The sequence below is a fragment of the Burkholderia sp. KJ006 genome (genome assembly GCF_000262695.1).
Classification (GTDB): Bacteria; Pseudomonadota; Gammaproteobacteria; order Burkholderiales; family Burkholderiaceae; genus Burkholderia; species Burkholderia vietnamiensis.
Map to the genome: position 1 here is coordinate 2,166,657 of NC_017920.1, position 113,062 is coordinate 2,279,718.

110 protein-coding genes, 3 tRNA genes and 3 rRNA genes (2 of these 116 only partly in view) are annotated in these 113,062 nt (G+C 66.0%); 47 read left to right on the plus strand and 69 right to left on the minus strand.

Translation table 11 applies throughout. The features are described from left to right. From murI to MYA_RS09730, 5 genes are all read left to right on the plus strand, one after another. Positions 1-446 carry the 3' portion of a glutamate racemase gene (murI, locus tag MYA_RS09710; protein ID WP_014723333.1) on the plus strand. The gene continues 415 nt to the left of window position 1, outside the view, so only the last 446 of its 861 coding nucleotides appear in the window; its start codon lies beyond the left edge, outside the window; it ends in the stop codon at positions 444-446. A 183-nt stretch (positions 447-629) separates the two neighbouring features. Beyond that, positions 630-866, plus strand: a complete 237-nt coding sequence (locus MYA_RS09715; protein ID WP_011885486.1) for a (2Fe-2S)-binding protein — start codon at positions 630-632, stop codon at positions 864-866. Between the two features lie 217 nt (positions 867-1,083). After that, a complete protein-coding gene (locus MYA_RS09720; protein ID WP_011885487.1) occupies positions 1,084-1,824 on the plus strand; it encodes an energy transducer TonB in 741 nt (246 codons plus the stop codon). A gap of 34 nt (positions 1,825-1,858) precedes the next feature. Continuing rightward, complete coding sequence (locus tag MYA_RS09725) at positions 1,859-2,590, plus strand: MotA/TolQ/ExbB proton channel family protein (protein WP_011885488.1); 732 nt, start codon at positions 1,859-1,861, stop codon at positions 2,588-2,590. A gap of 13 nt (positions 2,591-2,603) precedes the next feature. Further along, complete coding sequence (locus MYA_RS09730) at positions 2,604-3,032, plus strand: ExbD/TolR family protein (RefSeq protein WP_014723334.1); 429 nt, start codon at positions 2,604-2,606, stop codon at positions 3,030-3,032. Positions 3,033-3,404: 372 nt separating this feature from the next. Here the strand turns inward: MYA_RS09730 and MYA_RS09735 are convergent, their stop codons facing one another. After that, on the minus strand, positions 3,405-4,388 hold the full coding sequence (locus MYA_RS09735) for a LysR family transcriptional regulator (RefSeq protein ID WP_014723335.1): 984 nt from the start codon (positions 4,386-4,388) through the stop codon (positions 3,405-3,407). A gap of 122 nt (positions 4,389-4,510) precedes the next feature. On the opposite strand from MYA_RS09735, the gene MYA_RS09740 reads away from it, so the two are divergent. The 3 genes from MYA_RS09740 to hemP all read left to right on the plus strand — a co-directional run bounded on the left by MYA_RS09740 (position 4,511) and on the right by hemP (position 6,363). After that, complete coding sequence (locus MYA_RS09740) at positions 4,511-5,383, plus strand: pirin family protein (protein WP_011885491.1); 873 nt, start codon at positions 4,511-4,513, stop codon at positions 5,381-5,383. A 100-nt stretch (positions 5,384-5,483) separates the two neighbouring features. Beyond that, the gene (locus tag MYA_RS09745) at positions 5,484-5,966 is read left to right on the plus strand and encodes an SRPBCC family protein (RefSeq protein ID WP_011885492.1); all 483 of its coding nucleotides are present in this window, start codon (positions 5,484-5,486) and stop codon (positions 5,964-5,966) included. Between the two features lie 151 nt (positions 5,967-6,117). Next, on the plus strand, positions 6,118-6,363 hold the full coding sequence (gene hemP / locus MYA_RS09750; protein ID WP_011885493.1) for a hemin uptake protein HemP: 246 nt from the start codon (positions 6,118-6,120) through the stop codon (positions 6,361-6,363). 325 nt (positions 6,364-6,688) lie between these two features. On the opposite strand, the gene MYA_RS09755 is transcribed toward hemP, so the two are convergent. From MYA_RS09755 to uvrB, 5 genes are all read right to left on the minus strand, one after another. After that, positions 6,689-8,086 carry a 4Fe-4S binding protein gene (locus tag MYA_RS09755; RefSeq protein ID WP_041493864.1) on the minus strand — a complete coding sequence of 466 codons (1,398 nt, stop codon included), beginning with the start codon at positions 8,084-8,086 and terminating at the stop codon, positions 6,689-6,691. Then, entirely contained in the window at positions 8,083-8,925 is an 843-nt protein-coding gene (locus MYA_RS09760) for an FTR1 family iron permease (RefSeq protein WP_011885495.1), read from the minus strand. The genes MYA_RS09755 and MYA_RS09760 overlap by 4 nt, the downstream gene beginning before the upstream one ends. 57 nt (positions 8,926-8,982) lie before the next feature. Beyond that, positions 8,983-9,315 carry a cupredoxin domain-containing protein gene (locus MYA_RS09765; RefSeq protein ID WP_011885496.1) on the minus strand — a complete coding sequence of 111 codons (333 nt, stop codon included), beginning with the start codon at positions 9,313-9,315 and terminating at the stop codon, positions 8,983-8,985. Positions 9,316-9,369: 54 nt separating this feature from the next. Beyond that, positions 9,370-9,921 (minus strand): iron transporter, encoded by a 552-nt coding sequence (locus MYA_RS09770; RefSeq protein WP_011885497.1) that lies wholly within the window; start codon positions 9,919-9,921, stop codon positions 9,370-9,372. 232 nt (positions 9,922-10,153) lie between these two features. After that, the gene (gene uvrB / locus MYA_RS09775; RefSeq protein ID WP_014723337.1) at positions 10,154-12,247 is read right to left on the minus strand and encodes an excinuclease ABC subunit UvrB; all 2,094 of its coding nucleotides are present in this window, start codon (positions 12,245-12,247) and stop codon (positions 10,154-10,156) included. Between the two features lie 258 nt (positions 12,248-12,505). On the opposite strand from uvrB, the gene MYA_RS09780 reads away from it, so the two are divergent. After that, on the plus strand, positions 12,506-13,705 hold the full coding sequence (locus MYA_RS09780) for an amino acid aminotransferase (RefSeq protein WP_014723338.1): 1,200 nt from the start codon (positions 12,506-12,508) through the stop codon (positions 13,703-13,705). Between the two features lie 149 nt (positions 13,706-13,854). Here the strand turns inward: MYA_RS09780 and MYA_RS09785 are convergent, their stop codons facing one another. Beyond that, positions 13,855-14,643, minus strand: a complete 789-nt coding sequence (locus tag MYA_RS09785) for a 3-hydroxybutyrate dehydrogenase (protein ID WP_014723339.1) — start codon at positions 14,641-14,643, stop codon at positions 13,855-13,857. Between the two features lie 162 nt (positions 14,644-14,805). Between MYA_RS09785 and MYA_RS09790 the strand changes: the two genes are divergently transcribed. Together MYA_RS09790 and MYA_RS09795 are read left to right on the plus strand one after the other, a co-directional pair. After that, a complete protein-coding gene (locus MYA_RS09790; protein WP_014723340.1) occupies positions 14,806-15,777 on the plus strand; it encodes a potassium channel beta subunit family protein in 972 nt (323 codons plus the stop codon). A gap of 122 nt (positions 15,778-15,899) precedes the next feature. After that, entirely contained in the window at positions 15,900-16,745 is an 846-nt protein-coding gene (locus MYA_RS09795) for a 23S rRNA (adenine(2030)-N(6))-methyltransferase RlmJ (protein WP_011885502.1), read from the plus strand. 14 nt (positions 16,746-16,759) lie between these two features. Here the strand turns inward: MYA_RS09795 and MYA_RS09800 are convergent, their stop codons facing one another. The 8 genes from MYA_RS09800 to MYA_RS09830 all read right to left on the minus strand — a co-directional run bounded on the left by MYA_RS09800 (position 16,760) and on the right by MYA_RS09830 (position 23,705). Next, the gene (locus MYA_RS09800; RefSeq protein WP_011885503.1) at positions 16,760-17,134 is read right to left on the minus strand and encodes a hypothetical protein; all 375 of its coding nucleotides are present in this window, start codon (positions 17,132-17,134) and stop codon (positions 16,760-16,762) included. Positions 17,135-17,249: 115 nt separating this feature from the next. Further along, entirely contained in the window at positions 17,250-17,396 is a 147-nt protein-coding gene (locus tag MYA_RS29580; protein ID WP_011885504.1) for a DUF3563 family protein, read from the minus strand. A 215-nt stretch (positions 17,397-17,611) separates the two neighbouring features. Continuing rightward, positions 17,612-18,016, minus strand: a complete 405-nt coding sequence (gene cueR / locus MYA_RS09805) for a Cu(I)-responsive transcriptional regulator (protein WP_041493865.1) — start codon at positions 18,014-18,016, stop codon at positions 17,612-17,614. 468 nt (positions 18,017-18,484) lie between these two features. After that, positions 18,485-18,597 (minus strand): 5S ribosomal RNA (gene rrf, locus MYA_RS09810). Between the two features lie 154 nt (positions 18,598-18,751). Further along, a 23S ribosomal RNA gene (locus tag MYA_RS09815) occupies positions 18,752-21,633 on the minus strand. Between the two features lie 284 nt (positions 21,634-21,917). Continuing rightward, positions 21,918-21,993 (minus strand) — tRNA-Ala (locus tag MYA_RS09820). Between the two features lie 38 nt (positions 21,994-22,031). Continuing rightward, positions 22,032-22,108: transfer RNA gene (locus MYA_RS09825), tRNA-Ile, on the minus strand. Between the two features lie 64 nt (positions 22,109-22,172). After that, positions 22,173-23,705: ribosomal RNA gene (locus MYA_RS09830) — 16S ribosomal RNA — on the minus strand. The 16S, 23S and 5S rRNA genes sit together here with 2 tRNA genes alongside, the layout of an rRNA operon. A gap of 563 nt (positions 23,706-24,268) precedes the next feature. Between MYA_RS09830 and MYA_RS09835 the strand changes: the two genes are divergently transcribed. From MYA_RS09835 to MYA_RS09855, 5 genes are all read left to right on the plus strand, one after another. Next, positions 24,269-25,486, plus strand: coding sequence for a DUF2863 family protein (locus tag MYA_RS09835; RefSeq protein WP_011885506.1), 1,218 nt, complete (start codon positions 24,269-24,271; stop codon positions 25,484-25,486). Between the two features lie 199 nt (positions 25,487-25,685). Continuing rightward, complete coding sequence (locus MYA_RS09840; RefSeq protein ID WP_011885507.1) at positions 25,686-26,522, plus strand: response regulator transcription factor; 837 nt, start codon at positions 25,686-25,688, stop codon at positions 26,520-26,522. A gap of 98 nt (positions 26,523-26,620) precedes the next feature. Then, entirely contained in the window at positions 26,621-27,715 is a 1,095-nt protein-coding gene (locus tag MYA_RS09845) for an IS5 family transposase (RefSeq protein WP_009961431.1), read from the plus strand. Positions 27,716-28,143: 428 nt separating this feature from the next. Further along, positions 28,144-28,818, plus strand: a complete 675-nt coding sequence (locus MYA_RS09850; protein ID WP_041493972.1) for an energy-coupling factor ABC transporter permease — start codon at positions 28,144-28,146, stop codon at positions 28,816-28,818. A 122-nt stretch (positions 28,819-28,940) separates the two neighbouring features. Then, entirely contained in the window at positions 28,941-29,588 is a 648-nt protein-coding gene (locus tag MYA_RS09855) for a BspC domain-containing protein (protein ID WP_011885509.1), read from the plus strand. An 84-nt stretch (positions 29,589-29,672) separates the two neighbouring features. On the opposite strand, the gene MYA_RS09860 is transcribed toward MYA_RS09855, so the two are convergent. Beyond that, positions 29,673-30,827 (minus strand): M14 family metallopeptidase, encoded by a 1,155-nt coding sequence (locus MYA_RS09860; RefSeq protein ID WP_041493973.1) that lies wholly within the window; start codon positions 30,825-30,827, stop codon positions 29,673-29,675. Positions 30,828-30,912: 85 nt separating this feature from the next. Next, a complete protein-coding gene (gene yaaA, locus MYA_RS09865; RefSeq protein ID WP_014723345.1) occupies positions 30,913-31,695 on the minus strand; it encodes a peroxide stress protein YaaA in 783 nt (260 codons plus the stop codon). A 57-nt stretch (positions 31,696-31,752) separates the two neighbouring features. Between yaaA and MYA_RS09870 the strand changes: the two genes are divergently transcribed. Then, the gene (locus MYA_RS09870; protein WP_014723346.1) at positions 31,753-32,250 is read left to right on the plus strand and encodes a putative toxin-antitoxin system toxin component, PIN family; all 498 of its coding nucleotides are present in this window, start codon (positions 31,753-31,755) and stop codon (positions 32,248-32,250) included. Between the two features lie 33 nt (positions 32,251-32,283). Continuing rightward, complete coding sequence (locus MYA_RS09875; protein WP_014723347.1) at positions 32,284-33,456, plus strand: pyridoxal phosphate-dependent aminotransferase; 1,173 nt, start codon at positions 32,284-32,286, stop codon at positions 33,454-33,456. 41 nt (positions 33,457-33,497) lie between these two features. Here the strand turns inward: MYA_RS09875 and MYA_RS09880 are convergent, their stop codons facing one another. After that, positions 33,498-34,154, minus strand: coding sequence for a glutathione S-transferase family protein (locus tag MYA_RS09880; protein WP_014723348.1), 657 nt, complete (start codon positions 34,152-34,154; stop codon positions 33,498-33,500). 201 nt (positions 34,155-34,355) lie between these two features. On the opposite strand from MYA_RS09880, the gene MYA_RS09885 reads away from it, so the two are divergent. Beyond that, complete coding sequence (locus MYA_RS09885) at positions 34,356-35,147, plus strand: oxepin-CoA hydrolase, alternative type (protein ID WP_014723349.1); 792 nt, start codon at positions 34,356-34,358, stop codon at positions 35,145-35,147. Between the two features lie 155 nt (positions 35,148-35,302). Then, positions 35,303-35,995 carry a glutathione binding-like protein gene (locus MYA_RS09890; RefSeq protein ID WP_014723350.1) on the plus strand — a complete coding sequence of 231 codons (693 nt, stop codon included), beginning with the start codon at positions 35,303-35,305 and terminating at the stop codon, positions 35,993-35,995. A 45-nt stretch (positions 35,996-36,040) separates the two neighbouring features. Here the strand turns inward: MYA_RS09890 and MYA_RS09895 are convergent, their stop codons facing one another. The 28 genes from MYA_RS09895 to MYA_RS10030 form a co-directional block, all read right to left on the minus strand. Then, a complete protein-coding gene (locus tag MYA_RS09895) occupies positions 36,041-36,517 on the minus strand; it encodes a MaoC family dehydratase (RefSeq protein WP_011885517.1) in 477 nt (158 codons plus the stop codon). Continuing rightward, positions 36,514-36,975: a MaoC family dehydratase gene (locus MYA_RS09900; protein WP_014723351.1), complete on the minus strand. Its 462-nt coding sequence runs from the start codon at positions 36,973-36,975 to the stop codon at positions 36,514-36,516. Before MYA_RS09900 ends, MYA_RS09895 begins: the two co-directional genes overlap by 4 nt. Positions 36,976-37,009: 34 nt before the next feature. After that, a complete protein-coding gene (locus MYA_RS09905; RefSeq protein ID WP_014723352.1) occupies positions 37,010-38,143 on the minus strand; it encodes an acyl-CoA dehydrogenase family protein in 1,134 nt (377 codons plus the stop codon). A gap of 19 nt (positions 38,144-38,162) precedes the next feature. Continuing rightward, the gene (locus tag MYA_RS09910; RefSeq protein WP_014723353.1) at positions 38,163-39,359 is read right to left on the minus strand and encodes an acyl-CoA dehydrogenase family protein; all 1,197 of its coding nucleotides are present in this window, start codon (positions 39,357-39,359) and stop codon (positions 38,163-38,165) included. 55 nt (positions 39,360-39,414) lie between these two features. After that, complete coding sequence (locus MYA_RS09915) at positions 39,415-39,843, minus strand: DUF1178 family protein (protein ID WP_011885521.1); 429 nt, start codon at positions 39,841-39,843, stop codon at positions 39,415-39,417. A 136-nt stretch (positions 39,844-39,979) separates the two neighbouring features. Further along, positions 39,980-40,570 carry an NUDIX domain-containing protein gene (locus MYA_RS09920; protein WP_014723354.1) on the minus strand — a complete coding sequence of 197 codons (591 nt, stop codon included), beginning with the start codon at positions 40,568-40,570 and terminating at the stop codon, positions 39,980-39,982. Between the two features lie 41 nt (positions 40,571-40,611). Next, a complete protein-coding gene (locus MYA_RS09925; protein ID WP_011885523.1) occupies positions 40,612-40,908 on the minus strand; it encodes a DUF2818 family protein in 297 nt (98 codons plus the stop codon). Next, positions 40,908-42,371: an NADH-quinone oxidoreductase subunit NuoN gene (gene nuoN / locus MYA_RS09930; protein ID WP_175464266.1), complete on the minus strand. Its 1,464-nt coding sequence runs from the start codon at positions 42,369-42,371 to the stop codon at positions 40,908-40,910. The genes MYA_RS09925 and nuoN overlap by 1 nt, the downstream gene beginning before the upstream one ends. A gap of 36 nt (positions 42,372-42,407) precedes the next feature. Then, positions 42,408-43,898: an NADH-quinone oxidoreductase subunit M gene (locus MYA_RS09935; protein WP_011885525.1), complete on the minus strand. Its 1,491-nt coding sequence runs from the start codon at positions 43,896-43,898 to the stop codon at positions 42,408-42,410. A gap of 16 nt (positions 43,899-43,914) precedes the next feature. After that, positions 43,915-45,969, minus strand: a complete 2,055-nt coding sequence (gene nuoL, locus MYA_RS09940) for an NADH-quinone oxidoreductase subunit L (protein ID WP_011885526.1) — start codon at positions 45,967-45,969, stop codon at positions 43,915-43,917. 17 nt (positions 45,970-45,986) lie between these two features. Beyond that, positions 45,987-46,292: an NADH-quinone oxidoreductase subunit NuoK gene (nuoK, locus tag MYA_RS09945; RefSeq protein ID WP_011885527.1), complete on the minus strand. Its 306-nt coding sequence runs from the start codon at positions 46,290-46,292 to the stop codon at positions 45,987-45,989. A gap of 18 nt (positions 46,293-46,310) precedes the next feature. Beyond that, complete coding sequence (locus MYA_RS09950) at positions 46,311-46,961, minus strand: NADH-quinone oxidoreductase subunit J (RefSeq protein ID WP_011885528.1); 651 nt, start codon at positions 46,959-46,961, stop codon at positions 46,311-46,313. Positions 46,962-47,075: 114 nt separating this feature from the next. Next, the gene (nuoI, locus tag MYA_RS09955) at positions 47,076-47,564 is read right to left on the minus strand and encodes an NADH-quinone oxidoreductase subunit NuoI (RefSeq protein ID WP_011885529.1); all 489 of its coding nucleotides are present in this window, start codon (positions 47,562-47,564) and stop codon (positions 47,076-47,078) included. Between the two features lie 15 nt (positions 47,565-47,579). Beyond that, positions 47,580-48,647, minus strand: a complete 1,068-nt coding sequence (gene nuoH, locus MYA_RS09960) for an NADH-quinone oxidoreductase subunit NuoH (protein WP_011885530.1) — start codon at positions 48,645-48,647, stop codon at positions 47,580-47,582. Further along, positions 48,648-50,978 (minus strand): NADH-quinone oxidoreductase subunit NuoG, encoded by a 2,331-nt coding sequence (gene nuoG / locus MYA_RS09965; RefSeq protein WP_014723356.1) that lies wholly within the window; start codon positions 50,976-50,978, stop codon positions 48,648-48,650. Between the two features lie 84 nt (positions 50,979-51,062). Then, positions 51,063-52,373 (minus strand): NADH-quinone oxidoreductase subunit NuoF, encoded by a 1,311-nt coding sequence (nuoF, locus tag MYA_RS09970; protein WP_011885532.1) that lies wholly within the window; start codon positions 52,371-52,373, stop codon positions 51,063-51,065. Further along, the gene (nuoE, locus tag MYA_RS09975) at positions 52,370-52,855 is read right to left on the minus strand and encodes an NADH-quinone oxidoreductase subunit NuoE (protein ID WP_006478266.1); all 486 of its coding nucleotides are present in this window, start codon (positions 52,853-52,855) and stop codon (positions 52,370-52,372) included. The genes nuoF and nuoE overlap by 4 nt, the downstream gene beginning before the upstream one ends. Positions 52,856-53,035: 180 nt before the next feature. Then, on the minus strand, positions 53,036-54,289 hold the full coding sequence (locus MYA_RS09980; RefSeq protein ID WP_011885533.1) for an NADH-quinone oxidoreductase subunit D: 1,254 nt from the start codon (positions 54,287-54,289) through the stop codon (positions 53,036-53,038). 9 nt (positions 54,290-54,298) lie between these two features. Then, entirely contained in the window at positions 54,299-54,901 is a 603-nt protein-coding gene (locus MYA_RS09985) for an NADH-quinone oxidoreductase subunit C (RefSeq protein WP_011885534.1), read from the minus strand. 22 nt (positions 54,902-54,923) lie between these two features. Next, positions 54,924-55,403, minus strand: a complete 480-nt coding sequence (locus MYA_RS09990) for a NuoB/complex I 20 kDa subunit family protein (protein WP_006398799.1) — start codon at positions 55,401-55,403, stop codon at positions 54,924-54,926. A 63-nt stretch (positions 55,404-55,466) separates the two neighbouring features. Beyond that, complete coding sequence (locus tag MYA_RS09995) at positions 55,467-55,826, minus strand: NADH-quinone oxidoreductase subunit A (protein ID WP_011885535.1); 360 nt, start codon at positions 55,824-55,826, stop codon at positions 55,467-55,469. Positions 55,827-55,980: 154 nt separating this feature from the next. Beyond that, positions 55,981-56,065, minus strand: a tRNA-Leu gene (locus MYA_RS10000). Positions 56,066-56,176: 111 nt separating this feature from the next. Then, positions 56,177-56,563, minus strand: a complete 387-nt coding sequence (gene secG / locus MYA_RS10005; protein ID WP_041493866.1) for a preprotein translocase subunit SecG — start codon at positions 56,561-56,563, stop codon at positions 56,177-56,179. Between the two features lie 72 nt (positions 56,564-56,635). Next, the gene (gene tpiA, locus MYA_RS10010; RefSeq protein WP_014723359.1) at positions 56,636-57,391 is read right to left on the minus strand and encodes a triose-phosphate isomerase; all 756 of its coding nucleotides are present in this window, start codon (positions 57,389-57,391) and stop codon (positions 56,636-56,638) included. Positions 57,392-57,533: 142 nt separating this feature from the next. After that, on the minus strand, positions 57,534-58,553 hold the full coding sequence (locus MYA_RS10015; RefSeq protein WP_014723360.1) for an NAD(P)H-quinone oxidoreductase: 1,020 nt from the start codon (positions 58,551-58,553) through the stop codon (positions 57,534-57,536). 150 nt (positions 58,554-58,703) lie between these two features. Continuing rightward, positions 58,704-60,851 carry a polyribonucleotide nucleotidyltransferase gene (gene pnp / locus MYA_RS10020; protein ID WP_011885539.1) on the minus strand — a complete coding sequence of 716 codons (2,148 nt, stop codon included), beginning with the start codon at positions 60,849-60,851 and terminating at the stop codon, positions 58,704-58,706. A 291-nt stretch (positions 60,852-61,142) separates the two neighbouring features. Beyond that, positions 61,143-61,412 (minus strand): 30S ribosomal protein S15, encoded by a 270-nt coding sequence (gene rpsO / locus MYA_RS10025; RefSeq protein ID WP_006398792.1) that lies wholly within the window; start codon positions 61,410-61,412, stop codon positions 61,143-61,145. A 118-nt stretch (positions 61,413-61,530) separates the two neighbouring features. Further along, on the minus strand, positions 61,531-62,790 hold the full coding sequence (locus MYA_RS10030; RefSeq protein ID WP_014723362.1) for a branched-chain amino acid ABC transporter substrate-binding protein: 1,260 nt from the start codon (positions 62,788-62,790) through the stop codon (positions 61,531-61,533). Between the two features lie 180 nt (positions 62,791-62,970). Here MYA_RS10030 and MYA_RS10035 point away from each other — a divergent pair, with 180 nt between their 5' ends. From MYA_RS10035 to MYA_RS10045, 3 genes are all read left to right on the plus strand, one after another. Then, positions 62,971-63,483 (plus strand): hypothetical protein, encoded by a 513-nt coding sequence (locus MYA_RS10035; protein ID WP_011885541.1) that lies wholly within the window; start codon positions 62,971-62,973, stop codon positions 63,481-63,483. Positions 63,484-63,867: 384 nt separating this feature from the next. Next, entirely contained in the window at positions 63,868-64,512 is a 645-nt protein-coding gene (locus tag MYA_RS10040) for a carbonic anhydrase (protein WP_014723363.1), read from the plus strand. Between the two features lie 38 nt (positions 64,513-64,550). Further along, on the plus strand, positions 64,551-66,101 hold the full coding sequence (locus MYA_RS10045) for a SulP family inorganic anion transporter (protein WP_014723364.1): 1,551 nt from the start codon (positions 64,551-64,553) through the stop codon (positions 66,099-66,101). Between the two features lie 72 nt (positions 66,102-66,173). Here MYA_RS10045 and MYA_RS10050 read toward each other — a convergent pair whose 3' ends face one another. From MYA_RS10050 to MYA_RS10075, 6 genes are all read right to left on the minus strand, one after another. Further along, positions 66,174-67,718, minus strand: coding sequence for a 2-isopropylmalate synthase (locus MYA_RS10050; RefSeq protein ID WP_014723365.1), 1,545 nt, complete (start codon positions 67,716-67,718; stop codon positions 66,174-66,176). Positions 67,719-68,039: 321 nt separating this feature from the next. Then, positions 68,040-68,912 carry a CDP-diacylglycerol--serine O-phosphatidyltransferase gene (gene pssA / locus MYA_RS10055; RefSeq protein WP_011885545.1) on the minus strand — a complete coding sequence of 291 codons (873 nt, stop codon included), beginning with the start codon at positions 68,910-68,912 and terminating at the stop codon, positions 68,040-68,042. A 15-nt stretch (positions 68,913-68,927) separates the two neighbouring features. Next, entirely contained in the window at positions 68,928-69,572 is a 645-nt protein-coding gene (locus MYA_RS10060) for a phosphatidylserine decarboxylase (protein WP_011885546.1), read from the minus strand. A gap of 127 nt (positions 69,573-69,699) precedes the next feature. Then, positions 69,700-70,716, minus strand: a complete 1,017-nt coding sequence (ilvC, locus tag MYA_RS10065) for a ketol-acid reductoisomerase (RefSeq protein WP_006478252.1) — start codon at positions 70,714-70,716, stop codon at positions 69,700-69,702. A 105-nt stretch (positions 70,717-70,821) separates the two neighbouring features. After that, positions 70,822-71,313 (minus strand): acetolactate synthase small subunit, encoded by a 492-nt coding sequence (ilvN, locus tag MYA_RS10070; RefSeq protein ID WP_006750445.1) that lies wholly within the window; start codon positions 71,311-71,313, stop codon positions 70,822-70,824. 111 nt (positions 71,314-71,424) lie between these two features. Further along, positions 71,425-73,188, minus strand: a complete 1,764-nt coding sequence (locus MYA_RS10075; RefSeq protein WP_014723366.1) for an acetolactate synthase 3 catalytic subunit — start codon at positions 73,186-73,188, stop codon at positions 71,425-71,427. A gap of 352 nt (positions 73,189-73,540) precedes the next feature. Between MYA_RS10075 and MYA_RS10080 the strand changes: the two genes are divergently transcribed. The 11 genes from MYA_RS10080 (at position 73,541) to MYA_RS10130 (ending at position 83,154) form a co-directional block, all read left to right on the plus strand. Next, on the plus strand, positions 73,541-74,104 hold the full coding sequence (locus MYA_RS10080) for an RNA polymerase sigma factor (RefSeq protein WP_011885548.1): 564 nt from the start codon (positions 73,541-73,543) through the stop codon (positions 74,102-74,104). Next, positions 74,101-74,526 carry a DUF3619 family protein gene (locus MYA_RS10085; protein ID WP_011885549.1) on the plus strand — a complete coding sequence of 142 codons (426 nt, stop codon included), beginning with the start codon at positions 74,101-74,103 and terminating at the stop codon, positions 74,524-74,526. Before MYA_RS10080 ends, MYA_RS10085 begins: the two co-directional genes overlap by 4 nt. Before the next feature lie 27 nt (positions 74,527-74,553). Then, on the plus strand, positions 74,554-75,300 hold the full coding sequence (locus MYA_RS10090) for a DUF3106 domain-containing protein (RefSeq protein ID WP_014723367.1): 747 nt from the start codon (positions 74,554-74,556) through the stop codon (positions 75,298-75,300). 78 nt (positions 75,301-75,378) lie between these two features. After that, positions 75,379-75,819: an RDD family protein gene (locus tag MYA_RS10095; protein WP_230939326.1), complete on the plus strand. Its 441-nt coding sequence runs from the start codon at positions 75,379-75,381 to the stop codon at positions 75,817-75,819. 294 nt (positions 75,820-76,113) lie between these two features. Further along, positions 76,114-77,052, plus strand: a complete 939-nt coding sequence (locus MYA_RS10100; protein ID WP_011885552.1) for a UDP-2,3-diacylglucosamine diphosphatase — start codon at positions 76,114-76,116, stop codon at positions 77,050-77,052. A 29-nt stretch (positions 77,053-77,081) separates the two neighbouring features. Then, the gene (locus MYA_RS10105; RefSeq protein WP_011885553.1) at positions 77,082-78,116 is read left to right on the plus strand and encodes a glycosyltransferase family 4 protein; all 1,035 of its coding nucleotides are present in this window, start codon (positions 77,082-77,084) and stop codon (positions 78,114-78,116) included. Next, positions 78,113-78,649 carry a diacylglycerol kinase gene (locus tag MYA_RS10110; protein ID WP_011885554.1) on the plus strand — a complete coding sequence of 179 codons (537 nt, stop codon included), beginning with the start codon at positions 78,113-78,115 and terminating at the stop codon, positions 78,647-78,649. Before MYA_RS10105 ends, MYA_RS10110 begins: the two co-directional genes overlap by 4 nt. Before the next feature lie 190 nt (positions 78,650-78,839). Then, positions 78,840-79,601: a TetR/AcrR family transcriptional regulator gene (locus MYA_RS10115; RefSeq protein ID WP_014723369.1), complete on the plus strand. Its 762-nt coding sequence runs from the start codon at positions 78,840-78,842 to the stop codon at positions 79,599-79,601. Further along, positions 79,598-80,179 (plus strand): TIGR00730 family Rossman fold protein, encoded by a 582-nt coding sequence (locus MYA_RS10120; protein ID WP_034194062.1) that lies wholly within the window; start codon positions 79,598-79,600, stop codon positions 80,177-80,179. Before MYA_RS10115 ends, MYA_RS10120 begins: the two co-directional genes overlap by 4 nt. A 57-nt stretch (positions 80,180-80,236) precedes the next feature. Beyond that, positions 80,237-80,998: an SDR family oxidoreductase gene (locus tag MYA_RS10125; RefSeq protein WP_041493974.1), complete on the plus strand. Its 762-nt coding sequence runs from the start codon at positions 80,237-80,239 to the stop codon at positions 80,996-80,998. Positions 80,999-81,225: 227 nt separating this feature from the next. After that, on the plus strand, positions 81,226-83,154 hold the full coding sequence (locus MYA_RS10130) for an ArnT family glycosyltransferase (RefSeq protein ID WP_014723372.1): 1,929 nt from the start codon (positions 81,226-81,228) through the stop codon (positions 83,152-83,154). A 67-nt stretch (positions 83,155-83,221) separates the two neighbouring features. Here the strand turns inward: MYA_RS10130 and MYA_RS10135 are convergent, their stop codons facing one another. From MYA_RS10135 to MYA_RS10215, 16 genes are all read right to left on the minus strand, one after another. Continuing rightward, positions 83,222-83,857 (minus strand): DUF924 family protein, encoded by a 636-nt coding sequence (locus MYA_RS10135; protein WP_014723373.1) that lies wholly within the window; start codon positions 83,855-83,857, stop codon positions 83,222-83,224. Further along, entirely contained in the window at positions 83,854-84,585 is a 732-nt protein-coding gene (locus MYA_RS10140; RefSeq protein WP_014723374.1) for an alanyl-tRNA editing protein, read from the minus strand. Before MYA_RS10140 ends, MYA_RS10135 begins: the two co-directional genes overlap by 4 nt. A 102-nt stretch (positions 84,586-84,687) precedes the next feature. Next, complete coding sequence (locus tag MYA_RS10145) at positions 84,688-85,098, minus strand: group II truncated hemoglobin (protein WP_011885561.1); 411 nt, start codon at positions 85,096-85,098, stop codon at positions 84,688-84,690. Positions 85,099-85,140: 42 nt separating this feature from the next. Further along, positions 85,141-87,645 (minus strand): ABC transporter permease, encoded by a 2,505-nt coding sequence (locus tag MYA_RS10150; RefSeq protein WP_041493975.1) that lies wholly within the window; start codon positions 87,643-87,645, stop codon positions 85,141-85,143. 107 nt (positions 87,646-87,752) lie between these two features. Continuing rightward, entirely contained in the window at positions 87,753-88,370 is a 618-nt protein-coding gene (locus MYA_RS10155; RefSeq protein WP_014723376.1) for a DUF4126 domain-containing protein, read from the minus strand. A 225-nt stretch (positions 88,371-88,595) separates the two neighbouring features. Further along, a complete protein-coding gene (sugE, locus tag MYA_RS10160) occupies positions 88,596-88,916 on the minus strand; it encodes a quaternary ammonium compound efflux SMR transporter SugE (protein WP_011885564.1) in 321 nt (106 codons plus the stop codon). A gap of 203 nt (positions 88,917-89,119) precedes the next feature. Beyond that, a complete protein-coding gene (locus MYA_RS10165; protein ID WP_014723377.1) occupies positions 89,120-89,398 on the minus strand; it encodes a putative hemolysin in 279 nt (92 codons plus the stop codon). Between the two features lie 99 nt (positions 89,399-89,497). Then, complete coding sequence (gene kdpE / locus MYA_RS10170; RefSeq protein ID WP_011885566.1) at positions 89,498-90,196, minus strand: two-component system response regulator KdpE; 699 nt, start codon at positions 90,194-90,196, stop codon at positions 89,498-89,500. Beyond that, entirely contained in the window at positions 90,189-93,173 is a 2,985-nt protein-coding gene (locus MYA_RS10175; RefSeq protein ID WP_014723378.1) for a DUF4118 domain-containing protein, read from the minus strand. Before MYA_RS10175 ends, kdpE begins: the two co-directional genes overlap by 8 nt. A gap of 223 nt (positions 93,174-93,396) precedes the next feature. Next, positions 93,397-93,978, minus strand: coding sequence for a potassium-transporting ATPase subunit KdpC (kdpC, locus tag MYA_RS10180; protein WP_014723380.1), 582 nt, complete (start codon positions 93,976-93,978; stop codon positions 93,397-93,399). A 25-nt stretch (positions 93,979-94,003) separates the two neighbouring features. Beyond that, positions 94,004-96,088 carry a potassium-transporting ATPase subunit KdpB gene (gene kdpB, locus MYA_RS10185; protein WP_041493868.1) on the minus strand — a complete coding sequence of 695 codons (2,085 nt, stop codon included), beginning with the start codon at positions 96,086-96,088 and terminating at the stop codon, positions 94,004-94,006. Positions 96,089-96,140: 52 nt separating this feature from the next. Beyond that, the gene (kdpA, locus tag MYA_RS10190; RefSeq protein WP_014723382.1) at positions 96,141-97,946 is read right to left on the minus strand and encodes a potassium-transporting ATPase subunit KdpA; all 1,806 of its coding nucleotides are present in this window, start codon (positions 97,944-97,946) and stop codon (positions 96,141-96,143) included. Continuing rightward, the gene (kdpF, locus tag MYA_RS32410) at positions 97,943-98,035 is read right to left on the minus strand and encodes a K(+)-transporting ATPase subunit F (protein WP_006752209.1); all 93 of its coding nucleotides are present in this window, start codon (positions 98,033-98,035) and stop codon (positions 97,943-97,945) included. The genes kdpA and kdpF overlap by 4 nt, the downstream gene beginning before the upstream one ends. A 334-nt stretch (positions 98,036-98,369) precedes the next feature. Further along, the gene (locus MYA_RS10205; RefSeq protein WP_014723385.1) at positions 98,370-99,344 is read right to left on the minus strand and encodes a quinone oxidoreductase family protein; all 975 of its coding nucleotides are present in this window, start codon (positions 99,342-99,344) and stop codon (positions 98,370-98,372) included. Between the two features lie 215 nt (positions 99,345-99,559). Further along, on the minus strand, positions 99,560-99,952 hold the full coding sequence (locus tag MYA_RS10210; RefSeq protein WP_014723386.1) for a methylglyoxal synthase: 393 nt from the start codon (positions 99,950-99,952) through the stop codon (positions 99,560-99,562). Between the two features lie 52 nt (positions 99,953-100,004). Continuing rightward, positions 100,005-100,784, minus strand: coding sequence for an SDR family oxidoreductase (locus MYA_RS10215; protein WP_041493976.1), 780 nt, complete (start codon positions 100,782-100,784; stop codon positions 100,005-100,007). 228 nt (positions 100,785-101,012) lie between these two features. Here MYA_RS10215 and upp point away from each other — a divergent pair, with 228 nt between their 5' ends. From upp to rng, 9 genes are all read left to right on the plus strand, one after another. Further along, positions 101,013-101,663 carry a uracil phosphoribosyltransferase gene (gene upp, locus MYA_RS10220; protein WP_011885574.1) on the plus strand — a complete coding sequence of 217 codons (651 nt, stop codon included), beginning with the start codon at positions 101,013-101,015 and terminating at the stop codon, positions 101,661-101,663. Between the two features lie 203 nt (positions 101,664-101,866). Next, entirely contained in the window at positions 101,867-102,595 is a 729-nt protein-coding gene (locus MYA_RS10225; RefSeq protein WP_011885575.1) for a YebC/PmpR family DNA-binding transcriptional regulator, read from the plus strand. A gap of 105 nt (positions 102,596-102,700) precedes the next feature. Then, positions 102,701-103,978: a phosphoribosylamine--glycine ligase gene (purD, locus tag MYA_RS10230; RefSeq protein WP_011885576.1), complete on the plus strand. Its 1,278-nt coding sequence runs from the start codon at positions 102,701-102,703 to the stop codon at positions 103,976-103,978. Positions 103,979-104,096: 118 nt separating this feature from the next. Further along, the gene (gene hemF, locus MYA_RS10235) at positions 104,097-105,017 is read left to right on the plus strand and encodes an oxygen-dependent coproporphyrinogen oxidase (RefSeq protein WP_014723389.1); all 921 of its coding nucleotides are present in this window, start codon (positions 104,097-104,099) and stop codon (positions 105,015-105,017) included. Positions 105,018-105,047: 30 nt separating this feature from the next. Continuing rightward, on the plus strand, positions 105,048-105,767 hold the full coding sequence (locus tag MYA_RS10240; protein ID WP_072465508.1) for a nicotinate-nucleotide adenylyltransferase: 720 nt from the start codon (positions 105,048-105,050) through the stop codon (positions 105,765-105,767). 4 nt (positions 105,768-105,771) lie between these two features. Continuing rightward, positions 105,772-106,218 carry a ribosome silencing factor gene (gene rsfS / locus MYA_RS10245; protein WP_011885579.1) on the plus strand — a complete coding sequence of 149 codons (447 nt, stop codon included), beginning with the start codon at positions 105,772-105,774 and terminating at the stop codon, positions 106,216-106,218. Positions 106,219-106,237: 19 nt separating this feature from the next. Continuing rightward, positions 106,238-106,708 (plus strand): 23S rRNA (pseudouridine(1915)-N(3))-methyltransferase RlmH, encoded by a 471-nt coding sequence (rlmH, locus tag MYA_RS10250; RefSeq protein ID WP_014723390.1) that lies wholly within the window; start codon positions 106,238-106,240, stop codon positions 106,706-106,708. A gap of 51 nt (positions 106,709-106,759) precedes the next feature. Continuing rightward, entirely contained in the window at positions 106,760-107,392 is a 633-nt protein-coding gene (locus tag MYA_RS10255) for a Maf family protein (RefSeq protein WP_011885581.1), read from the plus strand. An 8-nt stretch (positions 107,393-107,400) separates the two neighbouring features. Beyond that, positions 107,401-108,870 carry a ribonuclease G gene (gene rng, locus MYA_RS10260; RefSeq protein WP_011885582.1) on the plus strand — a complete coding sequence of 490 codons (1,470 nt, stop codon included), beginning with the start codon at positions 107,401-107,403 and terminating at the stop codon, positions 108,868-108,870. 45 nt (positions 108,871-108,915) lie between these two features. Here rng and MYA_RS10265 read toward each other — a convergent pair whose 3' ends face one another. After that, the gene (locus tag MYA_RS10265) at positions 108,916-109,464 is read right to left on the minus strand and encodes a pentapeptide repeat-containing protein (RefSeq protein ID WP_014723391.1); all 549 of its coding nucleotides are present in this window, start codon (positions 109,462-109,464) and stop codon (positions 108,916-108,918) included. 94 nt (positions 109,465-109,558) lie between these two features. Here MYA_RS10265 and MYA_RS29600 point away from each other — a divergent pair, with 94 nt between their 5' ends. The 4 genes from MYA_RS29600 to MYA_RS10280 all read left to right on the plus strand — a co-directional run. After that, on the plus strand, positions 109,559-109,969 hold the full coding sequence (locus tag MYA_RS29600) for a hypothetical protein (RefSeq protein ID WP_011885586.1): 411 nt from the start codon (positions 109,559-109,561) through the stop codon (positions 109,967-109,969). A gap of 266 nt (positions 109,970-110,235) precedes the next feature. Next, on the plus strand, positions 110,236-110,571 hold the full coding sequence (locus MYA_RS10270; protein WP_011885587.1) for a YggL family protein: 336 nt from the start codon (positions 110,236-110,238) through the stop codon (positions 110,569-110,571). A gap of 267 nt (positions 110,572-110,838) precedes the next feature. Next, entirely contained in the window at positions 110,839-111,801 is a 963-nt protein-coding gene (locus MYA_RS10275; RefSeq protein ID WP_014723393.1) for a PRC-barrel domain-containing protein, read from the plus strand. Further along, a protein-coding gene (locus tag MYA_RS10280) for an MFS transporter (RefSeq protein ID WP_014723394.1) crosses the window boundary here: on the plus strand, positions 111,798-113,062 show its 5' portion. Its footprint extends 4 nt past the window's final position; the window shows 1,265 of its 1,269 coding nt (coding positions 1-1,265); it begins with the start codon at positions 111,798-111,800; its stop codon lies beyond the right edge, outside the window. Before MYA_RS10275 ends, MYA_RS10280 begins: the two co-directional genes overlap by 4 nt.

The window sequence follows — 113,062 nt, forward strand, 5'->3', positions numbered from 1 at the left end:
TGCTCGATCGCTACGGCGCCGGCCGACGCTTCATCTGCCAGCCGGGCCACGGGCTCGTCGAGGCGATCGAGCGCGGCGACACGAATTCCCCCGCCTTGCGCGCGTTGCTCGAACGCTACCTGCAACCGATGATCGACGCGGGCGCCGACACGCTCGTGCTCGGCTGCACGCATTACCCATTCTTCACGGCGGCGATTCGCGACCTCGTCGGCGATCGCCTGACGATCGTCGACACGAGCGACGCGATCGCGCGGCAACTCGCCCGCGTGCTCGACGAGCGCGGGCTGCGCGCGCCGACCGGCGCGCCCGCCGCGCCGCCGCGCTTCTGCTCGACCAGCGACGGCGTGCAATTGCGCGCACTGGCGTCGACGCTGCTTGGCCTCGACGTGCCCGTCGAGACCGTCACCATTGCGTCACCGAACGCGCGCGACTGCGCGACCGTTTGACGCACCGCGGTCGCCCGTCGGCTTTCGCTTCCTGCCTGCCTCTCGCCGCCTGCTGCCTACGCACGCCGCCCCGCCGCGCGTTTGAGGGGTCCGATGGTCTTAAAAAAAGCCCGCACCGCCCTTGTCAACCCGCATAAATTTAATGATAATAATTCGCATTACCGTTAGCTATCGCAACTCATCATGATCGTCTGCGTGTGCAAGTCCGTCTCCGATCGCAAGATCCGCGCGTCCCTCGCCGAGGGCGTGAGTTCTTTCGATGAACTCCAGTTCGAACTCGGCGTGGCCACGTGCTGCGGCAAGTGCGAGGAGTCCGTACGCGACCTGATGGCCGAGCAAGGCGTCTGTGCGAGCCGGTGCGGTGTCGAACACCACGCTCACCCGATCCCGGTGACGTTCTACGATCGCAAGGCCGCCTGAGCGGCGCCGGTATGCCCATGCGGCCGCGGCCGCATTTTTTGTTTCGACCGTCAGCCAGCCACCGTCCGTGCGAGCCAGCGGCTTACCTGCGAAGGAGCCTGTGATGGAATTGCTGATCGGATTCGTGACTACCGTGTGCATCTCGCTGCTGATCTTCCGCAAATGATGCCGCCCCGCCCGCCGCGCTCAGGGTGCGACATCGTTCTTTCAAGCTAACATGCAGGCTTCGCAATCCGCTCCTGCCGGCATCATGCCGGCTGCATCACGTATGAATCCCCGGGTCATCACCGTCGCGATCGGTGTGCTCGCCGCACACGCGCTCATGCTGACGGCCGCGTGGCTCCATCGCAGCGCGCCACCGCCGAAATCCGTCGAAGTCCAGTCGATCACCGCGCAGCTCATCCCGCCGGAGCCGATCGCACAGCAGGTCGCCGCCGAATCGATCGCGCAGCCCGCGCCGCCGAAGCCCGTGCCGCGCGTGAAGCCGAAGGCCGAACCGAAGCCCGTGCAGAAGGCGGCGAAGCCGACGCCGCAGCCGCTCGCACCGTCGCCCGCGCCGTCGCCGACGCCTGCCCCGGCAGCCGACCCGACGCCCGCACCGGCAGCGCCCGCGGCCGTGGCACCGGCGGCACCGGCCGCGACGCCGGCTCCCGCCCGCGAAACGATGCAGGTCAGCGCGCCGAAGAACGTGGCGGCGCTACAGTGCAACTTCGTGAAGCCCGACTATCCGTCGATGTCGCGTCGTCGCGGCGAAGCGGGTACCGCCTATGTTCATTTCGTGGTCGGCGTGACCGGCAAGATCGAAAGCGTCGAACTGCAGAAGAGCAGCGGCTATCCGCGCCTCGACGATGCCGCCCTCGACGCGATGCGCGCGACGACCTGCCGCCCCTACATCGAGAACGGGCAGGCGATCCGCGCCGCCCGCACACAGCCCTACAACTTCGGGCTCACCGACTAACCTGCCTTATCCGGAAGATTCAAAGGAAACAAAAATGCAAAGCTACGGTATCGCGCACGTCTGGGCGCAAGGTGATTTCGTCACACGCGCCATCGCGATCACGCTGCTCGTAATGTCGGTCCTGTCGTGGATCGTGATCGTCGTCAAGGGCTGGAACGTGATTCGCCTGAACCGGCTGACGAAGAATGCCGAGCAGGCGTTCTGGCATTCGGACGACTTCGACGACGGCATCAAGAAGCTCGGTCTCACCGCATCGACGCCGGGCGACAACCCGTTCCTCGCGCTCGCGCTGTCGGGCAAGGAAGCGGCCGACCACCACCATCAGACGCAGCCGCACCTGCACGACCGCATGGACGTGTCGGACTGGGTCACGCGCTGCCTGAAGGACACGATGGACGAAGGCATTTCGCGGATGCAGGCCGGCCTCGCGATTCTCGCGTCGATCGGCAGCACGGCGCCGTTCGTCGGCCTGTTCGGCACGGTGTGGGGCATCTATCACGCGCTGCTCGCGATCGGCGCGACCGGCCAGACGTCGATCGACCAGGTCGCGGGCCCGGTCGGCGAATCGCTGATCATGACGGCCTTCGGCCTGTTCGTCGCGATTCCGGCGGTGCTCGGCTACAACGCGCTGACGCGCGCGAACAAGGGTATCGCCAGCAAGCTGCGCCGCTTCGCGCACGGGCTGCACGCGTACTTCGTGACGGGCGCGCGCCTCGCCTCGTCGTCGCCGCGCGACGGCCTGCGCCTCGCGACGCGCGCAAGCTGAGACGAGGTCGACCATGGCAATGAACACCGGCTTCAGCGACGACGACGACGATCGCGTGATGAGCGAGATCAACATGACGCCGCTCGTCGACGTGATGCTCGTTCTGCTGATCATTTTCCTCGTGACGATCCCGGCCATGCAGCACGCGGTGAAGATCGACCTGCCGCACGCGAGCAGCCAGCCCGTCGACGAAAAGCCGCAGACGGTCGACGTCGCGATCCAGGGCAACGGCACGATCCTGTGGAACGACCAGACGGTCACGCGCGAGCAATTGCAGGCGCATATCGCGGAAGCGGCGAAGCATCAGCCGCAGCCGGAGCTGCATCTGCGCGCCGATCGCAAGGTAGCCTACGAACGGGTGGCCGAAGTGATGTCCGATGCGCAGGCCGGCGGCCTGACGAAACTCGGCTTCGTGACGGTGCCGGCCGCCAAAGCGAAGTGACGCGGCGCGCGCGGGCCGGCACGCGCGCCCGTACCTGACTGGTCCGCCACAAAGTAAAAGGCCTTCATCGCCAGATGAAGGCCTTTTTTCATGCGCACGCGGGCGCCTTCGGGCGGCGGGCTCTTCGGCGGTATCGGTTACGCCTCGAGCAACGCAAATGCGGCTACCGTGGTCTGCACGGACTGCGCTTCTCTGCCCTATCTGGCTCGCAACATATGCGGCCACCGGATTCCGCTCAGAACCTCCTTCGCGAAATGGGATTTCAATATAGGCCGGCCCGCGCACGCATTCAAGAACCCGCCGATTGAACTTTGCGATTGCAGCCCGCGCTTCAATGACAAAACAAATTTGCCGGCGCGCGGCGTGCTGGCTTCACTGGGCCGTAACGGCGGCGGCCGCCGCTGCCGCTTCCTGCTTCGCACGTTCGGGGCAACCGGGCTGCTTGTATTCGCCGTGGTCGAGCTTCTCCACCAGGTAGTCGACGAAAGCGCGCACCGCCGGCGGCATGCCCTGCCGCGACACGAACACCGCATAGAGTTGCGGCACCGGCAGCGTCCAGCCCGGCATCACCGGCGACAGCTGCCCGGCGCGCAACGCATTGCCGTACATCATCTCGGGCAACGCCGCGATGCCGAGGCCGTCGAGCACGGCCTCGCGGATCGTCATCAGGTCGGCCGTGACGAGCCGCGGGTCGTGTTCGTGCAGGTGGCGCGTGCCGTCCGGCGCGATCAGCGTGAACACGTGCCGCCCGTCCACGCTCGGCGTATCGAGCGTCTCGAAGCGCGCGAGATCGGCCGGCACGAGCGGCGGCGCGTGCTGGCTGAGCAGGCTCGGCGCGCCGACCAGCATCTGCTCGGTGCGCCACAACGGCCGCACGACGATATTCGCGTTCTGCGGCGGCTCCGAGCGCACGCGCAACGCGACGTCGATCGAATCCTCGAACAGGTCGATCACGCGATTCGTCACGCGGATGTGCACCTTCACCTCCGGATAGCGGTGCAGGAATTCAGGGAGGATGCGCGACAGCATCGTCTGCGACAGCGTGACGGGCACGCTCACGCGCACCGACCCGCGCGGCGACGCGCGCAGCTGCTGCACCGCGTTCATCGCCGCCTGCGCTTCGGCCAGCATGGCCTGACAATGCTGGTAGAACAGCTCGCCGGCCTCGGTCAGCGCGAGCTTGCGCGTCGAACGCTGCAGCAGCCGCACGCCGAGCGCGGCCTCGAGTTCCGTCAGCCGTCGCGACAGGCGCGATTTGGAGATACCGAGCACGCGTTCCGCGGCCGAGAAGCCGCCATGCTCGACGACCTGCGAGAAGTACATGAGGTCGTTCAGGTTGTGTGCATCGATGTTCATGTCATCGTTCCAATTTCAGAACAATCCATTGCGGAGCACCGCAAATCGGACCGGAAAACGCCCAATATAATAGTGCTATGTTTCAAAAATAACGCTATTCCGATATCACCGAGGGCTACTGCATGACGACCGCTCGTTCGCTCGACCGCACCTACCCCGCGCTTCGCACGACCGAAGGCGGTGGCTTCGTGGTCCACCGCCCGTTCCCGACACGCCTGCTGATGGATTTCGATCCGTTCCTCTTGCTCGACGAGATGGGGCCCGTCGACTACGCGCCCGGCGAGGCCAAGGGCGCGCCCGACCATCCGCATCGCGGCTTCGAAACCGTCACCTACGTGCTCGACGGGCGCTTTCGCCACCGCGATTCGGCCGGCCATGCCGGCACGCTCGGGCCCGGCGACGTGCAGTGGATGACCGCCGGCGCCGGCGTCGTCCACAGCGAAATGCCGGACCCCGCGTTCGCGCAGACGGGCGGGCGCTCGCACGGCTTCCAGCTGTGGGTCAATCTGCCACGGCGCGACAAGCTGATCGCGCCGCGCTACCAGGAAATCGCCGCAGATCGCATTCCGCGCGCGAAGTCGCCGGACGGTCGTGTGGAAGTACGCGTGATCGCCGGCGAAGCGCTCGGCGTGCGCGCGGCGATCGAAACGCGCACGCCGATCCTGTATCAGCATTTCACGCTGCAACCGGGCGCCACCGTCGCGCAGCCGGTGCCGGCAGGCTATCGCGTGTTCGCCTATGCGCTCGAAGGCACGGGCCGCTACGGCCCCGAGCGGCGGCCGGTCGAGGCGCGGCACATGATCGTCTACGGCGACGACGGCGACGCGGTCACATTCGAGGCTGGCGACACGCCGCTCGATCTGCTGCTGATCGGCGGCGCCCCGCTCAACGAGCCGATCGTGCGCTACGGCCCGTTCGTGATGAACACCGAAGAGGAAATCCGCCAGGCCGTCGTCGACTATCAGACGGGCCGGATGGGCGCGATTCACGCGTGACGCCGCGCGACGGGCCGCAGGCGCCGCGAAGCGATTCGTTTTGCGTCACAATAACTTCTTGAACCACGTGGCCGCCGGCCACCAGAAGGAACCCGTCCCCTTGAACTTCGAACATCTGATCCAGATCAACTCCGACGATCCGGCCGTGCCGTCCCTGACCCGCGACCAGTTGTGGGAAGGCCTCGTGCTGCGTGCCGAACAGCCGCAGCTGTTCGTGATCGGCCTCGACAGCTGTGTCGTCCACGAGCGCACGGAAACCACGCTGGAGCGCGAACTGCACTACGGCCACGCGACCGTGCGCGACCGCGTGACGTTCACGCCGTATCAGCAGGTGCGCTACGACATCCATGCGGCCAGCGGCGAAATCGGCGGCTCGCTGACGATGACGATCGAAGAACGCGATGATCGCGAGCTGTTCCTGCGTTTCGAATACCGGACGACGCTGACCGTCTCCGACGACAGCGAGGAAGCGCGTCAGACGCACGGCATCGTGAAGGAAGCGTATCGCACGTCGGATATCGACACCGTGCGCCTGATCCGCGAGTACGCGCAGGGCCGCAAGGCGCCCGACCCGCTTCACTGATTCACCGGCTCATCGAGTGCGGCGGCCTGCGGGCCGCCTCTTTGGCTTTGTCTATCGAGCGACCCTTCCCGATCGCGAAAGAGTTCTTTTCAATGGGAATGATTATCATTTAGAATTCATTCCATCGTATCGACAGTCACCGATCAACCGAATGACCGACACCATGCGCCCGACCACGCTGACCTTGCGCCGAACCACTGGCGCCGCAAGCGGCAACCGTCCGAAGACGGCAGCGGTCACGACGTCCGCGAAGCCTGCGGCAAGCCGCGACAGCGGCACGCGCACGCTGAACAGCGACGCGCTGCTGCAAGGCCACAGCCACATCAGCATCGCGCATAACGGTGAGACGTATCAGCTTCGCGCCACGCGGCTCGGCAAGTTGATCCTGACGAAGTAGCAACCGGGTATTGTGGGGACCACCTCCCTGAGAGGTGTTGGGCATTAGCCAGCGCAACGGCTTGCACGCGAGATCTAGACCCCTTCGTGCAAACCTACTCAAGCAGCCGTTGCAGCAAGCCAAGCCACTTTTTTGGTTCTCGCAGAGGCAACAAAAAAGCGACACGTCGAAGGACGTGTCGCTTTTCATTTGTGCGCCGGAGAAAACGCCGGCGAATGGGCAATGGGCGATCGAGCCGGCTACTGCGCCGCGATGCGGACACCTGCCGCGACACACTTGCGCGACGCATCGCAAACTACACCGCGACGACGCCGTCAACGCCGCATCAGAATCCCCAGAACATCAGCCACCACGCGCTGTCGACCACCGCGAGGCCGACCACGAACCACGCGAACGCGGCCACGCGGCGCAGCCCTTGCGCATAGCGCCCCGTGACCTTCCATGCGAGCCACGCGCTCCACGTGTTCGCGGCCACCAGGATCGCGATGCGCACGTCGGCCGCCCAGTCGAGCGGCACGTGTTCGGCCCGCAGCAGCGACAGCGTCGTCGCCGACAGGCCGAGAAACACGCCGGCTCCGGCGATCGGGATCAGCGCCTGCGCGAGATGATGCAGACGCACGCGATCGAAACGGCCGAGCATCAGCGTCGCGCCGGCCAGCAGCAGGAGCAGCGCGGTGCCGTACACGAGCCCCGTGCCGACGATGTAGCTGACGATCAGCCCACCGTCTAGCCACGAGAACACGTCGTTGCGATCCGGATAGTGCGTGAGCAGGAACCACGGTGCATTGGTCTCGAGCGGCCACGTGATATCGCGATCGATCAGCCAGCCGGCGAGCCATTGCTTGATCTGCACGAACCACGGGCTGACGGTCCAGTGGAACGCGCCGATCGCGACGCCGAGCAGGCCGTACAGGATCAGCGCCGTATCCCACGGGTTCGCCTGCTGCGCGCCGAGGTTCACGACTTCGTCAGACGGCGCGCGCCACGACAGCGCGATCGCATCGCGATGGCCGCTGCAGCGGCCGCACATATGGCACCCGGCGGCGCCCTTCATGTTGCGCAGCGGCACCAGCGGCGCGCAGTTGATCGGAATCACGCGATGCCCGTGTTCGCCGTTCCGGTACGAACGGCGCCACGCATCCTCGTCGACCTTGTAGCGCATCGGCGCGAGCCGCGACAGCAAACCGAACACGCCGTTCACCGGACACAGGTACTTGCACCACACGCGCTTTTCGCGGCCGTACAGCAGGCCGATCACCATCGCGCCGACGGTCGAGCCGCCGAGCACGAACAGCACCGCGAGCGGGTACTGGTAGACGCTGACCATCTGCCCGTAGATGGTCGTGAGCCCGAACGCGACGAACGGCCAGCCGCCCCACCGCATCCAGCGCGGAATCGCGCGGCCGCGGCCGAACTTGCTCGCATATTCGGTCAACGCGCCTTCGGGGCACAGCACGCCGCACCAGACGCGGCCGAGCATCACCATCGACAGCAGCACGAACGGCCACCAGATGCCCCAGAATACGAACTGCGCGATCAGCGTGAGGTTGTTCCACAGATGCGCGGAGTCGTCCGGCAACGGCAGCACGGCCGGCACGATGATCAGGAACGCATAGACGGCGACGACGACCCACTGTATGCCGCGGATCACCGCGCCGTGGCGCTGCATCCACTGGCCGACCTGCGCGAGGCGGCCCGGCTTCGCTGCGGCGACCACACTCATGCTGCGCGACCCGCGGGAACGGCCGGGCGACGGCTCGCGCGCTTCATCAGCAGCCACACCACGGCCCAGTACACCGCATAGGCGATCAGGTTGGTCAGCGCCGGATGCGCGCGATAGCCGGTCAGCGTCGCCACCAGCGAGCCGAACGTGCCCGAATCGTCGAGAATCGCCGAGGTATCCCACAGCTGCGAGATGCCGAGCGGCAGGATCTCCTTGTCGATCAGCTTGTCGACCCCGGTCTGGAACAGGCCGGCGCCGAGGAACAGCAGCATCACTTCGGTGACGCGGAAGAAATGCCGCCACGAGAAGTACTTGCCGCCGAGTTGCAGCAGATAGAACGTGAGGAACGCGAGGCCGAGGCCGATCAGCACCGCGAGCATCTGGCTCCCGTCCACATGCCCCGACTGACCGAAGCCGAGCCCGTACAGGAAGATCACCGTCTCGCTGCCTTCGCGCGCGATCGCGAGCGCGACCAGCACCGCGACGCCCCACCAGTTCGAGTCGCGCGTACTGCGCTGCAACGATTGCTCCATGTCGCGCTTGAGCGTGCGGCCGTGCCGGCGCATCCACAGCACCATCTGCACGATCAGCACGCACGCGATCAGCACCATCGCGGTCTGGAAGTAATCCTGCGCGTCGCCGGACAGCACTTCGGTGAAGCCGACGAGCGCGGCGCCGAGACCGACCGCCATCAGCAGCCCGACGGCAACGCCCGCCCACAGAAACGGCAGGCCGCGGCGCGCGTCGTCGTCGCCGTTCTTCAGCCAGGCATAGAGGATGCCGACGACGAGCAGCGCTTCGACGCTCTCCCGCCACACGATGAACAAGATCTGACCCATTGAATCCTCCTGACGCGCGGGCAACGCACTCGCATGCCCGCAATCAGATAAAACGCATTACTTCGCGACGATCACGCCCTGCGCCTGCTGGTGGAAATCGTCGAAAAACTTGTACTCGCCCGGCGACAGCGGCGCGACCACCACGAACGAATCGGCGCCCGGCGCGAGCACCTTCTCCTTGCGCAACTGCACGCTCTCGAATTCGGCGGCGCCCTTGCCCGTATTGCGGATCTCGATCTTGAAGCGCTGGCCGGCCGGCACTTCGATGCGGGCCGGGTTAAGCTTGCCGTCCGTCATCTCGAGCTTGAAGGTCGGCAGATCCGCGGCATGCGCGGCGCCGGCGAGCCACAGCGCGGCGGCTGCGGCGGCGATTTTCTGGGGAAATTTCATTCTGGGTTCTCTACGTCGACGGCGCGCGGCGCGCGCCGTCCGTGATGCCACCGGTCAATACCCGCCCTTCTTGCCGATGCCGGCGAACGGGAAGTCGTATTCGAGCGTGATCGGCTTGAACCACGCGCCCACGCCCGTTTCCTTGTCGACGTGGCGGCCGAACGCCATGTGGCCGGACTGCATCGGCGGCTTGACGATCATCGTCAGGTGATACTTGCCGGGGCCGGCCAGCTTCACGTTGTCGCCGTAGTGCGGGCCGTCGCTCGCGACCATGCCCATCAGGTCGCCTTCGGCCTTCCACTTCGCGTCGCCCTGCTTCGTCAGCTTGTACGTGACCTGCAGGTACGGCATCCAGTCGCCTTCCGCGAAGCCGGTCGGGTTGTTCTTGACCGCGTGAATGTCGGCCTCGAGGTGGATGTCGGAATCCGATGCCTTGCGCATCATCCCTTCCGGATCCATCGTGATCGGCTGCAGATACACCGCGCCGATTTCCATGCCGCCCTGGATCTGCTGCTTGCCGATCGGGTACTCGGCCGCCGAGGCCGACATCGCGGCAAGCGCCGCCGCTACCGCAACCGACGTGCGGATGAACGAAGAACCCAACATGGACACTCCTTGTTATTTGCCTGGTACGCGGCGGGCCGTCCTCCCGGAGGGTCCGCCAGGAACACTAACGCAATGAAGAACGTTAATGCGAACTATTCTCAATACATGCGGAGTTTAGCACCGAACCGGCTTCGGAACAAACGAGACACCGCGTAAACCCCTGATCCGACAAGGCTTACAACGGTGTTACCAACAGGTTTCGGTGCATTTCAGAGACGTCAGGAAGAAGAATTTACCGGCCCGCGCCATTCACGTGATCGCCCACGTTCGCGCCGAACACCCGCTCGCGCAGCAGCGCGAGCTGGTCGCGGGTCGCCGCGGCCTTTTCGAATTCGAGGTTCTTCGCGTAGTCGGCCATCTGCTTTTCGAGCCGCTTGATTTCCTTCGCGAGCTGCTTTTCCGACATGTCCTCGAACTTCGCGCGCTGTTGCGCTTCCTTCAGCTCCGCGCGTGCGTCGTCGGCGTTGTACACGCCGTCGATGATGTCCTTGATGCGCTTCACGACGCCGCGCGGCGTGATGCCCATCTTCTCGTTGTGCGCGATCTGCTTCGCGCGACGCCGCTCGGTTTCGCCGATCGCGCGCTTCATCGACTCGGTCATGTTGTCGGCATAGAGGATCGCCTTGCCGTTCACGTTGCGCGCCGCGCGGCCGATCGTCTGGATCAGCGAGCGCTCCGCGCGCAGGAAGCCTTCCTTGTCCGCGTCGAGGATCGCGACCAGCGACACTTCCGGAATGTCGAGCCCCTCGCGCAGCAGGTTGATGCCGACCAGCACGTCGAACGTGCCGAGGCGCAGGTCGCGGATGATCTCGACGCGCTCGACCGTATCGATGTCGCTGTGCAGGTAGCGCACCTTCACGCCGTGATCGGCGAGGAATTCGGTCAGCTGCTCGGCCATCCGCTTGGTCAGCACGGTGATCAGCACGCGTTCGCCGGCGCTCACGCGCGCGTTGATCTCGGTGAGCACGTCGTCGACCTGCGAGCTTGCCGGGCGCACTTCGATCTCCGGATCGACGAGCCCGGTCGGGCGCACGACCTGTTCGGCGATCTGGCCCGTCACGCGCTGCTCGTAATCGGCCGGCGTCGCGGACACGAACAACACCTGGCGCATCTTGCGCTCGAACTCGGGGAACTTGAGCGGCCGGTTGTCGAGCGCCGACGGCAGCCGGAAGCCGTAGTTGACGAGGTTTTCCTTGCGCGCCCGGTCGCCGTTGTACATGCCGTTGAGCTGGCCGATCAGCACGTGCGATTCGTCGAGCAGCATCAGCGCGTCGGGCGGCAGGTAATCGACGAGCGTCGGCGGCGGCTCGCCGGGCGCCGCGCCGGAAAAGTGCCGCGAGTAGTTCTCGATGCCCTTGCAGAAGCCCAGCTCCTGGAGCATCTCGAGGTCGAAGCGCGTGCGCTGCTCGAGCCGCTGCGCCTCGACGAGCTTGCCTTCGCGGTGGAAGAACTCGAGGCGCTCGCGCAATTCGTCCTTGATCGTCTCGATCGCGCGCATCACGGTGTCGCGCGGCGTCACGTAGTGCGACGACGGATACACGGTGAAACGCGGAATCTTCTGCCGCACGCGGCCGGTCAGCGGATCGAACAGTTGCAGCGTCTCGACCTCGTCGTCGAACAGCTCGACGCGCACGGCCATCTCCGCATGTTCGGCCGGGAAGATGTCGATCGTGTCGCCGCGCACGCGGAACGTGCCGCGCTGGAAGTCCTGCTCGTTGCGCGAGTACTGCATCGCGATCAGCCGCGCGATCACGTCGCGCTGCCCGAGCTTGTCGCCGGTGCGCAGCGTCAGGATCATCTGGTGATATTCGGACGGGTTGCCGATACCGTAGATCGCCGACACCGTCGCGACGATCACCACGTCGCGGCGCTCCATCAGGCTCTTGGTCGCCGACAGCCGCATCTGCTCGATGTGCTCGTTGATCGACGAGTCCTTTTCGATGAACAGGTCGCGCTGCGGCACGTACGCTTCCGGCTGGTAATAGTCGTAGTACGACACGAAGTACTCGACGGCGTTGCGCGGGAAGAATTCGCGGAATTCGGCGTAGAGCTGCGCCGCGAGCGTCTTGTTCGGCGCGAACACGATCGCCGGGCGGCCGAGCCGCGCGATCGTGTTGGCCATCGTGAAGGTCTTGCCCGAGCCGGTCACGCCGAGCAGCGTCTGGAACGACAGCCCGTCGTGAACGCCTTCCACGAGCGTCTCGATCGCGGTCGGCTGGTCGCCCGCGGGCGGATACGGCTGGTACAGCTGGAACGGCGACCCTTCGAAGGTCACGAATTTCGATTCGTCGAGTGCGTCGCCGACTGCGGCGTGATGTTCGGACATGGAGTGCGGCCGGAGCGTGGGCAAAAAAACATTCTAGCGCTTCGCGGCGCCGCGGGCCGCTGACGGCTCCTGACGAGCGGCGTCGCGCCAACCGGGTCCGAAATCGCGATACGCGCTGCAATCGCCGCCGTGGCCAGCGTGAATTCGCTACAATATCGGGCTGCTGCGCTTTCCGGCGCCGTGCCGCAGGCGCGCGGTCCGCCGCGCCTGCCCCGCCGGCTGAAAGCCCGACCCTCTTTTCACTACTGCCGAATCATCATGTCGCTCTTCTCCGCTGTCCAGCTTGCTCCCCGCGACCCGATCCTGGGCCTGAACGAAGCCTTCAACGCCGATACGCGTCCGACCAAGGTCAACCTCGGCGTCGGTGTGTACACGAACGAAGAAGGCAAGATTCCGCTGCTGCGCGCGGTTCGCGAAGCGGAGAAGGCGCGTGTCGACGCGGGCCTGCCGCGCGGTTACCTGCCGATCGACGGGATCGCCGCGTACGACGCCGCCGTGCAGAAGCTGCTGCTCGGCAACGATTCGCCGCTGATCGCCGCAGGCCGCGTGGTCACCGCGCAGGCGCTGGGCGGCACGGGCGCGCTGAAGATCGGCGCCGATTTCCTGCGCACCGTGAACCCGAACGTGAAGGTCGCGATCAGCGATCCGAGCTGGGAAAACCACCGCGCGCTGTTCGAAGCGGCCGGCTTCGAAGTCGTCGCATATCCGTACTACGACGCGGCGACCCACGGCGTGAACTTCGAAGCGATGCTGGCGGCGCTCAACGGCTATGCGGCCGGCACGATCGTCGTGCTGCATGCGTGCTGCCACAACCCGACCGGCGTGGATCTGACCGAAGCGCAATGGCAGCAGGTCGTCGACGTCGTCAAGGCGCGCAACCTCGTGCCGTTCCTCGACATCGCGTATCAAGGCTTCGGCGACGGCATCGACGCCGATGCGGCTGCCGTGCGCCTGTTCGCAGCCGCCGACCTGAACGCGTTCGTGTCGTCGTCGTTCTCGAAGTCGTTCTCGCTGTACGGCGAGCGCGTCGGCGCGCTGTCGATCATCACGTCGAGCAAGGAAGAAGCGACGCGCGTGCTGTCGCAGCTCAAGCGCGTGATCCGCACCAACTACTCGAACCCGCCGACCCATGGCGGCGCCGTCGTCGCAGCGGTGCTCGCATCGCCGGAACTGCATGCATCGTGGGTGCAGGAACTGGGCGAAATGCGCGACCGCATCCGCGCGATGCGCAACGGCCTCGTCGAGCGCCTGAAGGCGAGCGGCGTCGAGCGCGACTTCAGCTTCATCAACGCGCAACGCGGGATGTTCTCGTATTCGGGGCTGACGTCGGCGCAAGTCGATCGTCTGCGCGAAGAATTCGGCATCTACGCGGTCGGCACCGGCCGGATCTGCGTGGCTGCGCTGAATACGCGCAACCTCGACGCGGTCGCGAACGCCATCGCCGCGGTGCTGAAGTAAGTCGGCGGCGGCAAGGCGGCCGTCATCGCCGCCTGCTGCCGACTGCGCCGAAACGCAAAACGCGCTCCATGGAGCGCGTTTTTTTGTGCCGTTGCATATGCGCTGCGCGCGAGAGCGCCGCGACGGCCCGCGCAGTGGCGGCCGCCACGTCACTGCATGAACCAGCCGTGGCTGACGACGAACGACTGGCCGGTGAGCGCGGCGCTCGGGAACGCCGACAGGAACAGCACCGTCTGCGCGACGTCCTGCACCATCGTGAACACGCCGTCCACCGTGTTGCCGAGCATCACCTTCTTCACCACTTCTTCTTCGCTGATGCCGAGCTCCTTCGCCTGCTCCGGAATCTGCTTGTCGACCAGCGGCGTGCGCACGAAGCCCGGACACACCACATGCGAGCGCACGTTGTGCTTCGCGCCTTCCTTGGCCAGCACGCGCGCGAGCCCCAGCAGCCCATGCTTGGCCGTCACGTACGCCGACTTCAGCGGCGACGCCTCGTGCGAATGCACCGAGCCCATGTAGATCACGACGCCGCCGCGGTCGTCCTTGTACATGTGCTTGAGCGCGGCCTTGGTCGTCAGGAACGCGCCGTCGACGTGAATCGCCTGCATCCTCTTCCAGTCGGCGAACGAGTAGTTCTCGATCGGGTTGACGATCTGGATGCCCGCGTTCGACACGAGGATGTCGACCGAGCCGAACGTCTCGGCGACCTTGTCGATGCCGCTGTTCACCGCGTCCTCGTTGGTGACGTCCATCGCGACGCCGATCGCCTTGCCGCCGGCCTTGTTGATCTCGTCGGCCACCGCGTTCGCGCCGTCCTGGTTCAGGTCGGCGATCGCGACGGCCGCGCCGGCCTTCGCCAGCTCCAGCGCGATTTCCTTGCCGATGCCGCTCGCGGCGCCCGTGACGACTGCGGTCTTGCCATTCAGGTCTGCTGCCATGTCCGTCTCCTTACGTTACCCGTTCGAAAAATCGCGCGCCGCAGCAGCAGCCGTCATAGCCTGTCCGTGCGGGCGAGCCAGCCGCTATTGTGCACGATCGGTCCCGCCGTTCGCGCGCAAAACGCCTAAGCTTAAGGTCGGTTACGACTCGCGGAGGTTGGTATGCACTATCGACGGCTCGGCCGCTCCGGCCTGCAGATCAGCGAACTGTCGCTCGGCTCGTGGGTGACCTACGGCAATCAGGTGGATCAGCGGGCGGCCCGCGAATGTCTCGCAGCGGCGCGCGATGCCGGCGTCAATTTCTTCGACAACGCGGAAGTTTATGCGGGCGGGAAATCCGAGGAGATCATGGGCCAGGCGCTCAAGTCGCTCGGCTGGCCGCGCGTCAGTTACCTCGTGTCGACGAAGTTCTTCTGGGGCCTCGCGGAAGCGCCGAATCAGTACCACACGCTGAACCGCAAGTACCTGCTGAATGCGATCGACGGCTCGCTGCGGCGGCTGCAGCTCGACTACGTCGATCTCGTCTACTGCCATCGGCCGGACCCGAACACGCCGATCGAGGAGACCGTCTGGGCGATGAGCGACATGATCGTGCGCGGCAAGGCGCTGTATTGGGGCACCTCCGAATGGAATGCCGACGACATCCGCGCCGCGTATGAAATCGCCGAGCGCCATCATCTGCACAAGCCGGTGGTCGAGCAACCGCAATACAACCTGTTTCATCGCACGCGGGTCGAGCAGGAATATGCGCGGCTCTACGACGACTGCGGGCTCGGGCTGACGACCTGGAGCCCGCTGGCATCGGGCCTGCTCACCGGCAAGTACCGCAACGGCGTGCCGCCGGGCAGCCGCGCCGAGCTGCACGGCTACGACTGGCTGCGCGAGCGGCTCACGGACCGCGCTCGCAACGAGGTGGTCGAGCAGCTCGGCGACATCGCGGCGGAACTCGGATGCAGCACCGCGCAGCTGGCGATTGCATGGGTGCTCGCGAATCCGCGCGTGAGCTCGGTCATTACGGGGGCGTCGCGGCTCGAGCAAATCGGCGACAACATGCGCGCCGTCGAGGTCGCGACGAAGCTCACGCCGGAGCTCAAGCAACGCATCGACGACGTCGTCGGCGACGCATACGAGTAAGGCGACTCACGTGCAGTCGCGTACCAGTCGCGTACAATACGCGGCCGCATCGGCGCGCGACCCGACCGTCGCGCGCGACCGCACGCTTTCATCGATTCATCTCTCGTTCCAGGCAGCTCGTCATGCTCAGCTATCGTCACGGTTTTCACGCAGGCAACCACGCGGACGTGCTCAAGCACACCGTCGTCGTCCAGCTGCTGCGCTATCTGAACAAGAAGGACAAGTCGTACTGGTACGTCGACACCCATGCCGGCGCCGGCGTGTATTCGCTGCGCGACGGCTATGCGGCCAAGACGGGGGAATTCGACACCGGCATCGGCCCGCTGTGGAACGACAAGGGCGTACCGGAGGCGCTGAGCGACTACATCGACGAAGTGCGCGCACTGAACGCCGACGGCGAACTGCACTACTACCCCGGCTCGCCGTATCTCGCGTGGCGACTGATGCGCGACCAGGACCGGATGCGCCTGTTCGAAATGCACACGACGGAGATCGACGTGTTGCGTCACAACTTCCGCGATGCGGGGCGTCGCGCGATGATCTTCGCCGGCGACGGTTTCGAGGGCATCAAGGCGCTGCTGCCGCCGCCGCCGCGACGGGCGCTCGTGTTGATCGATCCGTCCTACGAGGACAAGAAGGACTACGCGCGCACCATCAGCTGCGTGACGGAATGCCTGAAGCGCTTCGCGACCGGTTGTTACGCGATCTGGTACCCGCAGGTTGCGAGAATGGAGTCGCAGCGTTTTCCGGAACAGCTCAAGCGTCTGCAGCCGAACAATTGGCTGCATTTGACGTTGACGGTGTCGAACCCGCCCGCGGACGGACTCGGCCTGTACGGCAGCGGGATGTTCATCCTGAATCCGCCGTACACGCTCGCGCAAAGCATGAAAGAAGTGCTGCCGTATCTCGTCGAACGCCTGGGACAGGACAGTGGCGCGCGGTATCAGATCGAACACCGCGGCAATTGAACGCGTGGGCCGCCTCAGGGCTGCGGTCTCGGCGCCGGGCGCGGCTGATTCGCCGGCCCGACGTTCCAGCCGGGCACGTTGATATAGGGCGCAACGAATAGCGGCACCGACGAATTCGCGCCTTGTCCTGCCGGCGCGCGTATGCCGGCGGGCTCGACGATCGGCTCCGACGACAGCGGCGCCGTTTGCAGCACCAGGCCACCCTTGCCATCGACGATTCCGCGTTGCGTGTCGAGAATCAACGCCTGGGATGCAGACGAAGCGGCGGCGCCGGCGGCCACCGCATGGATGAGCACCGCAGCGCCCAGACCGAGACGCGCGCGGGAAGCAAGGTGACGCACATCAGGATGCCAGCGCATGATCGTTTTTCCGGTGAAAAGCAGGTCCATACCATAGCGCCCCGCTGACGATTCCGCCAGATCCGCGGCGCAAAAAAGACAAAGCCCCGTCAATACGGGGCTTGCTTTTCATTCGGCGCCACGCGGCACCGGACAACTGCTTCGATTACAGCGAGTAGCCGTTCGTTTCGAGCGAACGGATGCGGCTCTCGAGCTGGACGATGTCCGACGAGGTAGCCAGGTAAGCTTCGCGGCGCTCGCGCTCGGCGGTTTCGAACCAGTTGCTCAGCTTTTCAACGATGTAGGCGATCATGATGTTCTCCAAGGAAGGGGGACCCCTGGCGAATCGAGATTCAGGGATTTCCCGTATAGGGTTATCCCGGATTATAGCGAGGCTGCACCAAGTTGCCAGTGAAATGCGTGCATGGCTGTCATTCCAATTTGGAATGGCACGTGAGGCAACCTTCATAATGCATTGATTTTTATACGAATTAGCTTCTGGGTCTTTCGCGGCCTGGAAGACATGCACTAATCTGGTTCGCCTACCGGTTCGGCCAGACGCGCCAAAATCGGGCATTCTGGCCGTCCGTCACCGTGACAGTGCGCGGCCAGATCGGCGAGCGTATCGCGCATGTCGGTCAACTCGGCGATGCGTTTGTCGAGCTCGGCCACATGTTCGAGCGCGATCGACTTCACCTCGGCACTGGCCCGCGACCGGTCTTGCCAGAGCGTCAGCAGCTTGCGGATATCCTCGACGAGAAAGCCGAGCCGCCGCGCCTGTCTGATGAAACGCAGCGTATGGATTTCGTCCGGACCGTAGAGCCTGTAACCGGCGTCGCTCCGCTTGCTGGGAGCGAGAAGGCCGACCTGCTCGTAATACCGGATCATCTTTGCGCTGACGCCTGATTCACGCGATGTCTCGCCAATATTCATTGCCCCGCCCTGTTTCGATTCAAGGTAACGCCGATGGCAGCGACCATCGATCCTATTTCCATCGTATCAAATTGCATGACGGCACTCCGGCGATGGGGAGACAGCGGTTGGCGGGATGATAGTCACTGCCATAATCACCGTGCGGGGCTGTGGCGCCAAGCGGGAGATCGTTGGCGCGTGGCCGCCGGACATGCATCGCAGATATCGCCAGCTTGATGCATCGCGCGTTCCGGCGATGAGCAGTTCCGCGGCAGCGTGACGATCAGGGGATATGAGCCGACTCGTCGTGAACCTGGTGAGCAGCGTGGTTTCTAGCGAGTCGGTCCTGGGCACATCACCGAGCTATCGCAAACCGACCGGGTTCGTTCGATCCTGCCGACTCGAGCCGATGCAACTGGCCGAGTGCTCTTTCTGCCGCGCCAATGCAAAAACCCCCGCCTTTCGGGCGGGGGTTCCTGGCTTAGGGGAGCCTGACGATTACCTACTTTCACACGGGAATCCGCACTATCATCGGCGTAGAGTCGTTTCACGGTCCTGTTCGGGATGGGAAGGGGTGGGACCGACTCGCTATGGTCATCAGGCAAAGAGGGTTGTTCTGCTGGCGCGGCCAACAGAACCAATCTGGGAAGAAGCAGTAATTTAGGTTGTGTGTATCACACACGAGAATCCAACATGTCGCTCTGGATCGCGGCCAGTGCTTTCGCACGGCGCCGATCTACAAGGCAGACTTGTTATAGGATCAAGCCTTACGGGCAATTAGTATCAGTTAGCTGAACGCATTACTGCGCTTACACACCTGACCTATCAACGTCCTGGTCTCGAACGACCCTTCAAGGGGATCTAGTCCCCAGGGATATCTCATCTTAAGGCGAGTTTCCCGCTTAGATGCTTTCAGCGGTTATCTCTTCCGAACATAGCTACCCGGCGATGCCACTGGCGTGACAACCGGTACACCAGAGGTTCGTCCACTCCGGTCCTCTCGTACTAGGAGCAGCCCCCTTCAAATATCCAACGCCCACGGCAGATAGGGACCAAACTGTCTCACGACGTTTTAAACCCAGCTCACGTACCTCTTTAAATGGCGAACAGCCATACCCTTGGGACCGGCTACAGCCCCAGGATGAGATGAGCCGACATCGAGGTGCCAAACACCGCCGTCGATATGAACTCTTGGGCGGTATCAGCCTGTTATCCCCAGAGTACCTTTTATCCGTTGAGCGATGGCCCTTCCATACAGAACCACCGGATCACTATGACCTGCTTTCGCACCTGCTCGACTTGTCGGTCTCGCAGTTAAGCACGCTTATGCCATTGCACTATCAGCACGATTTCCGACCGTACCTAGCGTACCTTCGTACTCCTCCGTTACGCTTTGGGAGGAGACCGCCCCAGTCAAACTGCCTACCATGCACTGTCCCCGACCCGGATCACGGGCCAAGGTTAGAACCTCAAACAAACCAGGGTGGTATTTCAAGGACGGCTCCACCGAAACTAGCGTTCCGGTTTCATAGCCTCCCACCTATCCTACACAGATCGGTTCAAAGTCCAATGCAAAGCTACAGTAAAGGTTCATGGGGTCTTTCCGTCTAGCCGCGGGTAGATTGCATCATCACAAACACTTCAACTTCGCTGAGTCTCGGGAGGAGACAGTGTGGCCATCGTTACGCCATTCGTGCAGGTCGGAACTTACCCGACAAGGAATTTCGCTACCTTAGGACCGTTATAGTTACGGCCGCCGTTTACCGGGACTTCAATCAAGAGCTTGCACCCCATCATTTAATCTTCCGGCACCGGGCAGGCGTCACACCCTATACGTCCACTTTCGTGTTTGCAGAGTGCTGTGTTTTTATTAAACAGTCGCAGCCACCAGTTTATTGCAACCCCTTCACCCTCCTGGCGCAGGCCAGTCAAGCTACAAGGGCGTACCTTATCCCGAAGTTACGGTACCAATTTGCCGAGTTCCTTCTCCCGAGTTCTCTCAAGCGCCTTAGAATACTCATCTCGCCCACCTGTGTCGGTTTGCGGTACGGTCATCGTTAGACTGAAGCTTAGAGGCTTTTCTTGGAACCACTTCCAATTGCTTCGCTCCCGAAGGAGCTCGCGCCACACCCTTGAATTACGCACCCGGATTTGCCTAAGTGCCTTCTCCAATGCAGCGACCGGGACTTCCAACACCCGGACAACCTTCCGCGATCCGTCCCCCCATCGCATCTAACAATGGTGCAGGAATATTGACCTGCTTCCCATCAGCTACGCATTTCTGCCTCGCCTTAGGGGCCGACTCACCCTACGCCGATGAACGTTGCGTAGGAAACCTTGGGCTTACGGCGAGGGGGCCTTTCACCCCCTTTATCGCTACTCATGTCAGCATTCGCACTTCCGATACCTCCAGCACCCTTTACAAGGCACCTTCGCAGGCTTACGGAACGCTCTCCTACCATGCGAGCAAAGCTCGCATCCGCAGCTTCGGTATATAGCTTAGCCCCGTTACATCTTCCGCGCAGGACGACTCGATCAGTGAGCTATTACGCTTTCTTTAAAGGGTGGCTGCTTCTAAGCCAACCTCCTGACTGTTTTAGCCTTCCCACTTCGTTTCCCACTTAGCTATATTTGGGGACCTTAGCTGGCGGTCTGGGTTGTTTCCCTCTTGACACCGGACGTTAGCACCCGATGTCTGTCTCCCGTGATTGCACTCTTCGGTATTCGGAGTTTGCTATGGCGGGGTAATCTGCAATAGACCCCCCAACCATGACAGTGCTCTACCCCCGAAGGTGAGACACGAGGCACTACCTAAATAGTTTTCGGAGAGAACCAGCTATTTCCAGGTTTGTTTAGCCTTTCACCCCTATCCACAGCTCATCCCCTAACTTTTCAACGTTAGTGGGTTCGGACCTCCAGTACGTGTTACCGCACCTTCATCCTGGCCATGGATAGATCACCTGGTTTCGGGTCTACGCCCAGCAACTGAACGCCCTATTCGGACTCGCTTTCGCTACGCCTGCCCTATACGGTTAAGCTTGCTACTGAACGTAAGTCGCTGACCCATTATACAAAAGGTACGCCGTCACCCCTTGCGAGGCTCCGACTGTTTGTATGCATGCGGTTTCAGGATCTATTTCACTCCCCTCCCGGGGTTCTTTTCGCCTTTCCCTCACGGTACTGGTTCACTATCGGTCGATCACGAGTATTTAGCCTTGGAGGATGGTCCCCCCATCTTCAGACAGGATTTCACGTGTCCCGCCCTACTTGTCGCACACCTAGTTCTTTCATACTGTTTTCGCCTACAGGGCTATCACCTGCTATGGCCGCACTTTCCAGAGCGTTCGGCTAACAATACAAATAAAGAGTGCAAGGCTCATCCCATTTCGCTCGCCACTACTTTGGGAATCTCGGTTGATTTCTTTTCCTGCGGTTACTTAGATGTTTCAGTTCACCGCGTTCGCTTCTCTGGACCTATGTATTCAGTCCAGGATGACCCAAAAGGGCCGGGTTTCCCCATTCGGACATCTACGGATCAAAGCTCGTTTGCCAGCTCCCCGTAGCTTTTCGCAGGCTACCGCGTCCTTCATCGCCTGTGATCGCCAAGGCATCCACCACATGCACTTGTTCGCTTGACCCTATAACGAGTCTGTCTCATCGACAGTCGCTACAGGTTGAGTTCTCGCGTTGTGCCGTATTCCAATTGAGTCGAACATAGAGTTCGAATCATCTTGAGATACATCGATACAATCACAACCCGGATAGTTTTCACGTCCATCTCAAGACGCTTCCGCTATCCAAATTACTTACTTCTTCCAGATTGTTAAAGAACGACAGCCGATATGGTGTTACTCATATCACTCTGACTGGCTCAATCGCCAATGACAAAAGCTCGACGCGTCGAACGCTTGTCATTGAGGATTGGTGGAGGCAGACGGGATCGAACCGACGACCCCCTGCTTGCAAAGCAGGTGCTCTCCCAGCTGAGCTATGCCCCCATGAGTACAGATGCCTCAGGGTGTTACCGCCAGACAAATGGTGGGTCTGGTTGGATTCGAACCAACGACCCCCGCCTTATCAAGACGGTGCTCTAACCGACTGAGCTACAGACCCCTGAGTCTGTCTTTAAATTTACAGCCGATAAGCGTGAGCGCTCAATTTTGCGAGATAGCTCTGGAAAGGAGGTGATCCAGCCGCACCTTCCGATACGGCTACCTTGTTACGACTTCACCCCAGTCATGAATCCTACCGTGGTGACCGTCCTCCTTGCGGTTAGACTAGCCACTTCTGGTAAAACCCACTCCCATGGTGTGACGGGCGGTGTGTACAAGACCCGGGAACGTATTCACCGCGGCATGCTGATCCGCGATTACTAGCGATTCCAGCTTCATGCACTCGAGTTGCAGAGTGCAATCCGGACTACGATCGGTTTTCTGGGATTAGCTCCCCCTCGCGGGTTGGCAACCCTCTGTTCCGACCATTGTATGACGTGTGAAGCCCTACCCATAAGGGCCATGAGGACTTGACGTCATCCCCACCTTCCTCCGGTTTGTCACCGGCAGTCTCCTTAGAGTGCTCTTGCGTAGCAACTAAGGACAAGGGTTGCGCTCGTTGCGGGACTTAACCCAACATCTCACGACACGAGCTGACGACAGCCATGCAGCACCTGTGCGCCGGTTCTCTTTCGAGCACTCCCGAATCTCTTCAGGATTCCGACCATGTCAAGGGTAGGTAAGGTTTTTCGCGTTGCATCGAATTAATCCACATCATCCACCGCTTGTGCGGGTCCCCGTCAATTCCTTTGAGTTTTAATCTTGCGACCGTACTCCCCAGGCGGTCAACTTCACGCGTTAGCTACGTTACTAAGGAAATGAATCCCCAACAACTAGTTGACATCGTTTAGGGCGTGGACTACCAGGGTATCTAATCCTGTTTGCTCCCCACGCTTTCGTGCATGAGCGTCAGTATTGGCCCAGGGGGCTGCCTTCGCCATCGGTATTCCTCCACATCTCTACGCATTTCACTGCTACACGTGGAATTCTACCCCCCTCTGCCATACTCTAGCCTGCCAGTCACCAATGCAGTTCCCAGGTTGAGCCCGGGGATTTCACATCGGTCTTAGCAAACCGCCTGCGCACGCTTTACGCCCAGTAATTCCGATTAACGCTTGCACCCTACGTATTACCGCGGCTGCTGGCACGTAGTTAGCCGGTGCTTATTCTTCCGGTACCGTCATCCCCCGACTGTATTAGAGCCAAGGATTTCTTTCCGGACAAAAGTGCTTTACAACCCGAAGGCCTTCTTCACACACGCGGCATTGCTGGATCAGGCTTTCGCCCATTGTCCAAAATTCCCCACTGCTGCCTCCCGTAGGAGTCTGGGCCGTGTCTCAGTCCCAGTGTGGCTGGTCGTCCTCTCAGACCAGCTACTGATCGTCGCCTTGGTAGGCCTTTACCCCACCAACTAGCTAATCAGCCATCGGCCAACCCTATAGCGCGAGGCCCGAAGGTCCCCCGCTTTCATCCATAGATCGTATGCGGTATTAATCCGGCTTTCGCCGGGCTATCCCCCACTACAGGACATGTTCCGATGTATTACTCACCCGTTCGCCACTCGCCACCAGGTGCAAGCACCCGTGCTGCCGTTCGACTTGCATGTGTAAGGCATGCCGCCAGCGTTCAATCTGAGCCAGGATCAAACTCTTCAGTTTAAACCTGTTACTGTTTTCGGTTCCGTTAAGAACCGGTCGCTCACTCAAAGCTGACAGGTATATGAATCTCTTCATAAACCTGACTTACTTTAGTGTGAGACTCTTGATACTTTCGCTTTCTGATCCGAAGATCAGCCCGCTTCCATCAAGCGCCCACACTTATCGGCTGTTAATTTTTAAAGAGCATTTCTGCGAGAAACTTCGCGTTTCTCAGCAGCGCTGCGTTTTCAGCAGCAGAGAAGCGAGATTATGAACCGTCTTTCTTCACTCGTCAACAACTTTTTGAACTGCTTCGTTGTGACGGTGAGGGGTTCAGCTTCGTGTGCACCTGGGTCACCACATCCACCCAACCGCACCGCTTCCCTTCTTCCTTCCGCGCCGCGTTTCCGGTAGCGCGAAAGAGGCGTGATTCTATGCAGCTCACGGCAATCGCGCAAGGGGTTTGACGAACTTTTCTTCGTCTTCCCGGCGCCGGCCCGGAGGCATGCCCGGGCACGATGGCGCTTAAGGTGCGAAGAACGGACTAGAATGTGAGGTTCTTCGCCCCTTTATATGTATTTAATATGCGCCAGCGAATCGCCAAACGCCTCCCCCCCGATGCCGACAAACTGGTCGGCCTGTCGCTTGCGCTCTTTGCCTCGGGCAGCCGCATCGAGGATCGCTTCTGGGAAGCGAAGCTCGATGCGCTGCTCGCGAAGATCGTTCGCAACGGCAACCAGACGACGCTCGACGCCGCACTCGACCATCTGCAACAGAATCACCCCGACGCATACGGGGCGCTCGCCGACATGGCCGAGACCCACAGCGAGTCGCTGGTGATCGAGCACGATGGCCAACCGTACGATGCGCTGCTGGTCGCCGTGCCCGTGCTCGCTTGGACGCGCTACATGATTCCGTCGGGGCCGCTGAAAGGCGACGTCGCCGATGCACTGCGTGCGCACCTGCAAGCGCACGTGCTCGCAAGCGGCACGCGGGTCGGCCTAGCCCCATTCCTGTACAGCATCGACCAGTTGCCGCGGCACCACGTCGAAACGTACCGGCTCGCGCAGCAACTCGCGCATGCGGCGATCGGGCAGCACGCCGCCAAGCTGAGCTTCGGCGACTTGCCGGAAACGTCACCGATTCTTGCCGATCCACGCTTCCTGCTCGCCGTCGTCGCCGCGCCGGCCGGCGCGCCGCTGTTCCGCTGGCAGGAAGAAGAACACGGCAATCGCATCGAGCGCGGCCAGTGCCTCGAGCAATGGACCGCCCAAGGCGGCCCGAACCTGTCGATCGCCCTTCCCGGCTGCGAGTTCGAATGCCTGCTTCCGGACGCGTACTATTCGGCATGCCGTGATGCAGACGAACGAATCCGTCCGCACACCGTCCGAACGGCCATTCGTTATCTTTTCGACACACTTGGTGCGGCTCCGCAGGAACTGCGCGCCGTCGTCGCGGGCTTCGGCGAACGCCGAATCGACGAGTACCGCGTGGGCTTTACGCGACGGGCGAGCAACGACGTGATCTATGGCGTCGTGTGGCCGCTCTACGGTCGCGAGAACGGCGACGTGTCGACCGACAACGCGACGCTCGAAGGCGAGGCGCCGATCGAGGGCCCGCTCGAGGAGATCGTGAGTCTGCTGAAGGAATGCGGTGTAACCGACGTCCGACGGCACGCAGGCCGTTTCGAGCCCGAGTATTGCGACGACTGCGGTGTGCCGCTCTATGCGGATCCGCTCGGCGAAATCGTCCATGCGGAAATGCCGGAAGACGCCTCTCCCGCCCAGCCGCACTTTCACTGAACCACGCCGCGGGCCACCTGCCCGAAGCCGCTCCGGTTTCTGCCGGAGCGGCTTTTTTTCGCACCGGCGCGCCTTCCCGTCCAAATTTCAGACTTCTCCTAAGCCTTTCAGCCAAGCAGACATCGTGTAAGGTCTTTGTCACTATCGGATCGAAGACATGCCGACGGCGGATCAACGACTCATCTCATGGAGGTTGGATATGCGGTTCCTGGTGCTGAACTCAGACGCCGAACGGCGTGACGGACTGAAGGTGCTGCTACGACAGATCGACCGTCACGCCACCATCAACGATGCGCCCGACGGTTTCCAGGCGCGTCGGCTGCTGCGCACCGAGCGCTTCGACCTGGTCGCGATCAACTGGCCGGATGTCGGCCGCCACGGTGAACTGCAGGCGCTCTGCAGCGCGTGCTCGCCGACGCCCGTTGCGGTGATGGTCGACGAGTCGACGCCGGCAGCCATCCAGCGGTTCTACGACTACGGCGTCGCCGGCGTGATCCCGCACGCCACACGGCCACATCTGATCGTGCGCGCACTTGAAATCGTGCTGCTCGGCGGACATTACATTCCCCCCATCGCGCTGAGCCTGCTGCCCTCGCCTGCCGGGACACGCAACGACACCCATTTCCAGACGCTCGCCGGCACGTTGCCGCGCCGCCCGCCGAGCGGGCTGCTATCGCCGCGACAGGCGCAGATCATGCGCTTCGTCCACATGGGCAGCACGAACAAGATGATCGCCCGGACGCTGGGCATCAGCGAGGGCACGGTGAAAATCCATCTCGCCAGCATCTTCCAGCAGCTCGGCGCCGCAAACCGGGCGGCCGCGGTGGCGATCTACAACGGCTGGCTGTCGCCGCATCTCGAGGTGTTGCTGGCCAACCGCGACCGGGCCGGCAAACCCGCCATCGGCGAGCGCGGCCCGATTCCGCTGCGCAAGCACCGGAACGATCGCCGCTATCCGTCGCCCGCGGCGAACGCCGGCCCCCACGATCTGCCGATCGCAGCCGAGCCGAGCGTACGGTTTCGGCGCGAGCGCTAGCAGGCTGTTGAAATTGGATACGGTGTAAACGGGCGTTGCGAGCGGTGCGTTAGAGATATCGTGTTCATGATCTTGGGCAGACGAGAGCGATGCGCGGAATGGACGAGATGCAAGAACCGCTGTTCACGACGGTGAAGCTGGAAGACTTCGTGCCGGCCGATCACCCGTTGCGGCCGCTTCGGCTGCTGGTCAATCAAGCGCTGAAGCGGCTCAATGGGCTGTTTGGCACGATCTACGCGGATAGCGGCCGTGCGTCGATTGCGCCGGAGAAACTGCTGCGTGCATTGCTGCTGCAGGTGCTGTACTCGGTGCGCAGCGAGCGCATGTTGATGGAACAGATGCGCTACAACCTGCTGTTCCGTTGGTTCGTCGGACTGGCGATCGAAGACGCCGTCTGGGACCACTCGGTGTTCTCCAAGAACCGTGATCGTCTGCTCGAGCACGAAGTGGTCGAAGCGTTCTTTACCGAAGTCATGAGCTTGGCCGACAAGCAAGGGCTGCTGTCCAGAGAACACTTCTCGGTCGATGGCACGCTGATCCAGGCTTGGGCCAGCCACAAGAGCTTCCGGCCCAAGGACGGCTCGGACGATCCACCAGCCGGCGGTGGTCGCAATGTCGACACCGACTGGAAGGGCAAGCGGCGCAGCAACGATACGCATGAATCGAGCACCGATCCGGACGCGCGCCTGTTCCGCAAGGGGCGGCAAAGCGGAGCCATCCTTTGTTATCAGGGGCACATCCTGATGGAGAACCGCTCGGGCTTGGTGGTCGGCGCGGTGGTCAGCCACGCTGACGGTTTCGGCGAACGCGCAAGTGCGTTGCGCTTGCTCGATTGCGTGCCGGGCCGTCACGCCAAGACGCTCGGCGCCGACAAGGGTTACGACATGCGCGACTTTGTGCGGGACTGTCGTGCGCGCAAGGTGACGCCGCATGTCGCGCGCAACGACGCGCATCAAGGCGGCAGCGCGATCGATGGCCGCACCTCGCGGCACGCCGGTTATGGCATCAGCCAGGTGATTCGCAAGCGCATCGAAGAGCACTTCGGCTGGGGCAAGACCGTCGGCAGGATCCGACAGACCGCGTATCGCGGCATCAAGCGAGTCGACCAGCACTTCAAGCTGACGATGCTGGCGAGCAACCTGACTCGAATGGCTCGAATACTGGCAGCGGTGCCGCAGGGAGCAGCGCGATGAGCCGCCCAACCGTAGCTGTTGCGCGGCAACGCGCCGGCCGGCCCGCTCGCAAGCGGGGCATCCGGCACGATTCGTCAGCAACTCAGCGGCCAATCGCATACGAAACCCTTTTAAACAGTGCCCCGATCGTCGGAACGAGGCGCTTTTCAACAGCCTGCTAGGGCCTGTTCACGCGAATAACAGGCTGGCGAACGTGCCTTTGCGCCCGCGGGGCAAGAAGGGAGGAGGCGCAATAGCTGCGTAGCTATTGCAACGACGAGCGGCGCCGCCATACGGGCGCAAAGGCACGTTCCCCTGTTTGGAAAAATTCGGCCGCGGGGTTGACCCGTTATTAGCATGTAACAGGTCCTCGCCGGACAGTATCGATATTGCGACGGTCGGCATTCGCGAATTCCCAGCTTTGATGCTCAACGAGTAATATGGAAGCCATGGGTTTTCTCTTCACACCGCTTCCGCTCTGGGTTGGTGTTGGTGGCTGGATCGCCGCCGCGATGCTGCTCGCGCTCGCGATCTGGAAGCGCCCATTCATTCGTCTGCAGGACGCGACGCTTCAGCACGTGTGGCTGGCGCTCGTCACCGCGATCACCGTCCTGTGGGCGTCGAATGCATGGCTCGAAGACGGCATCGTCATGCATCTGCTCGGCGCGACGCTGCTCGTCACGCTGTTCGACTGGACGCTCGCGCTGGTTGCGATGGGCGTGGTCACGTGCATCGCCGCAGTGGTCTTCGATGCGCCATGGCAAGGCATCGGCCTCACTTATCTGGTGTACGGCGCGCTGCCCGTCGCCGTGTCCGCGGTGCTGCAGCGCGCCGCCATCGCGTGGCTGCCGCATAACCTCGCGTCGTTCATCATCGGCCAGGGCTTTTTCTCACCGGCCATCGCGATCGTCTCGGTCGCCGCGGCCGCGGCCGGCGTGCAACTCGCGCTGGCGGACGGCGTGCCCGTCGTGATTCCGGCCGGCTATCTGCTCAACACCGCACTGCTCGCGCTCGGCGAAGCGTGGTTCACCGGCATGGCGACCGCGCTGATCGCCGTCTATCGGCCAGCGTGGGTGACGACGTTCGACGTCCGGCGCTATCGTCTCGGCGGTCCGCGGGCGTAAACGGCACGCGCCGTGCGCCGGCTCGTATTGCGCAGCGCGGCAGAGTACGGCATCTAAGGCCGCACAACTTTTTTACGCTAAGATTGAACTCCTGATCTTCACCGGGCCTCTATACCTGCCCGATGCCTCATTCGCTCCTCACCAATAACCAGATGGACAGCACTTCTGCCTCGCTCCGGATCGTTCGGGCGCTCGGCAAGCTGGCAGCCTGTGTCGCGGGCTTGTCGCTTGCGCTTCCGGCACCGGTATTCGCCGACCTCCTCGACCAGCGCTCCGAACTGATCAACAAGTTCGTCAACGACATGCATGCCGATCCGATCGTCGCCGATTGTGCGGCGCACGGCAGCTTCATCGCCAGTACGTCGTCGGCATTCGACCGCGTCGACTTCGCGCCGAACGCATTCGAAAGCGGCAACGCGACGATCACGCCGTGGAACGATTCGTTCGATCAGGGCAAGCAACGCGTGAAGGTCGACAACATCGTCACCGTCGACGGTCTCGGCGTCCACAGTGACGGCAGTGACCCGACACCGCTGAAGTTCCGTTGCGGCTACGTCGGTCAGCAAATGCTGGCGTTCAGCTGGAACGACCCGGTGCCGCCGCTGAAGGCGCACGTCGAGCGCCCGTCGTCGTCGTCGAAGAAGTTCAAGGGCAAGTCGCACCGCGGCAAGGTCAAGGCGTCCGGCCGCACCGGCAAAAAGGCCGCAGCAACGAAGAAATCGAGCGGCACGAAGAAAGCCGTCAAGAAAAAGACCGCGAAGAAGTCCTGATACGACGGAGCGGCAACGACAGAAGCAGAAAAGCCGGCGCATCGCACGATGCGCCGGCTTTTTTTCATCGTGCCGACCCTGCGCTTACGCGAACGCTTCCACCTGCGCGTGAATCGCCGCGAGCATCGCCGCACCGAGCGCCGCGCTGCGCTGGCCGTTCCAGCCGACGCGCTCGTCGGGCAGGTTCGCGTTGTCCTTGAATGGCATCTCGAGCGTCAGCGACAGGCAGCCGAAGTGATGACCGATGTACTTCGACGCGAGCTTGAGCGCGTCTTCCCGGTACTTGCTCGCCGCGTAGCCGTGCTCGGTCTGGAAGTCCGGGCTCGCCACCTTGAACGCATCGATGAATGCGGCCTGCTCGATGCGCTGCTGATCGGTAAAGCTCGGCAGCATCTCGGAACCCGCGACGAACACGTACGGCAAATCCTCGTCGCCGTGGATGTCGAAGAACATGTCGCAACCGGTCGCATGGATCGCATCCCGCACGGCCAGCACTTCGGGACTGCGCTCGGCATCGGGCGCCATCCACTCGCGGTTCAGGTTCGCGCCCGCCGCGTTGGTGCGCAGGTTGCCGTGCACGCTGCCGTCCGGATTCATGTTCGGGACGATGTAGAACGTCGCGCGGTCGTACAGCTTGCGCGCCACCGGATCGCCGGACCAATCGCCCCATCCGGCAAGCCGCTTGACCAGCCCTTCGACGAACCACTCGGCCATCGTCTCGCCCGGATGCTGGCGCGCGATGATCCACACCTTCTTCTTCGGCACGCCGTCGAGCTCCGGCGTGCCGAGCGTCAGCAGCGACATCGGCCGGCCTTCGACCGTGCGGCCGAGCTCGACGACGCTCGCCTGCGGCAACTGCTGGACCGCGCCGAGAAACGCCGCGTGCCGCTCTTCCGAGTACGGCTCGAAATACGCGTAGTAGATGCTGTCGAATTCGGGCGTATGGTCGATCGTCATCGTCTTGCCGTCGAACGTCGTCGGCACGCGGAACCAGTCGACGCGGTCGTAGCTCGCGACCGCGTGGTAGTTGTGCCACCCTGCCGGATACGCGCACTCCGCTGCATTTTCGAACGACATCACGCAGCGTTCGCCACGTGCGCCCGTCAACCGGAAGTAGAACCATTGCGCGAACTCCGAGCGGCTGTCGCCGCGTACGCGCAGCCGGATCGCGTCCGCGCGCTCGCACGACACGACGTCGATCGCGCCCGCATCGAAATTGCTGGTGATCGAAAGGGTCATCTGTCTCTCCAGTGTCGAGCGCAACGGCGGATTGCCGCGCCCGGGGTCGTCCATGGACCGGCCGTCTCGTGAACGGCCGGCAAGCTCACTCGCCGATGCGCCGGCGATATACGTAAGTCGAATCGTTCGACGCCGCTGCGTCGAACGCGTAGCCTTCCAGCGCAAAATCCTTCAGCGCCGCCGGCTCGGCGATGCGGTTCTCGACGATGTAGCGCGCCATCAGGCCACGCGCGCGCTTCGCATGAAAGCTGATGATCTTGTAGCGGCCGCCCTTCCAGTCCTCGAACACCGGCGTGACGACCGGCGCGGCCAGCAGCTTCGGCTTGACGGACTTGAAGTACTCGGTCGACGCGCAGTTGATCAACACGCGCGCCGCGCCGCTGCGCGTCTCGAGCTGCTCGTTCAGCGCGCGCGTGATCCGGTCGCCCCAGAACGCATACAGATCCTTGCCGCGTGCGTTCGCGAAACGGGTGCCCATTTCGAGCCGGTACGGCTGCAGCAGATCGAGCGGCCGCAGCAGCCCGTACAGGCCCGACAGCACGCGCACGTGCTGCTGCGCGTAGTCGAGATCCGCGGCCGACAGCGATTTCGCATCGAACCCTTCGTACACGTCGCCGTTGAATGCGAGCACGGCCTGCTTCGCGTTGGCCGGCGTGAAGGTCGGCGACCAGTCCGCGTAGCGCTGGAAGTTCAGGCGCGCGAGCGGGTCGGAGATGTCCATCAGCGTCGCGATGTCCTGCGGCGACAGCTTGCGCAGGCCGTCGATCAGCTCCGAGGCATCGTCGACGAAGGCGGGCTGCGTGTAGGACGGGACGTGGGCGGGCGTGTCGTAGTCGAGAGATTTGGCGGGAGAGAGAACGATTATCATAGAGGCTCGCTGGCACGCCGTGCCTTGCGGTCAGACGAAAACCACCGATTGTAACGAATGACCCGCTCACTCGCCCCGCATGCCGCGCACCGCGTCGTGCTCGACTCGAACGTCTGGATCGACATTCTCGTATTCGACGACCCTGCCACGCGCCCGATCCGCGCCGCGCTCGAACACGGCACGCTCGCCGCCGTGATCGACAGCCGCTGCCTGAACGAACTCACGCTCGTGCTCGACTACCCGCAGTTCCAGGCTCGCGCGGTCGACAAGACCGAAGCGCTCGCGATCGTCGCGCGCCTGGCGAGCCTCGTCGAGCCGCCGCCGCTTGCCGCCGACGCGCCGCCGCTGCCGAAGTGCAAGGACCGCGACGACCAGAAGTTTCTCGAGCTCGCGCGCGCGGCACAGGCCGACTGGCTCGTGTCGAAGGATCGCGCGCTGCTCAAGCTCGCGAAACGCACCGCGCGCGACTTCGGCTTCCGGATCGCGCAGCCCGCGCCGTTTGCCGAAGCGTGCGCACTCGACACCGCGTCGGCCACCACTCCCACGCCGGCCTGAACGGCCCGGCGCCAACCGCTTGCGACCGTATCGATGAACGCTCCTTCCGACATGCCCACCGCTCCCGTTTTCCCTTCGCGCCTGCCGAACGTCGGCACGACGATCTTCACGGTCATGAGCGCGCTCGCCGCCGAAAAAGGCGCCGTCAACCTCGGCCAGGGCTTCCCCGATTTCGACTGCGACCCGCGCATCGTCGACGCGGTCGCGGCCGCGATGCGCAACGGCCACAATCAGTATCCGCCGATGGCGGGCGTCGCGTCGCTGCGCGGCGCGATCGCCGACAAGATCGAACACCTGTACGGCCGGCGCTACGATGCCGCCACCGAGATCACGGTGACGGCCGGCGCGACCCAGGCGCTGCTCACGGCGATTCTCTGCGCGGTGCATCCGGGCGACGAGGTCATCGTGATCGAGCCGACCTACGACAGCTATCTGCCATCGATCGAACTCGCCGGCGGCAAGCCGGTGTTCGTCACGCTCGACGCGCCCGACTACGCGATTCCGTTCGACCGTCTCGCCGCCGCGATCACGCCGAAGACGCGCATGATCCTGATCAATACGCCGCACAACCCCACCGGCACCGTGTGGCGCGAGGCGGACCTGCGCAGGCTCGAGGAGATCGTGCGCGGCACCAACGTGCTGATCCTGTCGGACGAGGTGTACGAGCACATGGTCTACGACGGCGCGCGGCACGAGAGCGTCGCGCGCTATCCCGAACTGGCCGCGCGCAGCTTCATCGTGTCGAGCTTCGGGAAGACCTTCCACGTGACCGGCTGGAAGATCGGCTACGTCGCGGCGCCGGCCGCGCTGACCGCGGAATTCCGCAAGGTTCATCAGTTCAACGTGTTCACGGTGAACACGCCGATGCAGGTGGGGATCGCCGATTATCTGCGCGACCCGGCGCCGTATCTGACGCTGCCCGACTTCTATCAGAAGAAGCGCGACTTCTTCCGGGCCGGCCTCGAGCGTACGCGCTTCAAGCTGCTGCCGTGCACGGGCACGTACTTCCAGTGCGTCGATTATTCGGCGATCAGCGACGTGTCCGAAGCGGAATTCGCCAAGTGGCTCACGGCGGAGATCGGTGTGGCGGCCATTCCCGTGTCGGCGTTCTATCACGCGCCGCACGAATCGGGCGTCGTGCGCTTCTGCTTCGCCAAACAGGAGAGCACGCTCGCGTCCGCACTGGAACGGCTGGCGCGCCTGTAACCGGGGCGCCGCCGCGAGCCGCGCGGGCGGCCGGGCCGTGCTTACGAACGCGCGAGGTTTGCCGCTTCAACGTACGCCTTGCGGTCGGCGGCCACGCGCTGCGCGGCGGGCCGTGCGCCCACCAGCTTCGCGTGCGCCTTCCAGTCGATGCCCGCGTCGAGGAGAAAATCACGATCGTAGATCGCCTTCGTCGCCATCCCGAGCACCGGCAGATGGACGAACGCGGCGATGTCGGCAAGACCGAAGCTATCGCCGAGCACGTACGGTGAAAACTGCGTGAGCCGCTTGAACGCATCGATCGCGCGCGGCAGGCGCTTCTCGACGTGCGCCTTCATCGCGTCGCTCACCTTCCCGCCGAAAAACGCCTCGGTATAGACCTCGCGCGCGGTCCATTCGAGATACAGCTCGAGCGTCTCGACGAGCTCGCGCACCTTCGCGGCCGCAAACGGCGCCGACGGGAAGATCGCCTTGTCCGGATGCCGCGCGGCCAGATACTCGATGATCGCCTGCGACTCGAACAGCGCGCCCTCTTCGGTCTTCACGAACGGGATTTTGCCGAGCGGCGAATCGGCCAGCAGCGCCGGATCGCTGATCGGCAGGCTGCATTTGGTTTCCTCGAACGGGATGTCGTGCTCGAGCAGCACGAACTTCACCTTGTTGTAGTAGTTGGACAACGGAACACCGCACAACTGCAGCATCGGAGCCTCCTTCGTGGCGTGGGCGCGGTCGCGGCAGAGCCCGACCGGCTCGGGATTCGTCGCGCTGAAAAGCACGTTCGTGCTAGTCTAAAGCAGTTTCCCGCCCGCCACGACGACATTACATCCGCTGCGGCAGCCGCCGGTCCGCACGCGCGACGCGCGGCTCACCGCCGCCGCGCCATTCGATGGAGACACACTCGCATGAGTGCCGAACTGCTGGCTTCGCGGCCGCCCGAGAGCGAATCGACGCTCGTCCTCACGTTGTCCAATCCCGGCGCGCGCAACGCGCTGCATCCCGACATGTATGCGGCCGGCGTCGAAGCGCTCGCGACCGCCGAACGCGATCCCGAGATTCGCGCCGTGGTGCTCACGGGCGCCGATCGCTTCTTTTGCGCGGGCGGCAACCTGAACCGCCTGCTCGACAACCGTTCGAAGGATCCGTCCTGTCAGGCCGACAGCATCGATCAGCTCGCCGCGTGGGTGACGGCGATCCGCGCGTCGACGAAGCCCGTGATCGCCGCAGTGGAAGGCGCGGCGGCCGGTGCCGGCTTCTCGCTCGCGCTCGCCTGCGACATGGTCGTGGCCGCTCACGACGCGAAGTTCGTGATGTCGTACGCACGCGTCGGCCTCACGCCCGATGGCGGCGGATCGTGGTTTCTCGCGCGCGCACTGCCGCGGGTGCTCGCGGCCGAAATCCTGCTCGAAGGCAAACCGATCGCGGCCGAACGGCTGCATGCGCTCGGCATCGTCAATCGGCTCGCGGTGCCCGGCGCCGCATTGCGCGACGCACTCGCGTGGGCCGACTCGCTTGCCGGCGTCTCGCCGAACGCGCTTGCGCGCATCAAGCAACTGCTCGACGACGCGACCGCCCAGCCGCTCGACGCACACCTCGTGACCGAGCGCGATCATTTCGTCGCGGCGCTGCATCACGCCGACGCGTTCGAAGGCATCACCGCGTTCCTGGAGAAGCGTCAGCCGCATTACAAGCGCTGATCGCACGCGTTCGCAACGTGCCGGCCACCTTGCCGCGGCCGCGGCGAGGAGCAAGCAGGGCAGCGCCTGCAGCACTCGCCGATCCGTGCTGTAATGGCCGCCTGTCGCGGCGCGCTCCCGGCGCCGTGTTCGCGCACGCAACCAAGGAGTTGACGATGATCGACGTCTACAGCTGGGCGACCCCGAACGGTCACAAGGTCCACATCATGCTCGAGGAAACGGGCCTCGCATACCGCGCGCATCCGGTCGATATCGGTGCAGGCGACCAGTTCAAGCCCGAGTTCCTGAAGATCAGCCCGAACAACAAGATTCCCGCGATCGTCGACTCGGATGGGCCCGGCGGCAAACCGATCTCGCTGTTCGAATCGGGCGCGATTCTCGTGTACCTCGCGGAGAAGACCGGCAAGTTCCTGCCCGCCGATCCTGCCGAGCGCTACGCGACGCTCGAATGGCTGATGTTTCAGATGGGCGGGGTCGGCCCGATGCTCGGCCAGGCGCATCACTTCCGCCTGTACGCGCCGGAGAAGATCGAATACGCGATCAATCGCTATACGAACGAAGCGAAGCGGCTGTACAACGTGATGGAAAAACGCCTCGCGCAATCCGAATATCTGGCGGGCGACACGTACACGATCGCCGACATCGCGACGTTCCCGTGGACGCGTTCGTGGCAGAACCAGGGCATCGTGCTCGACGAGCTGCCGAACGTGAAACGCTGGCACGAGGCGATCGCCGCACGCCCGGCCGTGCAGCGCGGCGTCGAGGTGCTCGCGTCGCTGCGCAAGGCGCTGCAGGACGACAAGGCGCGCGAGATCCTGTTCGGGGCGACGCAATACGCGAAGCACTGAACGACGCGCCGCGTGCGACGCTGCGGCATCGGCGATGCCGCAGCGTCAGAAGTAGTGCAGCGTGATGAATTCCGCCGCGCAGACGAGCATCGGCGCATCGGCTTGCTCGACCTGCATCGACACCCGCCACGTCACCTGCACGCCGCCCTGCGCGGCGTCGGCTGCTTCCTTCACGGCGAACAGCGCACGCACGCGCGCACCGACCGGCACCGGCTTCAGGAACCGCACGCGGTTCAGACCGTAGTTCACGCCCATCTTCTGCTCGAAGCGCATCGCGTCGGTCATCAGCGCGGGAATCAGCGACAGCGTCAGGAACCCGTGCGCGATCGGGCCGCCGAACGGCGACTCGCGCCGCGCACGCTCAGGATCGACGTGAATCCACTGGTGATCGCCGGTCGCGTCGGCGAAACCGTCGACGCGACGCTGATCGATCTCGACCCAGCCGCTCGCGAACGGCTCGGCGCCGACCAGCGCACGCAGCGCCTGCGCCGACGCGATCAGCGGCAACGCGACGTCGCTCATGCGCTCGCTCCCTGCGGATCGCGCAACCCGAAGATCACCTTGCTGAGCACGATGATCACCGTGTCGCCGGCGCCGTTGACGCCGATCCATTCGGTCGACACGATGCCGCGATCCGGCTTGCTCGCCGACACGCGCTTGTCGCGAATCTTCTGATACATCGTGATCGTGTCGCCGGCGCGCACGGGCTTGAGCCAGCTGATCGAGTCGACGCCGGGCGAGCCCATGCTGGTCGAATCGGCCCCGAGCTTCGCGATCAGCAGGCCCATGAATACCGAACACGTATGCCAGCCGCTCGCGACCAGGCCGCCGAACGGCGATGCCTTGCCCGCCTCCTCGTCGAGATGAAACGGCTGCGGATCGTAGCGTTGCGCAAACGCCTTGATGTCGTCCGCTTCGAACGTATAGCGTCCGATTTCGGTGGTACTGCCGACTTCCAGATCTTCGAAACTGATTCCCACTGTGTCTCTCCTGTGCCACGCTCGCGCGTGACCGTCATGCCGCGTCGGCTTGCGCGAAATCCGGCAGGGCCGCGATGCGCGCAAGGTGATGATCGGTGTCGCCGAGTGTCGTCTCGATGATCGACAGCCGCTTGAACAGGTGCGCCGCGGCGACCTCGTTGGTCACGCCCATGCCGCCGTGCAACTGCACGGCCTGCTGACCGACGAAGCGCGCGGCCGCGCCGACGCGCGCCTTCGCCGCCGACACGGCCTTGCGCCGCGCGTCGGCATCGTCGCCCGCATATCGGACCGCGGCCAGGTAGGTCAGCGAACGCGCCTGCTCCGCGTGTATCAGCATGTCGACCATCCGGTGCTGCAGCGCCTGGAAACGCGCGATCGGCACGCCGAATTGTTCGCGCGTCTTCGTATATTCGACGGTCGCCCGGTTCAGTTCGTCGAGCGCGCCGACCGCTTCCGCACAGAGCAGGAACGTCGCGTAATCGGCAATCTGCTCGAGCGCGGCCGCATCGCGCACGCCGCCCGCCAATTGCCGCGCGGGCGTGTCGTCGAACGCGATCGTCGCGGCACGCTGGCCGTCGATGGTCCGGTAATCGGTGAGCGTCACGCCCGCGGCGTCGCGCTCGACGACGAACAGGCCGATACCGCCGCCGTCGACGCGCGCCGGCACGATCCACGCATGCGCCTGCGCGCCATGCTGGACGACCGACTTGGCGCCGTTCAGCCGGCACGTGCCGCCCTGCACGCGCGCATGCGTGCCGAGCTCGTACAGGTCGTAGCGCGCGTGCGGCTCGTGGAATGCGACGGCCAGCCGCTTGTGCCCCTGCGCGACCGCTTCGAGCAGCGCGGCATCGTCGCCGCTGCCCGAGCCCGCGACCCGCAATGCCTCGACCGCGACCGCGGTCGCCCAGTACGGCTCGACCACGAGCGCACGGCCGAGCTCCTGCATCGCGACCAGCATGTCGACCGGGCCGCCGCCGAAGCCGCCTTGCGCGTCGGGCACGGGCAGCGCGGTCAGACCGAGCTCGGCAAACGCGCTCCATTGCGCTTCCGATATGCCCGCATCGCTGCGCACGATCGCCTGCCGCGCGTCGAACCCGTATTGCTCGCCGAGGTAACGGCGCAGCGCGTCGGCGAACTGTTGCTGCTCGTCGGTAAAGCTGAAATCCATGGTTGTCTCCGTTGCCTGGTTACAGCCCCAGAATCATCTGCGCGATGATGTTCTTCTGAATCTCGTTCGAACCGCCGTAGATCGACGTCTTCCGGTAATTGAAGTAGTACGCGGCGAGCGGCGCCGCGTCGTCGTCGCCCGCGACGCTGTGCTCGCGCTCGCCGTCGAGGAACGGGATGTCGAACGGCGCGGCGAGCGGCCCGATCGCTTCGAACATCAGCTCGGTGAGCGCCTGCTGGACCTCGGTGCCCTTGATCTTCAGCATCGACGCCTCGGGCCCCGGCCCCTTGCCGCTCGTCTCGCGGCTCACGACCCGCAGCACCGTCACCTCAAGCGCCATCAGCTCGACCTCCAGCGCTGCGACCTTCGCGGCGAACACGGGATCGGCGAGCAACGGCTTGCCGTTCTTGCGCTGGTTCGATGCGACGCGTTTCAGGAAGGCCAGCTCGCGCTTCGACGCGCCGACGCGCGCGATGCCGGTGCGCTCGTGCCCCAGCAGATATTTGGCGTAGGTCCAGCCGCGGTTTTCGTCGCCGACGAGATTCTCGACCGGCACCTTCACGTCCTCGAAGAACACCTCGTTGACTTCGTGGTCCTCGTCGAGCGTGATGATCGGGCGCACCGTGATGCCCGGCGTCTTCATGTCGATCAGCAGGAACGAGATGCCTTCCTGCTTCTTCGCCGACGAATCGGTGCGCACGAGGCAGAACATCATGTCCGCATATTGGCCGAGCGTCGTCCAGGTCTTCTGGCCATTCACCACGTAGTGGTCGCCGTCGCGTTCGGCGCGCGTGCGCAGCGAGGCGAGATCCGAACCGGAACCCGGCTCCGAATAGCCCTGGCACCACCAGTCGGTGCCGTCGAGGATGCGCGGCAGGTAGTGGCGCTTCTGCGCTTCGCTGCCGTATTTCATCAGCACCGGCGCGACCATCGACACGCCGAACGGCAGCACGATCGGCGCGCCGATGCGGGCGCACTCTTCTTCCCAGATGTGTCGCTGCGTCGCGTTCCAGCCCGGGCCGCCGTACTCGACCGGCCACGCAGGCGCGGACCAGCCGCGCTCGCCGAGGATGCGGTGCCAGCTTGCGAAATCGTCGCGGTTCAGCCGTTTATGGTCGAGTACCTTGGCGCGCAGTGCATGAGGCAGGTTCGCCCCGAGCCAGGCGCGGACGTCGGCGCGGAATGCGTCGTCGGCGGGGGAGTAATTCAGATCCATGCGCAGTGTCTCCTGTCCGCGGCCGTCCGGCCCGGCCAGGACTCACTGCACAAGGTCATTGCAGCGGTTCTTTCAGCGCGGCGGGAATCGGCAGCGGCATCACTTCGATGCCTTCTTCAACCAAGGAGCGCGCATCCTCGGGCGTCGTGACGCCGCGAATGCTGCGTGCCGGCGCCTCGTTGTAATGGATGCGCCGCGCTTCCTCGGCGAAGCGCTCGCCCACGTTCTCGGTCTTCTCCAGCACCTCGCGCAGCGCCCGCATCGCCCGGGCCTGCAGCGCGCGCGGATCGGCCGGCTGCGGCTGCGCCTGCGTCGCGCCCGAAAGGTTCAGACGCGGCGCCGACGGCATCCGGTTGATGTCGGTCGTCCCGCACACCGGACATTCGACCAGCTTGCGAGACAACTGCGCTTCGAATTCATCGGCGGAAGCGAACCAGCCTTCGAACCGATGACCGTGCGGACACTGTAAATCGAGGACCTTCATGCTGAATCAGGGCGTGTGACGAGTGTAGCGCAAATCGCGCTTTTTTGAACGACCGTGCTAAACCGGCTTCGCGCGGCCCGGCGGCCGGCGCGTCACGCGATTGTAACGCCGTGTCCGGCTCGCCGCCGACGCCCGCTCAGGGGTTCTGGAGCGCGCCGAGCGGCCAGTTGCCGGACAGCACCTTCTCGAGCCACATCGTGCCGATGATCGTCTTCACATCGGAGATCTGACCGGTGCGCACCCATTCGAGCAGGTCGGGCAGCGTCGCCGTGAAGGTTTCGAGGAATTCGCCTTCGTCGAGCTTGCGCTCGCCGGCCGTGAGCCCGCGCGCGAGGTACAGGTCGATGAACTCGGTCGAATAGGAAATGATCGGGTGAATGCGCGTCAGGAACACGTACTCGCGGGCCGTGTAGCCGGTTTCTTCGCGCAGCTCGCGCACCGCGCACGCGAGCGCGCCTTCGTTCGGATCGAGCTTGCCGGCCGGGAATTCGGCCATGACCTTGCCGATCGGATAGCGGTACTGGCTTTCCATCAGCACGCGACCGTCGTCGAACAGCGGGATCACCATCACCGCGCCCGGATGCTGGACGTACTCGCGCGTCGCCTGCTTGCCGTCAGGCAGACGCACCGTATCGCGCTTGAGCTTGAGGAATGCGCCGTCGAAAATCGCCTCGCTGTCGAGGCAGGTTTCGGTGAGTGCGGCGTCGTGATTGGGTAGTTCGGCCATCGGCGGGCTCCGGGGAAATGAGCACGCGACGGCCGCAGCCGTCAGCGTCGTTTGACGAGATACTGAAACGTGAAGCCGGGAAACGCGAACACGATGAACAGGCTGAACGTGATCGCGTAAAACTGCCAGCCCTGTTCGAAGCGGTTGCCGGCGCGCGATTCGAGCCAGAAGCCGAGCGCGCCGACCACGAAGTACAGCACGATCAGCTCGCCGATCCGAATCCACGCACTCTTCTTCGCCGCGCCGATCGGCACCGCGGCGAACAGGCGTTGATTCAGGAACGGCAGGTTGGCGCACAGGAGCGCCAACAGCACGATGAACCAGCCGGCTGCCGACATTACAGCGGCAGCGTCTGCAGCGTATGACGGATCGCCTGCAGGCAAGCCGTCAGCAGCGGGCTCGGAACCAGGCCGAGCGCAACGATCGCAAGGCCGTTGACCACCAGGATCGTGCGCTTGCAGAAGTCGCCCGTGATCGGCGACGCGTCCTGCGGTGCATCGAAGTACATCAGCTTCACGATGCGCAGGTAGTAGAACGCGCCGAACAGCGACGTGATCACCGCGAGCACCGCGAGCCACGTGAGGCCGGCGTTGACCGTGGCCTCGAGCACCGCGAGCTTCGCGTAGAAGCCGACGGTCGGCGGGATGCCGGCCAGCGAGAACATCATGACCATCATCACGAACGCGAACACCGGGCTGCGCTTGTTGAGGCCCTTGAAGTCGTCGATCGTTTCGGCTTCGAAATCGCGGCGTGCGAGCAGCATCACCACGCCGAACGAGCCGAGCGTCGTGATCAGGTAGACGATCGCGTAGAACATCGCCGAGCTGTACGCGTTCGCCGGTGCGGCCGCGTCGCCCTTCACGATGCCGGCCAGCAGGCCGAGCAGCACGAAGCCCATGTTCGAGATCGCCGAGTAAGCGAGCATCCGCTTGATGTTGCGCTGGACGATACCGGTGATGTTACCGACGATCAGCGACAGCGCGGCGAGGATCACGAGCGCGGTCTGCCAGTTCTGCGCGAGCGGCAGCAGGCCCATCACCAGGAAGCGCAGGCCCCACGCGAACGCGGCAACCTTCGGACCGCCGCCGACGAACAGCGTCATCGCGGTCGGTGCGCCCTGATAGACGTCCGGCACCCACATGTGGAACGGCACGGCGCCGAGCTTGAACGCGATACCGGCGACGATGAAGATCACGCCGAACATCAGCACGGCCGCGTCGGTGTTGCCGCTGACCGCCTTGTACACTTCGCCGAGCTCGAGCGAGCCGGTCGCGCCGTAGAGCATCGAGATGCCGTACAGCACGAAGCCCGATGCGAGCGCGCCCAGCACGTAGTACTTCATCGCGGCTTCGCTCGACTGCGCGGCGTCGCGGCGCAGCGCGATCACGGCATACAGCGACAGCGACATCAGTTCGAGGCCGAGGTACAGCGTCAGGAAGTTGTTGCCCGACACCATCACCAGCTGACCGAGCAGCGAGAACATGCCCAGCAGGAACACGTCGCCGCGGAACATGTCGCGGTCTTCGAGGTACTTGCGCGAGTAGACGAGCGTGACCGCGAAGCCGAACGATACGACGGCCTTCATCATGCTCGCGAACGAGTCGACGACGACCATCCGCGAGAAGAAGTAGTACTGGTGCGGATCGAGCGCCTGCACGGCAAACCAGACGCCGGCGACGACCGACGCCACCACCGCGATCAGATAGGTCAGGCGGCGGCCGGCGGCACCGGTAAAGGTGTCGTTCAGCCACGCGACGATGATGGCGGCCATCACCAGCGCGTCAGGCAACAGGACATTCATAGGTGCGTTCATGATCTTGAGTTCCTCCGCTCGCGCTTACTGGGCCAGCGGCAGCTTCGACTGCGCGACATGGGAGAGGAGGTTTTCCACGGAAACGTGCATCACGTCGGTGAAGGGCTTCGGATACAGGCCCATCAGCAGCGTGAACGCGGCGAGCACGGCCAGCATCACGAATTCGCGACGGCCGATGTCCGTCAGCTTCGCGACGTGGTCGTTCGCGACGGCGCCGAAATACACGCGCTTGTACATCCACAACGTGTAGGCAGCGCCGAGGATCAGCGTGAATGCCGCACCGAAGCCGATCCAGAAGTTGTACTGGACGGCCGCGAGAATCACCATGAACTCGCCGACGAAACCCGACGTGCCCGGCAGGCCGCAGTTGGCCATCGAGAACAGCATCGCGAATGCGGCGAACTTCGGCATCACGTTCACGACGCCGCCGTAATCGGCGATCTGGCGCGAGTGCAGGCGGTCGTACAGCACGCCGATGCTCAGGAACATCGCGCCCGAGACGAAGCCGTGCGAGATCATCTGGACGATCGCGCCTTCGACGCCGAGCTGGTTGAAGATGAAGAAGCCGAGCGTCACGAAGCCCATGTGCGCGATCGACGAATACGCGACCAGCTTCTTCATGTCGGCCTGCACCATCGCGACGAGGCCGATGTAGATCACCGCGATCAGCGACAGCGTGATCACGACCGGCGCCAGGAAGTGGCTCGCGTCAGGCGTGATCGGCAGCGAGAAGCGCAGGAAACCGTATGCGCCGAGCTTCAGCATGATCGCGGCCAGCACGACCGAGCCGCCCGTCGGCGCTTCCACGTGCGCGTCCGGCAGCCACGTGTGCACCGGCCACATCGGCACCTTCACCGCGAACGCGAGGAAGAATGCGATGAACAGCATGATCTGCGGCGTCATCGCGATCTTGGCGTTCTGCCACGTCGCGAGGTCGAACGAATGCGTCTGCGTGTACAGGTAGATCAGCGCGACCAGCATCAGCAGCGAGCCGGCCAGCGTGTACAGGAAGAACTTGAACGCCGCGTACACGCGGTTCGGGCCGCCCCACACGCCGATGATGATGTACATCGGGATCAGCGTGGCCTCGAAGAACACGTAGAACAGCAGGCCGTCGGCCGCCGAGAACACGCCGATCATGATCCCGGACAGGATCAGGAAGGCCGCCAGGTACTGCGCGACGTTCTCGGTGATCACTTCCCACGCGGCGATCACGACGATCACCGTGATCAGCGCGGTCAGCACGACGAACCACATCGAGATGCCGTCGACGCCGAGGTGGTACGAGATGTTGAAGCGTTCGATCCAGGTCGATTGCTCGACGAACTGCAGCGCGGCCGTGCTCGAATCGAAGCCGGTGATCAGCGGCAGCGTGACCGCGAGGCCCAGCAGCGAGCCGATCAGCGCGAGCCAGCGGGCCGCCCCCGGGTTTTTGTCGTTACCGACCGCGAGCACGAGGAGGCCGAAAACGATCGGCAGCCAGATCGCGGTACTGAGAATCGGAAAAGCGTGCATTAGTTGTCCCCCCGCCTTATTTGCCGCCGAGCGTTACAAACAGGGTCAGGAGCCCCAGCATGCCGATGATCATGGCGAACGCGTAGTGATAGATGTAACCGGATTGGAGGAAGCGGATCACGCCGGCGAACCAGCCGATGAACCGGGCGCTGCCGTTGACGAGACCGTCGATCACGACGACGTCGCCCTCCTTCCACAGGCCGCGGCCGATCGCCACCGAACCGCGGGCGAACACCACTTCGTTGATCTTGTCCATGTAGTACTTGTTGTCCAGCAGCGTGTAGATCGGACCGAACGCGCGGCGGATCGACGCCGGCAGATCCGGACGCTTCAGGTACAGGAACCACGCGACGACGACACCGGCAAGCGCCAGCCACACCGGCAGACCCGACACCGAGTGCAGGCCCATGCCGACCCAGCCGTGGAACTCTTCGGCCATCTCGGCGAGTGCCGGATGGTTCTGGCCGATGAAGATCACCTTGTCGAACGCGACGCCGTGCTGGAAGAAGTCGCCGTACAGCATCGGACCGATCGCGATCGCACCGATGATCAGCGACGGGATCGCCAGCAGCACCAGCGGCACCCACACGACCCACGGGGTCTCGTGCGGCTCGTGCGCATGGTCGTCATGACCGTGGCCATGGCCGTGATCGTCGTGACCGTGTGCGGCGGCCATGCCCATCGGCGATTCCGGATGCTTCGGCTTGCGGAAGCGCTCTTCGCCGTGGAACACCAGGAAGTACATGCGGAACGAGTACAGCGCCGTGACGAACACGCTGGCGACGACCGCGAAGTATGCGAAGCCCGAACCCGGCAGGTGCGACAGCTTCACCGCGTCGATGATCGAGTCCTTCGAGTAGAAGCCCGAGAAGAACGGCGTGCCGATCAGCGCGAGCGAACCGACGAGCGACGTGATCCACGTGATCGGCATGTACTTGCGCAGGCCGCCCATGTTGCGCATGTCCTGGTCGTGGTGCATGCCCATGATCACCGAACCGGCGCCGAGGAACAGCAGCGCCTTGAAGAACGCGTGCGTCATCAGGTGGAACACGGCGACCGGGTAAGCGGACACGCCGAGCGCGACGGTCATGTAGCCGAGCTGCGACAGCGTCGAGTACGCGACGACGCGCTTGATGTCGTTCTGGACGATCCCGAGGAAGCCCATGAACAGCGCCGTGATCGCGCCGATCACCGTGATGAACGACAGCGCCGTATCCGACAGCTCGAACAGCGGCGACATGCGCGACACCATGAAGATGCCGGCGGTCACCATCGTCGCCGCGTGAATCAGTGCGGAGATCGGCGTCGGGCCTTCCATCGAGTCGGGCAGCCACACGTGCAGCGGGAACTGCGCCGACTTACCCATCGCGCCGATGAACAGGCAGATACAGGCAACGGTCAGCAGGCCCCAGTCGGTGCCCGGGAAGTGCAGGCTCGCGAGTTCCGCGCGCTTCGCGAACACTTCGCCGTAGTTCATCGAGCCCGCGAACGCGAGCAGCAGGCCGATGCCCAGCAGGAAGCCGAAGTCGCCCACGCGGTTCACGAGGAACGCCTTCATGTTCGCGTAGATCGCGCTCTCACGCGTGAAGTAGAAGCCGATCAGCAGGTACGACACCAGACCCACCGCTTCCCAGCCGAAGAACAGCTGCAGGAAGTTGTTGCTCATCACGAGCATCAGCATCGAGAACGTGAACAGCGAGATGTACGAGAAGAAGCGCTGGTAGCCGTCCTCTTCCGACATGTAGCCGATCGTGTACACGTGCACCATCAGCGAGACGAAGGTGACGACCACCATCATCATCGCGGTCAGCGAATCGACGAGGAAGCCGACCTCGAGTTTCAGCGAGCCGACGTTCATCCATTCATAGACGGTCGCGTTGAAGCTCGCGCCGCCCATCACGTCGAAGAAGACTTTCGCCGACAGGAGGAACGCGATCAATACGCCGAGGATCGTGATCCGATGTGCGCCCTTGCGCCCCACTGCGTTCCCGAACAGCCCCGCAATCAGCGAGCCGGCCAGCGGAGCGAGCGGAATCGCCAGCAGCAGGTTTTCATTGAGTGTCGTTGACATAACAGCGTTGCCTGAAATTAACCTTTGAGCTGATCGAGATCCTCGACATTGATCGTGTCGAGCTTACGGAACAGGGTCACCAGAATCGCGAGGCCGATCGCGGCTTCCGCTGCGGCGACCGTCAGCACGAAGAACACGAAGATCTGGCCGTGTACGTCGCCGAGATAGTGCGAGAACGCGACGAAGTTGGTGTTGACGGCCAGCAGCATCAGTTCGATCGCCATCAGGATGATGATGATGTTGCGGCGGTTCAGGAAAATCCCGACGATCGACATCGCAAACAGGATCGCGCCGAGCACGAGGTAATGGGCAAGAGTCAGCATGGTATGGGTTTCCTCCGCTTAGCCGTTGGTGCTCGTACCGGCTTCGCTCTGCGCCGTTGCCGGCTGCGGCTTGTCCGCTTCCATCTTCACGAGGCGCACGCGATCGTTGCGGCGCACCTTGACCTGATCCGACACGCGCTGGCGCTTGCTGTCCTTGCCGTGACGCGCGGTCAGCCCGATCGCGGCGATGATCGCCACCAGCAGCACCAGGCCGGCGATTTCGAACGCGAAGATGTAGTCGGTGTAGATCACCTTGCCGATCAGGCGCGTGTTCGACCAGTCGGCCATCGCGCCGGTCGCCATCGCGTGGACCGTGTGCGTGTCGCCGTAGCCGCGCCACAGGATCAGCGCGGTCTCGACCACGATGATCGCGCCGACGACGGTGGCCATCGGCACGAACTTCTTGAAGTCGCGCCGCAGGAAGTCGATGTTGATGTCGAGCATCATCACGACGAACAGGAACAGCACCATCACGGCGCCCACGTAGACCAGCACCAGCAGGATCGCGAGGAACTCCGCTTCCAGCAGCATCCAGATCGCGGCGGCGTTGAAGAACGCCAGCACAAGGAAAAGCGCAGACGCCACCGGGTTGCGCGAAGTGATCACCTTCAGCCCTGATACCACCAGGAGCAGCGCGAAGATGTAGAACAGTACGGTCGTGAATTCCATGATTACCGGTTCATCGTTAGGCCATAGTCAGGCGCGGCTTGCGGGACGCTCTCGCGTGCCGCACCCGTCGCGGCGGCACGGCCCGTCGATGCCGGGCCGGCACTGCAAACACAATCAACGATACGGCGCGTCGGCAGCCTTCGCCGCGGCGATGTCCTTCTCGTAGCGATCGCCCACCGCGAGCAGCATTTCCTTCGTGAAATACAGGTCGCCGCGCTTTTCGCCGTGGTACTCGAGAATCTGCGTCTCGACGATCGAATCGACCGGGCAGCTTTCTTCGCAGAAACCGCAGAAGATGCACTTCGTCAGGTCGATGTCGTAGCGCGTCGTGCGGCGCGTGTTGTCCGCACGCGTTTCCGATTCGATCGTGATCGCCATCGCGGGGCACACGGCCTCGCACAGCTTGCACGCGATGCAGCGCTCTTCGCCGTTCTCGTAGCGGCGCAGCGCGTGCAGCCCGCGGAAACGCGGCGAGATCGGAGTCTTTTCTTCCGGGAACTGCACCGTGAACTTGCGCCGGAACGTGTAGCGACCGGTCAGCGCGAGCCCCTTCAGCAGCTCCGTCAGGAAGAAGGTCTTAAAGAAGTGTTGGATTGCCGTCATGATTTCGTCCGATCTTTACTTCACCCAGATGTTCAGCGGCGACATCATCCAGAAGCCGACCACGACCACCCAGATCACCGTGACGGGCAGGAACACCTTCCAGCCCAGGCGCATGATCTGGTCGTAACGGTAGCGCGGGAACGTCGCACGCACCCAGATGAACACCGACAGCAGCGCGAATACCTTCAGCACCAGCCAGAAGATGCCCGGAATGAACGACAGGAATTCGAACGGCGCGTCCCAGCCGCCGAGGAACAGCGTCGCCGCCAGCGCCGAGATCACGATCATGTTGATGTACTCGGCGAGGAAGAACAGCGCGAACGCCATACCCGAGTAATCGATCATGTGACCCGCGACGATTTCCGACTCGCCTTCCACCACGTCGAACGGGTGACGGTTCGTTTCGGCGATGCCGGACACGAAGTAGACGACGAACGCCGGCAGCAGCGGCAGCCAGTTCCACGACAGGAAGTTCACGCCGTGGCCGGCGAAGAAGCCGTGCTGCTGCGAGCCGACGATTTCCGACAGGTTCAGGCTGCCGGCCGTCATCAGCACGAGCACCAGCGCGAAGCCCATCGAGATTTCGTACGAGACCATCTGCGCAGCGGCGCGCATCGCGCCGAGGAACGCGTACTTCGAGTTCGACGCCCAGCCGGCGAGAATCACCGCATACACGCCGATCGACGAGATCGCCATCGCGTACAGCAGGCCGGCGTTCACGTTCGCGAGCACCGCCTGGGCCTGGAACGGGATCACCGCCCACACCGCGAACGCAGGCACGACCGTCATGACCGGCGCGACCAGGTACAGCCAGCGGCTCGCTGCGCTCGGCTGAATCACTTCCTTCAGCAGCAGCTTCAGCACGTCGGCGATCGGCTGCAGCAGACCGGCGGGGCCGACGCGGTTCGGCCCGAGACGCACGTGCATCCAGCCGATCAGCTTGCGTTCCCACAGAATCAGGTACGCGACGCACAGCAGGATCACGACGGCGACGACGAGGATGCGCACGAGCGCCCACACCGTCGGCCACGCGACGCCGAGAAGCTGGGCTCCGCCCGCGTTGATCGTATCGAACAAGCTCATTTACGCCTTCTCCACCACCAGTTCACCGAACAGGCTGCCGAGCGCTGCGCCGGCAGGCGTCGCCGCCGACACGCGAACGACCGTCTCCGCAAGATTCGCGTCGCGCACGGCCGGCAACTGCACCGCACGCTCGCCTTGACGCACGCGCACCGCGTCGCCTTCCTTCAAGCCCAGCTTGTCGAACAGCCCGGCCGGCAGGCCGACGGTGTTCGCGGCCTTCGCGGCGGCCGTCAGGTGCAGCGCACCTGCGCGGCGCACGAGTGCGTCGGCGTGATAGATCGGCACGTCGGCGAGGCGCTCGAAGCCGCCGTTCGCGGCGCTGGCTGCGACACGTGCCGGCGCGACCGACGTGCGGTTCGACAGGCGGCTTGCGACACCTGCGTCGCCGAGCGCGGCGAGACGTACTTCTTCGGCCGTCTCGTATTCGAAGTTCGGCAGGCCGAGCAGGCTGCCCAGCACGCGCAGCACCTTCCAGCCGGGGCGCGTGTCGCCGAGTGCGCGCACGACGCCGTTGAAGCTCTGCACCGTGCCTTCGGCGTTCACGTACGTGCCGGCCGTTTCGGTGAACGGCGCGATCGGCAGCAGCACGTCGGCGTAATCGACGCCGTGCTTGAACGGCGACATCACGACGACCATTTCCGCCTGGTTCAGCGCGGCAAGCGCCTGCGCCGGATCGGCGGTGTCGAATTCCGGTTCGACGTTCAGCAGCACGTAGCCCTTGCGCGGCTGCGCGAACGCTTCGCGAGCGTTCAGGCCGCCTTCGCCCGGCAGTGCGCCGACCGCGTGCGCGCCGACCGTGTTCGCTGCTTCCGTCAGGAAGCCGAGCGTCGCGCCGGTGTTCTCGGCGATCCACTGTGCGAGCGCGTGCAGCTGCGCGAATTGCGGGTGACGCACGGCGACGTTGCCGAGCAGCACCGCGCGGCGTTCGCCGTTCGCGAGCGATTGCGCGACGGCCTGGGCGGCCGCCGACGCCGTGACGCCGGCGAGCGCATCGGGCAGCGCGACGCCGCGCAGTTGCGCGACCGCCGCGGCGATGCCGGCCAGTTCGTCGAGCCATGCCGACGGTGCGGCGACGATGCGCTGCGCGGTCGGGATCAGCGAGTCGTCGCCGGTTGCGTTCAGGAAGTGCAGCTTCGCTCCGTTCTTCGCGGCCTGACGCAGGCGTGCGGCGAACAGCGGGTGGTCGCGGCGCAGCAACGAGCCGACAACCAACGCGGCACCGAGGTTCGACAGATCGGCGATCGGCATGCCGAGCCACGGCGCACCGGCGACCGGCGCCGAGAAATCCTGCTGGCGCAGACGGAAGTCGACGTTCGGCGTCTTCAGTTCATTGGCGAGCTGCTTCACGAGGAACAGCTCTTCGGCCGTGCTGTGCGCGCTCGCGAGCATCGCCAGCGCATTCGCGCCGTGATCCGCGGCGATGCCCTTCAGGCCCTTCGCGACATATTCGAGTGCGGTCTGCCAGTCGGTTTCGATCCACTGGCCGCCCTGCTTCAGCATCGGCTTCGTCAGGCGCTCGGCGCTGTTGAGCGCTTCATACGAGAAGCGGTCCTTGTCCGAGATCCAGCATTCGTTGATCGTTTCGTTCTCGAACGGCAGCACGCGCATCACGCGGTTGTTCTTCACCTGCACGACGAGGTTCGCGCCGACGGAATCGTGCGGGCTCACCGACTTGCGGCGCGACAGTTCCCAGGTCCGGGCGCTGTAGCGGAACGGCTTGCTGGTCAGCGCGCCGACCGGGCACAGGTCGATCATGTTGCCCGACAGCTCGGAGTCGACCGTCTTGCCGACGAACGTCGTGATTTCCGAGTGCTCGCCGCGGCCCAGCATGCCGAACTCCATCACGCCGGCGATTTCCTGGCCGAAGCGGACGCAGCGCGTGCAGTGGATGCAGCGCGACATTTCTTCCATCGAGATCAGCGGGCCCACGTTCTTGTGGAACACCACGCGCTTTTCTTCCGAATAGCGCGACGACGACTTGCCGTAGCCGACCGCCAGATCCTGCAGCTGGCATTCGCCGCCCTGATCGCAGATCGGGCAGTCGAGCGGGTGGTTGATGAGGAGGAATTCCATCACCGACTGCTGCGCCTTCACGGCCTTGTCGGATTGCGTGTGCACGACCATGCCGGCCGACACGGGCGTCGCGCAGGCAGGCACGGCCTTCGGCATCTTCTCGACTTCGACGAGGCACATCCGGCAGTTGGCCGCAACCGACAGTTTCTTGTGATAGCAGAAGTGAGGAATGTACGTATCCGCCTTGTGCGCAGCCTGGATCACCATGCTGCCTTCGGGCACCTCGACCTTCTTGCCGTCTATTTCAAGTTCAACCATGATGGTGAATGGTCCTTAACCTATTTCCGCCCGTTCGCGCGTTCGCCCGACCGTGCGCTCAAATTCCGCAACCGGTACTTCGCTTCAGGCTGCCGCCGCGTGTGTGTGGCCGCCGACCATGCAGTGCTTGTGCTCGACGTGGTACGCGAATTCGTCCCAGTAGTGCTTGAGCATCCCGCGAACCGGCATCGCCGCCGCGTCGCCGAGCGCGCAGATCGTACGGCCCATGATGTTCTCCGCCACCGAGTTCAGCAGGTCCAGGTCTTCCTGGCGGCCCTCGCCGTGCTCGATGCGGTTCACGACGCGATACAGCCAGCCGGTGCCTTCGCGGCACGGCGTGCACTGGCCGCACGATTCCTCGTAATAGAAGTACGACAGGCGCAGCAGCGAACGCACCATGCAGCGCGTCTCGTCCATCACGATCACCGCGCCGGAGCCGAGCATCGAGCCCGCCTTCGCGATCGAGTCGTAGTCGAGATCCGTCTGCATCATGATGTCGCCCGGAATCACCGGCGCCGACGAGCCGCCCGGAATCACGGCCTTGATCTTCTTGCCGCCGCGCATCCCGCCGGCGAGCTCCATCAGCGTCGCGAACGGCGTGCCGAGCGGCACTTCGTAGTTGCCCGGACGCTCGACGTCGCCCGACACCGAGAAGATCTTCGTGCCGCCGTTGTTCGGCTTGCCGATCTCGAGATAATTCTGCGGCCCGATGGACAGCAGGAACGGCACCGCGGCGAACGTCTCGGTGTTGTTGATCGTGGTCGGCTTGCCGTACACGCCGAAGCTCGCCGGGAACGGCGGCTTGAAGCGCGGCTGGCCCTTCTTGCCTTCGAGCGATTCGAGCAGCGCCGTTTCCTCGCCGCAGATGTACGCGCCGTAACCGTGGTGCGCGTGCAGCTGGAACGAGAATTCCGAGCCCATGATGTTGTCGCCGAGGAAGCCGGCGGCGCGCGCCTCGTCCAGGGCAGCCTCGAAGCGTCGATAGACTTCGAAGATTTCGCCGTGGATGTAGTTGTAGCCGACGGTGATGCCCATCGCGTATGCGCCGATGGCCATCCCTTCGATCAGTGCGTGCGGGTTCCAGCGCAGGATGTCGCGATCCTTGAACGTGCCCGGTTCGCCTTCGTCCGAGTTGCAGACGAGGTACTTCTGCCCCGGGAACTGGCGCGGCATGAAGCTCCATTTGAGGCCGGTCGGGAAGCCCGCACCGCCACGGCCGCGCAGGCCCGACGCCTTCACGTCGGCGATCACCTGCTCCGGCGGAATCTTCTCTTCGAGAATGCGACGCAGCTGCTTGTAGCCGCCGCGCGCGACGTAATCTTCGAGATGCCAGTTCTCGCCGTTAAGGCCTGCGAGGATCAGCGGTTTGATGTGACGGTCGTGAAGGGACGTCATTTCGAAAGCTCCTCAAGCAGCTGGTCGATCTTCTCGCGGCTCATGAAGCTGCACATTCTGTGATTGTTCACCAGCAGCACCGGCGCATCGCCGCACGAGCCCATGCATTCGCCTTCTTTCAGCGTGAACTTGCCGTCAGGCGTGGTCTCGCCGAAGCCGATGCCCAGCTTCTGTTTCAGGTAGTCGGCCGTCGCCTCGGCGCCGCCGTGCGGGCCAAGCTGACACGGCAGGTTCGTACAGAGCGTGATCTTGTGCTTGCCGACCGGTTTGAGCTCGTACATCGTGTAGAACGTCGCGACTTCCTGCACGGCAACGGCCGGCATGCCGAGATAGTCCGCGACGAACTGCATCAGTTCGGGCGACAGCCAGCCGTGCTCTTCCTGAGCGACGGCCAACGCCGACATCACGGCGGACTGTTTCTGATCGGCGGGATACTTCGTCAACGCTCGATCGATTTCTTTCAGGCCTTCAGCTGAGATCATTTTCAGACACGACTCTTTCAATTCCTACCGAACGAACAACCTGCCGCACTGCTGTGCATGGACGGCAGACCTGGCGCTCACTGTTGACAGCTTGCGAAGCCGCGCCGGTTCAGCGCATGCAGCATCAGACTTCGCGTGTGACTTACTGCTCGCCGCCCGCTCGCGCGGGCGGCGCAACCATTAGCGATCGATCTCGCCGAACACGATGTCCTGCGTACCGATGATCGTGACGGCGTCGGCAATCATGTGGCCGCGCGCCATTTCGTCGAGCGACGCGAGATGCGCGAAGCCCGGTGCGCGGATCTTGAGGCGATACGGCTTGTTGGCACCGTCCGACACGAGATAGATGCCGAACTCGCCCTTCGGATGCTCGACTGCCGCGTACGCTTCGCCTTCCGGCACGTGAAAACCTTCGGTGAAGAGCTTGAAGTGGTGAATCAAGTCTTCCATGTTGGTCTTCATGCCGACGCGCGACGGCGGCGCAACCTTGTGATTGTCGGTCATCACCGGCCCCTGATTCTTGCGGAGCCACTCAATACACTGTTTCGCGATACGGACCGACTGACGCATTTCTTCGACACGCACCAGATAGCGGTCGTAGCAATCGCCGTTCACGCCGACCGGCACGTCGAAATCCATGCGATCGTACACTTCGTACGGTTGCTTCTTGCGCAGGTCCCACGCGATCCCCGAGCCGCGCAGCATCGGGCCGGTGAGGCCCATCTGCAACGCACGTTCCGGGCTCACGACGCCGATCCCGACCAGACGCTGTTTCCAGATCCGGTTGTCGGTCAGCAGGGTTTCGTATTCGTCGATGCACTTCGGGAAGCGCGTGAAGAAGTCGTCGATGAAGTCGAGCACCGAGCCGCTGCGCGCTTCGTTCATCTTCGCGAGCGCCTTCTCGTTGCGGATCTTCGACGCCTTGAATTGCGGCATCGCATCCGGCAGGTCGCGATAGACGCCGCCCGGACGGTAATACGCCGCGTGCATCCGTGCGCCGGACACCGCTTCGTACACGTCCATCAGGTCTTCGCGCTCGCGGAACGCGTACAGGAACACGGCCATTGCGCCGACGTCGAGCGCGTGCGCGCCGATCCACATCAGGTGGTTCAGCACGCGCGTGATCTCGTCGAACAGCACGCGGATGTACTGCGCGCGCTCCGGCACGTCGATGCCGAGCAGACGCTCGATCGCGAGCACATAGCCGTGCTCGTTGACCATCATCGACACGTAGTCGAGACGGTCCATGTACGGCACGGACTGGATGAAGGTCTTGTTTTCCGCGAGCTTTTCGGTCGCGCGGTGCAGCAGGCCGATGTGCGGATCGGCACGCTGGATGACTTCGCCGTCGAGCTCGAGCACGAGGCGCAGCACGCCGTGCGCTGCCGGGTGCTGCGGGCCGAAGTTGAGCGTGTAGTTCTTGATTTCTGCCATGACGCCCCCTTAATGTTTCAGACCGCCATAGCGATCCTCGCGGATCACGCGCGGCGTGATTTCGCGCGGCTCGATCGTCACCGGCTGGTAGACGACCCGCTTCTCTTCCGGGTCGTAGCGCATTTCGACGTAGCCCGACACCGGGAAGTCCTTGCGGAACGGGTGGCCGATGAAGCCGTAGTCGGTGAGGAGGCGGCGCAGGTCGGGGTGCCCTTCGAACACGAGGCCGTACAGGTCGAACGCTTCGCGCTCGTACCAGTTCGAGGAAGACCAGGTGTCGACGAGCGACGGCACGATCGGCAGATCGTCGTCCGGCGCGAACACGCGCAGGCGCAGGCGCCAGTTGTTCGTGACCGACAGCAGCTGCGACACGGCCGCAAAACGCGGGCCGTCGTACGCGCCGTCGCCGTACGTCTGGTAGTCGATGCCGCAGAGGTCGATCAACTGCTCGAAACGGAGCTTCGGATCGTCGCGCAGCGTCTTTGCGACTTCGAGGTAATCGCTCGCCTTCACGACGAGCGTCAGTTCACCGATTGCTTCGGTGAGGCTCACCACGCGCGCGCCGAGCGCGGCTTCGAGGTTTGCCTTGAGAGTCTCGATTTTGCTTGCCATATTGAGGGGACGCTCGGGGCCTTTATTGACGGGCGATGGTATTGGTGCGGCGGATCTTCGCCTGCAGCTGGATCACGCCATAGACCAGCGCCTCGGCCGTGGGCGGGCAGCCCGGCACGTAGACGTCGACGGGCACGATCCGGTCGCAGCCGCGCACCACCGAGTACGAGTAGTGGTAGTAACCGCCACCGTTCGCGCACGACCCCATCGAGATCACCCAGCGCGGCTCGGCCATCTGGTCGTACACGCGGCGCAGTGCCGGCGCCATCTTGTTGCAGAGCGTGCCGGCGACGATCATCACGTCGGACTGGCGCGGACTCGGGCGGAACACGACCCCGAACCGGTCCAGGTCGTAGCGCGCCGCGCCCGCATGCATCATTTCGACGGCGCAACACGCGAGCCCGAACGTCATCGGCCACAACGAGCCGGTGCGCGTCCAGTTGATCAGCTTGTCAGCCGTCGTGGTGACAAACCCTTCCTTCAAGACCCCTTCGATACTCATTTGCTTTCCACTCCAGACGAGCGACCCAGCGTGGTCGCCCATGCAAACCGGCGATTAAACCCATCACTCCCAGTCGAGCCCGCCTTTCTTCCAGATATAGGCAAAGCCCAGCAGGAATTCGAGCAGAAAAATCATCATTGCGCTGAAACCCGGCCAGCCGATGTCCCGGAGCGCGACGCCCCACGGAAACAGGAATGCGGTTTCGAGATCGAAGATGATGAACAGGATGGCGACGAGGTAGTACCGGACGTCGAACTTCATCCGGGCGTCTTCAAAGGCTTCAAAGCCGCACTCGTACGGTGCATTCTTGTCGACGTCCGGCTTGTTGGGCCCAAGGAGCTTGCCGATACTGACCAGCGCTATACCTAAACCAGTGCCCACGAGGAGGAACAACAAGACGGGGTAATAGGCTGCGAGGTTCAAGGCAATCCTCTATCGGTTGGTTCTGAGCGTCCGGAGAATACCACTTCCGGCGGAAGGAATCATTTCGGAGTACGCGCGATCCCAAGACAATCGCAAGACACACCCCACAAATGAAAAATGCCAGCCACTAGAAGCGGCTGGCATTGAGTAACTTTGGTGCCGACGGCGAGACTCGAACTCGCACAGCTTTCGCCACTACCCCCTCAAGATAGCGTGTCTACCAATTTCACCACGTCGGCACTGCATGCAACTCGGGTCGTACTGCACGTTTCCCGCGAATCGCTTCAAGAATTAAATTCTAACCCGAGTTCCCGGTTTGTTCAACGCACAACGGCAAAAATTTTAACTTTTTATTTCGGCACGTCCTGGCCCGGGGCGCTTGCCGCCGACGCGGCGGAACCCGCTGCGGCAGAGGCTGCGACGACCGGCGCCGAGGCCGCCGGCGCAGATGCCGGCGCGGTCGCGGCCGCGCCCAGTACGCCTGCCGACGGCGTCGCCTTGTACGAACCGAGGTACGTCAATGCGAGCGTCGCGATGAAGAAAACCGTAGCCAGCACGGCCGTCGTGCGCGACAGGAAGTTCGCCGAGCCGGTCGCGCCGAACAGGCTGCCCGACGCGCCGCTGCCGAATGCGGCGCCCATGTCGGCACCCTTGCCGTGCTGCAGCAGCACGAGCCCGATCACGCCCAGCGCGGACAGCACCTGCACCACAATAATCAGCGTTTTGAATAACAGCATCACACCCACCCGGTTGGATCTGGCGACCGGACCACCCGGCCGCCATCATGGTTCAATTCGATCGCGGACCGCTCAACGCGCAGCCCGGCAGATCGCCAGAAAATCTTCAGCCTTCAGCGACGCGCCGCCGATCAGGCCGCCGTCGATGTCCGGCTGCGCGAACAGTTCTTCCGCGTTGTCCGGCTTGACGCTGCCACCGTACAGCACCGACACGTGCGCCGCACCCTTCGCCGCGAGACGCGCACGCAGGAACGCGTGAACGTCCTGCGCCTGCGCCGACGTCGCGCTCTTGCCGGTGCCGATCGCCCAGACCGGCTCGTACGCGACGACGATGCGCGCCGCCTCGTCGGCCGTCAGCACGGCAAGCACGGCGTCGAGCTGCGCACCGACGACCCGCTCGGTCGTGCCCGCTTCGCGCTCGTCGAGCGTTTCGCCGACGCACACGACCGGCGTGAGGCCCGCCGCGAGCGCGCGCTGCGCCTTCGCGGCGACGGTCTCGTTGCGCTCGCCGTGATACGCGCGACGCTCCGAGTGACCGACGATCGCATACTGCGCGCCGAATTCCGCGACCATCGCGGCCGCCACTTCGCCGGTGTACGCGCCCTGCTCGTGCGCCGACACGTCCTGTGCGCCGAACGCCACCCGGCTGCCGCCGAGCACCGCCTGAACCTGCGCGAGATAGGGGAACGGCACGCATACGCCGATCGACGTGCCGGCCGCCACTGCGTCCGCGCCCTGCACCACTTCGTTCAGCAGCGCCTGGTTGCCGGCCAGCCGGCCGTGCATCTTCCAGTTGCCGATCACTCGCTTTGTTCGTTGTTTCGACATCGTGTCCGTCTCGTCACTATCTTGTCATTAACGTGCCGAAAAACCGGCCGTCAGGTTGGATTCTGGCGAAGCAAACCCGCGATTTTACTGCGCCCGGCTTGAACCGGTCAAACCGCCGATGTCAAGCCCGGCCGCACGACCGTCACGCGATCGCGCCCCAATCCAGCACGATCTTGCCGATGTGCTCGCCGCTTTCCATCAGCGCATGCGCCTGGGCGGCGTCGCCGGCAGGCAGCACGCGGTAGATGACCGGCTTGATGCGGCCGTCCGCGAGCAGCGGCCACACGCGCGCCTTCAGCTGGGCGGCGATGCGCGCCTTGAACTCGACCGGACGCGGACGCAGCGTCGAGCCCGTCACCGTCAGGCGGCGGCGCAGGATCTCGCCCAGGTTGATCTCGGCCTTCGCGCCGCCGAGCAGCGCGATCAGCACGATCCGGCCGCCGTCCGCGAGCACGGAGAGTTCGCGCGGCAGGTACGCCGCGCCGACCATGTCGAGGATCACGTCGACGCCGCGGTCGTGCGTCAGCGACTTGACGACCTCGACGAAATCCTCGGTCTTGTAGTTGATCGCACGCTCGGCGCCGAGCGCCTCGCATGCCCGGCATTTGTCCGCCGTGCCGGCCGTCGCGAACACGCGGAAACCGAGCGCATGCGCGATCTGGATGGCCGTCACGCCGATCCCGCTCGAGCCGCCCTGCACCAGCAGCGTTTCCTGCTCGCCGCCCTCGCCCGCGCCGAGCAGCGCACGGTCGAACACGTTGCTCCACACCGTGAAGAACGTTTCGGGTAACGACGCAGCTTCGATGTCGGTCAGGCCGCCGGGCACCGGCAGGCATTGCGGCAGCGGCGCGACCGCATATTCGGCGTAGCCGCCGCCGGCGAGCAGCGCGCAGACGCGGTCGCCCAGCTTCAGCCCGAACGGGTTCAGCGCCGGATCGGAGAGGTCGCCGCCGACGATCTCGCCCGCGACCTCGAGGCCCGGCAGGTCCGACGCACCGGGCGGCGGCGCATACGCGCCCTTGCGCTGGAACACGTCGGGCCGGTTCACGCCCGAAGCCGCCACCTTGATCAGCACCTCGCCGCGCGCCGGTTCGGGGCGCACGCGCTCCGTCAGCTTCAACACGTCGGGGGCACCGAATTCGGTGATTTCAATGGCTTTCATGGTGATGGCTCCAGGCTCGGAATCGGATGGCGAATGAGGCGCCCGCGCGCGGCGCGGATGCTGCGCCGGCGCTGCTGCGCCGCACAACGATGCTACAGAAAAAACGGCCGGCGCGCTCTCGCGCTGCCGGCCGTTCTCACGCGGGTCCGCTTACTGCTGCGGCGGCGTGTCCGACTGCGACGCGGCAGCCGCTTCGTTCAGCAGCGCCTTCGCCGACAGGCGCACGCGACCCTTCTCATCCGTCTGGATCACCTTGACCTTAACCTGCTGACCTTCCTTCAGGTAGTCGTTGATGTCCTTCACGCGCTCGTTGACGATTTCCGAGATGTGCAGCAGGCCATCCTTGCCCGGCAGCAGGTTCACGATCGCGCCGAAATCGAGCAGCTTGAGCACCGTGCCTTCGTACACCTGGCCGACTTCGATCTCGGCCGTGATGTTCTCGATGCGCTTCTTCGCTTCGGCCATGCCTTCGCTGCTCGTGCTCGCGATCGTCACGACGCCGTCGTCCGAAATGTCGATCGTCGTGCCGGTTTCTTCGGTCAGCGCGCGGATCACCGAACCGCCCTTGCCGATCACGTCGCGGATCTTTTCCGGGTTGATCTTGATCGTGATCATGCGCGGCGCGAACTCGGACAGTTGCGTGTTCGCACCCGACACTGCCGACGTCATCTTGCCGAGGATGTGCATGCGACCTTCCTTCGCCTGCGCGAGCGCGACCTGCATGATTTCCTTCGTGATGCCCTGGATCTTGATGTCCATCTGCAGCGCGGTCACGCCGTGCTCGGTGCCGGCCACCTTGAAGTCCATGTCGCCGAGGTGATCTTCGTCGCCGAGGATGTCGGTCAACACCGCGAACTTGTTGCCCTCGAGGATCAGGCCCATCGCGATACCGGCGACGTGCGCCTTCATCGGCACGCCGGCGTCCATCAGCGCGAGGCAGCCGCCGCACACCGACGCCATCGACGACGAACCGTTCGATTCGGTGATTTCCGACACGACGCGGATCGAGTAGCCGAATTCGTCGGCGCTCGGCAGGCACTTGACCAGGGCGCGTTTCGCGAGACGGCCGTGGCCGATTTCACGACGCTTCGGCGAGCCGACGCGGCCCGTTTCGCCCGTCGCGAACGGCGGCATGTTGTAGTGGAGCATGAAGCGTTCGCGGTATTCGCCTTCGAGCGCGTCGATGATCTGCTCGTCGCCCTTCGTGCCGAGCGTCGCGACGACGAGCGCCTGCGTCTCGCCACGCGTGAACAGCGCCGAACCGTGAGTGCGCGGCAGCACGCCGGTGCGGATCTCGATCGGACGCACGGTGCGCGTGTCGCGACCGTCGATGCGCGGCTCGCCGTTCAGGATCTGCGAGCGGACGATCTTCGCTTCGATGTCGAACAGGATGTTGCCGACGGTGGCCTTGTCGGCCGCGACCGTGCCGGCCGCCAGCGCGTCTTCTTCGAGCTTCGCCGAGGTCGCCGCGTAGACTTCCTTCAGCTTCGTCGAGCGCGCCTGCTTGTCGCGCAGCTGGTAAGCGGCGAGCAGATCGCCGTGCGCCAGCTCCGTCACGCGCGCGATCAGCGCTTCGTTCTTCGGGGCCGGCTGCCAGTCCCACTCCGGCTTGCCGCCTTCGCGCACGAGCTCGTGGATCGCGTCGATCGCGATCTGCATCTGTTCGTGGCCGAACACGACCGCGCCCAACATCACGTCTTCCGGCAGCTGGTCGGCTTCCGATTCAACCATCAGCACCGCGCGCTCCGTACCGGCGACGACGAGATCGAGGCTCGACGCCTTGATCTGGTCACGCGTCGGGTTCAGCACGTAGGCGTTGTCGATGTACGCGACGCGCGCGGCACCGACCGGGCCGTTGAACGGCAGGCCCGACACGGCCAGCGCGGCCGACGCGCCGATCAGCGCGGGAATGTCGGCCGGGATGTCCGGGTTCACGGACAGCACGTGGATCACGACCTGCACTTCGTTGTAGAAGCCTTCCGGGAACAGCGGGCGCAGCGGACGATCGATCAGGCGCGACGTCAGCGTCTCATGCTCCGACGGACGGCCTTCGCGACGGAAGAAGCCGCCGGGGATCTTGCCGGCAGAGTAGGTCTTTTCGAGGTAGTCGACGGTCAGCGGGAAGAAATCCTGGCCCGGCTTCGCCGACTTGGCGCCGACGACGGTCGCCAGCACGACGGTGTCTTCCACGTCGACGATGACGGCACCGCTCGCCTGACGGGCGACTTCACCGGTTTCGAGGCGCACCTTGTGCTGGCCCCACTGGAATTCCTTCACGACCTTGTTGAACATGGACATGGTTGCTCCTTTGAACTCATTCGTTTCATTCGCCGCGTGGGCCATCCCGCGCGGCGGCGTCCCGACCGAATCACCCGGAGCAAGGTGTGTTTTTTATGCCATTCCAGCGCGACGCTCGTCGAGCGGCGCGCTGGAATGACACAAATCCCGACCCCGGTATCAGCCGTTCCGGCAGCCCGGCCGCGATGTACCGGACTACCTGCGATGCGTGTGACGCTACGCACCGCGCAAAAACAAAATGCCTGCATCAGCGGACTGACACAGGCATCTTGCTGGCGGCAATCGCCTCGATTACTTACGCAGACCCAGCTTCTCGATCAGCGCGCGGTAACGGTCGGCATCCTTGCCCTTGAGGTAGTCGAGCAGCTTGCGGCGGCGGCTCACCATGCGCAGCAGGCCGCGGCGGCTGTGGTGATCCTTCGCGTGGGTCTTGAAGTGACCCGTCAGTTCGACGATACGTGCGGTCAGCAGTGCGACCTGGACTTCGGGCGAACCCGTGTCGTTGGTACCGCGGGCGAACTGAGCAACGACTTCCGACTTCTTGATATCTGCAACAGACATGTGATTTCCTTGATTTCGACTTTCCAACTGTACACGCGGACACGGAAGAATGGCCGTGCCGTGACTTACAACCGGCGCGCATTGTAGCACAACTACGCGCCGCTCCTACCGCCGCCCGTCACGGGCGCGTCATCGAACACGCGGACGGCAGCGGCGTGCGCTGCGCCGGCACCGCCAGAATCGTCCGGAAGCCGTAGCCCGAGCCCTCGTTGTCGAAGCGAACGCCCGGCGTGCCGGCCTTGTCCATCTCCATCACGTAAAGGGGCTGGATCAGTTGATGATCCTGGGCGCGCATCGTCGACGCATGGAAGCCGTCGTCGAACGACAGCCCTTCCAGCGCGTGGGCCACCGCGACCGGGTCGGCCGAACCGGCCCGCTCCATCGCGGCCGCCAGCATCTCGATCATCAAGCTCATGCGCCGCACCGGATAGTCGTCCTGCGCGGCGGGGAAACGGGTGCGGAACGCACGGTAGAACGCGTCCGACTTCGCGCCGCCCGCGTTCGGGTGCCAGTCGGCGACGGCCACGACCCGTCCGACGCCCGCGTCGCCGAGCGCGGCCGGCGCGCCGAGACTGTTGCCGTAGAACGTGTAGAACTTCGCGTTCAGCCCCTGCTCGCGCGCCGCCTTCACGAGCAGCGTGAGGTCGTTGCCCCAGTTGCCGGTCACGACGGCGTCCGCGCCGCTCGCGCGGATCTTCGCGATATACGGCGAGAAATCCTTGATGCGGCCGATCGGATGGAATTCGTCGCCGGCAATCGTCACGTCGGGGCGCCGCTCGGCCAGCGCCTGCCGCGCGAGCGTGCTGACGTCATGGCCGAAGCTGTAGTCCTGGTTCAGCAGATAGAGCTTGCGCAGCGCGCGGTCGCGCGCCATCACGTCGGCGAGCGCGGCCATCCGCATCCCGGCGTGCGCGTCGAAACGGAAATGCCAGAAACTGCAGCGCGCGCCGGTGAGCGCCGGATCGTCGGCCGAATAATTGAGCAGCAGCATTCGGTTGTCCGGCGTGCGCGCGTTCAGCTTGTCGAGCGCGGTGACCAGCGCGGCCGCCACCGCCGAGCTGTTGCCCTGCGCGACGAAGCCGATGTGCCGGTCGGCCGCCGCGCGCAACTGCACGAGCGCATCTTCCGGGCTGCCCTTGCTGTCGAGCACGACGAGTTCGAGCGGATGCTTGCCGTCGCGCAGCTTCACGCCGCCCGCCGCATCGACCTGCTCGACGCCGAACCGCAGGTTGCGCTCGACTGCCGCGCCCGCATTCGCGAACGGGCCCGACATCCCTTCGATCAAGGCGATCCGCACCGGCTCGCCCGCCGCCTGCGCGCACGACGCCAGCATCCATCCGGCGCTCCACGCGAGCGCCCATCGCTTCCATGATTGCATCCGTTACCTGCCGCTGAATCTGTCCGGGGAAAGCGCGGATCATAGGCCGCCCGCGCCGCCGCCCGCAAGCATCGCGCGACGCGGCGCCGGCCGGCGATCCGCACCGATTTTTGCGCGCGCGTGCGCGGGCACGCGCGGTCCGTGATACAACTGAACGGTTAGCGAGTTCTGGAGAAACCCATGCGCATTCGCATTCCCATGCGCCTGCCGGTGCTGATCGCCTGCGCGGCGACGCTCGTCGCCGGCTGCGCCCAACCGTGGCAGCAATACCAGGCCGGCCAGGACGAGTCGGCGATCGTCGCGCGCATGGGCCCGCCGCGCGAGATCTACGACCTCCCCGGCGGCGGCAAGCGGATGATGTGGCCGACCCAGCCGATGGGCGAGATCACGATCGCGGCCGACATCGACGCGGCCCATCGGATCGTCAACGTGCGCCAGGTGCTGCAGCCGAGCGAGTTCTATCGTGCGGAAATCGGCAAGTGGACCAAGACCGACGTGCTCGTCAACTTCGGCCGCCCGGTCGAAACCTCGTACTTCCCGCTGATGAAGCGCGAGGTGTGGACGTACCGGTATCTCGAGGACAACGTCTGGTACATGATGTACAGCTTCTATTTCGATCCGCAGGGCATCCTGCGCACGACGCAGAAAACCCCCGATCCGCTGCACGACCCCGATCGTCGTAATCTGTTCTGAGCTTCGATTGCGCATTTTCGCGCAATTTTCACAATGGCCATTTACGTATCGATGCGTAAATGGCCATTTCGTTTTTTCCGCCCTGGTTCATTAATCGCGATTCCTCCGCGGTAATGCTTTCCGATGCCACAACGCTCGCGTGGCGACATGCCGAATCGCTTGTGGCGCAATGCCAGCAGCCCCGCGCATGGACTATCCGTTCCGTGCGTTGAATTGGTGCAATTGATGCACCTTGCCGAATCGAGTTGAAACAATTTGTATCAATGACCCCTGGCACTAGGGCGTACCCCTAATATCGGTCGAATCAAACCTTTCAATTTAGAAAGCATCTGACCGCTCACGTTTTGTGCGGTGTCTATTCGTTTCTGTCGAAAAGGAGTCCTCATGAACCGCCCGAAGAGCATGCTGGTTGCCAACATCGCCTGGGCCCGCGAGACGCGCGAACACACGCCCGGCTTCTTCGATACGCTCGCGCGCGGTCAGAATCCGCGCGTGCTGTGGATCGGCTGCTCCGACAGCCGCGTGCCCGCCGAAACTATCACGCACAGCGTGCCCGGCGAGTTGTTCGTCCATCGCAACATCGCGAACCTGTTCCATCCCGACGACGACAATTCCGCGAGCGTGCTCGAGTACGCCGTGCGCGTGCTGAAGGTCGACCATGTGATCGTCTGCGGTCACTACGGTTGCGGCGGCGTGCGCGCGTCGCTGCTGCCGCCGCCGGCCGACCTGCCGCACGTGGCGCGGCGCATCGCTCCGCTCTGCGCGCTCGCACGACGCCATCGCGACACGCTCGGCGGCCTCGACGAAACGGCTGCCGCCGATCGTCTGGCCGAATTGAACGTCCTCGAACAGGTGCGGCTGCTGCGCGCGTCGCCGATCGTGCGCGGCCGCGAGCGCCCGCCGCTCGTGCACGGCTGGATCTTTTCGCTCGCCGACGGCCGCCTGAAGGAGCTCGACTCCGGCTATACGGCGCCCGAGCCAGCCGAATCCGACCTCGAGCACGCCGCCACGGCCGCGGCAGTCGGCTGATCCGCGCCTTCTTCCACGCCAATGACATCGCCCTCATCATGAAACTGAACGAGCATCTATCCACCCTGCCGCGCGACATGGTCGCCGGCATCGTCGTGTTCCTCGTCGCGCTGCCGCTTTGCCTCGGTATCGCGAATGCATCCGGCGTCGAGCCGTTCGCCGGGCTCGTGTCCGGCATCGTCGGCGGGATCGTCGTCGCGCTGCTCAGCGGCTCGTCGCTGTCGGTGAGCGGCCCCGCGGCCGGCCTCGTCGTGATCGTCGTCGAAGGCATCGCGCAGCTCGGCAGCTTCTCCGCGTTCCTGCTCGCCGTACTGCTGTCCGGCGTGCTGCAGTTCGGCTTCGGCATGCTGCGCGCCGGCCGCTTCGCCGCTTACGTCCCGTCGCCCGTGATCAAGGGCATGCTCGCCGCGATCGGCATCCTGCTGATCGTCAAACAGATTCCGTATGCGCTCGGCATCGGCGGCGCAGGCTCACCATCGCTTGCCTCGTGGATGGCGCTGCCGACCGCGTGGGCGGCAACCGCCATCGCGATCGCGTCGCTCGCGCTGCTGCTCGCCTGGGACACGCCCGCGCTGCGCCGCTTCGCATGGGTGCGCTCGGTGCCCGCGCCGCTCGCGGTCGTCGTGCTCGGCATCGGCGCGACGCTCGTGCTCGGCGCGCTGGCGCCATCGGCCGCGCCGGGCGCCGCGCATCGCGTGACGCTTCCGGAATTCGACTCGTTGGCGGCACTCGCGGCATCGCTCAAGCACGCGGAGCTCGGCTCGAACTTCGCGCAACTGGTCAATCCGGACGTGTGGCGCGTCGCGATCACGCTGGCGGTCGTCGCGAGCCTCGAGACGCTGCTGTGCCTCGAAGCGGTCGAGCAGATCGATCCGAAGCGGCGGCCGGCGCAGCCGGACCGCGAGTTGAAGGCGCAGGGCGTCGGCAACCTCGTCGCGGGCGCGTTCGGCGGCCTGCCGATCACGTCGGTGATCGTGCGCAGCTCGGCCAACGTCAACGCCGGCGCGCAAAGCCGGATGTCGGCGATCGTGCACGGCATCCTGCTGCTCGCCAGCGTGTTCGCGCTCACCGGCCTGATCAACCTGATCCCGCTCGCGAGCCTCGCCGCGATCCTGATCCATACGGGCATCAAGCTCGCGAAACCCGCGCTGTTCCGCTCGGTGATGAACCAGGGCCCCGCGGCGTTCGTGCCGTTCGCCGCGACGATCGCGGGCGTGCTGGCCGTCGACCTGCTGTTCGGCATCGCGCTCGGCCTCGCCTGCAGCGTGCTGGCCGTCGCGGTCGCGAACCTGAAGAGCCCCGTCACGCTCGCGCAGCACGACGACCACTTCCTGCTGTCGTTCCGCAAGGACGTGTCGTTCCTCGGCAAGGTGCAGGTCAAGCATCACCTGCGCCACATCCCCGATCGGGCTGCCGTGATCATCGACGCGACGCGCGCCGACTACATCGATCACGACGTGCTCGAACTGCTCGACGCGTTCATCGCCGAGGCGCCGCGGCGCGCGATCACGGTCGAGTTCCGGCGCCGCAAGCCGGCCGCCGCCGCGGCTGCCCGCCGCTGGTCGTGGCGTGCGCCGGCCGCCGAATGACCGGCCCATGAAAAATGCCCCGTGCGGCGTATGGCCGCACGGGGCATTTCAGGTGTTACCGGCGCGCGACGCTTACGCGCGTTGCGGGTTGAGCTTGTCGTCCTTCGAGTGCAGCTTGTTCAACGCGGCGATGTACGCCTTCGCGGAAGCCGCGACGATGTCCGGGTCGGTGCCGACGCCGTTCACGATGCGCCCGTTCTTCGACAGCCGCACCGTCACTTCGCCCTGCGCCTGCGTGCCGGTCGTGATCGCATTCACCGAATAGAGCAGCAGCTCGGAACCGCTGCCGACCTCGCCCTCGATCGCGTTGAACGTCGCATCGACCGGGCCGTTGCCGCGCGCCTCGCCGGTCACCTCGCTGCCTTCGACCGCGAACACGACCTTCGCCTGCGGCTGCTCGCCGGTTTCCGAATGCTGCGACAGCGACACGAACTTGAAGTGCTCCTGCTCCTGCGCGAGCGCCGATTCTTCGGAGACGATCGCGATGATGTCCTCGTCGAAGATCTCGGCCTTGCGGTCGGCGAGATCCTTGAAGCGCATGAACGCGGCGTTCAGTTCGGCTTCGCTGTCGAGCGACACGCCGAGTTCCTGCAGCCGCTGCTTGAACGCGTTGCGGCCCGACAGCTTGCCGAGCACGATCTTGTTCGCGGTCCAGCCCACGTCTTCCGCGCGCATGATTTCGTAGGTGTCGCGCGCCTTCAGCACGCCGTCCTGGTGGATGCCCGATGCGTGCGCGAACGCGTTCGCCCCGACCACGGCCTTGTTCGGCTGCACGACGAAACCGGTGATCTGCGACACGAGCTTCGAGGTCGGCACGATCTGCGTCGTGTCGATGCCGACGTCGAGGCCGAAGTAGTCCTTGCGCGTCTTCACGGCCATCACGATTTCTTCGAGCGACGTATTGCCCGCGCGCTCGCCGAGACCGTTGATCGTGCATTCGACCTGACGCGCCCCACCGATCTTCACGCCCGCGAGCGAGTTCGCGACCGCCATCCCGAGGTCGTTGTGGCAATGCACGGAGAAGATCGCCTTGTCCGAATTCGGAATGCGTTCGCGCAGCGTCTTCACCAGGTTGCCGTAAAGCTCCGGCACGCCGTAGCCGACCGTATCGGCGATGTTGATCGTCGTCGCGCCTTCGGCGATCACCGCTTCCAGCACGCGGCACAGGAAGTCGAGATCCGAGCGGCTGCCGTCTTCCGGCGAGAACTCGACGTTGTCGGTGAACTTGCGTGCAAAGCGCACCGCGAGCCGCGCCTGCTCGAACACCTGGTCCGGCGTCATGCGCAGCTTCTTTTCCATGTGCAGCGGCGACGTCGCGATGAACGTGTGGATCCGCGCGCTGTTGGCCGGCTTCAGTGCATCGGCTGCGCGCTGGATGTCCTTGTCGTTGGCGCGCGCGAGCGAGCAGATCGTGCTGTCCTTCACGAGCCCGGCGATCGTGTGGATCGCGTCGAAGTCGCCGTTCGAGCTGGCCGCGAAACCGGCCTCGATCACGTCGACCTTCATCCGCTCGAGGTGCTTCGCGATGCGGATTTTCTCCTCCTTCGTCATCGACGCGCCGGGCGATTGTTCACCGTCACGCAACGTCGTATCGAAAATGATCAGCTTGTCTGTCATGGGGGGCTCCAGGGCTCTTTATGCGGGAATCAAACGTAATGAGATCGCGCCACCGCTGGCGACGCTCAACAACAGACGAAGCTTGACGGGGGGCGAGAACGGTCAGCGCGGCAGGCGCGCCAAAGCTAGCGCGCGTAGCGGCGCACCGGCTAGAAGGAGGGAGAGGCGGGAAAATGCGGTCATGCCGACGACTATAGCGACAATCCGCCGGGTGTGCAATCCGCCCGCACCCGGGATGCGCGGGCGCGCAGCAGGATAAGGGACAAATGAAAACGGCGGCCTCATGGCCGCCGTCGTTCCGTGGTTCGGTGCAGATGTGCGTCAGTGCTCGCGCTGCGACGAGCGCGCCGGGTTGGCACGGCCGCGCACGGCCATGTACGCCCAGAACACGTAGCCGGACAGCCCGTACAGCACGAACAGGCAGAACAGCATCAGCGGCGGATCGGACGACACCAGCACGAACGCCACCACCACCAAGAGGATCGCCGCGAACGGCACGCGATGCCGCACGTCGAGCGCCTTGCCGCTGTAGAATGGCGCGTTCGACACCATCGTCACGCCCGCGTAGATCGTCAGCACGAACGCGACCCACGGCAGCCAGCCGAGCTTCATCGGCACGCGGTTGTCGGTGGCGAGCCACACGAAGCCGGCGATCAGCGCGGCGGCGGCCGGGCTCGGCAGCCCCTGGAAGAAGCGCTTGTCGACGACGCCAATGTTGGTGTTGAAGCGCGCGAGCCGCAGCGCCGCGCCCGAGCAGTAGACGAAGGCGGCAAGCCAGCCCCAGCGGCCGAGATCCTTCAGCACCCATTCGTACATCACGAGCGCGGGCGCCACGCCGAACGACACCATGTCGGACAGGCTGTCGAACTGTTCGCCGAACGCGCTCTGCGTATGCGTCATCCGCGCGACGCGCCCGTCCATCCCGTCGAGCACCATCGCGACGAAGATGGCGATCGCGGCGATCTCGAAGCGCACGTTCATCGCCTGCACGACCGCGAAGAAGCCGCAGAACAGCGCAGCGGTCGTGAACGCGTTCGGCAGCAGATAGATGCCGCGCGTCTTCAGGAACCGCTGGCGCGCGGCGCGGCGACTTTCGCTCGGCACCGGATCCGATGCCATCACCTTGTTGCGGCGAAACGGGCGCGGCGTCTGGCTGGTGCCGTTGCGCGGCCGGCGCGGTTTGAATGCGGCCATCGTGCGTCCCGCCGTTTACTGTTCAAGTTCGGCGAGGATCGTCGACGATGCGTACACCTTCTCGCCGATCGACACCTTCGCGCGGCTGCCGAGCGGCAGATAGACGTCCACGCGCGAACCGAAGCGGATGAAACCGTAACGCTGACCGCGCGACAGCGGCTCGCCCGCGCGCACGTAGCAGAGGATCCGGCGCGCGATCAGGCCGGCGATCTGCACGGCGGTGACAGTCTTGCCGCTCGCCGTCTGGATCACGACCGCGTTGCGCTCGTTCTCGGTCGACGCCTTGTCGATCGCCGCGTTCAGGAACGCGCCCGGGAAGTACTCGACCTTCGAGATCGCACCGTCGACCGGCGAGCGCTGCGAATGGACGTTGAAGACATTCATGAACACGCTGATCTTCAGCGCTTCGCGGTTCGCATACGGATCGTGCGAGGTCTCGACCGCGACGATACGGCCGTCCGCCGGGCACAGCACCGCGTTCGGCTGCGCCGGAATCGGGCGCTGCGGATCACGGAAGAACTGGACCACGAAGACGAGCAGCAGCCAGAACGGCCATGCGAAGCCGAAGCCCCCGATGGCGTGGATCAACAACGCGATGACGGCTGCAATCGCGATGAACGGCCAGCCTTCGCGCGCGATGATCGGATGAGGATAGTTCATGGGTTCGTTCGGTGTTCGGTGAATTGCAAAGCCCGTAGGATAGCAAAAGCCGCCCGGGGCACCGTTGCCTTCGGGCGGCTTTTTGCTACCGACCCTCCACTCGGAGGGCCGGAACAGCTCGCGGAGCTTAGTTCTTCGTCTGGTCGACGAGCTTGTTCTTCGCGATCCACGGCATCATCGCGCGCAGCTTCGCACCAACCTGCTCGATCTGGTGCTCGGCCGTCAGGCGGCGGCGCGATTGCAGCGTCGGTGCGCCGGCCTTGTTTTCGAGGATGAAGCTCTTCGCGTACTCGCCCGTCTGGATGTCGGTCAGGCACTGCTTCATCGCCTTCTTCGTCTCTTCGGTGACGACGCGCGGGCCCGTCACGTACTCGCCGTACTCGGCGTTGTTCGAGATCGAGTAGTTCATGTTCGCGATGCCGCCTTCGTAGATCAGGTCGACGATCAGCTTCAGCTCGTGCAGGCATTCGAAGTACGCCATTTCCGGCGCGTAGCCGGCTTCCACCAGCGTCTCGAAACCAGCCTTGATCAGCTCGACGGTACCGCCGCACAGCACGGCCTGCTCGCCGAACAGGTCGGTTTCGGTTTCTTCGCGGAAGTTCGTTTCGATGATGCCGGCACGGCCGCCGCCGTTCGCCGCCGCATACGACAGCGCGATGTCGCGTGCTGCGCCCGACTTGTTCTGCGCGACCGCGATCAGGTGCGGCACGCCGCCGCCTTGCGAGTACGTGCCGCGCACGGTGTGGCCCGGTGCCTTCGGCGCGATCATGATCACGTCGAGGTCGGCGCGCGGGATCACCTGGCCGTAGTGGACGTTGAAGCCGTGTGCGAATGCCAGCGCCGCGCCTTGCTTGATGTTCGCGTGGACTTCCTTCGCGTACACGTCGGCGATCTGCTCGTCGGGCAGCAGCATCATCACGACGTCAGCGCCCTTCACCGCTTCGGCGACTTCCTTGACCGACAGGCCGGCGTTCTCGGCCTTGCTCCACGACGCGCCGCCCTTGCGCAGGCCGACCGTCACGTTTACGCCGCTGTCCTTCAGGTTCAGCGCGTGCGCATGGCCTTGCGAGCCGTAGCCGATGATCGTGACTTGCTTGCCCTTGATGAGGGAGAGGTCGGCGTCTTTGTCGTAGAAAACGTTCATGATGGTTCCTTCGCTAATTCAAAAATTCAACAATTCGTTCGGATTGGATACTGCGAGCCGGGACATGACGGCGCACCCGGCGTGCTGGTTGCCACCTGGTCGGCATCACACCTTCAGGATGCGCTCGCCGCGTCCGATGCCGGAGCTGCCGGTGCGCACGGTCTCGAGGATCGCGCTCGCGTCCAGCCCCTGGATGAATGCGTCGAGCTTGTCGCTCGCGCCCGTCAATTCGATCGTGTAGGTCTTTTCGGTCACGTCGATGATGCGGCCGCGGAAAATATCCGACATCCGCTTCATTTCTTCGCGCTCCTTGCCCACTGCACGTACCTTGATCAGCATCAGCTCGCGTTCGATGTGGGCACCGTCGGTCAGGTCCACCACTTTCACCACCTCGATCAGGCGGTTCAGATGCTTCGTGATCTGTTCGATCACGTCGTCCGAGCCAATGGAAACGATGGTCAGCCGCGACAGCGATTGGTCTTCGGTCGGCGCCACCGTCAAGGTTTCGATGTTGTAGCCGCGTGCGGAAAACAGACCGACCACGCGCGACAGCGCGCCCGGTTCGTTTTCCAGCAGGACGGAAATGATGTGTCTCATGTTCGCTTCTTCCAGAATGTGTCCGTGTCGATTCACTCGCGCCGCGCGCCGCCCGGTGCCGCGCCGCCCTTCGTGAAGGCGGCCGCTCCGGACCAAGCGCGCGTCGCGCCGTTACAGGTCTTCCGAGCCGAGCAGCATCTCGGTGATGCCCTTGCCGGCCTGTACCATCGGCCAGACGTTTTCGGTCGGATCGGTCTGGAAGTCGAGAAACACGGTGCGGTCCTTCAGGCGCAGCGCCTCCTTCAGCGCCGGCTCCACATCCGAAGTCTTTTCGATCCGCATGCCGACATGGCCGTACGCCTCGGCGAGCTTCACGAAGTCGGGCAGCGCATCCATGTACGAATGCGAATAGCGCTTGCTGTATTCGATCTGCTGCCACTGGCGGACCATGCCGAGATAGCGGTTGTTCAGCGAAATGATCTTCACGGGCGTGTCGTACTGCAGGCAGGTCGACAGTTCCTGGATGCACATCTGGATCGAGCCTTCGCCCGTGATGCACAGCACGTCGTCGTCCGGGTGCGCCATCTTGACGCCCATCGCTGCCGGCAGGCCGAAGCCCATCGTGCCGAGGCCGCCGGAGTTGATCCAGCGACGCGGCTTGTTGAAACGGTAGAACTGCGCGGCCCACATCTGGTGCTGGCCGACGTCCGAGCACACGAACGCGTTGCCGTCCGTCAGCTCCCACGCCTTCTCCACCACGTACTGCGGCTTGATGATCTCGCTTTCGCGGTCGAACTTCAGGCAGTTCTTGCCGCGCCAGCCTTCGATGTCCTTCCACCACTGCGCGAGCGCTTCGGTGTCGGGGCCATGCTCGGCCGTCTGCAGCTGCTCGATCAGCTCCTTCAGCACTTCCTTCACGTCGCCGACGATCGGAATGTCGACCTTCACGCGCTTGGAAATGGACGACGGATCGATGTCGATGTGGATGATCTTGCGCGGACGCGACGCGAAGTGCGCCGGGTCGCCGATCACGCGGTCGTCGAAGCGCGCACCGATCGCGATCAGCACGTCGCAGTGCTGCATCGCCATGTTCGCTTCGTACGTGCCGTGCATGCCGAGCATGCCGAGGAATTTCTTGTCCGACGCGCGATAACCGCCGAGGCCCATCAGCGTGTTCGTGACCGGGTAGCCGAGCAGGTCGGCGAACTGGTTCAGCTCGCGCGACGCATCGGCGAGGATGATGCCGCCGCCCGTGTAGATATACGGACGCTTCGCGGACAGCAGCAGCGACACGGCCTTGCGGATCTGGCCCGAATGCCCCTTCGTGACCGGGTTGTACGAGCGCAGCGACACGCTCTTGACCGGCTCGTACGGGCACGGCGTCTTGGAGATGTCTTTCGGGATGTCGATCAGCACGGGGCCCGGACGGCCGGTGCGGGCGATGTAGAACGCCTTCTTGACCGTCTCGGCGAGGTCGCGCACGTCCTTCACGAGGAAGTTGTGCTTCACGCACGGACGCGTGATGCCGACCGTATCGCACTCCTGGAACGCGTCCTGACCGATCGCGGCAGTCGGCACCTGGCCGCTGATCACGACCATCGGGATCGAATCCATGTAGGCCGTCGCGATGCCGGTCACCGCATTGGTGACGCCGGGGCCGGACGTGACGAGACAGACGCCGACGTTGCCGGTGGAACGCGCATACGCATCGGCTGCGTGCACGGCCGCCTGTTCGTGGCGCACCAGCACGTGCTGAATCTTGTCCTGCTTGTAGAGCTCGTCGTAGATGTAGAGTACCGAGCCGCCGGGATAACCCCAGATGAATTCGACCTTTTCGTCGGCCAGTGCCTTCATGAGCACGGTGGCGCCGATGGAGTCGCTATCGGGAGGGGAAAGGGGTTCCGACGTGGAGAATTCCGCGCTGGGCATGTTCATTTTGACCTTTCGAATTTTCGGCAAAAAATTGATCGGGTGCTCTCTGCCGGGCTTGTGGCTCGGGTTCAAGCGGCGCGTCTAGTTTGAAGGGCGGGCTTCATGGGCCAGCCTCAAATGAGACCATCACTTCATGTTGCGAATCGCTGACGATATCCGGTCGCGAAAGGGTCGTCAAGCAAAATATCCCGCGCCGCATCATTGCCGCGGCCGCCCGCCCCATGCCCGGTGCTCGCGCGCAACGTGCCGCGCCGCAACCGGTGCCAAGCCGCGCGAAAATTTGTTAGCATCCGCGGGTTTTACGAAATTTTTCGACCTTTCACACGCCGCAGTCCGCAGCGCATACCTTTACGGAATGGCATCAGACAAGGAACTCGCCGACTTTCTGGCGGGCGTCGAAAGGCGCGCGTTCAAGCAGGCTGCGTACGCCGTGCGCGACGACGATGCGTCGCTCGACATCGTGCAGGACGCGATGATCAAGCTGGCGGAGAAATACGGCGACCGGCCGGCGGCCGAGCTGCCGCTGCTGTTCCAGCGGATCCTGCAGAACGCGATCCACGACTGGTTCCGCCGTCAGAAAGTCCGCAATACGTGGGTCACGCTGTTCTCGTCGCTCAACAGCGGCGACGACGAAGACTTCGATCCGCTGGAAACGCTCGAATCCGCGGATGACAATGCAGGAGTCGAAAGCACCGAGCACCGCCTCGAGCGCGAGCAGGTCCTGGCCCTCATCGACGAGGAAATCCAGAAACTCCCGACGCGTCAACGGGAAGCGTTCCTGATGCGTTATTGGGAAGATATGGATGTCGCCGAGACTGCCGCCGCAATGGGGTGCTCCGAAGGCAGCGTCAAGACGCACTGCTCGCGAGCCACCCACACGCTGGCGCACGCGCTCAAGGCCAAAGGAATCACGCTATGAGCTCCGCCCCCGTAAATCGAGAACACGAATTCGCGCTGAAGGTTCGCCGCGCGCTGGACGAACGTGCCGCGGCGCTGCCTGCCGCGACCACCGATCGCCTGGCCGCCGCGCGCCGCGCCGCGCTCGCGCGCAAGAAGCCGGAAGCGGCCAGCGCGCCGGTGTTCGTGCCGGCCTTCGCCGGTGCGGCCGGTGCCTACGGCACGCCGCCCGCGAGCCGCCCGCGCGCGTCGTTCGCGCGCCGGCTGCTGCGCGCGTGGCCGCTCGCCCTGCTGCTCGCGGGACTCGTCGGCATTGCTTACTGGGAAGACATGCAGCGCACCGCCGAACTCGCCGACATCGACGCGGCGATGCTCAGCGACGACCTGCCGCTCAACGCGTATCTCGATCACGGGTTCAACGCGTATCTTTCGCGCGCACGCTAACAGACAATAAACGAGGGGATCGCACGGGTGAGTCAGAAACGCGGCCTGGCCGTATTTTTCGGATGCGTGATCGCGATCGCCGTTTCGTACGTCGCCACCTACTCCCGATTCAACCCGCCGCCCGCGGCGGTCTCGCCCGCGGCCACCAGTGCGCCCGCGCCGACCTCCTCCGCCGTCGGGCTGACCGCCGATCTCGCGCCACTTCCGCTTCCGCTGCCGGCCGCCAACGGCCCGCTGTCGTGGGCGCGCCTGAGCGCGGCCCAGCGCGCGGCGCTCGCGCCGTTTGCCGATCAGTGGGACGGCTTCAGCGACGCTCGCAAGCGAAAATGGCTGAGGATCGCGTCACGTTTCGCGAAGTTGACACCCGAAGCGCAGAAACAGCTGCAGGAGCGAATGGCCGAATGGGCGCACATGACGCCCGAGCAGCGACGCGTCGCGCGCGAGAACTATCAGAGCGCGAAGGAACTGTCCGCGCAGGCGCGCGAACGCGCGTGGAAAGCCTATCAGCAATTGCCCGAGGAACAGAAGGAGCGGCTCGCCGCGACCGAACGCCGGCGCCGGCCGAGCGTCGTCAGCGCGCCGCCGACCGGCGCGGACCGCGACGTGCGCCGCCTCGTGCATGCGCGCGAGCATCCGGCCAGCAACCCGGCCGCCGCGGTACCCGCTTCGGCCGGCGCGGGCATGCCGCCCGCCGCCTCGGCCACCTCCGGCGCACCGCCGGCCGCCACGCCGGTGTCGCCCGTCGACGCCCCGTCACTGTTCAAGGGTTCCTGAACTGCCGTGGCGAGCGCTCCCGCAGCCACCCAAGACTCGAGCGACGCCGTGCCGTCCGTGCGCCGGCGCCTCGCCGCGATGCTGTATGAAGCCGTCCTGCTGTTCGGCGTGGTGTTCTTCGCCGCGCTCGCCTTCAGCGTCGTGCTGCAACAGCGCAACGGCCTCGTCCATCACAACCTGCTCGCCGCGTGGATCGCGCTCGTGGTCGGCGCGTACTTCCTGTGGTTCTGGACCCACGGCGGTCAGACGTTGCCGATGAAGACCTGGCGGCTGCGGCTCGAATCGTCGAACGGCCAGCCGCTGACCGCCGGTCACGCGCTCGTGCGCTATGCGCTCGCCTGGCTGTGGTTCCTGCCGCCGCTCGCGCTGCATCCGTTGCTCGGCCTGTCGGTGCCCGTCACCCTCGCGCTCGCGGCCGCGTGGATCGCGGCCTGGGCCGGCGCGGCCCGTCTGCACGCCGGGCGGCAGTTTCCGCACGATCGACTCGCGCGCACGCGCGTCGTCGCGGTTTCGCGTTGATGCGCTGAGCTGCTCGGGCCGCTTCCTCGGCCTGCTTTGCTTCCCCGCTGCTCCGTCGCCGCTAGCGGCCGGCTTCACATTCCCCTGACGAAACCGCACGCGGTCTCCGCAAACGCCCGGCCGTCCCGCCACCCGCGAGCCAGCACCCCAAACCCGGGCGCCCAATCACGCAACACCACCCCACCCCCGACTAAACAAGCAATCACGACAGTAATAAGAACGTCTCGTGACTGTCATGGCATGGTCACGCCCGCGTGGCGCAATGCCGGTAATGTCAACCGGCGCGAGTCATGCATGGGCCAGAAAACGTCCGCGACCTCACTGTTCCGTCAACCGATCGGCGCCCGCGCCGCCACCGCCTTCCTGTCCGGCGCCGCCGCGGCCGGCGCGCTGTCGCCGCATGAGCCGCCCGCTGCGCACGCGACGCAGCACGACGATTCCGAATCGTCGATGCATCGCTACCGCACGATCTGGCTGTCGGACATCCACCTCGGCTCGAGCGGCTGCCAGGCGCCGTACCTGCTCGACTTCCTGCGCCACAACGATTCGGAATACCTGTACCTGGTCGGCGACATCATCGACGGCTGGCAACTGAAGAAGGGCTGGTACTGGCCGCAGGCGCACAACGACGTCGTGCAGAAGATCCTGCGCAAGGCGCGCAAGGGCACGCAGGTCGTCTACATCCCCGGCAATCACGACGAAGGCGCGCGGCAGTTCTGCGATCTCGCGTTCGGCGACATCCAGGTGCGCGGCGAAGCGTTCCACACGACGCTCGCAGGCAAACGTTTGTGGATCGTGCACGGCGACCTGTTCGACGGCGTGATCCAGCACGCGAAGTGGCTCGCGTACCTCGGCGACACGCTGTACACGCTGATCCTCGTGCTGAACCGGTGGTTCAACCGGATCCGCAGCCGGCTCGGCTTCCAATACTGGTCGCTGTCGCAGTACCTGAAGCACCAGGTGAAGAACGCCGTCAATTTCATCTCGAAGTTCGAGAACGTGATGACCGACGAAGCGCGCCGCCGCGGCTGCGACGGCGTCGTGTGCGGACACATCCACAAGGCCGAAATCCGCGACATCGACGGCGTCCTGTACTGCAACGACGGCGACTGGGTCGAAAGCCTGTCCGCGCTCGTCGAGACGACGGAAGGTGAACTGAAGGTCGTCTACTGGACGGCGATGCGCGCCGCACCGTCCGCAGCCCCGTCGCGCAAGGCCAAGGCGGCCGCCTGACACAACCCAACTTACAGGACACAGCCGCGATGAAGATCATGCTCGTCACCGACGCGTGGGAACCGCAGGTCAACGGCGTCGTACGCACGCTCAAGAGCACGTCGCGCGAGCTCGCCGCGCTCGGCCATCGGGTCGAGATGCTGACGCCGCTCGAATTCCGTACGGTGCCCTGTCCGACCTACCCGGAGATCCGTCTGTCGATCCTGCCGTACCGCAAGCTGCGCGCGCGGATCGACGCGTTCGCGCCCGATGCGCTGCACATCGCGACCGAAGGCCCGCTCGGTCTCGCCGCGCGCCGCTACGCGCGCGCGCGCAAGCTGCCGTTCACGACCGCGTATCACACGCGCTTTCCCGAATACGTGCAGGCGCGCTTCGGCATCCCGCTGGCGGCGACCTACCGCTTCCTCCATTGGTTCCACGCGCCGTCGCGCGCGGTGATGGCGCCGACACCGGTCGTGAAGCAGGATCTCGAGAAGTTCGGCTTCACGAACGTCGTGCTGTGGACCCGCGGCGTCGACCTCGACATCTTCCGGCCGATGGACTCGAAGGTGCTCAACACGGCGCGGCCGATCTTCCTGTACGTCGGGCGCGTCGCGATCGAGAAGAACGTCGAGGCGTTCCTGCGTCTCGATCTGCCGGGCTCGAAGTGGGTCGCGGGCGAAGGCCCGGCGCTCGCGGAGCTGAAATCGCGCTACCCGGAAGCGAACTATCTCGGCGTCCTGTCGCAAGCCGAGCTCGCGAAGGTGTATGCTGCGGCCGACGTGTTCGTGTTCCCGAGTCGCACCGACACGTTCGGCCTCGTGCTGCTCGAGGCGCTCGCGTGCGGCACGCCGGTTGCCGCGTACCCCGTCACCGGCCCGATCGACGTGCTCGGCGGCGGCAATGCGGGCGCGATGCACGAGGACCTGCAGGAAGCCTGCCTCGAGGCGCTGAAGATCGAACGCGACACCGCGCGCGCGTGGGCCGAGCGCTTCTCGTGGCGCGCGGCGTCCGAGCAGTTCGCGTCGCATCTGCAGCCGCTGCCGAAGACTGCGTACTCGCCCGCCGAAGGTGCTGCCATTTGAAACGAGACCTGAACGACCACACCTCACCGACTGCCGCAACGGCACCCACGCATCGCCCGTTCGACGAAGAAGAGCCGCACGCCGACACCGACGCGCACGCGTCCGAGCCGCTCGGCCCCGACGACGGCCTCGCGCCGCTGCCGCCGAACCCGTACAAGCGCCATCGCGGCATCACGCGCGCGTGGTACGCGCTGCGCCATTCGCTGAACGGGCTGCGCGTCGCGATCCGCGAGGAAAGCGCGTTCCGGCAGGAGCTCACGCTCGCCGCGGTAATGCTGCCGGCCGGCGCGTTCGCGCCGGTGCCGGCCGCATCGCGCGCGCTGCTGATCGCGTCGGTGCTGCTGGTGCTGATCGTCGAACTGCTGAATTCGAGCGTCGAGGCCGCGATCGACCGCATCTCGCTCGAGCGCCACGAGCTGTCCAAACGCGCCAAGGACTTCGGCAGTGCGGCCGTGACGATCGCGCTGTTCGCCTGCGTGACGACCTGGGGCTTCGTGCTGGGGCCGGTGGTGGCGGGCTGGCTGGGCTTCTAGCCGAACACGCCGGCGCGCCGGTGCGGCGGCGCACCATGCGTCGCGCGCATTGCGATGACGAAATGCGCGCGACGCGGGGAAACAGCGGTTTATAATCGTCCGCCAGACTTAGAACAGCAACCCGCGCCGGACGAATCTCGCAGCATCGATTGCAGCGCCCGCCAGTCCGGCATACAAAGGGCCGGACGACATGGAAGCGAAACCTCCCCGCCGCACCCGCGAACGGATTCTCGAGTTGTCGTTGAAACTCTTCAACGAGATCGGCGAGCCGAACGTCACGACCACGACGATCGCCGAGGAAATGGAAATCAGTCCAGGCAACCTGTACTACCATTTCCGCAACAAGGACGACATCATCAACAGCATCTTCGCGCAGTTCGAGCAGCAGATCGAACGGCGGCTGCGCTTTCCCGAAGATCACCGTCCCACCATCGACGAGACCTGGTCGTACCTGCAGTACATGGCCGATTTCATGTGGACCTACCGGTTCCTGTATCGCGACCTCAACGACCTGCTCGCGCGCAATCGCACGCTCGAAACCCACTTCAAGCAGATCATCAGCCACAAGGTGCGCTTCGCGCACGACATGTGCGAGCTGCTCGTGTCCGACGCCGAGATGGTCGCGACGCCTGCCGAAATCGAAGTCATCGCCACCAACATGGCCGTGATCTCGACGTACTGGCTGTCGTATCAGTACGTGATGCATCCGCGCAAGTACAACGACCAGGACGCGATCCGCGAAGAGCTGCACCAGGTCAGCATGCACGTGATCTCGATCATGGCCCCGTACCTGCGCGGCCGCTCGCGTCAGCTGTTCGACGATCTGGTGTCCGGCAAGCTGCCCAAGCGCGAGTTCACCGACTACCTGCCGCCGCGCGACGGGTCGCCGCGCGCCGCCGGCAGCAGCGCCGCCGCCGCCACGAAGCCGGCCGCGAAGGACGTGAAGCAATGAAGGCTGTCTGCGTGTATTGCGGCTCGTCGTCCGGCGTGCGGCCCGTCTATGCGGACGCCGCGCGCGCGTTCGGCCGTGCGCTCGTCGCGGCGGACCTCACGCTCGTCTACGGCGGCGGGCGCGTCGGCCTGATGGGCACGATCGCCGACGAAGTGATGGCGGCCGGCGGCCGTGCGGTCGGCGTGATTCCCGAACTGCTGGTCGACAAGGAAGTCGGCCATACGGGGCTGTCCGAGCTGCACGTCGTCCCGGACATGCACCACCGGAAGAAGATGATGGCCGACCTCGCCGACGCATTCGTCGCGATGCCCGGCGGCGCCGGCACGCTCGAGGAGCTGTTCGAGGTCTACACCTGGGCGCAACTCGGCTATCACCGCAAGCCGGTCGCGCTGTACAACATCGATTCGTTCTACGACCCGCTGATCGCGATGCTGCGCCATACGGTCGACGAAGGCTTCATGCGGCCGACCTATTTCGACACGCTGTGCATCGGTGCCGAACCGGTCGCGCTGATCGAGCAGCTACGCCGCTACCAGCCGCCCGCGCGCGACAAGTGGGCGCCCGACGCCGCCAAATAACGCGCCGACAACGCTCCAACGCTCGGCCGCCCGAGCACTCACCCGAGTCCGCAGATGATGCCCTCGCCGTCCGACCGCAAGACCGTTCTCATCACCGGCGCGAGCCGCGGCATCGGCCGCGCGAGCGCCGTGCTCGCGGCGGCGCGCGGCTGGGACGTCGGCATCAACTACACGCGCGACGCGGCGGCCGCCGAACTGACCGCACGAGCCGTGCGCGACGCCGGCGGCCGCGCGTGCGTGGTCGCGGGCGACGTGTCGAACGAAGCGGACGTCATCGCGATGTTCGACGCCGTCGCGACCGCGTTCGGCCGCCTCGACGCGCTCGTCAACAACGCGGGCATCGTCGCGCCGTCGATGCCGCTCGCCGACATGTCGGTCGACCGCTTGCGGCGCATGTTCGATACCAACGTGCTCGGCGCGTATCTGTGCGCGCGCGAAGCCGCGCGCCGACTGTCCACCGACCGCGGCGGGCGCGGCGGCGCGATCGTCAACGTGTCGTCGATCGCGGCTCGGCTCGGCTCGCCGAACGAGTACGTCGACTATGCCGGCTCGAAAGGGGCGGTCGATGCGCTGACGATCGGCCTCGCGAAGGAACTGGGCCCGCATGGTGTGCGGGTCAACGCGGTGCGCCCCGGCCTGATCGAGACCGAGATCCATGCGAGCGGCGGCCAGCCCGACCGCGCGGCCCGGCTCGGCGCGCAGACGCCGCTCGGCCGCGCGGGCGAAGCGCACGAGATCGCCGAAGCGATCGTGTGGCTCATCAGCGACGCGGCGTCGTACACGACCGGCGCGCTACTGGACGTCGGCGGCGGCCGCTGATCCGGCCCCAGGGCGGCCGCCCCGGCCGCCGCCCGACTCGCCCGGTGGTCACAACACCACAAATCTCCACAATATCGTGGCGCTCCCAGTAAACATTCGTAACAGTTCCGTGGTCTACTAGCGCCCAGCGACGCAACCGGCCATCCGGCTGCCAGGTCGCGTCGATGCAAACCAAAACGGCCCGGCCAATGTCGCCGGCCCGGCTTCACCAGACCGAGATCTTTTCCATGCCAGGAACCGCAGCGCCCGGCCGGCGACGCACGCCCGTGCCCGCCTCGGCACACCACACCCGATCGACCGCCGATCCCGACCTCGATACGACGCTTCATACCGCCGGCTCGCCGTCCGGGGCGGCAGCCGCGGCCGCGGCTGCGGCCGTGACGGTGGCCGTGAGCGTCGCCGACGCGCCCCGCGACCGCGCGCTGCGGCTGGCCTGGCGCGCGTGGCTGCTGGTCGCGGCACTGGCGGCTGCGTACCTGCTGCCCGGCATAGTGGGCCACGATCCGTGGAAGCAGGACGAAACCTATACGTTCGGCATCATCCAGCACATGCTGGAGACCGGCGACTTCGTCGTGCCGACCAACGCCGGCCAGCCCTTCATGGAGAAGCCGCCGCTCTACGCGGCGGTCGCGACCAGCCTCGCATGGTTGCTGCAGCGCGTGATGCCGCTGCACGATGCGGCGCGCCTCGCGAGCGCGCTGTTCGCCGCGCTGGCGTTCGGCTTCATCGCGCGCGCGGCGCGCAGCGCGAGCCGCGCCGAGCGCTGGCTCGACCTGCGCGTGCTCGGCCCCGTGGTGCTCAGCGCGGGCACGCTCGTCGTCGTCAAGCACGTGCACGACATGATGACCGACGTCGCGCTGTTCGCCGGCACCGCGATGGGCTTTTGCGGACTGCTCGAACTGGTGATGCAGCACGTCGCGCGCGGGCGCCAGTTGCAGCACGGGCTGCCGGTGCGGCCGTCCGGCCCCTGGGCTGCGCCGCTGTTCGGCGCCGGCGTCGGCATCGCACTGATGTCGAAGGGACTGTTCGTGCCGCTGGTGTTCGCGGCGACGCTCGTGGCCGCGATGGCGCTCTACCCCGCGTGCCGCACGCGCGCGTTCGCGCGCTCGCTCGGGCTCGCGGCGCTCGTGTTCGCCCCATTCGCGCTGATCTGGCCGATCGCGCTGTTCCTGCGCTCCGAGACGCTCTTCATGACGTGGTTCTGGGACAACAACGTCGGCCGCTTCTTCGGCTTCTCCGTGCCCGAACTCGGCGCGGAGAACGACAAGCCGTTCTTCATCCTGCGTGCGTTCGTGCTGCTCGGCTTCCCGGTCGCGCCGCTCGCGATCGCCGCCCTCGCCCGCGGCGCGTGGCGCGAATGGCGCACGCCGCGCATTGCGCTGCCCGTGCTGTTCGCCGGCATCGGGCTGGCCGTGCTGCAGGTGTCCGCCACATCCCGCCAGCTCTACATCCTGCCGTTCTTCGCGCCGCTCGCGCTGGTCGCCGCGCAGGCGATCGAGCGTCTGCCGCGCGCGCTGCATCTCGCCTGGGATTACCTGAGCCGCGCGCTGTTCGGCACGGTCGTCATGCTCGCGTGGGCGATCTGGGCGGTGATGGCCGATCCGAACGCGTCGCGCGCCGGCGTCGCGGTGCTCGGCCGCTGGCTGCCGCTCGACTGGACGATGCCGCTCGTGCCCGGATTCGTGATCGGCGCGCTCGCGCTGACGGTGGGCTGGCTGTGGCTGCTGCCGAAGCTGCGCACGACCGGCCCGTGGCGCGGCGCGCTGTCGTGGGGCGCGGGCGCGCTGGTCGCATGGGGGCTCGTGTACACGCTGCTGCTGCCGTGGCTGGACGTCGCGAAAAGCTACCGGTCGGTGTTCGAAGACCTGAACGCGCATCTCGCGCTCGAATGGAACGACGGCGACTGCATGGCGAGCCTGCACGGGCTCGGCGAATCGGAAGCGCCGATGCTGTACTACTTCTCCGGGATCCGCCACACGCCGATCGACGACGCGACGACGACGCGCTGCACGTGGATGATCGTCCAGGGCGTGCGGGCCGTCGATCCGGCGCCGGGCAGCGAATGGAAGCTGTTCTGGACCGGAGCGCGCCCGGGCGACAACGAAGAACTGCTGCGCGTCTACGTGCGCACGCCCGACCAGCACGCGCTGCAGTGAGCGCCGTCCGCGGCGCGGCCGCCTGACGCGGCTGGCTCCGCGAACGGCGTGAACCCGGCTTCACGCGTCAAAACGACGCGCCGCGCTCGCGCAGGAACGCGACTTCTTCGTCGCTCGAAACACGGCCGAGGATCGCGTTGCGGTGCGGAAAGCGGCCGAAGCGCCGGATCACCGCCGCATGGCGCAACGCGTGGTCGTGATAGCCGCGGCAACCGGCCTCGTCGCGAATGCCCGCGCAGAGCCGCACGGCCTCGCGCTGGCTGTGCTCCGATTCGTCGTGCTCGAACGGCAGATAAACGAACGCGCGATGATGGCCGCTCGGCAGTTGCGCGTCCCAGCCGGCCGCGACGACGCGCCGCGCGAGCGCCAGCGCCCGAGGATCGGCGGCGAATGCGCGCGGCGTGCCGCGATGGATGTTGCGCGAGAACTGGTCGAGCACGACGATCAGCGCCAGCGCGCCGAGCGGCGTGCCCGCCCAGTGATCGCAGGCGCCGTCGCACGCGGCATCGTGCAGCGCGCCGTAGCGCGTGCGCAGCAGATCGTCGAATGCCGCGCCGCCGTTGAACCAGATTTTGCGCGCGCGGCCGAACGTCGCAGAACCCGGCGCGCCGAACCAGAAATCCAGTATCTCGCGCGCTTGCGGATCGAGCCTCGCGGCGGGATCGGTGCGATCCGTGCGATCGGTGGGGCCGTCGAAGGTCATGCGAACGCCAGCACCACGCGCCGTGTCCGCGCACTCTTCTTCTCGAGCTTCGTGACCCGCAGCGCGCCGATTTCCGCCGTGTTGCGCACGTGCGTGCCGCCGCACGGCTGCAGATCGACGCCTTCGATGCGCAGCAAGCGCACGCGGCCGAGCCCCATCGGCGGCTTCACGCTCATCGTGCGGACGAGTTCGGGGCGCTCGGCCATTTCGGCGTCGGTGATCCATTCGGTCGTGACCGCATGCGCGCCGTGCACCAGCGCCGCGAGCCGCTGTTCGACGTCGGCGCGCTCGATCGCGTCCGACGTCGCGAAATCGAGCCGCACGTAGTCGGCCGTCACGCTGCAGCCGTCGACCGGATACGGCAGCACCGCGCACATCAGGTGCGCGGCCGTGTGCAGCCGCATGTGCCGGTAGCGGCGCGCCCAGTCGATGTCGGCCACCACGCGCGCGCCGGGCCGCAGCGCGGCGATGCGCGCCTCCTGGCCGGGCGCCGGCACGTGCACGGCGTCGTCGGGCGTGGCGCCGTCGAAGCGCGCCTTGTGCGTGTCGGCGATCGCGATCGTGCCGCCGTCGGGCAGCGTGAGCGTCCCGGCGTCGCCGGCCTGGCCGCCGCCGAGCGGATAGAACACGGTGCGGTCGAGCCGGATGCCGTCGTCGCCGACGGCAGCGACGACGGCCTCGCATCGTGTCAGGTAGGCGTCTTCACGGAACAGCGCGTGGGTCGTCATCGAGCAGCCTCGCAGCAATGGGGAGACGGTCAGTGTCGCGCCGCATCCGGCGCGCGCCCAGATCCACCTCGTGCGCGTGCGCCGCTGCGGCGTACCGGTCGATCAACCGGGCCGGTTGCGCATCCAGTCGGCCGTTTCGTAGAACGAGTGCATCAGGCGCACGCGCAGCGGCTCGGGCAAGCCGATGTCCTCCATCGCCCACGCCATGCAGCGCAGCCACTGGTCGCGGCCGTCCGATGCGATCGGGTACGGCAGATGGCGCGCGCGCAGGCGCGGGTGGCCGAACCGGCTGATGTAGTGGTCGGGACCGCCGAGCCAGCCACACAGGAACCAGAACAGCTTGTCGCGCGAACCGTCGAGCGAGGTCGGATGCAGCGCGCGAAGCTCGGCGAATTCCGGCTCGAGGTCCATCAGATCGTAGAAGCGGTCCACCATTTCGCGCACGCGGGCTTCGCCGCCCACGAGTTCGAACGCCGTCGGCTGCGACGGCGCTTCGTCATTCACATCGGTCATACGAATAGTCGGAAACGGGATGATCGGGGCCGCCGGCGACGCTCACGCGTCGCGCAGCGACTGCAGCGCAGGGCGCCGCAACACATTATGCAGGCTCAGCCAGCCCGCTGCAGCGGCGCACGCGATGCCGGCGGCGATGCCGGCCGGCACGAGCCACGGATCGACCGCGAGCCGAAAGTCGAACACGCGCGCGGCGAGCACCCAGCCGACCGCGATCGCGCCCGCCGACGCGAGCGCGCCCGCCAGTGCGCCCACGACCACGAATTCCGCGCGCTGCACCGCGCGAACCTGCGCGCGCGACGCACCGAGCGCGCGCAGCAGCGCGGCCTCGTGCACGCGCTCGTCGCGCGAGCCGGCGAGCGCCGTGTACAACACCAGCACGCCGGCCGCGAGCGTGAACGCAAACAGGAACTGCACCGCGCCGACCACCTGCAGCATCATCCGCTCCAGCTGCGCGAGGATCGGCGCGACGTCGATCGCCGTCAGGTTCGGATAGCGCGCGATCAGCGGATCGAGCAACGACGCCTGCGCGGCCGGCAGATGGAAGCTCGTCAGATAGACGGCCGGGAAATCCTTCAGCACCGGCGGCGGCATCAGCACGAAGAAGTTGACGCGGAACGAACCCCAGTCGAGTTTGCGCACGCTGGTGATCGGCGCATCGACCGTCAGCCCGGTCACGTCGAAGCGCAGCGTGTCGCCCGGCTTCACGTTCAGCGTCTTCGCGAGGCCGGCCTCGATCGAGATCTGCGGCGCGGCCGACGTGCCGAACCAGTCGCCGGCGACGATCCGGTTGTCGGCCGGCAGCTCGGTCGTATACGACAGGTTGAATTCGCGATCGACCAGCCGGCGCGCGTCGTCGGACCGGTACGCGTCGGGGTTCACCGGCTTGCCGTTGATCGCGACGAGCCGGCCGCGCACCATCGGCGCCGGCACCGCGTCGCGCACGCCGTGCGCGGCGAGCCACGCGGCGACGTCGGCGCGCTGGTCCGGCTGGATGTCGATCAGGAACTGGTTCGGCGCATCGGGCGGCGTCGATTGCCGCCAGCCGGCCACGAGGTCGTTGCGCGTGATCGCGATCAGCAGCAGGCACATCAGGCCCAGCGCGAGCGCGGTGATCTGCAGCGCGCTGGCCGTGCCGCGCCGATGCAGCGACGCGAGCGCATAACGCCAGCCGACGCCCGCCGCCACGCGCGCGTTGCGCACCGCGCGCGCGGCCGCGTACAGCACGAGCCGCGCGATCAGCGCGAAGCCGACCAGCGCGCCGACGAAGCCGCCCGCGACGATCAGCCCGAGCTTCAGGTTGCCGGCCGCGACGATCAGCAGCCCCGCGAACAATACGACGCCGACCGCATACGCGGCCCACGCGATGCGCGACGCGTCGCCCCAGTCGCGCCGCAGCACCCGCACCGGCGGCACGCGCGTGAGCGGCGCGAGCGGCGGCAGCGCGAAGCCGAGCAGCAGCACGAGCGCCGCGCCGATGCCGATCAGTGCGGGCCGCAGCGTCGGCGGCGGGAGCGCCACCTCGATCAGGCCGCCGAGCGCGCCGAGCAGCGCCCAGTGGCCGCCGTAGCCGAGCACCGCGCCCGCCACGCCCGACACGATGCCGAGCCCCGCGAATTCGAGCGCGAACAGCGCGCCGAGCGTACGCCTGCTCACGCCGAGGCAGCGCATCGTCGCGCAGCCGTCGAGATGACGCCGCATGTAGCGCTGCGCGGCCATCGCGATCGCGACCGCGGCCAGCAGCGCGGTGAGCAGCGCGACCAGCGTCAGGAAATGGCGGGCGCGATCGAGCGTCTGCCGCACCTGCGGCTGCCCTTCCTGCAGCGATTCGAGCCCGACGCCGCGCAGCTTGCCGCCGTCGACGCGCCCGTGCGCATCCGCTTCGAAGCGCGCGACGGCACGTGCGTCGCCGGCGACCAGCAACCGGTACATCACACGGCTGCCGTAGCCCGTGAGGCCCGTCGCCGCGAGTTCGTCCGCGCGCATCATCAGCCGCGGCGAGAAATTGACGAACGAGAAGCCACGATCGAGCTCGCGCGAAATCGACGCGGCGACCGTGAACGTGCGCAGCCCGACGCGCACGGTGTCGCCGGCCTTCAGATGCAGCGCGTCGAGCAGCGCCGGATCGGCCCACACGGTGCCGGGCGCGGGGATGTCGGTCGTCTGGCGCGCGGCGGACGCGCCGGCCGGCACGATCTCGACCGCGCCGCGCAGCGGGTAGCCTGCCGACACCGCCTTCACGGCCGCGAGGCGCGCGGGCGCCGCGTCGCCCGGCCGGGGCGCGGCGGCCGCCGCGATCATGCTCGGGAAGATGGCCGTCGTCGCGGTGCGCAGGCCGAGCGCGTGCGCGTCGCGCGCGAACGACGGATCGACCGGATGATCGGCGCGCACGACGAAATCGGCGCCGAGCATCTGTCGCGCGTCGCGCTCGAGCCCCTGGCGCAGCCGGTCGGCGAGAAAACCGACGCTCGTCAGCGCGGCGACCGCGAGCACCAGCGCCAGCACGAGCAACGTGAGTTCGCCCGCGCGCCAGTCGCGCGCGGTCATCCGCGCGGCCTGGCGCACCAGGTCGCGCCAGCCGAAGCGGCCGGCATGCGCGGGCCGCCCGGCCGGCGACGGGTCAGCGTGCTGACGTTCGAGCGAGGCGCGCGGCTTCAATCGCGCTTGCCTCCAATCGAATTGAGCCGCGACACCATGTGGTAGGCCATGCCACGGAACCCGCCCGACACGCCGCGCCACAGACGCGGCAGCGCCCACGCGGACGCGGCGATGAACGCCGCCAGCAGCAGCAGGAACGCGAGCGGCACGAAGAATGCGAGCGCGAGGCCGCCGAACACGAGCCCGTCCTCGGTGGACGACGCGACCCAGTTCGAGATCGGTTCCGGAGACAGGTTGATCAGCGCGCGCGTGCCGGCCTTCGCGACGTGCGCGGCGCCGGCGAGCGAGCCGCCGGCCAGCCCGGCGACCGCGAGCACGGTCGGATCGGCATGGCCGAGCGCGCCGGCGGCGAGCACCGCGCCGGCCGGAATGCGGATGAAGGTATGGACGGCGTCCCACAGCGAATCGAACGCGGGGATCTTGTCGGCAAGGAATTCGGTGACCGCGAGCACGCCGGCCGCGCCGATCACCCACGGCGACGTCAGCACCGCGAGCGTGTCGGGCAGATGGAGCCAGCCGGCCCGCGCGAGCACGCCGGCAATCAGGACCGTCAGATAAAGGCGCAGCCCGCTCGCCCACGCGAGCCCCGCGCCGAGCGAAATGGCTTCGATCATGGGCCTCTCCTTGCACGTTGCGTGCGCTTTGCCGATTGATCGGATCGAGTCGGTGTGACGGCCGCGCGGCGCGTGGCGACCGGTGCCGCCGGCCGCGAACGGCGCACCGGCATTCAGGCCCGAATGCGTTCCATTATAGACAGGCTATCGGCAGCGCCGCGCAATTCCACAGGGTGGCGCGGGCGCATGGGGACGTGCCTGCCGGCGTCACGGGCATCAGGGGCGTCAAGCGCCCGACGACAGCTTAAGGCCCACCAGCCCGAGCACGATCAGCGCCGCGCTCGCCACGCGCGCCACCGTCAGCGCCTCGCCCAGCATCACGATGCCGAACGCGAACGCCCCGACCGCGCCGATGCCCGTCCACACCGCATACGCGGTGCCGAGCGGCAGCTGGCGCATCGCGATCGCGAGCAGCGCGAAGCTCGCCAGCGCCGTCACGATCGTAAACACCGACGGTCCGAGCTTCGTGAAGCCCTCGGACGATTTCATGCCCGCCGCCCACGCCACTTCGAGCAAACCGGCAATCAACAGCAATACCCACGCCATCTCGACGTACTCCGGATCGGATGGGGTCGTCCCCGTTGCAGCGAATGGCCCGGGGCCGTCCCCGGGCGGCGCCGAGTATAGCAACGGCGGCGCGGACTGCCCGACCGGCGGGTACCGGTCGGGACCGAGCTGGGCCGGGTTTGGTTTGGCCGATGAACACCGGCGGGCACACCACAGCCCGGTTCGCCGCAGCGGCCGAGCGCTCAGTTCGAGACGCGCGCCGCGCCGGCGTCGCCGACGCAGCGGTCGTCGCGGTACAGCGCCCATTCGTCGCACACGCGCCCGTCCTTGAACACGCAGGTCCCGACCTGCCCGCGCGGCAGCGTGCGCAGCACGTGCCGGCCGCCGAGCTTCTCGCAATTGACGGTCGCGGGGTTTGCGAGCACCGGCTGCGCCGCCGCCTGCCCGGGCGGCAGCGGCTGTGCGAACGCGCCGGGCCCGACGAGCGCCAGCGCACAGATGACGACCAGACGGACGGACATGGCACCCTCCTCGGTTTCGTTCATGCAGCGCTCAGCATAACGGGGAATCGGGCCGTGCGTGCGGCACCGCTCGCTGCGTCACGCATCACGCACCGCGCATCACGCGACGCCGACGAGCCGGTAGCCGACCCCCGTCTCGGTCACGATGTGCTCGGGCTGGGCGGGATCGCGTTCGAGCTTCTGGCGCAGGTGCGCCATGTAGATGCGCAGATAGTGATGGCTTTCGACGTGCGACGGCCCCCACACGTCGCGCAGCAGCTGGCGGTGCGTGAGCACGCGCCCCGCATGCCGCACCAGCGTCGCGAGCAGCCGGTATTCGAGCGGCGTCAGATGCACGATCTCGCCGTCGCGCCACACCTGGCGCAGCGCGAGATCGACGCTCACGCCGCCGAAGGCGACCTTCGGCGATTCGCTCGCGCCGCCCTGGTTGCGCCGACGCAGTTGCGCACGGATGCGCGCGCGCAGCTCCGATACGCCGAACGGCTTGGTCAGGTAGTCGTCGGCGCCGGCGTCGAGCGCGGCGACCTTTTCGTCTTCCTGCGTGCGCGCGGACAGGACGATCACCGGCACCTCCGACCAGCCGCGCAGCTCGCGGATCACGTCGAGGCCGTCGGTGTCGGGCAGCCCGAGGTCGACGATCACAAGATCGGGCTTGCGCGTCGCCGCGTCGATCAGCCCCTGCTTGCCCGTCTCCGCGTCGAATACGGCGATGCCGTCCTCTTCGAGCGCGGCGCGCACGAAGCGGCGGATCTGTTTCTCGTCCTCGATCAGGACGACGGTCAGGCTCGGTTCAGTCATGGTCAGGCAAGGGCTCGGAGGGGAACGATGCGCCGGGCGCGTCGATGTCGTCGTCGATGTCGTCATCGGGTGCGGCCGGCACCGCCGGCGGCGTGTCGACCGGCAGCGTGAACCAGAAGCGCGCGCCCGTCACGCGTCCGTCGGGCGCGGTGCGGTTGAGCGCGCCGATTTTACCGCCGTGCGCCTCGACGATCGCGCGGCAGATCGCGAGGCCGAGCCCGATGCCCGGCGTCGCCGATTCCTTCTCGCCGCGCGTGAACTTGTCGAAGATGCGCGTCTCCATCCCGTGCGGCAGACCGGGGCCGTGATCGTCGACGTACACGCGCACGAACGGCTGGCCGTCGTCGCTCACACGCTCGGCGCCGATCTCGATCGGCGCGTCGGCCGGCGTGTATTTCGCGGCGTTCTCGAACAGGTTCGTGAACAGCCGCTCCATCAGCACCGCATCCATCTGCAGCAGCGGCAGGTCGGCCGGCAGCGACACGCGCGCGGGATGCCGCGCGAGCACGCGCTTGCACGCGGCGAGCGCCGCGCCGACGGTTTCCTCGAGCAGCGACCACTGACGCTTGATCTGCAGGCTGCCAGCCTGCAGCCGCGCCATGTCGAGCAGGTTCGTGACGATGCCCGTCATCCGCAGCGCCTCGTCGTGGATCGCGTCGACGAGCTCGCGTTCGCGCTGCGCCGAGCGCTGGGCAGCGGCGGCGTCGAGGGGTGAGGGTGGCGCTGGTGTCGTCGGTGTCGTCGGTGTCGTCGGTGCCGCTGGTGCCGCTGGTGCCGCTGATGACACCGGCGAAGCGGATGACTCCGGCGAAGCAGGCGATGCAAGCGACGCAGATGCCCCCTCCGCCGCCGCGCGCCCGTTCGCGAGCATCGACGAGAAACCGACGATGGTGGTGAGCGGCGTGCGCAGGTCGTGCGAGATCGCCGACAACAGCGAGTTCCTCAGCCGCTCGGACTCCATGTTGACGAGCGCATCGCGCGCGATCTCGACGTAATGCACGCGTTCGAGCGCGAGCGCGATCTGCGCGGCGAACGCATCGAGCATCCGCTGCTGCTCGGGCACCTCCAGCTCGTGCGGCTCGCGCGACACGACCGCCAGCACGCCGCGCGTGCGCATCGGCGCCTTCAGCGGCAAATACAGCGCGGCCGTCGCGGGCAGCGTGTCGGTGCCGCGGCCGGCCGGCTTCTGCTGGTCGTACACCCATTGCCCGACGTCGCTGTCGAGCTCGGCGCCCGTCAGCGTGACGGCGGCGTCCGGGTCCTCGATCTTCTGGCGCACCTGGTCGGCGCTGTCGGGCAGCAGGAACGCGACGCGCGCGCGAAACACCTCGCTCACGTGGCGGCTGCCGATCTCGACGATCTGCTCGGTCGTCAGCGCGGCGCCCAGCTCGCGCGCCATCGCATAGATCGCGCCGGTGCGACGCTCGCGGCGCTGCGCGATGCTCGCCTGACGCGTGAGCGTCGACGTCAGATGGCTGATCACGAGCGACGTGAGCAGCATGCCGAAGAAAGTCAGCAGGTATTGCGTGTCGCTCACCGAGAACGACATGCGCGGCGGCACGAAGAAGAAGTCGAACGCCGCGACCGACAGGAACGACTGCAGCACGCCCGGCCCGCGCCCGAGCCGCACGGCCGAGAACACGACGCCGAGCAGGTACAGCATCACGAGGTTGGTCAGGTCGAGCCGCCCCGACACGACGCTCGCCAGGCCGGTGATCGCCGCGCAGATCGCGGCCGCGTACAGGTAGTGGCGCGGCGGCGAGCGCCGCGTGCCGAACTGCGCGAACGCGTCGCGCCAGTCGCGCGCGCGCGCGTCGAGCGGCGCCGCGCGCACCTCGTCGCTCGCCGACGCGCGTATCAGCATCAGATCGACGTCGCCCGCGCGCTCGGCGAGCTGCTCGCCGAACGGCCGCGCGAAGCGCCGCACGACGCCGACCTTCGGCGAACCGCCCGCGACGATCTTCGACACGTTGCGCACCTTCGCATAGCCGATCAGCGCGGCGACCGCGTCGTCGCCCGCGAGCGTGGCCGTCTCCGCGCCGAGCTCGGCCGCGAGCTTCAGCGCATCGAGCGTGCGCTGCCGGCGCGCGTCGGGCAGCCGCTGCAGCCGCGGCGTCTCGACGTACGCGGCGATCCAGTCGGCCTTCAGGCTCGCGGCGAGCCGCGCGGCGGCGCGCACCAGCGTCGGCGCCTCCGGCCCCGGCCCGATGCACACGAGCAGCCGCTCGCGCGCCTGCCAGATGCGCTGGATCGAGCGATCGGCACGGTACTCGCGCATCTGCGCGTCGACGCGGTCGGCCGTGCGCCGCAGCGCGAGCTCGCGCAGCGCGATCAGGTTGCCCTTGCGGAAGAAGTTGCGCACCGCACGCTCGGCCTGCTGCGCGAGATACACCTTGCCGTCGCGCATCCGCTCGAGCAGTTCCTCTGCGGGCAGGTCCACCAGCGTGACCTCGTCGGCCGCGTCGAACACACGGTCGGGCACCGTCTCCCACACGCGAATGCCGGTGATCGCGCCCACCACGTCGTTCAGGCTCTCGAGATGCTGGACGTTGACGGTCGTGTAGACGTCGATGCCCGCATCGAGCAGCTCGTGGACGTCCTGCCAGCGCTTCAGATGGCGCGCGCCCTGCACGTTCGAATGCGCGAGCTCGTCGACGAGAATCAGTTGCGGCGCACGCGCGAGCGCCCCGTCGAGATCGAATTCGGCGAGCGTGCGGCCGCGATACTCGATATGGGCGAGCGGCAGCACGTCGAGCCCATCGAGCAGCGCGGCGGTTTCGCTGCGGCCGTGCGTCTCGACGATGCCGACGACGACGTCGACGCCGTCCTGCTTGCGCTGACGCGCGGCCTGCAGCATCGCGTAGGTCTTGCCGACGCCGGCAGACGCACCGAAGAAGACCTTGAGCTGGCCGCGCCGCTGCTTTGCCGCATCTCGCTGCAGCTTGTCGAGGAGTTGGTCGGGATCGGGACGGTTCATCCGGGAGGAAGGCGAAGCGCCGGACTGCGCGCGAGTACCGGCATTGTTGTTCCAAATCGCCGCAAAAGGCAAAGACGGCGCACGCGCCGTCGTTCAGGGCGAGACCGGCTTGCGGCTTGGCGGCTCACGGCGCGCGCGGCTTGCGGCCTGTGGCGGGCGGCTTGCGATTGACGTAGCTTCCGACTCACCTCGCCGCAAGCCACGCCCAGCGCGCCCGCCCGGCTCAATGCCCGCCCTGCGCCGCGTCGAGCGCGAGGTTCAGCTTCAGCACGTTCACGCGCGGCTCGCCGAGCACGCCGAACTGGCGGCCCGTCGTGTTCGCGGCGACGAGCTGCGCGACCGCGTCGGCCGTCAGCTTGCGCGCCTTGGCGACGCGCTCGATCTGGTACGCGGCCGCGGCCGGCGTGATGTCCGGGTCCAGACCGCTCGCGGACGCCGTCACGAGGTCGACCGGGACCGGCTTCGACAAATCGGTGCCCGCGTCGCGCAGCGCGGCGATGCGCGCCTTCACCTGCTCGGCGAGCGACGGATTGAGCGGCCCGAGGTTCGAGCCGCCGGAGCCGGCCGCGTTGTACGGCATCGGCGCGGTGGCCGACAAGCGGCCCCAGAAGTAGCGCGGCGCATCGAACGGCTGGCCGATCAGCGCGGAGCCGACGGCCCGGCCGTCGCGCTCGATCAGGCTGCCGTCGGCCTGCGCCGGAAACACGGCCTGACCGAACGCGGTCATCACGGCCGGATAGGCCATGCCCGTCACGACGGTCAGCACGGCAAAGATCACGACCAGCGGGCGAATCAACGTTTTCATGAGGGTTCCTTCGAATCCGGTGCGCTCAGGCCCAGCCGAGCGCGGCGAGCGTCATGTCGATCAGCTTGATGAACGGGAACGGCAGCAGCACGCCGCCCAGCCCGTACACCAGCAGGTTGCGGCGCAGCAGCGTCGCGGCGCCGAGCGGCCGGTAGGCGACGCCCTTCAGCGCGAGCGGGATCAGCGCGACGATGATCAGCGCATTGAAGATCACCGCCGACAGGATCGCCGACGCCGGCGACGTCAAATGCATGATGTCGAGCACGCGCAGCTGCGGGTAGGTGGTGACGAACGCGGCCGGGATGATCGCGAAGTACTTCGCGATGTCGTTCGCGATCGAGAAGGTCGTCAGCGAGCCGCGCGTCATCAGCATCTGCTTGCCGATCTCGACGATCTCGATCAGCTTGGTCGGGTTCGAGTCGAGGTCGACCATGTTGCCGGCCTCCTTCGCCGCCTGCGTGCCGGTGTTCATCGCGACCGCCACGTCGGCCTGCGCGAGCGCCGGCGCGTCGTTGGTGCCGTCGCCGGTCATCGCGACGAGGCGCCCGGCCGCCTGGTGTTCGCGGATCGTCGCGAGCTTGGTTTCCGGCGTGGCTTCCGCGAGGAAATCGTCGACGCCCGCCTCCGCCGCGATCGCCGCGGCCGTCAGCCGGTTGTCGCCGGTCACCATCACCGTCTTGATGCCCATCTTGCGCAGTTCCGCGAAGCGCTCCTTGATGCCGCCCTTCACGATGTCCTTCAGCTCGATCACGCCGAGCACGCGCGCGGCGCCGTCGTGCAGCTCCGCGACCACGAGCGGCGTGCTGCCGCGGCGCGCGACCTCGTCGACCGCGCGGCGCACGTCGTCCGGAAAGCGGCTGCCGTGCAGCTCGACGTAGCGGCGAATCGCATCGGCGGCGCCCTTGCGGATTTCGCGGCCGGGCAGATCGACGCCGCTCATCCGCGTCTGCGCGGAGAAGCCGAGGAACGTCGCCTGCAGCTGCGCGAGGTCGCGCTGGCGGATGTTGAAGCGCTCCTTGGCCAGCACCACGATGCTGCGGCCTTCCGGCGTTTCGTCGGCGAGCGACGACAGCTGCGCGGCGTCGGCCAGCGCTTCCTCGGTCACGCCCGGCGCCGGCACGAACGCCGACGCCTGACGGTTGCCGAGCGTGATCGTGCCGGTCTTGTCGAGCAGCAGCACGTCGACGTCGCCGGCCGCTTCCACCGCGCGGCCCGACGTCGCGATCACGTTCGCCTGCATCATCCGGCTCATGCCCGCGACGCCGATCGCGGACAGCAGCCCGCCGATCGTGGTCGGAATCAGGCACACCAGCAGCGCGACGAGCACCGTGATCGTCACCACGTGGCCGGACTTCATCGCCTCGACCGAGAACATCGAGAACGGCAGCAGCGTCGCGGTCGCGAGCAGCATCACGATCGTCAATGCGACCAGCAGGATCGTCAGCGCGACCTCGTTCGGCGTCTTCTTGCGCTTCGCGCCCTCGACCATCGCGATCATCCGGTCGAGGAACGCCTCGCCGGGGTTCGCGGTGACCTTCACGACGATCCAGTCGGACAGCACGCGCGTGCCGCCCGTCACCGACGAGAAATCGCCGCCGGACTCGCGGATCACCGGCGCGGACTCGCCGGTGATCGCCGATTCGTCGACCGACGCGACGCCGTCCACCACTTCGCCGTCGGCCGGAATCACGTCGCCGGTCTCGACCAGCACGACGTCGCCCTTGCGCAGGTCCGACGCCGTCGTGATGCGGATCGGCGACTTCGGATGCGGCTCGTTCAGCTTCTTGGCCATCACGTCCTTCTTCGCGCTGCGCAGCGACGCGGCCTGCGCCTTCGAGCGCCCTTCCGCGAGCGCTTCGGCGAAGTTCGCGAACAGCACCGTGAACCACAGCCACAGCGCGATCGCGAGGATGAAGCCCGCGGGCGCCTCGGCCTGGCCGGCGAGCGCCGCGATCCACAGGATGGTCGTCAGGATGCTGCCGACGTACACGCAGAACATCACCGGATTGCGCAGCTGCGTGCGCGGCGTGAGCTTCTTGAACGAATCCACGATCGCCGGGCGCAGCAGCGCCGGATCGAACATGGACCGTGTTGCGGAATGTTGAGTCATGGCGATCTCTTCAATCTCTTCAGTCTTGTCAACGTGTCGCGATGCGCGCGCGTCACGCGCCCAGCCACATCATCAGGTGCTCGACGCCCGGCCCGAGCGCGAGCGCCGGCACGTAGGTCAGCGCGCCCACCAGCAGCACGGTGCCGAGCAGCAGCACGACGAACAGCGGCCCGTGCGTGGGCAGCGTGCCGCTCGTCGCGGCGATGCGCTTCTTCGCGGCGAGCGAGCCGGCGATCGCCAGCACCGGCACGATCGTGCCGAAGCGGCCGAACCACATCGCGATGGCGGTCGTCCAGTTGTAGAACGGCGTGCCGACCGTCAGGCCCGCGAACGCGCTGCCGTTGTTGTTCGCCGCCGAGCTGAACGCGTACAGGATCTCCGAGAAGCCGTGCGGGCCGGGGTTCGCGATGCCGGCCCGGCCGGCGTCGGCGAGCACCGCAATCGACGTGCCGACCAGCACGAGCAGCGGCGTGAGCAGCACGACGATCGACACCATCTTCATCTCGTACGACTCGATCTTCTTGCCGACGTATTCGGGCGTGCGGCCGATCATCAGGCCCGCGACGAACACCGCCAGCAGCGCGAACACGAGCATCCCGTAAAGGCCGGAGCCGACGCCGCCGTAGATCACCTCGCCGAGCTGCATCAGCAGCATCGGCACGAGGCCGCCGAGCGGCGTCAGCGAATCGTGCATCGTGTCGACCGCCCCGCACGACGCGGCGGTGGTCGCGACCGTGAAGATGCCCGTCTGCGCGATGCCGAAGCGCGTCTCCTTGCCTTCCATGTTGCCGCCCGGCTGCAGCGCGCTCGCCTGCTGGTCGACGTGCAGCGCCGCGAGCGTCGGATTGCCGGCCTGCTCGGCGCTCACCTCGACGCCGAGCGCGATCGCGAACGCGACCGTCATCGCCGCGAGCACCGCGACACCCTGCCGGCGATCGCCGATCATGTGGCCGAACACCAGCGCCAGCGCGGCCGGGATGATCAGGATCGAGAAGATCTGCACGAAGTTCGCGAACGGCGTCGGGTTCTCGTACGGATGCGCGGAGTTCGCGTTGAAGAAGCCGCCGCCGTTGGTGCCGAGCATCTTGATCGCTTCCTGCGACGCGACCGGTCCCATCGCGAGCGTCTGCTTGACGAGCGGAGTCGGCACCGTGACCGGATTGCCGTGGTCGTCCTTCACCGCGTTGCCCTGCGCGTCGAGCTTCGGCGCCGCATAGGTGCTCGCCTGCAGCACCGGCACGTCCTGGTACGCCTTCATGTTCTGGATCACGCCCTGGCTCATCAGCAGCGCGGCGACCAGCGCGGCCATCGGCACGAGCACGTACAGCGTCACGCGCGTGAGGTCGACCCAGAAGTTGCCGATCGTCTGCGCCGTATGGCGCGCGAAGCCGCGGATCAGCGCGATCACGACGACGATCCCGGTCGCGGCCGACAGGAAGTTCTGCACGGTCATGCCGAGCATCTGCGTCAGATAGCTGACGGTCTGCTCGGGCGTGTAGTCCTGCCAGTTGGTGTTGGTGACGAAGCTGACCGCGGTGTTGAACGCGCCGTCGGCGGTCATCGCGCCGAACTGCTGCGGATTGCCGGGCAGGACGCCCTGCAGCCGCAGCAGCCCGTACAGGAACAGCGCGCCGAGCGCGTTGAACGCGATCGTCGCGAGCGCGTACTGCTTCCAGTTCATCTCGGTGCCCGCATCGACGCCGGCGCTGCGGTACAGCGCGCGCTCGAGCGGCCCGAACACGCGCACCACGCGCGAGCTGCCGTCCATCACGCCCGTCAGGTAACGCGCGACCGGCACCGCGGCCGCGAGCAGCACGACGATGAACAGCGCGATCTGAAACACGTCGTTCGCGTTCATTCGATGTCCTCCGCGCGCAGCAGCGCGAACACGAGATACGCGAACAGCAGGGCCGTCGAGGCGCCCGCGAGCCAAAGCATCCAGGTCATGCGCGTCCCCCGCGGCCGGATTGCGCGAGCTTCTCGCAACCGGCAAGCAAGCCGAGGATCAGCGCGGTGAACAGCACCAGTGCGCCGATGAAAACCCCATCCATTTTTGTGTTCTCCGTCGTCGTAATCGGACGACTAGAACCTTATGGGAACGTGCGTAAAGGACGGGTCAAAGGTGATCGGGGCGGTATAAAAAACGCGTAAACGCGGCGCGCGGCGAGATAGCCGGCGCGCGGGAGCGAGGGAATCGAAGAGGCGCCGGCGGCCGCACGTTCGGCCGCCGCCGGCGTCGCCACGCTGCGTGCCGGCGCAACGCCGGCACGCAGGCGCGGCGTCACGGCACGAGGATGGTCGAGCCGGTGGTCTTGCGCGACTCGAGGTCGGCGTGCGCGCGGCCGACTTCCGCGAGCGGATAGCGCTGGTTGATGCTGGTCTTCACCTTGCCCGACAGGATCACGTCGAACAGCTCGGCGGCCGCGGCTTCGAGATCGGCGCGCTTCGCGATGTACGAGAACAGCGTCGGGCGCGTGAAGAACAGCGAGCCGCGCGACGAGAATTCCTTCGAGTCGATCGGCGGCAGCGGCCCCGACGCATTGCCGAAGCTGACGAAGTAGCCGAGCGGCGCGAGGCAGTCGAGCGAGCCGATGTAGGTGTCCTTGCCGATCGAGTCGTAGACCACCGGCACGCCCGCGCCGTTGGTGATCTCCTTCACGCGCTGCGTGAAGTTCTCGCGCGTGTAGACGATCGGATGATCGCAGCCGTGCGCGCTCGCGAGCGCGGCCTTCTCGTCGGAGCCGACCGTGCCGATCACGGTCGCGCCGAGCGCCTTCGCCCACTGGCACACGAGCAGCCCGACCCCGCCGGCCGCCGCATGGATCAGGATGGTGTCGCCGGCCTTCACCGGATAGGTGCGGCGCAGCAGGTAGTGGGCGGTGAGCCCCTGAAGCATCACCGACGCCGCGTCGTCGTAGCCGATCGCGTCGGGCAGCTTCACGAGCCGCTCGGCCGGCATCACGCGCTCCTGCGCATACGCGCCGGGCGGCTGGCCGACGTAGGCGACGCGGTCGCCGGCCTTGAGCGCGCTCACGCCCTCGCCGACGGCCGTCACTTCGCCGGCCGCCTCCATGCCGAGGCCGCCGGGCAGCGGTTGCGGATAGAGGCCCGTGCGGAAATACACGTCGATGTAGTTGAGGCCGACCGCGTGCTGCCGGATGCGGACCTCGCCCGCCTTCGGCTCGCCGACCTCGACGTCGACCCACTTCATCACCTCCGGGCCGCCCGGCTGGTCGTATCGGATTGCTTTCGGCATCGTTTCGCTCCTCGTGGGTGAATGCTTGAAGGGAAGGTTCGCGCGCCGCCGCGCGGGCCGGCGACGGCCGGTGCTGGCACGCGCCGGCGGCCGTCGCGCAGTCCGACGGTCGACGGTCGACGGCCGACGCCCGACGCCCGACGCCCGATTCTCGCGCGTCGCCGCGCGCAGCGCACGGCCCTGCCGCGAGCAGGGGCAATCGGGCAGGCTGCCGTCTAGCAGACGTCCTGCATGTTGCGCGCCAGATCGTCGAGCAGCATCCGCGCGGTGGCGACGTTGGTCGCGACCGGCACGTCGTGCACGTCGCACGCGCGCACCAGCGCGGTGATATCGGGATCGTGCGGCTGCGCGGTCATCGGGTCGCGCAGGAACACGACGACGTCGACGCGGCCGTCGGCCAGCTCCGCGCCGATCTGGAGATCGCCGCCGAGCGGCCCCGACAGCTTGCGCTCGACCTCGAGCCCGTGCGCGGCGGCGATGCGCCCACCGGTCGTGCCCGTCGCGACCAGCCGGCATTGCGCGAGCGTGTCGCGGTACTGGCCCGCGAGCGCGACGATCTCGTCCTTCTTCGCGTCGTGCGCGATCAATGCGATGCGGGGTTTGCTCATCTGCGATTCCTTCTTGGTTCGGTTGTCGTCGTGGGGGAAGCGGCGCGGCGGCTCAGAACGTGCCCGGATAGGCGCCGCCGTCGAGCAGCCAGTTCTGGCCCGTGATGTAGCCGGCATGCACGCTGCACAGGAACGCGCATGCCGCGCCGAATTCGGCGCGCGTGCCGAGCCGCCCGGCCGGGATGTCCCGCGTGCGGCGCGCGCGCAGCTCGTCGACCGTCACGCCCTGCGCGTTCGCCGCCGCGGCAAGCGTGGTCGCGATCCGGTCGGTGTCGAACAGCCCCGGCAGCAGGTTGTTGATCGTCACGCCCTGCCCGGCCACCTTGCGCGCGAGGCCCGCGACGAAGCCGGTCAGCCCCGAGCGCGCGCCGTTGGACAGCGCGAGCACGTCGATCGGCGCCTTCACGGCCGAGCTGGTGATGTTGACGATGCGGCCGAAGCCGCGCGCGATCATCCCGTCGACGGTCGCGCGGATCAGCTCGATCGGCGTCAGCATGTTCGACTCGAGCGCGCGGATCCAGTCGTCGTGCGAGAAGTCGCGGAAGTCGCCGGGCGGCGGGCCGCCGGCATTGTTCACGAGAATGTCCGGCTGCGGGCACGCGGCGAGCGCGGCCGCGCGGCCGTCGGGCGTCGTGATGTCGCACGCGACCGTGGCGACCGACACGTTCGACGCCGCGCGGATCTCGTCCGCGGTTCGCTCGAGCGTGTCGCGCGTGCGCGCGACGATCACGAGGTTCACGCCTTCGGCGGCCAGCGCTTCCGCGCAGCCGCGCCCGAGGCCCTTGCTCGCCGCGCAGACGAGCGCGGTCTTTCCTGCGATGCCGAGATCCATCGTCGATTCCTTCATGGCGACGCGCGCAGCGGTAGGCCGGCCCGCGGCGCCGGACCGGCGAACGGTCGCGAACGGGCGGGCGCCGGCCGGTGCGGCGCGCGGATTGTCTTGAGACGTCGATAATATCCGGATCGGCTGGCCCGCCTTGGTAAAATTGCGGCCATCGGCGACGCCCGGCCCGGCGCCGGCTTCGCCCCCCATTCCCTTTTGCCGTCAAGGCACCCCGTCATGAAACAGGACAGCCGTTTCCCGAATCTCTTCATCCTCGATCACCCGCTGATCCAGCACAAGCTGACCCACATGCGCGACAAGGACACGTCCACGCGCACGTTCCGCGAGCTGCTGCGCGAGATCACGCTGCTGATGGGCTACGAGATCACCCGCAACCTGCCGATCACGACCAGGCGCGTCGCCACGCCGCTCGTCGAGGTCGACGCGCCGGTGATCGCGGGCAAGAAGCTCGCGATCGTGCCGGTGCTGCGGGCCGGCATCGGGATGTCGGACGGCCTGCTCGACCTCGTGCCGTCGGCACGCGTCGGCCACATCGGCGTGTACCGCGCCGACGACCACCGCCCGGTCGAATACCTGGTGCGCCTGCCCGACCTGGAAGACCGCGTGTTCATCCTGTGCGACCCGATGGTCGCGACCGGCTATTCGGCCGTGCATGCGGTGGACGTGCTCAAGCGCCGCAACGTGCCGGCCGCGAACATCGTGTTCGTCGCGCTGGTCGCCGCGCCCGAGGGCGTGCAGGTGTTCCAGGACGCCCATCCGGACGTGAAGCTGTACGTCGCGTCGCTCGATTCGCACCTGAACGAGCACGCGTACATCGTGCCGGGCCTCGGCGACGCGGGCGACCGCCTGTTCGGCACCAAGAACTGACCCGCATGCCGCACGGGGCCGCGTGGCCCTGCGCCGGCCGTTCGGCCAAGCGCGGCGGCCCCGAAGCGACGGTCTGCGCGTGATAAAATCCCGTTCCACTCGACACGCGCGGCCCCGCGGCATCACGCCCGCCGATACGGCCGCCGATTCAACGACACATTGGCACAATCGCCCGCGCCACGCGCCCGGGCACGGAGAAAGGTATGGCTGGTCATTCGAAATGGGCCAACATCAAGCATAAGAAGGCAGCGGCCGACGCGAAGCGCGGCAAGATCTGGACCCGCCTGATCAAGGAAATCCAGGTCGCGGCTCGCCTCGGCGGCGGCGACGCGAGCTCGAACCCGCGGCTGCGTCTCGCGGTCGACAAGGCGGCCGACGCGAACATGCCGAAGGACAACGTCAAGCGCGCGATCGACCGCGGCGTCGGCGGCGCGGACGGCGCGAACTACGAAGAAATCCGTTACGAAGGCTACGGCATCAACGGCGCGGCGATCATCGTCGACACGCTGACCGACAACCGCACGCGCACGGTTGCCGAAGTCCGCCACGCGTTCTCGAAGTTCGGCGGCAACATGGGCACCGACGGCTCGGTCGCGTTCATGTTCGATCACGTGGGCCAGTTCCTGTTCGCGCCCGGCACGTCGGAAGATGCGCTGATGGAAGCGGCGCTCGAGGCCGGCGCGGACGACGTCAGCACCAACGACGACGGCTCGATCGAAGTGCTGTGCGACTGGCAGGCGTTCTCGGCGGTGAAGGATGCGCTCGAAGCCGCCGGCTTCAAGGCCGAACTCGCCGAAGTGACAATGAAGCCGCAGAACGAAGTCGAATTCACCGGCGACGATGCGGCGAAGATGCAGAAGCTCCTGGACGCGCTCGAGAACCTCGACGACGTGCAGGAGGTGTATACGAACGCCGTCATCGTCGAGGAATGAGATGCCGGCCGCCGTGCGCCTCGTGGCGACGGCGGCCCGACCGATTTCGCGGCCGGCGCGCCTGAGCGTGCCGGCCGCCCTGTTTTCTAGTCTGCGGGGAATCCCATGAAACTACTCGTCGTCGGTTCCGGCGGCCGCGAACATGCGCTGGCGTGGAAGCTCGCGCAATCGCCGCGCGTCCAGATGGTCTACGTCGCGCCCGGCAATGGCGGCACGGCGCAGGACGAGCGTCTGAAGAACGTCGACATCACGTCGCTCGACGCGCTGGCCGATTTCGCGGAAAGCGAAGGCGTCGCGTTCACGCTGGTGGGGCCGGAAGCGCCGCTCGCGGCCGGCATCGTCAACCTGTTCCGCGCGCGCGGCCTGAAGGTGTTCGGCCCGACCCGCGAAGCCGCGCAGCTCGAAAGCTCGAAGGATTTCGCGAAGGCGTTCATGAAGCGCCACGGCATTCCGACCGCCGACTACGAAACCTTCTCCGATGCAGCCGCCGCGCACGCGTACCTCGACGCCAAGGGCGCGCCGATCGTCGTGAAGGCCGACGGCCTCGCGGCCGGCAAGGGCGTGGTCGTCGCGATGACGCTGGAAGAGGCGCACGCGGCAGTCGACATGATGCTGTCGGGCAACAAGCTCGGCGATGCGGGCGCGCGCGTCGTGATCGAGGAATTCCTCGACGGCGAGGAAGCGAGCTTCATCGTGATGGTCGACGGCAAGCATGCGCTCGCGCTCGCGTCCAGCCAGGACCACAAGCGCCTGCTCGACGAGGACCGCGGCCCGAACACGGGCGGCATGGGCGCGTATTCGCCCGCACCGATCGTCACGCCGCAAATGCATGCGCGCGTGATGCGCGAGATCATCATGCCGACGGTGCGCGGCATGGAGAAGGACGGCATCCGCTTCACGGGCTTCCTGTATGCGGGCCTGATGATCGACAAGGACGGCAATCCGCGCACGCTCGAATTCAACTGCCGGATGGGCGACCCCGAGACGCAGCCGATCATGGCGCGCCTGAAGAGCGATTTCTCGAAGGTCGTCGAACAGGCGATCGCGGGCACGCTCGACACGGTCGAGCTCGACTGGGATCGCCGCACCGCGCTCGGCGTGGTGCTGGCCGCGCACGGCTATCCGGATGCGCCGCGCAAGGGCGACCGCATCAACGGCATCCCGGCCGAAACCGAGCAGGCGGTGACGTTCCATGCGGGCACGACGCTCGACGGCGACAAGCTCGTCACGTCCGGCGGCCGCGTGCTGTGCGTGGTCGGCCTCGCCGATTCGGTGCGCGAAGCGCAGCAGCATGCGTACGACGCGATCAACCAGATCAATTTCGAAGGCATGCAGTACCGCCGCGACATCGGCTTTCGCGCGCTGAACCGCAAGAGCACGTGATGCCGCCACCGCCGCGCTGCGCGAGCAGCCGGCGGCCCCTGCTGCCGGGTTCGCTAGAATGGCCGGCAGACGTCCTTTTTTGCGACTCCCGCCTGCGGCGGGAGCGCCCAGTCCAGACATGACCGATTCGACCTACGACGTAGCGCGCGTGCGCACGTATCTCCAGGGCCTGCAGACACGCATCGCCGACGCGCTCGGCGCGCTCGACGGCACGCCGCTCGCGACCGACGCGTGGCAGCGCGGCCCTGAAGAGCGGCTGCGCGGCGGCGGCTGCACGCGGATTCTCGAAGGCGGCCGCGTGTTCGAGCGCGCGGGCATCGGTTTTTCCGACGTCGCGGGCGATGCGCTGCCGCCGTCGGCGAGCGCCGCGCGCCCGCAGCTGGCCGGCCGCGGCTTCGAGGCGCTCGGCGTGTCGCTGGTGCTGCACCCGCGCAACCCGTACTGCCCGACCGTCCACATGAACGTGCGCATGCTGATCGCGACGAAGCCCGGCGAAGCGCCTGTCTTCTGGTTCGGCGGCGGCATGGATCTGACACCGGTTTATCCGTTCGAGGACGACGCACGGCATTTCCACCAGACCTGCAAGGCCGCGCTCGACCCGTTCGGCGCCGAGCTCTACCCGCGCTTCAAGACCTGGTGCGACGAGTACTTCTTCCTGAAGCACCGCAACGAGACGCGCGGCATCGGCGGGATCTTCTTCGACGATTTCTCGGAACCCGGTTTCGAACGCTCGTTTGAGATGATGCAAAGCGTCGGCGACGCGTTCCTGAACGCGTACCTGCCGATCGTCGAGCGCCGCGCGGCGCTGCCGTACGGCGAGCACGAGCGCGAGTTCCAGGCGTACCGGCGCGGCCGCTACGTCGAATTCAACCTGGTGTTCGACCGCGGCACGCTGTTCGGGCTGCAAAGCGGCGGCCGGACCGAGTCGATCCTGATGTCGATGCCGCCGGTGGCCACCTGGCGCTACGACTGGCAACCGGCGCCCGGCTCGGCGGAAGCGCGTCTCGCGGAATTCCTCGTGCCGCGCGACTGGGTCTGACCGGCCGCCTCAACGACAGGACACGTTTTTCTGGACACCTCCGCCCGCCCCGCCCCGCAGCCGCCGTCGCAGCCGCCGTCACAACGTATCGGCCTGCTCGGCGGCACGTTCGACCCGATCCACGATGGCCATCTCGCACTCGCGCGCCGGTTCGCCGACGTGCTGCAGCTGACCGAGCTCGTGCTGCTGCCGGCCGGACAGCCGTATCAGAAGCGCGACGTGTCGGCCGCCGAGCATCGGCTCGCGATGACCCGCGCCGCGGCCGGCTCGCTGGCGCTGCCGGGCGTCGCGGTCACCGTCGCGACCGACGAGATCGAGCACGCCGGGCCGACCTACACGGTCGAGACGCTCGCGCGCTGGCGCGAGCGCATCGGCCCCGATGCATCGCTGTCGCTGCTGATCGGCGCCGACCAGCTCGTGCGCCTCGACACCTGGCGCGACTGGCGCAAGCTGTTCGACTACGCGCACGTGTGCGCGTCGACGCGCCCCGGCTTCGACCTCGGCGCGGCGTCGGCCGACGTCGCACGCGAAATCGCGCGGCGTCGGGCCGATGCCGAGCAGCTGAAGGCGACGCCATCCGGGCGTCTGCTGATCGATACGACGCTCGCGTTCGATATCGCCGCAACCGACATCCGTGCGCACCTGCGCGAATGCATCGCGCGTCATGCGCAAATGCCCGACGCGTCGGCCGAGCATGTGCCGGCCGCCGTCTGGGCCTATATTCTTCAACATCGTCTCTACCATTCCTGATTCCATGGATATCCGCAAACTGCAGCGCGTGATCGTCGACGCTCTCGAAGACATCAAGGCGCAAGACATCAAGGTGTTCAACACCAGCCATCTGACCGAACTGTTCGACCGCGTGATCGTCGCGTCGGGCACGTCGAACCGCCAGACCAAGGCGCTCGCCTCGAGCGTGCGCGACAAGGTCAAGGAAGCCGGCGGCGAGATCGTCAGCTCCGAGGGCGAGGACACCGGCGAATGGGTGCTGGTCGATTGCGGCGACGCGGTCGTCCACATCCTGCAGCCCGCGCTGCGCCAGTACTACAACCTCGAGGAAATCTGGGGCGACAAGCCGGTGCGGATGAAGCTCGGCGGCGACAAGGGCCAGAGCGGCTTCGCGACCGCGAGCGAAGGCGACGACGAGGAAGAGGAAGCGCCCGCCCGTCCGGCGCGCAAGACGGCGGCCCGCCGCCGCTGAGTCGCAGTCGGTCGTTTCGATGAAGCTTTACATCCTCGCTGTCGGCCACAAGATGCCCGGCTGGATCGCGTCCGGCTTCGACGAGTACACGAAGCGGATGCCGCCGGAGTTGCGCATCGAGCTGCGCGAGATCAAGCCCGAACTACGTTCGGGCAGCCGCAGCGCGGAAAGCGTGATGGCGGCCGAGCGGCAGAAGATCGAGGCCGCGCTGCCGAAGGGCGCGCGCATCGTCGCGCTCGACGAGCGCGGCCGCGACTGGACCACGATGCAGCTCGCGCAGGCGCTGCCCGGCTGGCAGCAGGACGGCCGTGACGTCGCGTTCGTGATCGGCGGCGCCGACGGGCTCGATCCGGAACTGAAGGCGCGCGCCGATCTGCTGCTGCGCATCTCCAGCATGACGCTGCCGCACGGGATGGTGCGCGTGCTGCTTGCCGAACAGCTTTACCGCGCGTGGAGCATCACGCAGAATCACCCCTACCACCGCGCATGACGCGTCGTCCTCGGGACGCGCGCCGCGCGCGTTCACCGAGATAACGACACCATGCCGTCCAGCACGTCCCCCGCAGTTTTCCCGATCCTTTACCTCGCATCCCAAAGCCCGCGCCGCCAGGAGCTGCTGCAGCAGATCGGCGTGTGCTTCGAATTGCTGCTGCCGCGCCCCGACGAAGACGCCGAGGCGCTCGAAGCCGAACTCGCCGGTGAAGCGGCCGACGCGTACGTGCAGCGCGTGACGGTCGCGAAGGCCGAGGCCGCGCGTGCGCGGCTCGTCGCGAGCGGCAAGCCGGCCGCGCCCGTGCTCGTCGCCGACACCACGGTGACGATCGACGGCGCGATCCTCGGCAAGCCGGCCGACGCCGACGACGCGCTCGCGATGCTGACACGTCTCGCCGGCCGCGAACACGAAGTGCTGACGGCCGTCGCGGTGATCGGCGCCGACGGCGCGCTGCTGCCGCCGGCGCTGTCGCGCTCGTCGGTGCGCTTCGCGGCCGCGCCGCGCGACGCGTTCGAGCGCTACGTCGAAACCGGCGAACCGTTCGGCAAGGCGGGCGCATATGCGATCCAGGGCCGTGCGGCCGAATTCGTCGAGCGAATCGCCGGTTCCCATTCGGGTATCATGGGTCTGCCCCTTTTTGAGACAGCCGCGTTGCTCCGTGCCGCGCGCGTCGCCTTCTGAATCCCACCATGAACGAAGAAATCCTGATCAACCTCACGCCGCAGGAAACGCGGGTCGCACTCGTGCAGCAAGGCGCGGTGCAGGAGCTTCACGTCGAGCGCACGCTGTCGCGCGGGCGGGTCGGCAACATCTATCTCGGCAAGGTCGTGCGCGTGCTGCCCGGCATGCAGTCGGCGTTCATCGACATCGGCCTGGAACGCGCGGCGTTCCTGCACGTCGCGGACATCTGGCATCCGCGGCTCGCGGGCGAGCCGCAGTCGGGCGCGCCGCACCAGCCGATCGAGAAGATCGTGTTCGAAGGTCAGACGCTGATGGTCCAGGTGATCAAGGACCCGATCGGCACGAAGGGCGCGCGCCTGTCGACGCAGGTGAGCATCGCGGGCCGCACGCTCGTCTACCTGCCGCAGGAGCCGCACATCGGCATCTCGCAGAAGATCGAGAGCGAGGCCGAGCGCGAGGCCGTGCGTGCGCGGCTGACCGCCGTGGTTCCGCCGGACGAGAAAGGCGGCTACATCGTGCGCACGATCGCCGAGGATGCGAGCTCCGAGGAGCTCGCCGGCGACGTCGCGTATCTGCGCAAGACCTGGGCGACGATCGTCGCGCAGGCGCAGCGGCTGCCGGCGACGAGCCTGCTGTACCAGGATCTCGATCTCGCGCAGCGCGTGCTGCGCGATTTCGCGAACGACCAGACGACGCGCATCCAGGTCGATTCGCGCGAGACGTACCAGCGCCTCGCGGAATTCGCGGCCGAGTTCACGCCGGCGGTGAGCCCGAAGCTGCATCACTACACCGGCGAGCGGCCGCTGTTCGACCTGTACAACATCGAGACGGAGATCCAGCGCGCGCTGTCGCGCCGCGTCGACCTGAAGTCGGGCGGTTATCTGATGATCGACCAGACCGAGGCGATGACGACGATCGACGTGAACACCGGCGGCTACGTCGGCGCGCGCAACTTCGACGACACGATCTTCAAGACCAACCTCGAGGCGGCGCACACGATCGCGCGCCAGCTGCGGCTGCGCAACCTCGGCGGGATCATCATCATCGACTTCATCGACATGGAGAACGCCGAGCATCGCGACGCGGTGCTCTCCGAGCTGAAGAAGGCGCTGTCGCGCGACCGCACGCGCGTGACGGTGAACGGCTTCTCGCAGCTGGGGCTCGTCGAGATGACGCGCAAGCGCACGCGCGAATCGCTCGCGCACGTGCTGTGCGAGCCTTGCCCGACCTGTCAGGGCAAGGGGCAGGTCAAGACCGCGCGCACCGTGTGCTACGACGTGCTGCGCGAAATCCTGCGCGAGTCGCGCCAGTTCAACCCGCGCGAATTCCGCGTGATCGCCGCGCAGCAGGTGATCGACCTGTTCCTCGACGAGGAGTCGCAGCATCTCGCGATGCTGATCGACTTCATCGGCAAGCCGGTGTCGCTGCAGGTCGAGTCGAATCTGAGTCAGGAGCAGTACGACATCGTGCTGATGTAGCGCTGGTGGCGCGCCCGTCTCGTCTGGGACGGGCGCGCGTCGACCTCAACGTCGATCGTCGGCGTTGTAACTCCAGATCACGCGCCCCCAGCTGGTCGACTCGATGTCCGGAAACTTCTCTCCGGCGCTGAAATAGCGCCGCCCCTGCTCGCTCCCGAGCGCCGGGCTGATCCACCAGCCGCTCCGCGGCACGACTTCGCCCGGCCTGCCTTTCAGCCGCGTGCGTGAAACGAGCGAAGCCGGTTCTGCGTCGGCGCGCGGGGCAACCGGGCACCATTCGATCCGGTCCTTTCTCGCGATCGTGCTCCGTTCGATCGTACGGCGCGCCTCCGGCGTGTCGTCGAACTTCGTTTGGTCCAGCACCGATCCGTCGGGTGCGCTCCAGAACGTGCCGCCGTGAAAATCCACGCCTTCCAGGTTCGCCCCTCGGAAATCGACGCCGCTCAGGTCGCAGTTCTCGAACGACGTTCGGACCAGACGCGCGTCGTCGAGCCGTGTCGCAGAAAAATTGCATTCGACGAATCGGGCGCCCGAGAAATTGGAGCCGCGGGCGTCGTTCGATCCGAATTTGACACCATGGGAACCAAAGATCACCGCTACTTCATGGACAAGTGTTTGACTCTTGGAACCGAAAATCCGGAACAGGCAATCAACAATGCCGACAGCATCGCAGAATATGTAATCTACAATGCATAAATATCTTACCCCGCTACTTCTCGCCCTATCCAATTCCTCATTTGCATGCACCGCAAGCGAGAATTTCGATATTTATTTTCCCGCGAACAGCTCGACGGTTCCGAATGCAGAGATCGTTCGCCTGACGAATTGGATAATCGATCAGCAGATCACTTACGCCAATCACACCACTGACGAAGCAACACTCGTCAGCGGCCACGCTGAAGAAGCCGAGCACCAGGCATCGAAACTTGCTCGGTCTCGCCTGGAAGCAGGGCGAACGTTGCTCGAGCAACTGGGCTTCCTGCGTGGCACCGTCAAAACGAGTGCGCGAGTCTATTCGCACGGCGATGTGGACAACGGGCGGCGCGTAGAAATCTCGTTTGAACCCGATTGCCCGAACAAATGCTGCACCGGCAAGTAGCATCGCCCGATCGGAGCGCTGGAGCACGACAGGAGCGCCCGATCAGTCCCGATGGGGCCCGCCCGATGACGATCCGCAATCGACGAACAGCGGCCGCCCCGAAATATTGAGGTTTGTTTAGGTAAACCGACGATGCTCCTTTGGCGGCGCGGACGGCAGCGCTAACCTTCCCGTATCATCTCGCATCACGGCAGCACGCCTCAAATCGTTCCGCACCCGCCGGTGCGCTGCGCTTTTCCACCCCGCATTCACTCAGCACCTACACCATGAGCAAAAGCCACAACCGCCGCCAACGCAAGAAGCTCCACATCGGCGAATTCCAGGAGCTCGCGTTCAACGCGACCGCGCAATACCGCACCGAGCTGTCCGACCTCGAGCGCGGCCAGCTGATCGATGCCTTCATCGACTTCGTCGAAGCGAACGGCCTGCTGACCGTCGCATCCGCCGACGAAGGCATCGGCGCATACGTGATCTCCGGCGCGCCGCGCGGCACGACCACCGACGCCGACCGCGAGACCGTGCGCGCATGGCTCGCCGCCCGCGCCGAGCTGACCGACGTGCAGGTCAGCGAATTCAGCGACGCGTGGTACCCGGACGCCTGACGTTCCAGGGGCCGCCCGGCCCGTCCACCACCGACGCCGCCTGTCCGCCGCCACGCGGTCAGGCGCGCTTCCGCACCCTTCCCCGCCCCTTCCCGTTCCCGCCGTTCGGCGCAATCCCCGCGCCCCGCTCCCATTCCTCGGCAGAAATCGGGTGCTGAAAGGAAGACACGTTAAACTCTCACCTCGCGTGGTGCGCCGCCCGCACCCGCCATCCATCGCCAGACGCGAGCCTGACGGCCCGCCCCCCGACCCATGGAGTGAGTGTCAATGAGCGGCGGACTTCCGTTTCCCGCATCCCGCATGTCGTTCCCGTCGTCGACGGTCATGGTCGCTCTCGCGGCCGCCGCACTGCTGTCCGGCTGCGGGCTGCTGCCCGTGCAGAATCCGCCCGCGCCGATCAGCGAGGCGCTCGTCGAGCCCATCGGCGAAACCGCCGGCGAACCGCTGACGATGCCGCCCGTCCCGCCGCTCGTACAGCCCGAAGGACAGGAAGCGCCGAAGAAGCCGCACCGCGAGGTGACGCGCCCGAAGCCCGTGCAGCGCCCCGAATCGCCCACGCCGCCGCCCCCACCGCCGCCCCCGCTCGTTGCAACGCGTCCGATCGAGCGTTCGCAGATCCACGCGCTGCTCGACAGCGAAGTCGCCCGCCGCAACGGCAAGGTGGTCGGCCGCGCGGTCGACATGGTCGTCGACGCGGGCGGCAAGCCGCGCGAGATGATCGTCAATCTGCAGGGCTTCATGGGCATCGGCGACCGTAAGGTCAGCTTCCCGTGGAGCGTGTTCCGCTTCACGCCGGGCGGCAAGCAGGAGCCGATCGTGCTCGACGTGCCGGCGGGCGACCTGCCGCCCGCCGCACGGCCCAAGGCCGTGCCGCTGTCGGGCTCGGCCGCGGCGTCGCCGGCGACGCGACTGCCGATGCTCGACAGCGACGTCGAACGCCCGAACGGCACGAAGATCGGCCGCGTCATCGACGTGCTGATCGACCGCGGCGCGCAGCCGCAGGCCGTCGTGCTCGACCTCGGCGGCCTCGTCAATACCGAGCGACGCTCGATTGTGGCCAGCTGGGGCGCGCTGCGCTTCGTCACGCGCGACAAGGCGCTGCATCCGCAGCTCGACCTGAACGACGCGCAGATCAAGGCGGCGCCGCCCTATGCGGCCGACAAGCCGATCGTCGTGGTATCGCCACCGCCTGCCGCCGTGCCGGCTTCGCCTGCGAGTGCTGCCCGATGACGATCAAGCATGCCGTCAGCGTGCGCAGCCTCCGGGCGCTCGACTGGCTCAACTTCTTCGTTGCAAACGTTCAAACCGGATTCGGGCCGTTCATCGCGTCCTACCTCGCGTCGCACAAGTGGACGCAGGGCGAGATCGGCATGGTGCTGTCGATCGGCACGATCAGCGCGATGGTCAGCCAGGTGCCGGGCGGCGCCGCGGTCGATGCGCTGAAGAACAAGAAAGGCGCGGCCGCATGGGCGATCGCGGCCATCATCCTGTCCGCGGTGCTGCTCGCGTCGAGCCCGACGATCGTGCCGGTGATCGCGGCCGAGGTGTTCCACGGCTTCGCGAGCTGCATGCTGGTGCCGGCGATGGCCGCGATTTCGTTTTCGCTGGTGGACCGCGCCGACCTCGGCGACCGCCTCGGCCGCAACGCGCGCTGGGCCTCGATCGGCAGCGCGGTGGCCGCCGGCCTGATGGGGCTCACCGGCGAGTATTTCTCCGCGCGCGCGGTGTTCTGGCTGACCGCGGTGCTCGCGTTGCCCGCGCTGTTCGCGCTCGCGATGATCCAGCCGACGCACGAAGTGATCCCGCATGCGTCGAAGCCCGACGAGCGCGACGATGCCGACGAAGGCGAGGATCGCGAGACGCTGCTCGAGCTGTTGCGCGATCGCCGGATGCTGACCTTCGCGGCGTGCGTCGTGCTGTTCCACCTGTCGAACGCGGCGATGCTGAACCTGGCGGCCGGCGAAGTCACGGCCGGGATGGGCGAGAACGTGCAGCTCGTGATCGCCGCGTGCATCATCGTGCCGCAAGCGATCGTCGCGATGCTGTCGCCGTGGGTCGGCCGCTCCGCGCAACGCTGGGGCCGCCGGCCGATCCTGCTGCTCGGCTTCTCCGCGCTGCCGGTGCGCGCGCTGCTGTTTGCCGGCGTGGGCAGCCCCTACCTGCTGGTGCCGGTGCAGATGCTCGATGGCATCAGCGCGGCCGTGTTCGGCGTGATGCTGCCGCTGATCGCGGCCGACGTCGCCGCCGGCAAGGGCCGCTACAACCTGTGCATCGGGTTGTTCGGCCTCGCGGCCGGCATCGGCGCGACGCTCAGCACGGCAGTGGCCGGCTACGTCGCCGATCACTTCGGCAACGCCGTCAGCTTCTTCGGGCTGGCCGCGGCCGGCGCGCTGGCCGTGCTGCTCGTGTGGCTCGCGATGCCGGAAACGCGCGTCGAAAACGGCGACGCGAACGTCGGCGAGCCGGCGCCCGCGTCGCCCGAACAGGCGCA

Bases quoted from the DNA above. Each gene is read 5' to 3' on its own strand.
- MYA_RS09715 (WP_011885486.1), top strand. From the start codon at position 630: ATGATCGTCTGCGTGTGCAAGTCCGTCTCCGATCGCAAGATCCGCGCG.
- MYA_RS09720 (WP_011885487.1), top strand. From the start codon at position 1,084: ATGCAGGCTTCGCAATCCGCTCCTGCCGGCATCATGCCGGCTGCATCA.
- MYA_RS09725 (WP_011885488.1), top strand. From the start codon at position 1,859: ATGCAAAGCTACGGTATCGCGCACGTCTGGGCGCAAGGTGATTTCGTC.
- MYA_RS09730 (WP_014723334.1), top strand. From the start codon at position 2,604: ATGGCAATGAACACCGGCTTCAGCGACGACGACGACGATCGCGTGATG.
- MYA_RS09735 (WP_014723335.1), bottom strand. From the start codon at position 4,388: ATGAACATCGATGCACACAACCTGAACGACCTCATGTACTTCTCGCAG.
- MYA_RS09740 (WP_011885491.1), top strand. From the start codon at position 4,511: ATGACGACCGCTCGTTCGCTCGACCGCACCTACCCCGCGCTTCGCACG.
- hemP (WP_011885493.1), top strand. From the start codon at position 6,118: ATGACCGACACCATGCGCCCGACCACGCTGACCTTGCGCCGAACCACT.
- MYA_RS09755 (WP_041493864.1), bottom strand. From the start codon at position 8,086: ATGAGTGTGGTCGCCGCAGCGAAGCCGGGCCGCCTCGCGCAGGTCGGC.
- MYA_RS09760 (WP_011885495.1), bottom strand. From the start codon at position 8,925: ATGGGTCAGATCTTGTTCATCGTGTGGCGGGAGAGCGTCGAAGCGCTG.
- MYA_RS09765 (WP_011885496.1), bottom strand. From the start codon at position 9,315: ATGAAATTTCCCCAGAAAATCGCCGCCGCAGCCGCCGCGCTGTGGCTC.
- MYA_RS09770 (WP_011885497.1), bottom strand. From the start codon at position 9,921: ATGTTGGGTTCTTCGTTCATCCGCACGTCGGTTGCGGTAGCGGCGGCG.
- uvrB (WP_014723337.1), bottom strand. From the start codon at position 12,247: ATGTCCGAACATCACGCCGCAGTCGGCGACGCACTCGACGAATCGAAA.
- MYA_RS09780 (WP_014723338.1), top strand. From the start codon at position 12,506: ATGTCGCTCTTCTCCGCTGTCCAGCTTGCTCCCCGCGACCCGATCCTG.
- MYA_RS09785 (WP_014723339.1), bottom strand. From the start codon at position 14,643: ATGGCAGCAGACCTGAATGGCAAGACCGCAGTCGTCACGGGCGCCGCG.
- MYA_RS09790 (WP_014723340.1), top strand. From the start codon at position 14,806: ATGCACTATCGACGGCTCGGCCGCTCCGGCCTGCAGATCAGCGAACTG.
- MYA_RS09795 (WP_011885502.1), top strand. From the start codon at position 15,900: ATGCTCAGCTATCGTCACGGTTTTCACGCAGGCAACCACGCGGACGTG.
- MYA_RS09800 (WP_011885503.1), bottom strand. From the start codon at position 17,134: ATGGACCTGCTTTTCACCGGAAAAACGATCATGCGCTGGCATCCTGAT.
- MYA_RS29580 (WP_011885504.1), bottom strand. From the start codon at position 17,396: ATGATCGCCTACATCGTTGAAAAGCTGAGCAACTGGTTCGAAACCGCC.
- cueR (WP_041493865.1), bottom strand. From the start codon at position 18,016: ATGAATATTGGCGAGACATCGCGTGAATCAGGCGTCAGCGCAAAGATG.
- MYA_RS09835 (WP_011885506.1), top strand. From the start codon at position 24,269: ATGCGCCAGCGAATCGCCAAACGCCTCCCCCCCGATGCCGACAAACTG.
- MYA_RS09840 (WP_011885507.1), top strand. From the start codon at position 25,686: ATGCGGTTCCTGGTGCTGAACTCAGACGCCGAACGGCGTGACGGACTG.
- MYA_RS09845 (WP_009961431.1), top strand. From the start codon at position 26,621: ATGGACGAGATGCAAGAACCGCTGTTCACGACGGTGAAGCTGGAAGAC.
- MYA_RS09850 (WP_041493972.1), top strand. From the start codon at position 28,144: ATGGGTTTTCTCTTCACACCGCTTCCGCTCTGGGTTGGTGTTGGTGGC.
- MYA_RS09855 (WP_011885509.1), top strand. From the start codon at position 28,941: ATGCCTCATTCGCTCCTCACCAATAACCAGATGGACAGCACTTCTGCC.
- MYA_RS09860 (WP_041493973.1), bottom strand. From the start codon at position 30,827: ATGACCCTTTCGATCACCAGCAATTTCGATGCGGGCGCGATCGACGTC.
- yaaA (WP_014723345.1), bottom strand. From the start codon at position 31,695: ATGATAATCGTTCTCTCTCCCGCCAAATCTCTCGACTACGACACGCCC.
- MYA_RS09870 (WP_014723346.1), top strand. From the start codon at position 31,753: ATGACCCGCTCACTCGCCCCGCATGCCGCGCACCGCGTCGTGCTCGAC.
- MYA_RS09875 (WP_014723347.1), top strand. From the start codon at position 32,284: ATGAACGCTCCTTCCGACATGCCCACCGCTCCCGTTTTCCCTTCGCGC.
- MYA_RS09880 (WP_014723348.1), bottom strand. From the start codon at position 34,154: ATGCTGCAGTTGTGCGGTGTTCCGTTGTCCAACTACTACAACAAGGTG.
- MYA_RS09885 (WP_014723349.1), top strand. From the start codon at position 34,356: ATGAGTGCCGAACTGCTGGCTTCGCGGCCGCCCGAGAGCGAATCGACG.
- MYA_RS09890 (WP_014723350.1), top strand. From the start codon at position 35,303: ATGATCGACGTCTACAGCTGGGCGACCCCGAACGGTCACAAGGTCCAC.
- MYA_RS09895 (WP_011885517.1), bottom strand. From the start codon at position 36,517: ATGAGCGACGTCGCGTTGCCGCTGATCGCGTCGGCGCAGGCGCTGCGT.
- MYA_RS09905 (WP_014723352.1), bottom strand. From the start codon at position 38,143: ATGGATTTCAGCTTTACCGACGAGCAGCAACAGTTCGCCGACGCGCTG.
- MYA_RS09910 (WP_014723353.1), bottom strand. From the start codon at position 39,359: ATGGATCTGAATTACTCCCCCGCCGACGACGCATTCCGCGCCGACGTC.
- MYA_RS09915 (WP_011885521.1), bottom strand. From the start codon at position 39,843: ATGAAGGTCCTCGATTTACAGTGTCCGCACGGTCATCGGTTCGAAGGC.
- MYA_RS09920 (WP_014723354.1), bottom strand. From the start codon at position 40,570: ATGGCCGAACTACCCAATCACGACGCCGCACTCACCGAAACCTGCCTC.
- MYA_RS09925 (WP_011885523.1), bottom strand. From the start codon at position 40,908: ATGTCGGCAGCCGGCTGGTTCATCGTGCTGTTGGCGCTCCTGTGCGCC.
- nuoN (WP_175464266.1), bottom strand. From the start codon at position 42,371: ATGAATGTCCTGTTGCCTGACGCGCTGGTGATGGCCGCCATCATCGTC.
- MYA_RS09935 (WP_011885525.1), bottom strand. From the start codon at position 43,898: ATGCACGCTTTTCCGATTCTCAGTACCGCGATCTGGCTGCCGATCGTT.
- nuoL (WP_011885526.1), bottom strand. From the start codon at position 45,969: ATGTCAACGACACTCAATGAAAACCTGCTGCTGGCGATTCCGCTCGCT.
- nuoK (WP_011885527.1), bottom strand. From the start codon at position 46,292: ATGCTGACTCTTGCCCATTACCTCGTGCTCGGCGCGATCCTGTTTGCG.
- MYA_RS09950 (WP_011885528.1), bottom strand. From the start codon at position 46,961: ATGGAATTCACGACCGTACTGTTCTACATCTTCGCGCTGCTCCTGGTG.
- nuoI (WP_011885529.1), bottom strand. From the start codon at position 47,564: ATGACGGCAATCCAACACTTCTTTAAGACCTTCTTCCTGACGGAGCTG.
- nuoH (WP_011885530.1), bottom strand. From the start codon at position 48,647: ATGAGCTTGTTCGATACGATCAACGCGGGCGGAGCCCAGCTTCTCGGC.
- nuoG (WP_014723356.1), bottom strand. From the start codon at position 50,978: ATGGTTGAACTTGAAATAGACGGCAAGAAGGTCGAGGTGCCCGAAGGC.
- nuoF (WP_011885532.1), bottom strand. From the start codon at position 52,373: ATGACGTCCCTTCACGACCGTCACATCAAACCGCTGATCCTCGCAGGC.
- nuoE (WP_006478266.1), bottom strand. From the start codon at position 52,855: ATGATCTCAGCTGAAGGCCTGAAAGAAATCGATCGAGCGTTGACGAAG.
- MYA_RS09980 (WP_011885533.1), bottom strand. From the start codon at position 54,289: ATGGCAGAAATCAAGAACTACACGCTCAACTTCGGCCCGCAGCACCCG.
- MYA_RS09985 (WP_011885534.1), bottom strand. From the start codon at position 54,901: ATGGCAAGCAAAATCGAGACTCTCAAGGCAAACCTCGAAGCCGCGCTC.
- MYA_RS09990 (WP_006398799.1), bottom strand. From the start codon at position 55,403: ATGAGTATCGAAGGGGTCTTGAAGGAAGGGTTTGTCACCACGACGGCT.
- secG (WP_041493866.1), bottom strand. From the start codon at position 56,563: ATGCTGTTATTCAAAACGCTGATTATTGTGGTGCAGGTGCTGTCCGCG.
- tpiA (WP_014723359.1), bottom strand. From the start codon at position 57,391: ATGTCGAAACAACGAACAAAGCGAGTGATCGGCAACTGGAAGATGCAC.
- MYA_RS10015 (WP_014723360.1), bottom strand. From the start codon at position 58,553: ATGAAAGCCATTGAAATCACCGAATTCGGTGCCCCCGACGTGTTGAAG.
- pnp (WP_011885539.1), bottom strand. From the start codon at position 60,851: ATGTCCATGTTCAACAAGGTCGTGAAGGAATTCCAGTGGGGCCAGCAC.
- rpsO (WP_006398792.1), bottom strand. From the start codon at position 61,412: ATGTCTGTTGCAGATATCAAGAAGTCGGAAGTCGTTGCTCAGTTCGCC.
- MYA_RS10030 (WP_014723362.1), bottom strand. From the start codon at position 62,790: ATGCAATCATGGAAGCGATGGGCGCTCGCGTGGAGCGCCGGATGGATG.
- MYA_RS10035 (WP_011885541.1), top strand. From the start codon at position 62,971: ATGCGCATTCGCATTCCCATGCGCCTGCCGGTGCTGATCGCCTGCGCG.
- MYA_RS10040 (WP_014723363.1), top strand. From the start codon at position 63,868: ATGAACCGCCCGAAGAGCATGCTGGTTGCCAACATCGCCTGGGCCCGC.
- MYA_RS10045 (WP_014723364.1), top strand. From the start codon at position 64,551: ATGAAACTGAACGAGCATCTATCCACCCTGCCGCGCGACATGGTCGCC.
- MYA_RS10050 (WP_014723365.1), bottom strand. From the start codon at position 67,718: ATGACAGACAAGCTGATCATTTTCGATACGACGTTGCGTGACGGTGAA.
- pssA (WP_011885545.1), bottom strand. From the start codon at position 68,912: ATGGCCGCATTCAAACCGCGCCGGCCGCGCAACGGCACCAGCCAGACG.
- MYA_RS10060 (WP_011885546.1), bottom strand. From the start codon at position 69,572: ATGAACTATCCTCATCCGATCATCGCGCGCGAAGGCTGGCCGTTCATC.
- ilvC (WP_006478252.1), bottom strand. From the start codon at position 70,716: ATGAACGTTTTCTACGACAAAGACGCCGACCTCTCCCTCATCAAGGGC.
- ilvN (WP_006750445.1), bottom strand. From the start codon at position 71,313: ATGAGACACATCATTTCCGTCCTGCTGGAAAACGAACCGGGCGCGCTG.
- MYA_RS10075 (WP_014723366.1), bottom strand. From the start codon at position 73,188: ATGAACATGCCCAGCGCGGAATTCTCCACGTCGGAACCCCTTTCCCCT.
- MYA_RS10080 (WP_011885548.1), top strand. From the start codon at position 73,541: ATGGCATCAGACAAGGAACTCGCCGACTTTCTGGCGGGCGTCGAAAGG.
- MYA_RS10085 (WP_011885549.1), top strand. From the start codon at position 74,101: ATGAGCTCCGCCCCCGTAAATCGAGAACACGAATTCGCGCTGAAGGTT.
- MYA_RS10095 (WP_230939326.1), top strand. From the start codon at position 75,379: ATGCTGTATGAAGCCGTCCTGCTGTTCGGCGTGGTGTTCTTCGCCGCG.
- MYA_RS10100 (WP_011885552.1), top strand. From the start codon at position 76,114: ATGGGCCAGAAAACGTCCGCGACCTCACTGTTCCGTCAACCGATCGGC.
- MYA_RS10105 (WP_011885553.1), top strand. From the start codon at position 77,082: ATGAAGATCATGCTCGTCACCGACGCGTGGGAACCGCAGGTCAACGGC.
- MYA_RS10115 (WP_014723369.1), top strand. From the start codon at position 78,840: ATGGAAGCGAAACCTCCCCGCCGCACCCGCGAACGGATTCTCGAGTTG.
- MYA_RS10120 (WP_034194062.1), top strand. From the start codon at position 79,598: ATGAAGGCTGTCTGCGTGTATTGCGGCTCGTCGTCCGGCGTGCGGCCC.
- MYA_RS10125 (WP_041493974.1), top strand. From the start codon at position 80,237: ATGCCCTCGCCGTCCGACCGCAAGACCGTTCTCATCACCGGCGCGAGC.
- MYA_RS10130 (WP_014723372.1), top strand. From the start codon at position 81,226: ATGCCAGGAACCGCAGCGCCCGGCCGGCGACGCACGCCCGTGCCCGCC.
- MYA_RS10135 (WP_014723373.1), bottom strand. From the start codon at position 83,857: ATGACCTTCGACGGCCCCACCGATCGCACGGATCGCACCGATCCCGCC.
- MYA_RS10140 (WP_014723374.1), bottom strand. From the start codon at position 84,585: ATGACGACCCACGCGCTGTTCCGTGAAGACGCCTACCTGACACGATGC.
- MYA_RS10145 (WP_011885561.1), bottom strand. From the start codon at position 85,098: ATGACCGATGTGAATGACGAAGCGCCGTCGCAGCCGACGGCGTTCGAA.
- MYA_RS10150 (WP_041493975.1), bottom strand. From the start codon at position 87,645: ATGACCGCGCGCGACTGGCGCGCGGGCGAACTCACGTTGCTCGTGCTG.
- MYA_RS10155 (WP_014723376.1), bottom strand. From the start codon at position 88,370: ATGATCGAAGCCATTTCGCTCGGCGCGGGGCTCGCGTGGGCGAGCGGG.
- sugE (WP_011885564.1), bottom strand. From the start codon at position 88,916: ATGGCGTGGGTATTGCTGTTGATTGCCGGTTTGCTCGAAGTGGCGTGG.
- MYA_RS10165 (WP_014723377.1), bottom strand. From the start codon at position 89,398: ATGTCCGTCCGTCTGGTCGTCATCTGTGCGCTGGCGCTCGTCGGGCCC.
- kdpE (WP_011885566.1), bottom strand. From the start codon at position 90,196: ATGACTGAACCGAGCCTGACCGTCGTCCTGATCGAGGACGAGAAACAG.
- MYA_RS10175 (WP_014723378.1), bottom strand. From the start codon at position 93,173: ATGAACCGTCCCGATCCCGACCAACTCCTCGACAAGCTGCAGCGAGAT.
- kdpC (WP_014723380.1), bottom strand. From the start codon at position 93,978: ATGAAAACGTTGATTCGCCCGCTGGTCGTGATCTTTGCCGTGCTGACC.
- kdpB (WP_041493868.1), bottom strand. From the start codon at position 96,088: ATGACTCAACATTCCGCAACACGGTCCATGTTCGATCCGGCGCTGCTG.
- kdpA (WP_014723382.1), bottom strand. From the start codon at position 97,946: ATGAACGCGAACGACGTGTTTCAGATCGCGCTGTTCATCGTCGTGCTG.
- kdpF (WP_006752209.1), bottom strand. From the start codon at position 98,035: ATGACCTGGATGCTTTGGCTCGCGGGCGCCTCGACGGCCCTGCTGTTC.
- MYA_RS10205 (WP_014723385.1), bottom strand. From the start codon at position 99,344: ATGCCGAAAGCAATCCGATACGACCAGCCGGGCGGCCCGGAGGTGATG.
- MYA_RS10210 (WP_014723386.1), bottom strand. From the start codon at position 99,952: ATGAGCAAACCCCGCATCGCATTGATCGCGCACGACGCGAAGAAGGAC.
- MYA_RS10215 (WP_041493976.1), bottom strand. From the start codon at position 100,784: ATGGATCTCGGCATCGCAGGAAAGACCGCGCTCGTCTGCGCGGCGAGC.
- upp (WP_011885574.1), top strand. From the start codon at position 101,013: ATGAAACAGGACAGCCGTTTCCCGAATCTCTTCATCCTCGATCACCCG.
- MYA_RS10225 (WP_011885575.1), top strand. From the start codon at position 101,867: ATGGCTGGTCATTCGAAATGGGCCAACATCAAGCATAAGAAGGCAGCG.
- purD (WP_011885576.1), top strand. From the start codon at position 102,701: ATGAAACTACTCGTCGTCGGTTCCGGCGGCCGCGAACATGCGCTGGCG.
- hemF (WP_014723389.1), top strand. From the start codon at position 104,097: ATGACCGATTCGACCTACGACGTAGCGCGCGTGCGCACGTATCTCCAG.
- rsfS (WP_011885579.1), top strand. From the start codon at position 105,772: ATGGATATCCGCAAACTGCAGCGCGTGATCGTCGACGCTCTCGAAGAC.
- rlmH (WP_014723390.1), top strand. From the start codon at position 106,238: ATGAAGCTTTACATCCTCGCTGTCGGCCACAAGATGCCCGGCTGGATC.
- MYA_RS10255 (WP_011885581.1), top strand. From the start codon at position 106,760: ATGCCGTCCAGCACGTCCCCCGCAGTTTTCCCGATCCTTTACCTCGCA.
- rng (WP_011885582.1), top strand. From the start codon at position 107,401: ATGAACGAAGAAATCCTGATCAACCTCACGCCGCAGGAAACGCGGGTC.
- MYA_RS29600 (WP_011885586.1), top strand. From the start codon at position 109,559: ATGCATAAATATCTTACCCCGCTACTTCTCGCCCTATCCAATTCCTCA.
- MYA_RS10270 (WP_011885587.1), top strand. From the start codon at position 110,236: ATGAGCAAAAGCCACAACCGCCGCCAACGCAAGAAGCTCCACATCGGC.
- MYA_RS10275 (WP_014723393.1), top strand. From the start codon at position 110,839: ATGAGCGGCGGACTTCCGTTTCCCGCATCCCGCATGTCGTTCCCGTCG.